The 111,680-nt window shown below is 67.4% G+C and carries 105 protein-coding genes, 2 pseudogenes and 1 riboswitch (2 of these 108 cut by a window edge); of the genes and pseudogenes, 48 read left to right on the plus strand and 59 right to left on the minus strand.

What is annotated here, in order from left to right:
• Positions 1–197: the beginning of a TetR/AcrR family transcriptional regulator gene (locus ACHMXB_RS16465; RefSeq protein ID WP_395400034.1), read on the minus strand. It extends 532 nt beyond the left edge of the window; the window shows 197 of its 729 coding nt (coding positions 1–197); it begins with the start codon at positions 195–197; the stop codon falls past the left edge of the window.
• Between the two features lie 163 nt (positions 198–360).
• Between ACHMXB_RS16465 and ptsP the strand changes: the two genes are divergently transcribed.
• Complete coding sequence (gene ptsP, locus ACHMXB_RS16470; protein ID WP_395400036.1) at positions 361–2,046, plus strand: phosphoenolpyruvate--protein phosphotransferase; 1,686 nt, start codon at positions 361–363, stop codon at positions 2,044–2,046.
• A 108-nt stretch (positions 2,047–2,154) separates the two neighbouring features.
• Here ptsP and ACHMXB_RS16475 read toward each other — a convergent pair whose 3' ends face one another.
• Positions 2,155–2,967, minus strand: coding sequence for an alpha/beta fold hydrolase (locus tag ACHMXB_RS16475; RefSeq protein ID WP_395400038.1), 813 nt, complete (start codon positions 2,965–2,967; stop codon positions 2,155–2,157).
• 72 nt (positions 2,968–3,039) lie between these two features.
• Here ACHMXB_RS16475 and ACHMXB_RS16480 point away from each other — a divergent pair, with 72 nt between their 5' ends.
• Both ACHMXB_RS16480 and ACHMXB_RS16485 read left to right on the plus strand, forming a co-directional pair.
• Positions 3,040–3,474 carry a helix-turn-helix domain-containing protein gene (locus ACHMXB_RS16480; protein ID WP_395400040.1) on the plus strand — a complete coding sequence of 145 codons (435 nt, stop codon included), beginning with the start codon at positions 3,040–3,042 and terminating at the stop codon, positions 3,472–3,474.
• Positions 3,475–3,789: 315 nt separating this feature from the next.
• Positions 3,790–4,077: a hypothetical protein gene (locus tag ACHMXB_RS16485; protein ID WP_395400042.1), complete on the plus strand. Its 288-nt coding sequence runs from the start codon at positions 3,790–3,792 to the stop codon at positions 4,075–4,077.
• Between the two features lie 126 nt (positions 4,078–4,203).
• Here ACHMXB_RS16485 and ACHMXB_RS16490 read toward each other — a convergent pair whose 3' ends face one another.
• A complete protein-coding gene (locus tag ACHMXB_RS16490; protein WP_395400044.1) occupies positions 4,204–5,421 on the minus strand; it encodes a PucR family transcriptional regulator in 1,218 nt (405 codons plus the stop codon).
• Between the two features lie 234 nt (positions 5,422–5,655).
• Here ACHMXB_RS16490 and ald point away from each other — a divergent pair, with 234 nt between their 5' ends.
• Positions 5,656–6,774, plus strand: coding sequence for an alanine dehydrogenase (gene ald / locus ACHMXB_RS16495; RefSeq protein WP_102972464.1), 1,119 nt, complete (start codon positions 5,656–5,658; stop codon positions 6,772–6,774).
• 76 nt (positions 6,775–6,850) lie between these two features.
• Here ald and ACHMXB_RS16500 read toward each other — a convergent pair.
• Both ACHMXB_RS16500 and ACHMXB_RS16505 read right to left on the minus strand, forming a co-directional pair.
• Positions 6,851–7,913 (minus strand): annotated as a pseudogene (locus ACHMXB_RS16500) (Gfo/Idh/MocA family oxidoreductase).
• Positions 7,914–7,945: 32 nt separating this feature from the next.
• Positions 7,946–8,572 carry a TetR/AcrR family transcriptional regulator gene (locus tag ACHMXB_RS16505; RefSeq protein ID WP_395400046.1) on the minus strand — a complete coding sequence of 209 codons (627 nt, stop codon included), beginning with the start codon at positions 8,570–8,572 and terminating at the stop codon, positions 7,946–7,948.
• Between the two features lie 125 nt (positions 8,573–8,697).
• Between ACHMXB_RS16505 and ACHMXB_RS16510 the strand changes: the two genes are divergently transcribed.
• Complete coding sequence (locus tag ACHMXB_RS16510; RefSeq protein WP_395400048.1) at positions 8,698–9,264, plus strand: NAD(P)H-dependent oxidoreductase; 567 nt, start codon at positions 8,698–8,700, stop codon at positions 9,262–9,264.
• A gap of 249 nt (positions 9,265–9,513) precedes the next feature.
• On the plus strand, positions 9,514–10,437 hold the full coding sequence (locus ACHMXB_RS16515) for a GerMN domain-containing protein (protein ID WP_395400050.1): 924 nt from the start codon (positions 9,514–9,516) through the stop codon (positions 10,435–10,437).
• On the opposite strand, the gene ACHMXB_RS16520 is transcribed toward ACHMXB_RS16515, so the two are convergent.
• A complete protein-coding gene (locus ACHMXB_RS16520) occupies positions 10,434–11,306 on the minus strand; it encodes an isocitrate lyase/phosphoenolpyruvate mutase family protein (RefSeq protein ID WP_395400052.1) in 873 nt (290 codons plus the stop codon). The two genes, ACHMXB_RS16515 and ACHMXB_RS16520, sit on opposite strands and share 4 nt — an antisense overlap.
• Positions 11,307–11,429: 123 nt before the next feature.
• Here ACHMXB_RS16520 and ACHMXB_RS16525 point away from each other — a divergent pair, with 123 nt between their 5' ends.
• The 3 genes from ACHMXB_RS16525 to ACHMXB_RS16535 all read left to right on the plus strand — a co-directional run bounded on the left by ACHMXB_RS16525 (position 11,430) and on the right by ACHMXB_RS16535 (position 13,777).
• The gene (locus ACHMXB_RS16525; protein ID WP_395400054.1) at positions 11,430–12,725 is read left to right on the plus strand and encodes a PLP-dependent aminotransferase family protein; all 1,296 of its coding nucleotides are present in this window, start codon (positions 11,430–11,432) and stop codon (positions 12,723–12,725) included.
• A gap of 53 nt (positions 12,726–12,778) precedes the next feature.
• On the plus strand, positions 12,779–13,210 hold the full coding sequence (locus tag ACHMXB_RS16530) for a universal stress protein (protein WP_395400056.1): 432 nt from the start codon (positions 12,779–12,781) through the stop codon (positions 13,208–13,210).
• Positions 13,211–13,435: 225 nt separating this feature from the next.
• Positions 13,436–13,777 (plus strand): hypothetical protein, encoded by a 342-nt coding sequence (locus ACHMXB_RS16535; protein ID WP_395400058.1) that lies wholly within the window; start codon positions 13,436–13,438, stop codon positions 13,775–13,777.
• A gap of 13 nt (positions 13,778–13,790) precedes the next feature.
• Here the strand turns inward: ACHMXB_RS16535 and ACHMXB_RS16540 are convergent, their stop codons facing one another.
• From ACHMXB_RS16540 to ACHMXB_RS16560, 5 genes are all read right to left on the minus strand, one after another.
• The gene (locus ACHMXB_RS16540; protein WP_395400059.1) at positions 13,791–14,420 is read right to left on the minus strand and encodes a phosphatase PAP2 family protein; all 630 of its coding nucleotides are present in this window, start codon (positions 14,418–14,420) and stop codon (positions 13,791–13,793) included.
• Between the two features lie 87 nt (positions 14,421–14,507).
• Positions 14,508–16,043, minus strand: coding sequence for a dihydrolipoamide acetyltransferase family protein (locus tag ACHMXB_RS16545; RefSeq protein WP_395400061.1), 1,536 nt, complete (start codon positions 16,041–16,043; stop codon positions 14,508–14,510).
• A gap of 85 nt (positions 16,044–16,128) precedes the next feature.
• On the minus strand, positions 16,129–17,109 hold the full coding sequence (locus ACHMXB_RS16550; protein WP_395400063.1) for an alpha-ketoacid dehydrogenase subunit beta: 981 nt from the start codon (positions 17,107–17,109) through the stop codon (positions 16,129–16,131).
• A complete protein-coding gene (gene pdhA, locus ACHMXB_RS16555) occupies positions 17,109–18,353 on the minus strand; it encodes a pyruvate dehydrogenase (acetyl-transferring) E1 component subunit alpha (RefSeq protein ID WP_395400065.1) in 1,245 nt (414 codons plus the stop codon). Before pdhA ends, ACHMXB_RS16550 begins: the two co-directional genes overlap by 1 nt.
• Positions 18,354–18,501: 148 nt before the next feature.
• Entirely contained in the window at positions 18,502–19,620 is a 1,119-nt protein-coding gene (locus ACHMXB_RS16560; RefSeq protein ID WP_395400067.1) for a histidinol-phosphate transaminase, read from the minus strand.
• A 59-nt stretch (positions 19,621–19,679) separates the two neighbouring features.
• Here ACHMXB_RS16560 and ACHMXB_RS16565 point away from each other — a divergent pair, with 59 nt between their 5' ends.
• Positions 19,680–20,108 (plus strand): phage holin family protein, encoded by a 429-nt coding sequence (locus tag ACHMXB_RS16565; protein ID WP_395400069.1) that lies wholly within the window; start codon positions 19,680–19,682, stop codon positions 20,106–20,108.
• Here the strand turns inward: ACHMXB_RS16565 and ACHMXB_RS16570 are convergent.
• Positions 20,062–21,672, minus strand: a complete 1,611-nt coding sequence (locus ACHMXB_RS16570) for a hypothetical protein (protein WP_395400071.1) — start codon at positions 21,670–21,672, stop codon at positions 20,062–20,064. The two genes, ACHMXB_RS16565 and ACHMXB_RS16570, sit on opposite strands and share 47 nt — an antisense overlap.
• The gene (locus ACHMXB_RS16575) at positions 21,672–22,130 is read right to left on the minus strand and encodes a hypothetical protein (protein ID WP_395400073.1); all 459 of its coding nucleotides are present in this window, start codon (positions 22,128–22,130) and stop codon (positions 21,672–21,674) included. Before ACHMXB_RS16575 ends, ACHMXB_RS16570 begins: the two co-directional genes overlap by 1 nt.
• Before the next feature lie 92 nt (positions 22,131–22,222).
• Here ACHMXB_RS16575 and purB point away from each other — a divergent pair, with 92 nt between their 5' ends.
• From purB to ACHMXB_RS16595, 4 genes are all read left to right on the plus strand, one after another.
• On the plus strand, positions 22,223–23,665 hold the full coding sequence (purB, locus tag ACHMXB_RS16580) for an adenylosuccinate lyase (RefSeq protein WP_395400075.1): 1,443 nt from the start codon (positions 22,223–22,225) through the stop codon (positions 23,663–23,665).
• Positions 23,666–23,811: 146 nt separating this feature from the next.
• On the plus strand, positions 23,812–24,477 hold the full coding sequence (locus ACHMXB_RS16585) for a histidine phosphatase family protein (RefSeq protein ID WP_395400077.1): 666 nt from the start codon (positions 23,812–23,814) through the stop codon (positions 24,475–24,477).
• Positions 24,478–24,581: 104 nt separating this feature from the next.
• Positions 24,582–25,085, plus strand: a complete 504-nt coding sequence (locus tag ACHMXB_RS16590; protein ID WP_395400079.1) for a GNAT family N-acetyltransferase — start codon at positions 24,582–24,584, stop codon at positions 25,083–25,085.
• A 74-nt stretch (positions 25,086–25,159) separates the two neighbouring features.
• Positions 25,160–25,594, plus strand: coding sequence for an acyl-CoA thioesterase (locus tag ACHMXB_RS16595; RefSeq protein ID WP_111903068.1), 435 nt, complete (start codon positions 25,160–25,162; stop codon positions 25,592–25,594).
• Between the two features lie 61 nt (positions 25,595–25,655).
• Here ACHMXB_RS16595 and ACHMXB_RS16600 read toward each other — a convergent pair whose 3' ends face one another.
• The 3 genes from ACHMXB_RS16600 to ACHMXB_RS16610 all read right to left on the minus strand — a co-directional run bounded on the left by ACHMXB_RS16600 (position 25,656) and on the right by ACHMXB_RS16610 (position 28,886).
• A complete protein-coding gene (locus ACHMXB_RS16600; RefSeq protein ID WP_395400081.1) occupies positions 25,656–26,687 on the minus strand; it encodes an FAD-dependent monooxygenase in 1,032 nt (343 codons plus the stop codon).
• A gap of 127 nt (positions 26,688–26,814) precedes the next feature.
• Positions 26,815–27,999, minus strand: coding sequence for a 4-hydroxybenzoate 3-monooxygenase (locus ACHMXB_RS16605; RefSeq protein WP_395400083.1), 1,185 nt, complete (start codon positions 27,997–27,999; stop codon positions 26,815–26,817).
• Positions 28,000–28,136: 137 nt separating this feature from the next.
• The gene (locus ACHMXB_RS16610) at positions 28,137–28,886 is read right to left on the minus strand and encodes an IclR family transcriptional regulator (RefSeq protein ID WP_395400085.1); all 750 of its coding nucleotides are present in this window, start codon (positions 28,884–28,886) and stop codon (positions 28,137–28,139) included.
• A 247-nt stretch (positions 28,887–29,133) separates the two neighbouring features.
• Between ACHMXB_RS16610 and ACHMXB_RS16615 the strand changes: the two genes are divergently transcribed.
• Positions 29,134–31,590: a molybdopterin oxidoreductase family protein gene (locus ACHMXB_RS16615; protein WP_395400087.1), complete on the plus strand. Its 2,457-nt coding sequence runs from the start codon at positions 29,134–29,136 to the stop codon at positions 31,588–31,590.
• Positions 31,587–32,048 carry a hypothetical protein gene (locus tag ACHMXB_RS16620; protein ID WP_395400089.1) on the plus strand — a complete coding sequence of 154 codons (462 nt, stop codon included), beginning with the start codon at positions 31,587–31,589 and terminating at the stop codon, positions 32,046–32,048. Before ACHMXB_RS16615 ends, ACHMXB_RS16620 begins: the two co-directional genes overlap by 4 nt.
• A 3-nt stretch (positions 32,049–32,051) precedes the next feature.
• On the opposite strand, the gene ACHMXB_RS16625 is transcribed toward ACHMXB_RS16620, so the two are convergent.
• Entirely contained in the window at positions 32,052–33,128 is a 1,077-nt protein-coding gene (locus ACHMXB_RS16625) for an FUSC family protein (RefSeq protein WP_395400091.1), read from the minus strand.
• 182 nt (positions 33,129–33,310) lie between these two features.
• A complete protein-coding gene (locus ACHMXB_RS16630) occupies positions 33,311–34,306 on the minus strand; it encodes a hypothetical protein (protein ID WP_395400093.1) in 996 nt (331 codons plus the stop codon).
• Between the two features lie 266 nt (positions 34,307–34,572).
• Here ACHMXB_RS16630 and ACHMXB_RS16635 point away from each other — a divergent pair, with 266 nt between their 5' ends.
• The gene (locus ACHMXB_RS16635) at positions 34,573–35,478 is read left to right on the plus strand and encodes an amino acid-binding protein (protein WP_395400095.1); all 906 of its coding nucleotides are present in this window, start codon (positions 34,573–34,575) and stop codon (positions 35,476–35,478) included.
• Here the strand turns inward: ACHMXB_RS16635 and ACHMXB_RS16640 are convergent.
• Both ACHMXB_RS16640 and ACHMXB_RS16645 read right to left on the minus strand, forming a co-directional pair.
• Positions 35,448–36,431, minus strand: a complete 984-nt coding sequence (locus ACHMXB_RS16640; RefSeq protein ID WP_395400097.1) for an aldo/keto reductase — start codon at positions 36,429–36,431, stop codon at positions 35,448–35,450. The two genes, ACHMXB_RS16635 and ACHMXB_RS16640, sit on opposite strands and share 31 nt — an antisense overlap.
• Positions 36,432–36,477: 46 nt before the next feature.
• Positions 36,478–37,395 (minus strand): diacylglycerol/lipid kinase family protein, encoded by a 918-nt coding sequence (locus tag ACHMXB_RS16645; protein ID WP_395400099.1) that lies wholly within the window; start codon positions 37,393–37,395, stop codon positions 36,478–36,480.
• Between the two features lie 204 nt (positions 37,396–37,599).
• Here ACHMXB_RS16645 and ACHMXB_RS16650 point away from each other — a divergent pair, with 204 nt between their 5' ends.
• From ACHMXB_RS16650 to ACHMXB_RS16675, 6 genes are read left to right on the plus strand one after another with little or no spacing between them, the layout of a single operon-like run.
• Entirely contained in the window at positions 37,600–38,619 is a 1,020-nt protein-coding gene (locus ACHMXB_RS16650; protein ID WP_395400101.1) for a VOC family protein, read from the plus strand.
• A 1-nt stretch (position 38,620) separates the two neighbouring features.
• Positions 38,621–39,562: a fumarylacetoacetate hydrolase family protein gene (locus ACHMXB_RS16655; protein ID WP_395400103.1), complete on the plus strand. Its 942-nt coding sequence runs from the start codon at positions 38,621–38,623 to the stop codon at positions 39,560–39,562.
• A complete protein-coding gene (locus ACHMXB_RS16660) occupies positions 39,559–40,575 on the plus strand; it encodes a cyclase family protein (RefSeq protein ID WP_395400105.1) in 1,017 nt (338 codons plus the stop codon). Before ACHMXB_RS16655 ends, ACHMXB_RS16660 begins: the two co-directional genes overlap by 4 nt.
• Before the next feature lie 9 nt (positions 40,576–40,584).
• A complete protein-coding gene (locus tag ACHMXB_RS16665) occupies positions 40,585–41,718 on the plus strand; it encodes an FAD-dependent monooxygenase (RefSeq protein WP_395400107.1) in 1,134 nt (377 codons plus the stop codon).
• A complete protein-coding gene (locus ACHMXB_RS16670) occupies positions 41,715–42,818 on the plus strand; it encodes an amidohydrolase family protein (protein ID WP_395400109.1) in 1,104 nt (367 codons plus the stop codon). Before ACHMXB_RS16665 ends, ACHMXB_RS16670 begins: the two co-directional genes overlap by 4 nt.
• 3 nt (positions 42,819–42,821) lie before the next feature.
• Entirely contained in the window at positions 42,822–43,799 is a 978-nt protein-coding gene (locus ACHMXB_RS16675; RefSeq protein WP_395400111.1) for a fumarylacetoacetate hydrolase family protein, read from the plus strand.
• A 59-nt stretch (positions 43,800–43,858) separates the two neighbouring features.
• Here ACHMXB_RS16675 and ACHMXB_RS16680 read toward each other — a convergent pair whose 3' ends face one another.
• From ACHMXB_RS16680 to ACHMXB_RS16695, 4 genes are read right to left on the minus strand one after another with little or no spacing between them, the layout of a single operon-like run.
• A complete protein-coding gene (locus ACHMXB_RS16680; RefSeq protein ID WP_395400113.1) occupies positions 43,859–44,893 on the minus strand; it encodes a hypothetical protein in 1,035 nt (344 codons plus the stop codon).
• Positions 44,890–45,318, minus strand: a complete 429-nt coding sequence (locus ACHMXB_RS16685; protein WP_395400115.1) for a DUF6379 domain-containing protein — start codon at positions 45,316–45,318, stop codon at positions 44,890–44,892. The genes ACHMXB_RS16680 and ACHMXB_RS16685 overlap by 4 nt, the downstream gene beginning before the upstream one ends.
• Positions 45,319–45,325: 7 nt before the next feature.
• On the minus strand, positions 45,326–45,718 hold the full coding sequence (locus ACHMXB_RS16690) for a DUF6379 domain-containing protein (protein WP_395400117.1): 393 nt from the start codon (positions 45,716–45,718) through the stop codon (positions 45,326–45,328).
• Positions 45,711–46,748, minus strand: a complete 1,038-nt coding sequence (locus ACHMXB_RS16695) for a sugar phosphate isomerase/epimerase family protein (RefSeq protein ID WP_395400119.1) — start codon at positions 46,746–46,748, stop codon at positions 45,711–45,713. The genes ACHMXB_RS16690 and ACHMXB_RS16695 overlap by 8 nt, the downstream gene beginning before the upstream one ends.
• 305 nt (positions 46,749–47,053) lie before the next feature.
• On the opposite strand from ACHMXB_RS16695, the gene ACHMXB_RS16700 reads away from it, so the two are divergent.
• Positions 47,054–48,595: a GMC oxidoreductase gene (locus ACHMXB_RS16700; RefSeq protein ID WP_395400121.1), complete on the plus strand. Its 1,542-nt coding sequence runs from the start codon at positions 47,054–47,056 to the stop codon at positions 48,593–48,595.
• A gap of 75 nt (positions 48,596–48,670) precedes the next feature.
• Here ACHMXB_RS16700 and ACHMXB_RS16705 read toward each other — a convergent pair whose 3' ends face one another.
• From ACHMXB_RS16705 to ACHMXB_RS16725, 5 genes are read right to left on the minus strand one after another with little or no spacing between them, the layout of a single operon-like run.
• Positions 48,671–50,875: a glycoside hydrolase family 3 N-terminal domain-containing protein gene (locus ACHMXB_RS16705; RefSeq protein ID WP_395400123.1), complete on the minus strand. Its 2,205-nt coding sequence runs from the start codon at positions 50,873–50,875 to the stop codon at positions 48,671–48,673.
• 23 nt (positions 50,876–50,898) lie between these two features.
• A complete protein-coding gene (locus ACHMXB_RS16710) occupies positions 50,899–52,452 on the minus strand; it encodes a family 43 glycosylhydrolase (protein WP_395400125.1) in 1,554 nt (517 codons plus the stop codon).
• Positions 52,449–53,285 (minus strand): carbohydrate ABC transporter permease, encoded by an 837-nt coding sequence (locus tag ACHMXB_RS16715; protein ID WP_395400127.1) that lies wholly within the window; start codon positions 53,283–53,285, stop codon positions 52,449–52,451. The genes ACHMXB_RS16710 and ACHMXB_RS16715 overlap by 4 nt, the downstream gene beginning before the upstream one ends.
• Before the next feature lie 13 nt (positions 53,286–53,298).
• Entirely contained in the window at positions 53,299–54,246 is a 948-nt protein-coding gene (locus ACHMXB_RS16720; protein WP_395400129.1) for a carbohydrate ABC transporter permease, read from the minus strand.
• Positions 54,247–54,283: 37 nt separating this feature from the next.
• Positions 54,284–55,603, minus strand: a complete 1,320-nt coding sequence (locus ACHMXB_RS16725) for an ABC transporter substrate-binding protein (RefSeq protein WP_395400131.1) — start codon at positions 55,601–55,603, stop codon at positions 54,284–54,286.
• 272 nt (positions 55,604–55,875) lie between these two features.
• On the opposite strand from ACHMXB_RS16725, the gene ACHMXB_RS16730 reads away from it, so the two are divergent.
• From ACHMXB_RS16730 to ACHMXB_RS16740, 3 genes are read left to right on the plus strand one after another with little or no spacing between them, the layout of a single operon-like run.
• The gene (locus ACHMXB_RS16730) at positions 55,876–56,835 is read left to right on the plus strand and encodes a glycosyl hydrolase (protein WP_395400133.1); all 960 of its coding nucleotides are present in this window, start codon (positions 55,876–55,878) and stop codon (positions 56,833–56,835) included.
• Positions 56,780–58,393, plus strand: coding sequence for a glycosyl hydrolase (locus tag ACHMXB_RS16735; RefSeq protein WP_395400135.1), 1,614 nt, complete (start codon positions 56,780–56,782; stop codon positions 58,391–58,393). Before ACHMXB_RS16730 ends, ACHMXB_RS16735 begins: the two co-directional genes overlap by 56 nt.
• Positions 58,394–58,407: 14 nt before the next feature.
• The gene (locus ACHMXB_RS16740) at positions 58,408–59,268 is read left to right on the plus strand and encodes a glycosylhydrolase-like jelly roll fold domain-containing protein (protein WP_395400137.1); all 861 of its coding nucleotides are present in this window, start codon (positions 58,408–58,410) and stop codon (positions 59,266–59,268) included.
• Here the strand turns inward: ACHMXB_RS16740 and ACHMXB_RS16745 are convergent.
• Both ACHMXB_RS16745 and ACHMXB_RS16750 read right to left on the minus strand, forming a co-directional pair.
• A complete protein-coding gene (locus ACHMXB_RS16745) occupies positions 59,265–60,545 on the minus strand; it encodes an MFS transporter (RefSeq protein WP_395400139.1) in 1,281 nt (426 codons plus the stop codon). The genes ACHMXB_RS16740 and ACHMXB_RS16745 overlap by 4 nt on opposite strands.
• Positions 60,546–60,556: 11 nt before the next feature.
• Positions 60,557–61,462 (minus strand): dihydrodipicolinate synthase family protein, encoded by a 906-nt coding sequence (locus tag ACHMXB_RS16750; RefSeq protein ID WP_395400141.1) that lies wholly within the window; start codon positions 61,460–61,462, stop codon positions 60,557–60,559.
• A 124-nt stretch (positions 61,463–61,586) separates the two neighbouring features.
• Here ACHMXB_RS16750 and ACHMXB_RS16755 point away from each other — a divergent pair, with 124 nt between their 5' ends.
• Positions 61,587–62,975, plus strand: coding sequence for a PLP-dependent aminotransferase family protein (locus ACHMXB_RS16755; RefSeq protein WP_395400143.1), 1,389 nt, complete (start codon positions 61,587–61,589; stop codon positions 62,973–62,975).
• Positions 62,976–62,984: 9 nt separating this feature from the next.
• On the opposite strand, the gene ACHMXB_RS16760 is transcribed toward ACHMXB_RS16755, so the two are convergent.
• Complete coding sequence (locus ACHMXB_RS16760) at positions 62,985–63,590, minus strand: LysE/ArgO family amino acid transporter (RefSeq protein WP_395400145.1); 606 nt, start codon at positions 63,588–63,590, stop codon at positions 62,985–62,987.
• A 69-nt stretch (positions 63,591–63,659) separates the two neighbouring features.
• Between ACHMXB_RS16760 and ACHMXB_RS16765 the strand changes: the two genes are divergently transcribed.
• Both ACHMXB_RS16765 and ACHMXB_RS16770 read left to right on the plus strand, forming a co-directional pair.
• Positions 63,660–64,436: a LysR family transcriptional regulator gene (locus ACHMXB_RS16765; protein ID WP_395400147.1), complete on the plus strand. Its 777-nt coding sequence runs from the start codon at positions 63,660–63,662 to the stop codon at positions 64,434–64,436.
• On the plus strand, positions 64,396–64,575 hold the full coding sequence (locus tag ACHMXB_RS16770; protein WP_395400149.1) for a hypothetical protein: 180 nt from the start codon (positions 64,396–64,398) through the stop codon (positions 64,573–64,575). The genes ACHMXB_RS16765 and ACHMXB_RS16770 overlap by 41 nt, the downstream gene beginning before the upstream one ends.
• A gap of 31 nt (positions 64,576–64,606) precedes the next feature.
• Here ACHMXB_RS16770 and ACHMXB_RS16775 read toward each other — a convergent pair whose 3' ends face one another.
• Complete coding sequence (locus ACHMXB_RS16775) at positions 64,607–66,121, minus strand: MDR family MFS transporter (RefSeq protein WP_395400151.1); 1,515 nt, start codon at positions 66,119–66,121, stop codon at positions 64,607–64,609.
• A gap of 324 nt (positions 66,122–66,445) precedes the next feature.
• On the opposite strand from ACHMXB_RS16775, the gene ACHMXB_RS16780 reads away from it, so the two are divergent.
• The 6 genes from ACHMXB_RS16780 (at position 66,446) to ACHMXB_RS16805 (ending at position 73,619) form a co-directional block, all read left to right on the plus strand.
• The gene (locus ACHMXB_RS16780; protein WP_395400153.1) at positions 66,446–67,657 is read left to right on the plus strand and encodes a flavin reductase; all 1,212 of its coding nucleotides are present in this window, start codon (positions 66,446–66,448) and stop codon (positions 67,655–67,657) included.
• Positions 67,658–67,799: 142 nt separating this feature from the next.
• A complete protein-coding gene (locus ACHMXB_RS16785; RefSeq protein ID WP_395400155.1) occupies positions 67,800–68,801 on the plus strand; it encodes a LysR family transcriptional regulator in 1,002 nt (333 codons plus the stop codon).
• 43 nt (positions 68,802–68,844) lie between these two features.
• The gene (locus tag ACHMXB_RS16790) at positions 68,845–70,005 is read left to right on the plus strand and encodes an LLM class flavin-dependent oxidoreductase (RefSeq protein WP_395400157.1); all 1,161 of its coding nucleotides are present in this window, start codon (positions 68,845–68,847) and stop codon (positions 70,003–70,005) included.
• Complete coding sequence (locus ACHMXB_RS16795; RefSeq protein WP_395400159.1) at positions 70,002–72,479, plus strand: glycoside hydrolase family 3 protein; 2,478 nt, start codon at positions 70,002–70,004, stop codon at positions 72,477–72,479. The genes ACHMXB_RS16790 and ACHMXB_RS16795 overlap by 4 nt, the downstream gene beginning before the upstream one ends.
• Positions 72,476–73,147, plus strand: a complete 672-nt coding sequence (locus tag ACHMXB_RS16800; protein WP_395400161.1) for a TetR/AcrR family transcriptional regulator — start codon at positions 72,476–72,478, stop codon at positions 73,145–73,147. Before ACHMXB_RS16795 ends, ACHMXB_RS16800 begins: the two co-directional genes overlap by 4 nt.
• Positions 73,148–73,316: 169 nt before the next feature.
• Entirely contained in the window at positions 73,317–73,619 is a 303-nt protein-coding gene (locus tag ACHMXB_RS16805) for a hypothetical protein (protein ID WP_395400163.1), read from the plus strand.
• Positions 73,620–73,701: 82 nt separating this feature from the next.
• Here ACHMXB_RS16805 and ACHMXB_RS16810 read toward each other — a convergent pair whose 3' ends face one another.
• The 4 genes from ACHMXB_RS16810 to ACHMXB_RS16825 form a co-directional block, all read right to left on the minus strand.
• On the minus strand, positions 73,702–74,685 hold the full coding sequence (locus tag ACHMXB_RS16810) for a LysM peptidoglycan-binding domain-containing protein (RefSeq protein ID WP_395400165.1): 984 nt from the start codon (positions 74,683–74,685) through the stop codon (positions 73,702–73,704).
• Between the two features lie 6 nt (positions 74,686–74,691).
• Positions 74,692–74,860: riboswitch (cyclic di-AMP (ydaO/yuaA leader) on the minus strand.
• Between the two features lie 149 nt (positions 74,861–75,009).
• Positions 75,010–76,383, minus strand: a complete 1,374-nt coding sequence (locus ACHMXB_RS16815; protein WP_377991349.1) for an NAD(P)(+) transhydrogenase (Re/Si-specific) subunit beta — start codon at positions 76,381–76,383, stop codon at positions 75,010–75,012.
• Complete coding sequence (locus ACHMXB_RS16820) at positions 76,380–76,760, minus strand: NAD(P) transhydrogenase subunit alpha (protein WP_395400167.1); 381 nt, start codon at positions 76,758–76,760, stop codon at positions 76,380–76,382. Before ACHMXB_RS16820 ends, ACHMXB_RS16815 begins: the two co-directional genes overlap by 4 nt.
• The gene (locus tag ACHMXB_RS16825) at positions 76,760–77,980 is read right to left on the minus strand and encodes a Re/Si-specific NAD(P)(+) transhydrogenase subunit alpha (protein ID WP_395400169.1); all 1,221 of its coding nucleotides are present in this window, start codon (positions 77,978–77,980) and stop codon (positions 76,760–76,762) included. Before ACHMXB_RS16825 ends, ACHMXB_RS16820 begins: the two co-directional genes overlap by 1 nt.
• Before the next feature lie 449 nt (positions 77,981–78,429).
• Here ACHMXB_RS16825 and ACHMXB_RS16830 point away from each other — a divergent pair, with 449 nt between their 5' ends.
• Complete coding sequence (locus tag ACHMXB_RS16830) at positions 78,430–79,599, plus strand: hypothetical protein (RefSeq protein WP_395400171.1); 1,170 nt, start codon at positions 78,430–78,432, stop codon at positions 79,597–79,599.
• A gap of 19 nt (positions 79,600–79,618) precedes the next feature.
• Here ACHMXB_RS16830 and ACHMXB_RS16835 read toward each other — a convergent pair whose 3' ends face one another.
• The 12 genes from ACHMXB_RS16835 to ACHMXB_RS16890 all read right to left on the minus strand — a co-directional run bounded on the left by ACHMXB_RS16835 (position 79,619) and on the right by ACHMXB_RS16890 (position 91,448).
• On the minus strand, positions 79,619–80,458 hold the full coding sequence (locus ACHMXB_RS16835; RefSeq protein WP_395400173.1) for an IclR family transcriptional regulator C-terminal domain-containing protein: 840 nt from the start codon (positions 80,456–80,458) through the stop codon (positions 79,619–79,621).
• Positions 80,459–80,592: 134 nt separating this feature from the next.
• On the minus strand, positions 80,593–81,276 hold the full coding sequence (locus tag ACHMXB_RS16840) for a 3-oxoacid CoA-transferase subunit B (RefSeq protein ID WP_395400175.1): 684 nt from the start codon (positions 81,274–81,276) through the stop codon (positions 80,593–80,595).
• A 3-nt stretch (positions 81,277–81,279) separates the two neighbouring features.
• Positions 81,280–81,981 (minus strand): 3-oxoacid CoA-transferase subunit A, encoded by a 702-nt coding sequence (locus tag ACHMXB_RS16845; RefSeq protein ID WP_395400177.1) that lies wholly within the window; start codon positions 81,979–81,981, stop codon positions 81,280–81,282.
• Positions 81,982–81,985: 4 nt separating this feature from the next.
• Positions 81,986–83,212 carry a thiolase family protein gene (locus tag ACHMXB_RS16850; protein ID WP_395400179.1) on the minus strand — a complete coding sequence of 409 codons (1,227 nt, stop codon included), beginning with the start codon at positions 83,210–83,212 and terminating at the stop codon, positions 81,986–81,988.
• A gap of 79 nt (positions 83,213–83,291) precedes the next feature.
• Positions 83,292–83,765 (minus strand): 4-carboxymuconolactone decarboxylase, encoded by a 474-nt coding sequence (pcaC, locus tag ACHMXB_RS16855; protein ID WP_395400181.1) that lies wholly within the window; start codon positions 83,763–83,765, stop codon positions 83,292–83,294.
• Positions 83,762–84,580 (minus strand): alpha/beta fold hydrolase, encoded by an 819-nt coding sequence (locus ACHMXB_RS16860; protein ID WP_395400183.1) that lies wholly within the window; start codon positions 84,578–84,580, stop codon positions 83,762–83,764. Before ACHMXB_RS16860 ends, pcaC begins: the two co-directional genes overlap by 4 nt.
• Positions 84,573–86,060 (minus strand): lyase family protein, encoded by a 1,488-nt coding sequence (locus tag ACHMXB_RS16865; RefSeq protein WP_395405314.1) that lies wholly within the window; start codon positions 86,058–86,060, stop codon positions 84,573–84,575. Before ACHMXB_RS16865 ends, ACHMXB_RS16860 begins: the two co-directional genes overlap by 8 nt.
• A gap of 68 nt (positions 86,061–86,128) precedes the next feature.
• Positions 86,129–86,719 carry a protocatechuate 3,4-dioxygenase subunit alpha gene (pcaG, locus tag ACHMXB_RS16870; protein ID WP_395400185.1) on the minus strand — a complete coding sequence of 197 codons (591 nt, stop codon included), beginning with the start codon at positions 86,717–86,719 and terminating at the stop codon, positions 86,129–86,131.
• Positions 86,712–87,605, minus strand: coding sequence for a protocatechuate 3,4-dioxygenase subunit beta (gene pcaH / locus ACHMXB_RS16875; protein WP_395400187.1), 894 nt, complete (start codon positions 87,603–87,605; stop codon positions 86,712–86,714). Before pcaH ends, pcaG begins: the two co-directional genes overlap by 8 nt.
• 52 nt (positions 87,606–87,657) lie before the next feature.
• Positions 87,658–89,559, minus strand: coding sequence for a bifunctional sugar phosphate isomerase/epimerase/4-hydroxyphenylpyruvate dioxygenase family protein (locus tag ACHMXB_RS16880; RefSeq protein WP_395400189.1), 1,902 nt, complete (start codon positions 89,557–89,559; stop codon positions 87,658–87,660).
• The gene (locus ACHMXB_RS16885; RefSeq protein ID WP_395400191.1) at positions 89,559–90,440 is read right to left on the minus strand and encodes a shikimate dehydrogenase; all 882 of its coding nucleotides are present in this window, start codon (positions 90,438–90,440) and stop codon (positions 89,559–89,561) included. The genes ACHMXB_RS16880 and ACHMXB_RS16885 overlap by 1 nt, the downstream gene beginning before the upstream one ends.
• Before the next feature lie 159 nt (positions 90,441–90,599).
• Complete coding sequence (locus tag ACHMXB_RS16890) at positions 90,600–91,448, minus strand: IclR family transcriptional regulator (RefSeq protein WP_395400193.1); 849 nt, start codon at positions 91,446–91,448, stop codon at positions 90,600–90,602.
• A 226-nt stretch (positions 91,449–91,674) separates the two neighbouring features.
• Between ACHMXB_RS16890 and ACHMXB_RS16895 the strand changes: the two genes are divergently transcribed.
• Positions 91,675–92,994, plus strand: a complete 1,320-nt coding sequence (locus ACHMXB_RS16895; RefSeq protein WP_395400195.1) for an MFS transporter — start codon at positions 91,675–91,677, stop codon at positions 92,992–92,994.
• Between the two features lie 106 nt (positions 92,995–93,100).
• On the opposite strand, the gene ACHMXB_RS16900 is transcribed toward ACHMXB_RS16895, so the two are convergent.
• Positions 93,101–94,213, minus strand: a complete 1,113-nt coding sequence (locus ACHMXB_RS16900) for an ATP-dependent DNA ligase (protein WP_395400197.1) — start codon at positions 94,211–94,213, stop codon at positions 93,101–93,103.
• Between the two features lie 118 nt (positions 94,214–94,331).
• Here ACHMXB_RS16900 and ACHMXB_RS16905 point away from each other — a divergent pair, with 118 nt between their 5' ends.
• Positions 94,332–95,303 carry a TIGR03885 family FMN-dependent LLM class oxidoreductase gene (locus ACHMXB_RS16905; protein ID WP_395400200.1) on the plus strand — a complete coding sequence of 324 codons (972 nt, stop codon included), beginning with the start codon at positions 94,332–94,334 and terminating at the stop codon, positions 95,301–95,303.
• Positions 95,300–96,994, plus strand: a complete 1,695-nt coding sequence (locus ACHMXB_RS16910) for an alpha-amylase family protein (protein ID WP_395400202.1) — start codon at positions 95,300–95,302, stop codon at positions 96,992–96,994. The genes ACHMXB_RS16905 and ACHMXB_RS16910 overlap by 4 nt, the downstream gene beginning before the upstream one ends.
• 19 nt (positions 96,995–97,013) lie before the next feature.
• Here ACHMXB_RS16910 and ACHMXB_RS16915 read toward each other — a convergent pair whose 3' ends face one another.
• Positions 97,014–98,798: an alpha-glucosidase gene (locus tag ACHMXB_RS16915; protein WP_395400204.1), complete on the minus strand. Its 1,785-nt coding sequence runs from the start codon at positions 98,796–98,798 to the stop codon at positions 97,014–97,016.
• Positions 98,799–99,093: 295 nt separating this feature from the next.
• On the opposite strand from ACHMXB_RS16915, the gene ACHMXB_RS16920 reads away from it, so the two are divergent.
• Positions 99,094–99,330, plus strand: a complete 237-nt coding sequence (locus ACHMXB_RS16920; protein WP_102972536.1) for a hypothetical protein — start codon at positions 99,094–99,096, stop codon at positions 99,328–99,330.
• A 5-nt stretch (positions 99,331–99,335) separates the two neighbouring features.
• Here ACHMXB_RS16920 and ACHMXB_RS16925 read toward each other — a convergent pair whose 3' ends face one another.
• From ACHMXB_RS16925 to ACHMXB_RS16955, 7 genes are all read right to left on the minus strand, one after another.
• Positions 99,336–99,623 carry a MoaD/ThiS family protein gene (locus ACHMXB_RS16925; RefSeq protein ID WP_395400206.1) on the minus strand — a complete coding sequence of 96 codons (288 nt, stop codon included), beginning with the start codon at positions 99,621–99,623 and terminating at the stop codon, positions 99,336–99,338.
• Between the two features lie 9 nt (positions 99,624–99,632).
• Positions 99,633–100,763, minus strand: coding sequence for a WD40/YVTN/BNR-like repeat-containing protein (locus tag ACHMXB_RS16930; RefSeq protein ID WP_395400208.1), 1,131 nt, complete (start codon positions 100,761–100,763; stop codon positions 99,633–99,635).
• Between the two features lie 75 nt (positions 100,764–100,838).
• On the minus strand, positions 100,839–101,126 hold the full coding sequence (locus ACHMXB_RS16935) for a hypothetical protein (RefSeq protein WP_395400210.1): 288 nt from the start codon (positions 101,124–101,126) through the stop codon (positions 100,839–100,841).
• Positions 101,127–101,350: 224 nt separating this feature from the next.
• Entirely contained in the window at positions 101,351–101,659 is a 309-nt protein-coding gene (locus ACHMXB_RS16940) for a hypothetical protein (protein ID WP_395400212.1), read from the minus strand.
• An 84-nt stretch (positions 101,660–101,743) separates the two neighbouring features.
• The gene (locus tag ACHMXB_RS16945) at positions 101,744–102,385 is read right to left on the minus strand and encodes an RraA family protein (protein ID WP_395400214.1); all 642 of its coding nucleotides are present in this window, start codon (positions 102,383–102,385) and stop codon (positions 101,744–101,746) included.
• 31 nt (positions 102,386–102,416) lie between these two features.
• Entirely contained in the window at positions 102,417–103,406 is a 990-nt protein-coding gene (locus ACHMXB_RS16950) for a hydroxyacid dehydrogenase (protein WP_395400216.1), read from the minus strand.
• 10 nt (positions 103,407–103,416) lie between these two features.
• The gene (locus ACHMXB_RS16955) at positions 103,417–104,730 is read right to left on the minus strand and encodes an MFS transporter (RefSeq protein WP_395400218.1); all 1,314 of its coding nucleotides are present in this window, start codon (positions 104,728–104,730) and stop codon (positions 103,417–103,419) included.
• A gap of 158 nt (positions 104,731–104,888) precedes the next feature.
• On the opposite strand from ACHMXB_RS16955, the gene ACHMXB_RS16960 reads away from it, so the two are divergent.
• The 5 genes and pseudogenes from ACHMXB_RS16960 (at position 104,889) to ACHMXB_RS16980 (ending at position 110,317) form a co-directional block, all read left to right on the plus strand.
• Complete coding sequence (locus tag ACHMXB_RS16960; RefSeq protein ID WP_395400220.1) at positions 104,889–106,481, plus strand: IclR family transcriptional regulator; 1,593 nt, start codon at positions 104,889–104,891, stop codon at positions 106,479–106,481.
• Between the two features lie 391 nt (positions 106,482–106,872).
• Positions 106,873–107,172 (plus strand): annotated as a pseudogene (locus ACHMXB_RS16965) (transposase); the annotation flags it as partial.
• Between the two features lie 211 nt (positions 107,173–107,383).
• Positions 107,384–108,328 carry a helix-turn-helix transcriptional regulator gene (locus ACHMXB_RS16970; RefSeq protein ID WP_395400222.1) on the plus strand — a complete coding sequence of 315 codons (945 nt, stop codon included), beginning with the start codon at positions 107,384–107,386 and terminating at the stop codon, positions 108,326–108,328.
• A 281-nt stretch (positions 108,329–108,609) separates the two neighbouring features.
• A complete protein-coding gene (locus tag ACHMXB_RS16975) occupies positions 108,610–109,041 on the plus strand; it encodes a LexA family transcriptional regulator (RefSeq protein WP_307023976.1) in 432 nt (143 codons plus the stop codon).
• The gene (locus ACHMXB_RS16980; RefSeq protein ID WP_395400225.1) at positions 109,034–110,317 is read left to right on the plus strand and encodes a Y-family DNA polymerase; all 1,284 of its coding nucleotides are present in this window, start codon (positions 109,034–109,036) and stop codon (positions 110,315–110,317) included. Before ACHMXB_RS16975 ends, ACHMXB_RS16980 begins: the two co-directional genes overlap by 8 nt.
• 24 nt (positions 110,318–110,341) lie before the next feature.
• Here ACHMXB_RS16980 and ACHMXB_RS16985 read toward each other — a convergent pair whose 3' ends face one another.
• Complete coding sequence (locus tag ACHMXB_RS16985; protein ID WP_102972543.1) at positions 110,342–110,542, minus strand: hypothetical protein; 201 nt, start codon at positions 110,540–110,542, stop codon at positions 110,342–110,344.
• Between the two features lie 177 nt (positions 110,543–110,719).
• On the opposite strand from ACHMXB_RS16985, the gene ACHMXB_RS16990 reads away from it, so the two are divergent.
• Together ACHMXB_RS16990 and ACHMXB_RS16995 are read left to right on the plus strand one after the other, a co-directional pair.
• A complete protein-coding gene (locus tag ACHMXB_RS16990) occupies positions 110,720–111,226 on the plus strand; it encodes a universal stress protein (protein ID WP_395400227.1) in 507 nt (168 codons plus the stop codon).
• A gap of 283 nt (positions 111,227–111,509) precedes the next feature.
• A protein-coding gene (locus tag ACHMXB_RS16995) for a metal-sensitive transcriptional regulator (RefSeq protein ID WP_307023984.1) crosses the window boundary here: on the plus strand, positions 111,510–111,680 show its start. 186 nt of this gene lie beyond the right edge of the window; 171 of the gene's 357 nt are visible here — the first part of the coding sequence; it begins with the start codon at positions 111,510–111,512; its stop codon lies off the right edge, out of view.

The raw sequence follows: 111,680 nt of genomic DNA on the forward strand, positions 1-111,680 counted from the left end.
TCTTCGAAACCCGCGGCGACAACTGCGTCAAACAGGCCCTCCTTGTCACCGAAGTGGTGATAGAGGGTGGGCGCCGTGACACCCGCCAACTGCGTGATCTGGCGGGTGGAGACGGCGGCCCCAGCGGATTTGGCCAGCAATTCGGCTGCCGCACGCAACAGCCTCATTTTGGGCGGAAGCTGGCCATCGAAACTCATAACCGCTACCCTAGCACCTATAGCAACGCTATATGAACTGAATCACATACAATTTTTTCCAGGCACCGCAACGCAGCATCGGACGTAGCCGTTCCGAGCTTCCGGGCTCCCGCCCGGGCAGATACCGGCGGGCCTGGCTACCGGCAGAGAACGAGGACCTTCAGTGCAGAACTTCCCAGGAGTAGGCGTCAGCCCAGGCCGCATCATCGGCACGATCCGCCAGATGCCCAAGCCCATCAGCGAACCTCCGGCCGGCGAACAGCTGGCTGCCGGGACCACCCCCGAAGAGGCGACGGCAGCACTGAAGGCCGCGGCGGGTGCCGTCCATGATGAGCTGAAGGCCCGCGCGGACCACGCCACCGGTGATGGCAAGGCTGTCCTCGAAGCCACGGCCCTGATGGCCAAGGACACCATGCTGATCAAGGGCGCGGCTAAGCTCATCGCCCGCGGCACCTCGCCGCAGCGGGCCATCTGGGAATCGGGCTCCTCGGTTTCTGAGATGCTGCACAATCTCGGCGGTTACATGGCGGAGCGCGCCACCGACGTCCTGGATGTCCGCGCCCGCATCGTGGCCGAACTCCGCGGCGTGTCCGCGCCTGGCATCCCGACGTCGAACGAACCGTTCATCCTGGTGGCCGAGGACCTGGCCCCCGCCGACACCGCCACCCTCGATCCCAACAAGGTCCTCGCCCTGGTCACCGCCGGCGGGGGTCCGCAGTCCCACACCGCGATCATCGCCCGCTCGCTCGGCCTGCCGGCGGTCGTGGCCGCCGTCGGCGTGGACGAGCTCCCGGACGGCACCGAGGTTTACGTTGACGGCGCCGCCGGTTCCATTACGGCCAACCCGGACGATTCGCTGCGCGCAGCCGCCGAGGCCTGGGCTGCCACGGCCTCCCTCCTCGCGGAGTTCAGCGGTACGGGCTCGACGGCGGACGGCCACCTGGTGCCCCTCCTCGCCAACGTGGGCGGGGCCAAGGACGCCCAGGCCGCCGCCAAGCTCGGCGCCCAGGGCGTGGGCCTGTTCCGCACCGAATTCTGCTTCCTCGAACGTGACACCGAGCCCACCGTCGAGGAACAGGCCGCCGCGTACAAGGGCGTATTCGATGCCTTCCCCGGCAAGAAGGTGGTGCTCCGCACCCTGGACGCCGGCGCGGACAAGCCGCTTCCGTTCCTTACGGACTCCACCGAGCCCAACCCGGCCCTGGGCGTGCGCGGCTACCGCACCGACTTCACCACGCCGGGCGTCCTCGACCGGCAGCTGGAGGCGATCGCGCAGGCCGAAAAGGAGTCGGAAGCTGACGTCTGGGTCATGGCACCAATGATTTCGACGGCGGAGGAAGCAGCCCGCTTCGCCACCATGTGCGCCGAAGCCGGCATCAAAACGCCGGGCGTGATGGTGGAGGTTCCTTCCGCCGCCCTCACCGCCGACACCATCCTGCGTGAAGTGGCCTTCGCCAGCCTGGGAACCAACGACCTCACCCAGTACGCCATGGCCGCTGACCGCCAGCTGGGCCCGCTCGCCGGGCTGAACACGCCGTGGCAGCCTGCCGTGCTGCGCCTCGTGGGCCTGACTGTTGAGGGCTCAAGGGCAGAGGGACACAACAAGCCGGTGGGCGTCTGCGGCGAGGCCGCGGCTGACCCGGCCCTCGCCGTCGTGCTGACCGGCCTGGGCGTCACCACGCTGTCCATGACCGCCCGCTCGCTCGCGGCGGTGGCCGCCGTGCTGAAGACTGTCACGCTGGCGGAGGCCCAGGAGCTGGCCAAACTGGCCCTGTCCGCACCGAGCGCCGTGGAAGCCCGGGCCTGGGTCCGGGAAAAGCTGCCGGTCCTGGAAGAACTCGGACTGTAGCTCGCCCGCGGATCAGACCGGCCATAAAGCAGGCAGGCGCCCGGAATCCGGGCGCCTGCCTTCTTTTCGGGTTCAGGTAGCCTGCAGCTCAGGCTCTCAGATCGGGGTTCAGGCCGTGGATCCGCCGGCTGCAGCTGAGCCCTCGGCCGCGGCGCCGGCCCAGCGCCGGATGGTCCGGGCAACATCTTCGGGAGCTGTGTCCTGAACAACGTGCCCACACCCGGGCACCTCGGCAAACACACCGTCCGGTGCCTGCGCGGCGAGGCGCTGGCACCACGGCCGGCGGGCGATCGGATCCCTTCCGCCGCGGAGCACGAGCACCGGCTGGGCCACGCCCCGGATCCGGGAGTTGAGCGGATACTCCATCATCACGGGCAGTTCGGTCAGGTACCACCGAAACCCCGTCCGGAAATAGTCGGTGAAAACCACGGCATTGGTGGACGGCGGCTCACAGAACAGGGAATCCCGCGTCAGCGCCAGCGCGTGCCAGGCTGCACTCCTGCGTTCGGGATCCACCACCGGACCCATGAGCACTGTGCGGGTCACCAGCCCGGGCGCCTGAAGCGCCAATTCCACAGCGAACTGGACCCCCATGGAATGGCCCACCACGATGCACGACTCCACGCCGCGCTCCGCCAGAACCGCCGCAACGAACGCCGCATATTCGCCCACCGTCACCTGCCGCCCGGGACGCGGCGTGCCGTCGAAACCCGGCAGGTCGAAGGAGTAGACGGCAGCACCCCCTTCGGCCCACTCCGCCTGTTGGTTCTGTTCCTTCGGGCCCCGGGCCAGTTCGATGTGCAGCCGGGCGAGGTAGCGGTGCGAGACGCCGATGCCGTGGAGCAGCACATAGGGCGGCTGACCCGCGGCCGCCACCTCGTTCGACGTGTACAGGCGGCCCGTCAGGCCGTTTGCCGTCACTGCTACTCCACCGCTAAGTCTCATCCGCCGAGCATATCCAACTCACCGTTCCGCAGCGGTTAGGCTTCTGCCATGGCTCTCATTGCTCCCAGGGTGGCGCCCGCCCTTCCTGCCGACGAGGCTCTGGCGCTGCAGCGCGCGCTCGACGGCGGCACTGACATCACCGTGTTCGTGGATGGCACTGTCCACCGCCTCCCGCCCCAGGCGAGGGACGCCGTCGTCGACCTGCTGGCAAGGTTCAGCCGCGGCGAAGCGGTGACCGTAAGCAGCGTGGAAGAAATGCTGACCACCTCAAAGGCGGCCGAACTGGCCGGCATCTCCCACACCTACCTGCGGAACATGACGGACCGCGGCGAGATCCCGGTGGAATACCGCGGCACACACCGTCGAATCCGGCTGGCAGCCGTCATGGCATGGCTGGAGGGGCAGAAAAAGAAGCAGGCGGCAGCGGCAGCGGCCGGAGGAGCCTCCGACGCCAGGACTTCCGACGGCGAGAGCGGGCAGTAGGAAGCTTCCTGCGGGCCCTTCAGCTCCGCGAGCCCGTGGTGTTCCTGCTGGGCCCCAATGGCCGGGTCATCGCGTCCAATAAGCCACGGGAACCCTGTTCCTGGAAGAGGACATGGCGCGGGCCGACATCTCGGTGGACGTTTCGCCCGCCAACCCCGCGCGCCTGCCCTGGAAGCTGATCACCCTCCGGGATTAAGCTCCTTCGTGGGGCAGTAGATGTCCCGGCCTGCCCGCAAAATGACGGGGTGATAAGGATCAAGCAACGATCCCCCGTAACCAGGGTTTCCGGCTGGCGCGCGGGGTTACTCTTTATTCGTGGTGAGATTCAGGGGGTTGCACATCGTGGCGGGCATCGTCGCCATGGGTGTGGCGGCTGCCTTGGGAATCATCATGGGCCTGAACAATACCGCCGTTTTTACCTCCAGCTGCGTGGTCTACGTGGCTGTATCGCTGTTCGTCCAGAGCCGCCTCGCGAAGATCCGCACCCGGCTTCAGGAACTTCCGCAGCATCTCCCCGACGGCGTCACGCTGGAACGGACCGCAGAGCGGACTACAGAACGTCCTGCCGAGCAGCTGCCCAGCGGCGAAGGCAACGCCGCCTAGTCCCCACCGGCTCCCTGCCCTCGCAAGGCCCCACCGGCTCCCTGCCCACGCAAGCTCGGGCCGGGTCCCTCGCCAGCGTGGGCCCACGGGCCGGGTCCCTCGCCGGCGTGGGCCCAAAGCCGGGCGTCAGATCCTTGGCCTTGAAGCCCAGCGCCGCGCTTTCAGGGCGGCGTGCAGCTCCAGCCGCACCATCCCTTTGAGCGGATCGACGCCCAGCAGCTGGCGGATGCGGCCCAGCCGGTTGTAGATGCTGCTGCGGTGCAGATGCAGTTTTTCGGCGACGTCCTGGACCGAACCGTCATTGTCGTAGAGCAGTTCCAGCACGGGCAGCAACTCACCGTTCCGGTCGTGGTCCTCCAGGGCGCGGAAGTTCACCGAACTTGCATCGCTCCAGACGCCGGCCCCGCCGCCAGCCGAGGCCAGGAGCTGGTAGACGCCCGTGGCCCGGCAATCCACCAGCTCGCCGAGCCGGGGATCGACGGCGGCGGCCAGGGCGGCAACCTTCGACTGCCGGTAAGCCTCGGCCAGGTCTTTGACGCGGCCGAATCCCTCGCTGGTTCCCAGAATGATCCGCTCCACGGACCTGCCGGAACGCTTGGCGAGCTCCAGCTGGTAATGCACCAGAACCTGCGCCTGGCTCGCACGCCCTGTGGATTCCCGGAAGAGGACCACTGAATGCGTCTCCGCGCCTGCACTGAACAGGACAGCGTCCACGCCAATGGTGGCCTGCAGTGCCGCGGCGCGGTGGATGAGCGTGGACGCGATGGGATCCGGGCCGGCCATCCAGCCGTCCGCGTCCAGGACGGTTACCAGCTGCCAGGGCCCGCGGTCCTGTACTTCCTTCCAGCCCGCCACTGCAGCTACGGCGTTGGCTTCCCCTGCACAGGCGGCCAGGAACTCGCGTTCACGGCTGCGCCGGAACTCGGATTCCGCGGTGTTGGAGTCCAGCAGCATTCCGGACAACAGGTCCAGCTCGTCCCGGACGCCGGGCAGTTCGGCGAGGATCGCCGTCGCACTTTGATCTTCCACGTCCAGCTGCACCCATAAGTAGCCCACCCGGAACCCGCGGACCAGCAGCGGGACACAGACGCGCCCGAGCATGCCCAGTTCCTCGTTTGCGGGCACCACCACCGGCCGCACCGCGGTGGCGATGCCGTGCGAGAGCTGCCAGTTTTTGACGTCCAGCGGCACGCGTTTGCTGAGCAGGAAGTTAACCCGGACCCGGTCCGCGTGCGACTGGTTGGAGCTGTAGGCGAGCAGCAGACCGTCGAGATCCTCCAGGGAAAGCCCGCGGCCCAGTTTGAGTGCCACACGTTCGACGAGCTGTTCCACATCCTGCTGCATGCTGACAGACTACGTCCCGCGGGGCGCCGTGAGCGAACGGACATCAGGCGACACCTGACGCCTCTGCGGTCGACTTTAGTCGAGTAGAGAACTTTGAAAACCCCGGAATCACGCGGTTTAGCTTCGGGTGAGGCGGCCGATTCGTGTAGTACGCCTCACAGCCGGATCTATTCTGGAATCACAACATTCCCCACACATTCCGGCCTTGCAGCCATCGGATCTGGAGCCCAAAAAATGATCATCGGTGTCCCCAAAGAGATCAAGAACAACGAATTCCGCGTCGCCATCACGGCTGCCGGCGTTCACGAATTCCGTACCCACGGCCACACGGTCCTGGTGGAGCGCGGTGCGGGCCTGGGTTCCGGCATCACCGACGAGGAGTACGCCATTGCTGGCGCAGAAATCGTTGCCGACGCCGACGAGGTCTGGTCCCGCGCGGACATGGTGATGAAGGTCAAGGAGCCCATCAAGGCCGAGTACCACCGCTTCCGCAAGGGCCTGATCCTCTTCACCTACCTGCACCTGGCCGCCGAGCCCGAGCTGACCCAGGAGCTCATCAACGCCGGCGTCACCGCCATCGCGTACGAGACCGTTCAGGAGGGCCGCACGCTGCCCCTGCTCGCGCCCATGTCCGAGGTGGCCGGCCGGCTCTCCGTCCAGGTCGGTGCGACCTCCCTGATGGCGCCCGCCGGCGGCAAGGGCGTGCTGCTTGGCGGCGTCCCGGGCGTCCGCCCGGCCAAGGTCGTGGTCCTAGGCGCAGGCGTCGCGGGCACCAACGCTGCCGCCATGGCTCTGGGCCTCGGCGCCGACGTCACCATCCTGGACATCAACATCAACCGGCTGCGCGAACTCGACGCCCAGTACCAGGGCCGGCTCAAGACGGTCGCCTCCAACAAGTACGAGATCGAGAAGTCCGTGGTGGACGCCGACCTCGTGATCGGCTCCGTGCTCATTCCCGGCGCGAAGGCCCCCAAGCTGGTGACCAACGAACTCGTGGCCCGCATGAAGCCCGGCTCGGTGCTCGTGGACATCGCCGTGGACCAGGGCGGCTGCTTCGAGGACACGCACCCCACCACGCACCAGGAACCCACGTACAAGGTCCACAACACGATCTTCTACTGCGTGGCCAACATGCCCGGCGCCGTCCCGAACACCTCCACCTACGCGCTGACCAATGTCACGCTCCGCTACGGCGTGGCCCTGGCAAACCTCGGCGTCAAGGCAGCTTTTGAGAAGGACCCCGCACTCGCCGCCGGCCTGAACATCGCCGCGGGCCATGTGGCGCACCACTCCGTTTCCGAGGCACACAACCTGCCCCTCGTAGCGGACTGGCACGAGCTGGTCTCCGCATAGGGTTTTCACCGTCGACTGCTCCGCAACCGCCCTTTTGGACCCCCAAAACGGCAGTTACGGAGCAGTCGATTGGTGTTTAAAGCGCCCTCGCCTGTTCGATCAGCTTCAGGACCTCCACCGGGCCGGCAGGGTCTACTGGTACCGGCAATGACGAGGCGGTGCCGCCGTCGCCGATCTTGGCTGCGAGGATCCGGTAGAACTCCGGGGTAGTTCCCGCGTTCGGTCGGCAGCCGGTCCAGGTGCCCGTCGCGGCCCAGCTGCCCGGCCCATTCGGCGGCTTCCACGCCGTACTCCGCATCCAGCGGGCTCCCGCCCGCAACGATATAAGGCTCCTGCGGGTCCACGCCGTGCTTGGTGTAGCCGCCGCCGGTGCCGAGGACCCGGTAGCGCGGGCCCTGCTGGGCGCAGAGCATGTTCATCCAGTGGTGGCTGAGCACGCCGTTCCCGTGCCGCACGATCACGAAGCAGTCATCATCCGTCTTTTCGCCCCGGCGCCGGGCCAGGAGCTCGGCATGGACCACCTCGCCCGGGCCGAAGAGCTGCAGCGCCTGGTCCAGGAGGTGGGTGCCGAGGTCGAACAGGACACCGCCGCCGTCGGCCGCGGTGGCCTCCGCCTTCCAGGCCTTGGCAACCTCGGGCGACCACCGTTCAAACCGCGATTCGAACCGCGTGACCTCCCCCAGCACACCGCGCTCCAGCAGGGCTTTGACCGTGAGGTAATCCCCGTCCCAGCGCCGGTTCTGGAACACCGTCAGCACCCGCCCCAGCCGCTCTGCGAGCGCGATCAGCTCCTGGCCCTGGCCGCTCGTCACGGCGAACGGCTTGTCAACGACGACGTCGAGCCCGGCCTCGAGCGCGGCCTTCGCCAGCGGGTAGTGGGTGGCCGGCGGCGTCCCCAACACCACAAGGTCAAGGTCAGCGGCCAGCGCAAGGACCGCATCGCCGTCGGGCACTGTCTTCACGCCCGGATACTGCTCAACGGCGGCCGCCTGCCGGCCGGGGTCAGAGGTGGCGATGACGTCCAGCGAGTAACCGGGGTCCGCCGCGACCAGCGGGGCGTGGAAGACCCGGCCGGACAGGCCAAAGCCCACCACTGCGGTGCGGATGGGGGCGGAGGGTGTGGAGGAATCGGTGCTCATGGTGCCACGCTACCCCCTCGGCCGGTCCCGCTTTAGCCGTCCGCAGCTCCGGCGACGCGGATGACCAGCTCGCGCCAGGACTCCTCCAGCCGCTCCGGCGAAACGTGCTGCACGCGGACGGCATGCAGCAGCCGTTCGGGTTCGAGGGTTGCGCTGAGGGACATGGCCATGAGCCACGGGTCAGCATCGAATCCCGCCGAACGCAGCAGGTGCTCAATGTGGCGGTGCCACAGCACCGCCGCGGGCGCCTCGAACCTGTTATGCAGGGACGCTTCGGCGGCCCGCGCGAGCTCGCCGTACTCCATGACATAGCGGATGCGTTCGGCACCAAAGGCGATCAGCCGTTCCAGCGGCGGCGCCCCGGGGCCAAGCGGCGGCGGTCCGAACATGAAGCGGCCCTGGAACTCAGCCTCGGCGTCGCTGAGCAGGGTCATCATCAGGCCGGCCCGGCTGCCGAAGCGGCGGAACACGGTTCCCTTGCCCACCCCTGCACGCTCCGCCAGCTTGTCCATGGTCACGCCGTCGGCGCCGCATTCCTCCACGAGCTGCCGGGCAGCACACAGGAGCAGCTCCCGGTTCCGGGCAGCATCGCTGCGTTCCGCTCCGGAACCGGACGCGGAGCCGGCAGTGGATCCAGATCGGATTGGGATGAGGCTCACACCAAGCATTCTAGACCCGGGAATAATATCCGGACCGCAGTCCGTTTAGTCTGGATGAAGGCACCAAACGCCTCCACGAACCACTCGCCACGGAGCGTTCCGTGGCAAGACCTAAAGGAGTTCACATGTCCAAGAGCACCGTACTCGCCCTGGTGGGAAGCCTGCGCGCCGACTCCCACAACCGCAAGCTTGCCGAAGCCATCCAGCTGAACGCCCCGGAAGGCCTCGAGATCGTGATCCACGAGAGCCTGGGCAACATCCCCTTCTACAACGAGGACATCGACGTTGAGGGCCAGGTCCCGGCAGCCGCCGCCGCCCTCCGCGACGCAGCCGGCAAGGCTGATGCCCTGCTGCTGGTCACCCCCGAGCACAACGGCACCATGCCCGCCTCGCTGAAGAACGCCATCGACTGGCTGTCCCGCCCGTACGGTGCCGGCGCCCTCGCCGGAAAGCCCACCGCCGTCGTCGGCACCGCCTTTGGCCAGTTCGGCGGCGTCTGGGCCCAGGACGAGGCCCGCAAGGCCGTGGGCATCGCCGGCGCCCGCGTCCTGGAGGACGCCAAGCTCGCCGTCCCCGGCTCCATGGTCCGCTTCGCGGAAACCCACCCGAAGGACGACGCCGAAGTCGTTGAGCAGATCAAGGAACTCTTCGTGGCCCTTGCCGCGGTCGAGCCCGCCGGCGCAGCCGCCTAAGCAACTCCGCGCCCTCTTATACGCCCCCGGCCCACCAGCGGCCGGGGGCGTGTGCCATTCCCGGCCTCGGCCCGCTGACCGGGCGGCCCCAGGCGGCCGCAACCAATCCGTGACTGAGCTGCCGCCAAACTGACACCCGGACACCGTTCCCCGGCCCGCCGCCCCGCCGTAACGTTGATGTACGGGACGTGCCGGGGCAGGGAGTGCGGTGCAGTCATGAAGTCGAGCTGGGGAGTCAGACCGCTGACGATGGCGGTTGCCGCCTTCTGTCTGACTCTCCCCTTGTGGCTCGGCGCCTGCGCCCCGCTCCAGCAGAACGCTTACGACGCCGGGCCCACCGCCGCCGCGGCACCCGAACCCCGCCCGGCTCCTCCGGTAAGCCCGCCCGAGGAAGCCGGCGCGCCTGCCGCCCCCGAATCCAGCGCGGAGCCCGGGCTTGGAGCCTCCGGCCAGGGTGCCGCTGGCGCCGGCGCTACAGGTCAGGGGACGGCTGCCGGGGTTTCCGAATCCGTTCCTCCGGCCGGCCCAGCTGCTCCGTCCGCCGACCCGAACCCCGGCGGCCAAGCTGTCGGCGGATCAGGGCCGGGCGGGCCCGGGCCGGGCGGGCTTCCGTCCGCCGGCGTCGCCGGTCCGGACACCCAGGCACAGCTGCCGGGCTCCGGACTGCAGCCCGCGCCTGCCTCGGGGGCTGCGGCCGGCCCGGCTGCCGGCGGCCCCACGGCCGGTCCGACGGCGCCCGGTTCCACCTCGCCGGGGACTGGCATTGGCGCGGCCGCCGGCACCGCGGTTTACTACGTCGCACTCGACGACGGCGGAACGTCCGGCGTGCGCTTCGGCTGCAACGACAGCCTGGTGGCCGTGCACCAGGCCGACTCATCCAAAAGCGAGCCACTGCAGGCCGCCATGAGCAGGCTGCTGTCCGGCCCGGGCGCACCGCCCGCGAGCGGACTGTATAACGCCCTGTCAGCTTCCTCGCTCCAGTACGTGTCCGGCTACCTCGACGGCACCACCGTGGTGGTGAACCTGACCGGCGCAGTGCAGCCGGGCGGCGTCTGCGATCTTCCGCGGATCGAAGCACAGCTCACGCATACAGCCGTCACGGCCGTGGGTGCCGTCCGGGCGGAAATCTACGTCAGCGGCGTGCCGCTGGCGGACGTTTTGGGCCTCCGTTAGCCCTCGCCTTCCCGTGAGAACAGGGCATCCATGTCCGCATGGCTCGGCGAACCGGCGAGCTGCGACCAGTTGCCGTCGCCCAGGATTTCGGCAGCCACCCGGGAGACTGTTGCGTAAGCCGCCTTCGCCGCATTGCCGCCGATACTAACGCGCCGCACACCGGCGTCGTGCAGTTCGCCCACTGACGCCGATCCGACGCCGGCAAGGGCGTTCAACGGCGCCGCTATCCGCCGGCTCAGCTCATGCAGGATGTGGAGGTCCGTCACGCCGGGCACGAAAATCCCGTCGGCGCCCGCGGCAAGGTAGCCCTCGGCCCGCGCCAGCGTCTCGTCGAAGGCGGAGTCCCCGAACTGACCGGAAAGGTACGTGTCCGTCCGGGCATTGATGAAGAGGTGCACCCCCGACTCCGCGGCGATGCTGCGGACCAGCCTGATCCTGCGGGCCTGCTCGTCCACGCCCGTGAGGGACGCACCGCCTGAGTCCTCGATATTCACGCCCACGGCGCCGGCCGCCAGCACCGCAGCGACAGTCTGCCGGAGCAGGCCGTCGTCGAAAGTGCCGTCCGCGCCCGCATACCCGGCTTCGATATCCGCCGTGACCGGGACACTTGCGGCCGCGGCAATCCTGCCGAGCGCGTCAAACGCCAAGCCCGGGGGAACGTGGCTGCCGTCCGGAAATCCGAGGCTCCACGAGATGGCCGAACTCGAGGTGGCGATCGCCCGCGCCCCGGCCTTCTCCACGAGCCGGGCCGATGCTGCATCCCACACGTTCACGAGCACCAGCGGAACAGCACCGCCCGCGTGCATCTGACGGAAGGCGTCAGCCCTGGCGGGCTGGGACAGTGCGGGCTGGGGCTCGAGTGACGTCATGGCTCCATTCCATGCCTTGGTCAGCCGAAGGTAAAGGTGCCCGGCGGCCCCAGTTCCCGATGTTCCAAAACTCTAGTAAACAGCTGTTGCCTGATCAGCAACCTATGGCTGTACTCTGGGACTGTGACCCACGAGACACTCGACGCCGCCGCAGCCATCCTCCCCGCCGAAGCCATCGACGCCATCGAGCGGGCCGCGACATCAGCCCACCGCCACGAGGAACTCTTCTCCGAGCGTGCCGCGAACATCAAGCAGTCGGCGGTGCGGGATGTTTTCGACATCTCCATGCGGCCGGGCCTGGTCTCGCTGGCCGGCGGCAGCCCCTACCTGCAGTCATTGCCCCTCGAAAAGCTTGCCCGGACGGCCGCCCGGATCATCGCCGAGGACGGCCTCACTGCGCTGCAATACGGCGGAGGCCAGGGCACCGAGGAACTGCGCACGCAGATCTGCGAGGTCATGGCCGCCGAAGGCATCCTGGACGCCCGGCCGGAGAACGTGGTGATCACCGCGGGCTCGCAGTCCGCACAGGACGTGGCCACCAAGGTGTTCTGCGACCCTGGCGACGTGGCCCTGGTGGAGGAACCCACCTACGTGGGGGCGCTCAACACGTTCGAGGCGTACCAGGTCCAGGTGGAGGCCGTGCCCATGGACGACGACGGCCTGGTGCCTGACCTTCTCGAGGCCAGGATCGCGGCGCTCCAGACGGCCGGGAAAAACATCAAGTTCCTTTACACCATCCCCAACTTCAACAACCCGTCGGGCATTACGCTGGCGCAGGAGCGCCGGCAGCAGATCGTGGACATCTGCCGGCGCGCCAATATTCTGGTGCTGGAGGACAACCCTTACGGCCTGCTGAGGTTCGACGGCGAGCCGCTGGCTCCGCTGCGCGCAGAGAACCCAGACGACGTCATCTACATGGGATCGTTTTCGAAGATCTTTGCCCCGGGATTGCGTATCGGCTGGGCCCTGGTTCCGGCCCACCTGCAGCGCCGCTACTATCTGGCCTCCGAGGCAGTGACGCTCTGCCCGCCCACACTGAACCAGATGCTGGTCTCGGCCTACCTCCGCGACTACGACTGGAAGGGCCAGATCGAGACGTACCGCGGGCTGTATGCCGAGCGGTGCCACGCGATGCTGGCGGCACTGGAGAAGCACATGCCCGAGGGGCTCAGCTGGACCCGGCCGCAGGGCGGATTCTTCGTCTGGGTGACGCTGCCGGAAGGTGTGGACACGTACCCCCTTCTCCACAAGGCAATTGATGCCGGCGTCGTCTTCATTCCCGGCGCAGCCTTCACTCACTCGGACGCCCCGTCGAACAAACTCCGCCTTGCTTTCAGCGCCGTTCCGCCGGAGGCCATCGCCGAGGGCGTGCGGCGCCTGGCCCCGGTGCTGCAGCAAGCCATAGACGCGTTGGCCTGAGCTGCGGCCGGCGGGACATCAGATCATGCTGGATATTCAAAGGAGATAAGGCTATGGCGGAAACCATTGTTGTGGGTGTGGACGGAAGCGGTACCGCGCGCAAGGCAGCGGAGGTGGCACGGGATTTGGCCGGCGCGCTGGGTGCCCGGCTCCATGTCGTGTCCGCGTTCGATACCGACCGGACCGAAGTCTTCGGCAGCGGCAGTGACCGGTGGATCGTGTCGGACGCCGGAGAAGCTGAAAGGGTGGCCCGGGAGGTGGCGGCTGCCCTGGCGGGCGGCGACCTCAAGATCACCTATTCCGCCGCACGGGGCAAGCCGGCCGAGGCCCTGGTCAGGGAGGCGGACCGCCTTGAGGCGAAGATGATCGTGGTGGGAAACCGCCGCATGCAGGGTCTCGGGCGCGTGCTGGGCAGCGTGGCGAACAGCGTGGCGCACAGCGCCTCCTGCGACGTCTACATCGCAAATACCTACGGAGCGGACTAGCCCAGCGCGGGCTAGCCACAGCGCGGGCTAGCCACAGCACTGGCCTGACTCGGGCAGGCCTGCACACCGCAGGCCTGCCCGGCGCAGGCCTGACTTGACGCGGATCACCCCGGCTGGTGGGCAGTCTCACCACGTTTTCCGGCAATCCGGCAAGGCCTGAAAGATAAAATTGGAGGTGCCCCCGATGATGCGGACAAACCCAAATCTACCTCTCAGGGGAGCACTGTGCTTACACTCCAGCGTCGCCACCTCGTCGGCCACGACATACTCCTTGCCCGCCACGGAAACCACATCAGCGCCATGCGCGTGGACCGCTCCGCGGGCCGTGTGATCGCCCTCCTCGACGACGGCTCCGTGGACAGCGCCCCGAACCTCATCTCCCCCGACCTGCAGCTGCCGGACACGCTGAAGAGCGTCCTGCGCGAGGACTGGAAGTTCCTCACGCTCGTGAGCTCCGGCATCGCCGCCGTTTCCGGCGTCATGCTCGCCGCCGCGATGAGTATGGCGAACATGTCCGCCGATCCTGCGATGGCCCAGCTGCTGGCCACCTCCTACGCCGCCTACTAAGCCGGTCCCGGCGTCAACCGATCCGGACCAGCACCTCGCGGAGTAGCCACCACAGCCCGGCGGTGACGCCGCCGCCCACCAGTGCCCCCGCTACCACCTGCGCCACCGTATGGGCGCGCAGCACCACTCGGGACCAGCCCACAGCGGGAATCAGCAGCAGCAGCGGAATCCACGGGACGCCCAGGATCAGCACCGCGATGACCGTTGTCAGTGCGATCGCCCCGGCGTGGCCGCTGATTTTCCAGAACAGGCTGATGACGGCGAGTACCACGACGCCGCCCACTATGGCCAGCACCACCACGATGACGCTATACGGCGCGTTGATGGCCAGAAGCACCGCCAGCCCCGCAAGCAGTGACACCACCGTCATGGCAAGCACCGGTGCCCGTTGCTTGCGGTTACTGACGTGGTGGTCCGTCACCTTGCCCAGCCGGACCAGAAGGACGACGGCGGCCAAGGGCAGCACGCACACAAACAGCACCGCCACGGCGCCGAACCACACGGTGCCCGGAAAGCCGGGTTCCAGGGCCGGGCTGAGGAGCAGCAGCAGAGCCACGGTGATGGGCGGCTGAAGCGCCTCCGTGATCACCCGGGCAACGCGGTTCTTCGCGCGGATGCTCATGATCCCGCGGTCCTCACCCATGGGAAACCCCGTCCCTGACTGTCCGGCCCTCCCCCCTTTCCCCGGAGGGTACCGCTCTGGGGACCGCCAGTCGAGCAGCAGGGCAGGTCAGTCGAGCAGCAGTGCCGGCTCTTCCAGGATGGCGGCGACGTCGGCCATGAAGCGGGCTGAAAGGTCGCCGTCCACCACGCGGTGGTCGAAGGATCCGCCGAGCGTGGTGATCCAGCGCGGAATGACCTCGCCGTCCAGGACCCACGGCTTTTGCTTGATGGTGCCAAACGCCACGATGGCCACTTCACCCGGGTTGATGATGGGGGTTCCGGTGTCGATGCCGAGGGCGCCGATGTTGGTCACCGTCAGCGTGCCGCCCTGCATCTGTGCCGGCTGGGTCTTGCCGGCACGCGCGGTGGTGGCGAGCTCATTGAGGGCCAGCGCGAGTTCCTTGAGCGACAGGTCCTGGGCGTTCTTGATATTCGGTACCATGAGCCCGCGGGGTGTGGCCGCGGCAATGCCAAGGTTCATGAAGTGCTTGATCTGGATCTCCGCGGAGTCGCTGCCGTCCGCGCTGTCCACCCAGGTGGCGTTCACGCTCGGGTTCCGCGCCGCGGCCCAGATGACGGCCTTCGCGAGGATCAGCAGCGGGGAGACCTTGATGCCCTCGAAGTCGCGCGAAGCCTTGAGCCGCTTGACGAATTCCATGGTGCGGCTGGCATCCACATCCACGAAGATGCTCACGTGCGGCGCGGAGAACGCCGACTCCACCATGGCCTTCGCGGTGGCCTTGCGGACGCCCTTGACCGGGACCCGTTCGATCCGCTGTTCCTGGGGACGGCCTGACCTGCCCCAGAACGTGTCAGCCTTGTCCAGTTCCGCATCCCGCTGCGCCTGGTAGCTGACCAGGTCCTCGCGCGTCACCTCGCCTCGTGCGCCCGTGGCCACGACGTCGGCCAGGTCGATGCCCAGGTCGCGGGCAATCTTCCGCACCGGCGGCTTGGCCAGAACCCTGTTCATGAGCCCGGAAATGGCCCCACCCAGCGTTGGCTTGTCAGTCTCGAGAGCGGGGGTCCACTCGGGCCGCCTCGTCACGGCAGGCGCGGCCGCCGGCCCGGCACCGGCCGGACCGTCCAAGAGCGCATCCTTCGCGGACCGCGGCTGGACAGGCTCGACTTCCGGAGCGCCGTGGACTGCATCTGCCGGAATCGCCGGTCTGGTCTTGCGCGGGCGCCGCTTCACGGCGTCAGCCTTGGGGCCTGAACCCACCAGCGGACCGGCGGCCAGGCCGCCGTCGGCAGCTCCATCAGGGGCAGCTTCGCCGTCGGCCGGGAGCTTTCCGTACATCAGCGCCGGCTCAGTCACCTCGACGGCCGGCACCGGCGCGTCGGCCGGTGTGGGGTCGCCGTGCATGGTGTCAGAGACGCTGATGATGGCGGTCCCGACGTCGACCGTCGCGCCTTCCGGGACCAGCAGTTCGGTGACGGTGCCGGCAAACGGCGACGGGAGCTCGACGAGGGACTTGGCCGTCTCGATCTCGCACAGGACGTCGTTGATGGCCACCTCATCGCCCGGCTTAACCTTCCACGAAACGATTTCTGCCTCGGTCAGGCCCTCACCGACGTCGGGGAGGTTGAACTTGTTAAGCGTCATGGGATCCTCGGGTTCGAATGCTCGGGCTTCGGGAGGTGCGGAGCCGGTAGGCGAAAGGGTCAGTAGGTGCCGGTGCGCGGCGGCGTCAGTACGCGAAGGCCCGGTCCAGCGCCTCAAGGATGCGGTCGATGTCCGGAAGGTAGTCCTCTTCGACCTTGGCCACGGGGTACGGCATGTGGAAGCCGCCCACCCGGATGACCGGCGCCTCCAGCGAGTGGAAGGCCCGTTCGCTGATCCGCGCGGCGATTTCACCGCCGATGCCGCCGAAGGTGGGAGCCTCGTGCGCCACGACCAGCCGGCCCGTCTTCTTGACGGAGGCTTCAATGGCGTCAAAGTCGATCGGCGAGATGGAGCGCAGGTCGATCACCTCGATGCTGCGGCCGTCCTCCGCCGCGGCATTGGCGGCAGCCAGGGCCACGGGGACGAGCGGGCCGTAGACCACCACGGTGGCGTCGGTTCCCTCCCGGACCACATGTGCCTTGAACGGATCCTCGGCCGGGCCGGCTGATTCCGTGTCAACCTCGCCCTTGAGCCAGTAGCGGCGCTTCGGTTCGAAGAAGATCACCGGGTCCTGGCAGTTCACGGCCTGCTGGATCATCCAGTAGGCGTCGTGGGGGTTGGACGGCGTGATGATGCGCAGCCCGGGGGTATGCGCGAACAGCGCCTCCGGCGACTCGGAGTGGTGCTCGATGGAGCCGATGCCGCCGCCGTAGGGGATGCGGATGACCACGGGCACAGTGAGGTTGCCGTTGCTGCGCGAGTGCATTTTGGCCAGCTGGGTAGTGATCTGGTTGAAGCCGGGGAAGACGAAGCCGTCGAACTGGATCTCGGCAACGGGCAGGTAGCCCCGCAGCGCAAGGCCGATCGCGGTTCCGATGATGCCGGATTCCGCGAGCGGGGTGTCCACCACCCGGTCCGCTCCGAATTCGCCGATCAGGCCGTCGGTGACGCGGTACACGCCGCCGAGCGGGCCGATGTCCTCGCCCATGAGCAGGGACTTGGGGTTGTTGCTGAGCGTGGCGCGCAGGCCTTCATTAATGGCCTTGGCAATGGTCATGGTGGTCATCAGCGGCCTGCCCCTTCTCCCTCGTCCCCGCCGGCAAAGCCCGCGCTGTACTCTTCAAACCAGGCCAGTTCCTCGGCCACGAGAGGGTGCGCCTCGACGTAGGTGTTGGCAAAGGCAGTCCTGATATCCGGTGCGTCCGACTCATAGGTGGACTTCCGGATGTATGCGGCCAGTTCGTCGCCGTCGGCGGCAACCTGGGCGAAGAAGGCGTCATCGGCCATGCCCTCAGTGCGCAGGTACTTCTCCAGTCGGTCCAGCGGATCCTTTTCGCGCCAGAGGGCCTCTTCCGAGGACTCGCGGTACTTCGTGGGGTCGTCGGCTGTGGTGTGCGCGCCCACGCGGTAGGTGAACGCCTCAATCAGCACCGGCCCGTTGCCCTGGCGTGCGTGCTCGAGCGCCCACTCGGTCACGGCGTGCACTGCAACGACGTCGTTGCCGTCCACGCGGATGCCCGGGAAGCCGTAGCCCTTGGCGCGGTTGGAGAGCGGGATCCGGGTCTGCACAGCGGTGGGCACGGAGATGGCCCAGTGGTTGTTCTGGCAGAAGAAGACCACCGGGGCGTTGTACGAGGACGCGAAGACCATGGACTCGTGGACGTCGCCCTCGGAGCTGGCACCGTCGCCGAAGTAGACCATGACGGCGGCCTTCGGCTCGGCCGGGCCGTCGACGCCATGGGCGCCCTCCACTCCTTGAGCCGCTGCCAGCCGCTGGTCGCGCTGGATGCCCATGGCGTACCCGACGGCGTGCGGCGTCTGCGCAGCCAGCACCAGCGTGTACAGGTGGAAGTTGGTGTCCTTGGGGTTCCAGCCGCCGTTGGAGACGCCGCGGAACTGCTTCAGCAGCTCGGCCAGGTCCACGTTGCGGGTCAGGGCGACGCCGTGCTCGCGGTAGGTGGGGAAGATGTAGTCCTGCGGCTGGCTGGCACGCCCGGATCCGATCTGGGCTGCTTCCTGGCCCGTCAGCGGAACCCACAGGGCCAGCTGGCCCTGCCGCTGCAGGGCCGTGGCTTCCTGATCGAAGCGGCGAATGGCCGCCATGTCCGCGTAGAAACCGCGGAGTTTTTCGGCGTCGAGACGCTCGGCATACTCGGAGAACACAGAGTCGGTGCCTAATGTGCCGTCGGGGCCCAGAAGCTGGACCATTTCAGTCGAAGGCACGCCCAGGGCCGCCTCGGCCTGCGCCTCGAGCTGGTCGTCCAGTTCGGTTCCATCGAACTCGGTGGAGGGCAGATGTGTTGCGCCCATACCGTCTCCTTGCCTGCCGCATCCGGATGCGTTGCAATGTCGCTGGGATATATGCCTGACAAGGAATGCATTCCCGGCGAGGCATATATATTTGGCTTACTGTTCCTTACTTTATCCGGCGTAGGTAGCGCCGGCTGTTTGTTAAGCGCTAGGAACGGCGTGGCGGTTTTGTGTAGACCGCACAGAGTTCCAGGAATCGCGTGTTCGCTTCCACTTCGCCGATGCTGACCCGGACACCTTCATTTCCGAAGGCGCGTACGGACAGCGCGTGTTCCCCGGCAAGCTGGGCGAACTCCGCGCTGTTCTCGCCAAGTTCGAGCCAGACGAAGTTCCCCTGGGCGTCCGGAACGAACCAGCCGAGGTCGCGCAGACCTGCTATTACCCGGTCCCGTTCCTCCACCAGGCTTTGTACCCTTTCTACAACCTGGCCGAAATTCTGCAGGGACACGACGGCGGCCTGTTCGGCGATCTGCGAGACGGCGAACGGGGTGGCGGCGACGCGCAGGTGCTGGGTGAGCTGGGGCTGGGAGACGCTGTAGCCGACCCGGAGGCCGGCGAGGCCGTGGGCCTTGGAGAACGTCCTGAGCACCGCCACATTGGGGTACTTGCGGTACATCCGGATGCCGTCCACCGCGTCTTCCGCGCGGACGAACTCCTGGTAGGCCTCATCGATGACCACTACAACGTCCGACGGCACGGCCTTGATGAAGCGCTCAGTTTCTTCGGCGGTCAGGATGGGGCCCGTGGGGTTGTTGGGGGTGCAGAGCAGGATCACCCTGGTCCGTGCGGTCACGGCCGCGGCCATGGCGTCAAGGTCATGGCGGCCGTCAGCCGTCACGGGGATCCGCACGCTCTCTGCCCCGGCGAGCCCCACGCAGATGGGATAGGCCTCGAAGGACCGCCAGGCGTAGATCACTTCGTCGGGCTTGCCGTCGTCATTCTGGCCGGCGAACGTGGTCAGCAGCTGGGTGAGGGCGCCGAGGCTGCCGGCACCGGTGACAATGTCCTCGGCCGGGACGTCGAGGAATCCGGCGAGCGCGGTGCGCAGCTTGGTGCTGAGCGGGTCCGGGTAGCGGTTGAAGTCCGTCTGGGCGGCTATGGCCTCCACCACGGCCGGGATGGGCGGCAGCGGGTTCTCGTTGGACGACAGTTTGTAGCTTGCCAGGCCGTCAACGGCGACGGGCGGCTTGCCTGCAGCGTAGCGGGGCAGCCGGTCAACCACCGGTCGGGGCCTCAGGCCCCCCGCCATAGTCTCTGGTGAAGTCATGCCATCTAGCCTATGCCCCTGACTGCCTGCCCAACCTTGCGGTGTGACAGCATGGGCGCATGCGGTCTTTCATCATGCGCGTGATCATTAATGGACTGGCGTTGTGGATTGCCAGCTGGATTTTGCCCGGCCTGGATATCTCCACCACAGCCACCACGGAAGCTGTAGCCAAGACAGGGGTGAACCAGGGAACCGACGCCGCCGGTATTGTCCTCGCGTACCTGTTCATCGGACTGATTTTCGGCCTGGTCAACGCCTTCGTGCGGCCGATCGTCAGCTTCCTCTCCCTGCCCATCACCATCCTGACGCTGGGCCTGTTCACCGTTGTGATCAACGCCGCGATGCTCTACCTCACCTCCTGGATCAGCGGGTACACGCCCGTGCACTTCACCATCGATTCGTTCTTCTGGACCGCCCTGCTGGCCGCCATCATCATCACCGTCATTTCGCTGGTGGCAGACCGGGTCCCCGGTGCCCGCCACCGCTGACACCCATGCCCGGCAGCCCGCGGGCCCCGCGGAGTTCCGGGCGGACTGACTGCCCGGGAAGGATTGCCCTGCCCGGACCGAGTTGGGCCGGACCGGGCCGGCTAGGACCGGAGCTGCCCAGCCCGGTCTGGCCCAGCCCGGGCAGTGACGGCTGCGGAATGGGCGCGGGCGGCCTCGGTGCACGAACGAGCTGAAACCGGGTAACCCTGGCCGTTCCGCCCGCACCCACCACCCCGGCAAGCGCGGCAGTGGACGCCGCCAGCGAAGGATCCGGGCTCGCCGAGACTGCCCGGGCCCCCGCCTCATAGTCGCTGAGCCTGTGCCCCGGGCCAAGCCCGCCGTCCTCACCGGCGGGCGTCCTGACCAGACCGTTGAGCGTCACCGTCACCCGGTCCCTCGTGTCCGGGTTGGGAAGGCCCTCGCTTCCGGGAACCCAGTCTTGCCGATGCTCCAGATGCAGGCTGCTGACGCCCGGCTCCGGAGTTATGGCTCCGACCGGTGATCCCGCGGTCAGCACGTACTTGAGGTCATATTCGGCAAGGAACGCCTTGTCCTGGCTCAGGTTCATCGCGTGGATTCCGCCTTGGCTGTAGCCCACGGCCACCATCTGGTCCCCGGCCTGAGCACCGGCCTGGCGCAGGGCCGCCCGGATGGCTGCGGCCGTGTACTCGGACCCGTACCCCAGCGATTCGCCGACACCGGCCTCGTCGAAGGGGTTGGGGCCACCCATGTTGCCGGGCTGGGTTCCGGGGATGACGACGATGAACGCGTCCCTACCCCCGGTGGTTGTCTGGATGATCTCGATTCGGCCGGGGCCGGCGTCTGCCACCTCCCCTGCCCGGGCTAGGAGACCTGCCGGAGAGGCGTCCAAGGCAATCTCGCCGGAGCTTTCCTGCAGCGCCTTCACGGGCCGCGGCTTCAGGTCGGGCCTTACTCGGTCCAGCAGCAGGCGGGCCAGGACGGGCGCACTGGAACCCCCGCCGGAGGCAAGCGCCATTTTCACGGCGGCATCCATCTCACCGGACGGCATTCCCAGAAGCGCGGCCAGGAAGACACCAGCCACCAGCGGATCGCTCGATGCGATCGCCTCGGCGCTTGCCCTGTTCGCGCGCCAGTCCCGCCAGTCCCCGGCCAGGGCAAAGTCAACCGCCTGCCGCCCCCACAACCATGGTGCGTCCCAGTGGAGATGTGTGATGAGCAGGTTGGCCGCCTCGGCGGCCTTGTACTCGAGGTGGCAGGCACGCACACCGCCGGCCAGCCGCTCCAGCTCATTCCGCACCGCGGCCACGGAACGCTGCCCTTCCCAGACGGCAGTGAGGGCCCCGGCACCGCTGGCCGGATCCTCCCGCTGGTAGCTTCCCAGCGATTCCCAGACCCGGTAGATGCCCAGCTCGACAGCCGCCAGGTCACGGGCGAGCACATCCAGCTCGCGCGCCCCCGCATCCAGTTCCTCGAGCTGGAAGGAGATCCCGCCTACTCCGCCGCGCACGGAAAGGACAGCATTGGATGCCGGTTCGACGGGGCGGAGCTGCCCGCCGCCTCCGTCCGGCCTGGCCTCGGCCATTAGTACCCCCCGGCGGCGGGAAGGGCAGACTCGGCGACGTGGACGGAGTGCCGGCGCAGGGCGAGGGCGGCCGCCAGCACCCCTTCCCGGGCCCGGCAGAGGGCAACCGCCTGTACGCGCAGGCTGGACCGGTAGGCGAGCCCGGCAGGCGACTGCCAGTCCATCAGCTGGAGCTGCGAAAGCCTGGCCTGGACGGCATCAACTTGCTCCGCGCATGCTTCAACCCGCCCGGCCAACAGCTGGACTTCGTAACTGCGCGACGAACATGCCGCGGCGTCAGCCGCCATGACGCTGGTGCTGCTCGCCGTGATGCTGTAGCTCATCGCCGTGACGCTGATGCCCACCCGGATACCGTCCATCCAACTGCGGGCCGGCGCTCCGGCGCCAGCCCTTTCCTTGCTTCCTGCCCACGACGCTAAGGCGCCGTCGCCGCCGACGGAACGGCCGGCGTCGTCCATGTGGAGAAGTGCGCGAGGGCGGGGCTGTGGAGGAGAAGTCACAGGAAATCCCGTGCTTCAGCGGGCACAGAACTTCATGAAAGAATCAGGTCATGCCTGAAACTGCCGCCACAGCTGACACCCGTACGCCCTCCGGACGCCTCGCCCTCGCCGCGTCAGGGGAACAAATCGCGCTCGGCCCGCTGGACGGCCGCTACAAGTCCGCCGTCGGCCCCCTCGTTGACTACCTGTCCGAGGCAGCCCTCAACCGCGACCGCGTGGCCGTCGAGGTGGAATGGCTTATCCATCTGACCGGGGACAACGTGCTCCCGGGTGCCGGCCCCCTGACCGAGGACCAGCAGCAGCAGCTGCGCGCGATCGTCACCGAATTCGATGCCGCCTCCGTCACCGAGTTGGCCGAAATCGAAGCCGTCACCGTCCACGACGTGAAGGCCGTGGAGTACTACATCGGCCGCCGCCTGCCCGCCATCGGCATCGAGAACCTGACCGCCATGGTGCACTTCGGCTGCACCTCTGAGGACATCAACAACCTGTCCTATGCCCTGGGCGTGAAGGGTGCTGTGGAGGACGTGTGGCTGCCCGCAGCCCGTGCCCTCGTGGCTCAGATCAGCAAGATGGCCGAAGACAACCGCGCCGTTCCGATGCTGTCCCGCACGCATGGCCAGCCCGCCACACCCACCACCCTGGGCAAGGAGCTCGCCGTCATTGCGCACCGCCTGAACCGGCAGCTGGAGCGCGTCGCCAGGACCGAATACCTCGGCAAGATCAACGGCGCCACCGGCACGTACGCCGCGCACGTGGCCTCTGTTCCCGGCGCGGACTGGCAGCAGGTCGCGAAGTCGTTCGTTGAGAAGCTGGGCCTGACCTGGAACCCGCTGACCACGCAGATCGAAAGCCACGACTGGCAGGCAGAGCTGTACGCGGACGTCGCCCGCTTCAACCGGATCCTGCACAACGTCTGCACGGACATCTGGAGCTACATCTCGATCGGCTACTTCGCGCAGATCCCCGTGGCAGGCGCCACAGGCTCCTCCACAATGCCGCACAAGGTCAACCCGATCCGCTTCGAAAATGCCGAGGCCAACCTGGAGATCTCGTCCGGGCTCCTGGATGTGCTGGGCTCCACCCTGGTCACCTCCCGCTGGCAGCGCGACCTCACGGACTCCTCCAGCCAGCGCAACATCGGCGTGGCCTTTGGCCACTCCCTGCTGGCCATTTCCAATGTGGCCAAGGGCCTGGAGCGGCTCGACGTCGCGGAGAGCGTGCTCGCCGGTGACCTTGACAGCAACTGGGAAGTCCTGGGCGAAGCCATCCAGATGGTGATGCGTGCGGAGGCAATCGCCGGCGTCGAAGGCATGGAGAACCCCTACGAGCGGCTTAAGGACCTTACCCGCGGCCAGCGCGTGGACGCCGCCCGGATGCAGGAGTTCGTCCAGAGCCTGGGCCTCTCCCCAGAGGCAGAGGCGCGGCTGCTCGCCCTGACGCCGGGCAAGTACACCGGCATCGCGGACCAGCTGGTTGACCACCTGAAGTAAGTACGACGACGGTGCCGGGCCTTGGTGCCCGGCACCGCTTCCGTTTCCGGCAGCTTCCGCAAGGCGGCTACTGCACGAACCGGCCGGTCCCGCCTACGGCGGCCCGTACCGCTCCCCTTCCCGACGACGACAAGGAACGCGAAACCATGAGGCTGCTGCTCATCCGCCACGGCGAAACTCCCGGGAACGTGCTGGGGCAGCTGGACACCGCCCACCCCGGCCCCGGCCTGACCGAGCTGGGCGAGCGTCAGGCCGAGGCCCTGCCGCGGGCCCTGGTGAACGAGCCGATCAGCGCGCTGTACGCCTCCACGCTGGTCCGCACGCAGATCACCGCCAAGCCGCTGAGCCGGGAGCTCGGCCTCGATGTGGAGATCCTGGACGGCATCCACGAGATCGAGGCGGGCGCCCTGGAAAAGCTGACGGACCACGAGTCCCACCGGCGGTACATGAGCACCGTGTTCGCCTGGACCGACGGCGACTTCGACCGCCGGATGCCCGCCGGGCCCAACGGGCACGAGTTCTTCGAACGCTATGACGCCGCCATCGCCAAGGTGACCGCGGAAGCCGCCGGCACGGGCGCCGTCGCCGTCGTAAGCCACGGGGCCGCGATCCGCGTCTGGGCGGGCCACCGGGCAGACAACATTGACATGGAATTTGCCGCCCGGCACGTGCTCGCCAACACCGGCATCGTGGCGCTGGAGGGCGGCCCCGAGACCGGCTGGAACCTTATCCACTGGGACGCCAGCCCCGTCGGCGGCCTTGCCCTGGCCGACCCCACCGCCGAGGACCCGATGGGAAAGACTACGGGCTAGGTCCGGCGCCAAGTGTTCCCACGGCGCTTACCGGCAGGAAACACCGCGGTAACGGCGCGCTTCTAGCCTTAATTCGCATAACCCTTCGGCGAATCGAGGCACAGATGCAGACCAATCCCAGGCTCAACATCCGGAAAGTCAGCTGGTCGAACCCTGTGGGAGCTGATCTCCGCGCGGCACAGCAGGCGGAACTGGACGCCCGCTTCGGGTGCCCCGACCATGAGCCTGGGCCCAAGCCCTCCGAAGTGGACACGGCCGTGTTCCTCGTGGCTTACGACAAAGGGTCAGGCCAGCCGGTGGGCTGTGGGGGCCTGCGGCTGCTCGACTCCGAGACGGCGGAAATCAAACGCCTCTATGTTCTCCCCTACACCCGCGGTTCAGGCGTGGCCAGCTCCATCCTGGCCGCCCTCGAGGCCGAGGCCTTCGCCCAGGGCATCACCCGGATCACTGCGGAGGCGGGTTCGGCGCAGACCGACGGACGCAACTTCTACGCGAGCTCCGGCTTCGATCCGGTTCCCAACTTCGGTCCCTACATCGGCGTCGAGCACTCGTACTGCTTCGAAAAGAGGATCAATTCCCATAGCGCGGCGCACACCGCCATGGCCTGAGCGGGCCATCTTTGCAGACCGACGGCGGCCGTCACACTCCGGTGGGGCGGGCCGCCGTCGGCTAATCTCGCGCTATGGAAACCAAAGACATTACGTTCCGCACCCGCAAGTGGGTGCGGCCCGAGGACCTCAACGCCAACGGCACCCTGTTCGGCGGCAGCCTGCTGAAGTGGATTGACGAGGAAGCTGCCATCTATGCCATCCTCCAGCTGGGCAACGGCCGCGCGGTCACCAAGTACATCTCCGAAATCAACTTCGTGAGCTCCGCGGTTCAGGGCGACCTCATTGAGATGGGCCTGACCGCCACGCGCTTCGGCCGCACGTCGATGACCATGCGCGCCGAAGTGCGCAACATGATCACCCGGCAGAGCATCCTCACCATTGAGGAAATTGTTTTCGTGAACCTCAGCTCCACGGGCAAGCCGGAGCCGCACGGCTACACGGAAATCACCTATGACCGCGACCGCATCCCCACGCACCACCTCACCGAAACGCTGCAGCAGGACTGACGCGCCGCCGTCGTCCTGGTTTTAACCGTCGTCCTGGTTTCAGCCGGAAGGGGCCGGGGCGCTAACGGGAAGCCAGCCTCAGCAGCCCGTCGCGCAGCGGCTGTGCACGTTCGGTCAGCGCCACAGCCGCCATGGCGGAGGAGGCCAGCCGCAGCAGCTGGGTCCGTAGGGCGCGCTGCCGGTTGTAGGCCCTGAGCGCGTCGTCCATCGGACGGGCGTTGAGGAGTCCGGCCAGCGTGACGGCGTCCACGAGCGCCTCGCAGGCGCCGCGGCCCAGGTTGGGCGTCATGCCGTGGGCGGCGTCGCCGGCCAGGACGGCGCCCGGCCGCACGAAGCTGCCGAGGCTGGGCGTGGTCCAGATCCGCTGCGCCAGCATGGCGTCCGGCCTGGCCTGCTCCAGCGCTGTCCGGACGGCCGGCGCGCTTCCGGAGAAGCGCCCCCTTGCCTGCTTCAGCGCTTCGGCTGCATCAACGCCCGCCGGCCCGAGGTTTGAGCGGAACGAGGCATACCAGTAGGTCCGGCCGGCGGAGGCCGGCGTGATGCCGAACAGCTGCCCGCGTCCCCAGTATTCCCCGCCGGCGTCGGCCTGGACGGGAACGGACAGAACGCCCCGCAAGGCAAGGTACGGCGTCAGCCTCGCCTGCGACCGGGCGCCCCAGAAGGAGCGGCGGACCACGCTGTGGACGCCGTCGGCCCCCACCAGCAGGCCCGACGACAGCGGTCCGGTGGCGGGGATGTCGTCCACCCTGCCCTCGGCGCGCCGCACGGAAGCCGGCACGGCGGCGTCGAGGATCCGGATGAGGTCCGCCCGTGAGACGCCCAGGACTCCGCGCACCTCGGGTGCCGCCAGGGCTGTGCCGGTGGCGTCGCGCAGGGCCATCCCGCCGAACGCCGTGCCGGCTTTCCTGATCTGTGGCAGCACCCGCAGGACGGCCAGCGCCGCCTGCGCCTCCGGCCACATGGCCAGCGACGTCTCCACCGCCGGAACGCCGGGCCGCTGCTCGTGGATGGCGACGTCGAAGCGCTGCGGGTCAAGGCCGGCCGCGAGCGCGAGGCCGGCGATGCCGCCGCCGATGATCGTTATGGCTTCCATGGACCGATGTTAAGCCCGACGGCGGGACGCCGGGTCGGCGGTCCACTCCCGGCTTGAGCGGCCCTCCCCCGCACGGGCGGCCGGGGCCCGGGCCGGTCAAGAGGGGCACGGCCGGTTGAGCCGAAAACTAGGCGGACGGCCAGCCGGTGTAGGCCTCGGCAAGGTACGCCTGGCCGTGCCGTGAGGACACCACGGAGTGCAGCTCGCCCAGCTGCCGGGCCCGGGCGAAGTCGCCGGCGTCGGCAGGGGTGTGCAGCATGGTGGTCATCCAGTAGGAGAACTGCTGGGCCTTCCAAACGCGGTCCAGGGCGCGGTCGCTGTACGCGTCCAGGAGGGCCGTAGAGCCGCTGTTGTAGTAGCTGTCGAGTCCTTCGAACAGCACCTTCACGTCGTGGATCGCCAGGTTCAGGCCCTTGGCACCGGTCGGCGGCACAGTGTGCGCGGCGTCGCCGGCCAGGAACAGCTTGCCGTGCCGCATCGGCGTGTGCACGAAGCTGCGGAACGGCAGGACCATCTTGTCGATGACCGGGCCTTCCTTCAGCTCGAAGCCGTTGCCGTTCACCCGGCTGCGGAACTCCGACCAGATCCGCTCATCGGTCCAGTCGGCCACGTTTTCCTTGGGGTCGCACTGGAAGTACATGCGCTGCACGGTTTCGGTGCGCTGGCTGATGAGGGCAAAGCCGTTCTCGGAGTTGGCGTAGATCAGCTCGTCGGAACTGCGCGGCGCCTCGGCCAGGATGCCGAACCACGCGAACGGGTACTCGTGGAAATACCACTTGCGGTGCGACTCGGGGATCTGGAAGCGGCAGTGGCTGCGTGAGCCGTCGGCGCCGGTGATGAAGTCGGCCTGGAGCTCATACTCCACGCCGTCGGCATCCGTGAACCAGACTTTGGGCTTGTCCTCGATGCCGTGGATGGTGGTGTCGGTGACGCTGTAGCGCACGTCGCCGCCGTCGGCCTCACGCCGGCCGGCGAGGTCCATGAAGACGTCGGTCTGCGGGTACAGCCAGACAGACTCCCCCACGAGTTCCTTGAAGTCGATCCGGTGGCTCTCGCCGTTGAACCGCAGCTCGATCCCGTCGTGCCGGTCGCCTTCGCGCAGCACACGGTCGGACACACCGCTGTCGACGAGCATGTTCACCGTGCCGTGCTCCAGGATGCCGGCACGGACCGTCTCGGAGATGTCCTGGCGGCTGCGGATTTCGATCACGGTGGATTCGATTCCGGCCTTGGCCAGCAGGTGGGACAGCATGAGCCCCGCGGGTCCCGCGCCCAGGATGGCCACCTGGGTGGTGATGATCTGTCGTGCCATGGTGTTCCTCGCTCCATTGCGTGTGCCCAACGGCCGGAGCCCGGGCGGAAGGTGGTTGCTGGCTAACAGTGTGCAACGAGGAGTGTGGTTGTCGTTACATCAATTCCGCTGAATGGAAGCAGTCTGCAAGGGAAGACTCAGCCGGCAGCCTCAGCCAGCCGCCGCCCGATACCGCGCGCCGCCGTCTGGAGCGCTGGAACCAGCGCCTGCATGCGCATCTCCCGCAGGGGAACCACGACGCCGATCGCCGCCACCGCCCGCTTCTGGCCGTCCAGCACGGGAACGGCAATACCCCATGTGTCGGGATCGATGACGCCCGCCAGTTCAGCGAAGCCCTGGTTCGCTGCCTCGGCCAGCAAGGCGCGCACTTCGTCCCGGCTCACCTTCCCGGCGGGATCCGCGAACTGGTCCAGGTACTCGGCCTGGAGATGCTTGGGCTGGTGCGACATCAGGGCCAGCCCGGCCGACGACACGTGGATGTCCATTCGGCCGGCGATCTGCGCCCGGTTGGCTACGGATCCGCGGCGGGACAGCCGCTCCACGAACAGCGCCTCCCAGCCGTCCAGCACCGCGAGATTCACGTTCTGGTTGAGCACGTGTTGGATGTCCTCCATGAACGGCATGGCTGCCTGGCGCAAGACCAGCGTGGGCGAATTGCGGTTGACCAGCTCCCAGAGCCGCAGGCCCAGCCGCACCGACCCGCCGGGGCTGGTTTCCAGGAGCCCGTGCGCCGCGAGCTGACGCACCAGGCGGTGTGCTGTGGTGAGGGGCAGGCCGGCGCGATCCGCGAGCTCGGACAGCTGCAGGACAGAGACGCCGGACGGGAAGGCCGCGATGACGCGCACCACGCGGTCCACCACCGAATCCCCGGAGACAGAGTTGGCCAAAGTCCTGCTTCCATTGAATGGTTCTTGGTGGTCCAGAGTACTCGCGGACTTGCGTTAGTGGAACCAAGACCGGCCGGTCCCCGCATAACCGGCCGGGAGCGGGGCCGGTTATGCGGGCAAGGGCCGGTCACCCGGCACCCGGCCGGGAGGCCGCCGTCGAACGCTCATGACGCAGCCCTTCCGCTGGCGACGGCGGCGGGTAACCTGAGGGCAGTAAGTTCACTTACCATCCTTGGAGGCTGACCCCATGACGGACCGGATCGCAGACATCTGGGGCGAACGGACACCACACGGAAGCGGGCAGGCCTGGCCCGAGCGCATGGACCAGGTGCTGGCCGAGGGGCTGACAGACGGCGACGTGGACCGCTGGGTGCAGTCGGCCTGCGTCCTGTGCAGCAACGGGTGCGGCTGCGACATTGCCGTCAAGGACGGGAAAATGGTGGGCATCCGCGGCCGCGTGCAGGACAGGGTGAACCGCGGCCGGCTGGGGCCCAAAGGCCTCTACGGCAGCTGGCAGGGCGAGCAGCACCGGGACCGCCTGACTAGGCCGCTGATCAGGGTGGACGGCGAGCTGGTGCAAACCGACTGGGACACCGCGATGGGCCGCATCGTGGAGCGCAGCAAGGAGCTGCTGGCCAGCAAGGGCCCGCTCAGCCACGGCTTCTACACCAGCGGGCAGCTGTTCCTGGAGGAGTACTACGCGCTGGGCATGCTCGGCAAGGCCGGAATCGGCACGCCGCACATGGACGGCAACACGCGGCTGTGCACCGCCACGGCCGCGGCGGCGCTGAAGGAATCATTCGGTGCCGACGGCCAGCCCGGCAGCTACACGGACGTCGATGAATGCAGCGCCGTCTTCCTCTACGGCCACAACATGGCGGAGACGCAAACGGTCCTGTGGGCGCGCGTTCTGGACCGGCTGGACGGGCCCAACCCGCCGAAGCTCGTGTGCGTCGACCCGCGCGACACCGAAGTGGCCCGCCGTGCCGACGTCCATCTGGCGGTTCATCCGGGCACCAACCTGGCCCTGATGAACGGGCTGATCCGCGAAGTCCTCGCCAACAACTGGATCGACGAGGACTACATCAGCCAGCACACCGCAAACCTGGAGCAGCTGCGCAGCGTGGTGGAGCCGTGGACCCCGGAGAAGGTCGCGGAAACCTGCGGCGTGAATGCCGCGGACGTGCGGCGCGCGGCGGAGATCTTCGGCACCGAAGACAGGGTGCTTTCCACGGTCCTGCAGGGCTTCTACCAGTCGGCCCACGCGACGGCATCGTCCTGCCAGGTCAACAACCTGCATCTGCTCCGAGGCATGCTGGGCAAGCCGGGCTGCGGCCTGCTGCAGATGAACGGCCAGCCCACCGCCCAGAACAACCGGGAATGCGGGGCCGACGGCGACCTCCCCGGCTTCCGTAACTGGGAGAACCCGCAGCACGTTGAGGAGCTGGCCCGGCTGTGGAACGTGGATCCGGGCGTCATCCCGCACTGGGCCCCGCCGACGCACGCCCTGCAGATTTTCCGCTACGTTGAACAGGGTTCCATCGGGCTGCTGTGGATCTCCGCCACGAACCCGGCAGTGTCCATGCCGCAGCTGGAACGCATCCGGCACATCCTGGACAAGGACAGCCTGTTCCTGGTGGTGCAGGACATCTACCTCACTGAGACCGCGCAGTATGCCGACGTCGTTCTCCCCTGCGCTGCCTGGGGCGAGAAGACCGGCACCTTCACCAACGTTGACCGGACCGTCCACCTGTCCGAGAAGGCCGTCGATCCGCCGGGGGAGGCGCGGAGCGACCTCGACGTCTTCCTCGACTATGCCCGCCGGATGGGGTTCACGGACAAGGACGGGCAGCCTCTGCTGGACTGGGCCGGCCCCGAGGACGGCTTCGAGGCCTGGAAGGAGTGCTCGCGCGGCCGGCCGTGCGACTACACCGGCCTCAGCTATGACAAGCTCCGCGGCGGCAGTGGCATCCAGTGGCCGTGCACCGATGGCCAGCCGGGCAGCACAGCGCAGCCCGAAGGCACCGAACGGCTATACACCGACGGTGAGTTCCCCACGGCGCCGGAGTACTGCGAGTCCTTCGGCCACGACCTCCTCACCGGCGCCACCACGGGCGAAACCGAGTACAAGGCAACGGTGCAGCCCGGGAAGGCCTGGCTCAAGTCCCTCGACTACGCTCCGCCGCATGAGGAACCCGACGCCGAGTACCCGCTGCGCTACACCACCGGCCGGACGGCGTACCACTTCCACACCCGCACCAAGACCGGCCGCAGCCGCCGGCTCAACGCCGCAGCACCTGAGCCGTGGATCGAGATGTCCGTGGAGGACGCCGCGCGCGCCGGCTGCCAGGAGGGGGACATCGCCCGGGTGACATCGCGCCGCGGCAGCTTGGAGGTTCCGGTGCGGGTCGGCGACATCCGGCCGGGCACCGTCTTCGCACCGTTCCACTACGGCTACTGGGACACGTCCGACGGCGGTGCTGCCGCCGGCAGCGGGACCGGGGATCCCGCCGTCGTTCTTAAGCCCGACGGCGGCCGGCACCGGGCCGCGAACGAACTCACCATCACCGAATGGGACCCGGTGTCCAAGCAGCCGCTGTTCAAGAACGCCGCCGTGCGGGTGGAAAAGCTGCGCAGCGGCGACGGCCCGTCGAAGGCACCGGACACCACCGCATCCCGCCGCGCCACAGGAGCCCGGCGATGAAACTGCCTGTCTACATCGGCCTGCTGGACGAGGCGGAGGCCACGCTCGCGTCGTCGTTCCGGGTGGTGGCGGACGGCCACGGCGACGAACCCGACGTGCATTTCATCCTGCAGACGTTCGCCAAGAAATGCGACGCGCACCGGGAGGCGCTGAAGCCTGTCATCGACCGCTACGGCGAAGACGTCGAGGGCGAGGAGGAGCACCGGCTGACCGCCAACGGCGTGAAGGAGGTGCGCTCCGGTCCGCTGGCGTTGATGCTCGACCTGCAGGACCTGTACGTGCTGGTCAACCACATCGATGTCACGTGGATGATGGTAGGGCAGGCCGCCAAGGGCGACCGGGACAAGGAACTCCAGGGGATCGTGGAGCAGTGCGAAGGCGACTCTGAGCTGGAAATCCGGTGGCTGCAGACCAGGATGAAACAGGCCGCGCCCCAGGCGCTCCTCGTCGCTGAGTAGCGCCTACCGCGCCGCTACCCCCGCCGAAGTCCGCCGCGACAACCGGGACCACACGGCTGGGGCAAGCACCACGGCGATTCCGACGGCGGCGCCGATCACCGTCTCGACTATGCGGTCCCGGAGCAGGATGCCGGGTGCGGCCGGGGATACCAGCAGCGTGGAGGTCAGGGCCAGCGGCGTCACGAAGACCTGGGCCAGCACGTAGTTCCGGGCAATGAAGAGCTCGGCGCCGAACTGGCAGATGGCGATCACCAGGACCGTCTGCCACGGCACCGGTTGCAGCAGCAGGATGCCGGCCAGCAGGATGAGGCCCAGCACGGTGCCGATGATCCTCTGCACGCCGCGGGCGATCCGGTGCCGCGTGGTGCGTCCCACCAGCGGAACCACGGCGGCCACCATGGCCCAGTAGTTGTGTCCGAAGCCGAGCAGCTGGCCCACGAGGGTGGCGAGGGTGCCTGCGAGCCCCGCGGCCACGAGGTAGCCGAGCGCCTCGAGCCCCGCCGCCCGCTTCTCTTCCGCGGTAAGGCGGACGGGCGGGGGCATCTCCCACGGGGTCCGGCGGCTCCGCAGCACCCGGGAGGACAGCCCCACGGCCAGGCAAAAGAGCGTGGTCAGGACGGAGACCAGCAAGCACTGCCACAGCGGCGGCTGGCTGGGGATGGACGCGATCGCGGCGAAGGCGAAGATGTGGAACAGCGAGCCGGCTGGCCGGTGCCGCCACCGGGCGATCACCCATGAGCAGCCGCCGGCCACCAGGGTGGTGGCCAGCACCTGCACCCAGATGCTCGCAGCCTGGGACAGTCCGCCGGCGTGCACCGTGCGGGCGGTCAGCGTGGCCAGGAGGATCACCAGCAGCATGAGCGCACCCGCCCGGACCTGGATGAAGAACCGCTTGCGGTGCAGCTCGCCGCGGCCGTAGATGCCGGTGAACGCGCCGAACGAGGCAAAGATCGCCAGGTCCAGGCGGCCCAGCAGCACCAGGGTGATCAGCGGCACGAAGACACCCACGGCGCACCGCACGGCGACGTGATGATCCTTGTTTGCCGGGGCAAGGGTGAACATCTCGGCCAGCAGCTTCACGGGGGATTCGCGCCTTTCGTTGCAGTTTGGAACTGACGACGGCGGCACTGGCGTCCGCTTACCAGCTTAACGGGGGCGGCCGCCGCCTTTCCCGTGGTGGCCGCCTGCTGTCCTGTTGCGTTCGTCTCCCCCGGCGCGGGCCTCCTCGGCGGGGGTCTATCGGGCGGGCCTACTGGGCGGGTCTACTTGGTGGCGTTGGTACGTGCGTGCACGGTGACCACTTCGAAGGTCTTGGCGTTCGGCACTCCGAACTTGGCATTGACCGCGGCGAGGGTGTCATCGAACAGTGCGGCCGTCGTCGGGATGTTGAAGTGCCGGCTGGTGATGACCTCCCGCACCTTCGCTGTTGATTCGTGGAAGTTCACCCGGAGCCTGCTGATCTGGTTGGACATGTTCTGCACGGCCCAGACGGTATCGCCCTTGACCAGGATGCCGTCGACGTTGGGCACTTTCACGCCCTTGATCGCGGTGCTGGCTCCGGTCCGCGGGCTGACCGTGTACAGCGCCTGGTTACCCGAGTGGGCCACCACCAGGCGGCCGGCGTCGCGTGAGTAGGCGATGCCGTTGAGGTTGAACTGCTTGCTGGTATCCGCAGCGGGGCCCTTCAGCGCCAGCGTGCGGACGCTGCCGAGGTCGCCGTCGTCGTCCACCGGAATGAAGTACAGCTCACCCTGCCGGGAGTTGGTGAACCAGGCGCCGTGGTCCGTGAGCGCCACGTCGTTGATGAAGACGTCCTTCTTCTTGGTCAGCTGGTAGGTCTTGACCGTCTTTCCCGTGTCGGTGTTGTACACGTAGGCCTGGCCGGTGGGGCCGCCGGCCACGAACAGCAGATCGTTGTGCCGGTCTGCCTTCATGCCCACGGCCATCCTGCCCGCAGGCGCATCGATGAACCTGGTGGCCTTGTCCTTGCGGATGTCGCCGCGGTAGATGTCCCCTGTGACGAGGTCGCCGGCGAAGAATCTGGTGCTGCCGGCGGCCGCGATGCCTTCGGCGCCCTTGGCCCCGTCCAGCAGGATGACCGGGGCGACGTCGTCCGATCGCGACTGCACCGACCGGGCCTCTCCGGCCGAGGCGACGGGTGCGGGGACCAGGAGCGCGGCGAGGGCAAGGAACCCTGCGGCTGCAAGGCGGCTGGTACGGCCTGAACTGATGCTGATGGGCATGGCGGTGCTCTCCACGAGTCGACTTTTCCGTGCGAGCAGGCCGTTGTACGGGAGTCCGCACGCTGGTCTTTTCAGTGTAAGGACCGGGCCGGGGGCTGGCCATAGCCGGGATCGCGGAAGCCACGCCCGTCCCAGGCTGCGAGTTTTCGTCCAGATATCGGGCCCAAAAGCCCCGTCAGGGGCCATTATCTGGACACAAACTCCACGGGTCGGGGGATGGTTTCGCGGGATCGGAACGCGGGGGCAATCCCCCTGTAACAGCGGCCGGGCAGGCTGGGAGCATGAAGCCCCACGCGACTGCCCCGTCCCCTGCCGAACTGAGCTGCGAAGTCTGCGGTCAGATGCCCGAGCCCACCAAGACGCGCCTCACGGTGGCCAATGTGGCCGTCATGCTCCCGATCGAACTGCTGGTGCACGCGCTGGTGGTGCAAACGCATCTGCCCTATCTGGCCAAGGTGCTGGTCCTGACGCTGACGGCAACCGTCCTGGTGATCTGGGTGGCCGAGCCGTCCGCCGCGCGGATCCTGCGGCGGTGGCTCCACGCACCCGCGCTCCGGCACCGCCGGCACCTTGGCGCGGCTCCGGCTCTATGGCGTGCCCGGACCGTGCTCCGCGACGAGCCCGGCTCCCTCAAACGGATCACCAGGTCGCTGGCGCTGCTGGACACCAACATCCTGGGCATCCATGTGCACCCCGTCCGGGGCGGGGTGATGGATGAATTCGTGCTGTCCGCCCCGGGAGAGGTCAGCGAGCGCCAACTGCTGGAGGCCCTGGCGGACGGCGGCGGGTGGAACGCCCAGGTCTGGCCCACCACCGCCCTGGCCATGGCCGACGGGCAGACCAAGGCCCTGAGCCTGGCCGCCCGGATCGCTGCCGCACCCGGGGAGCTGCCACTGGCCGTGGCCGAACTGCTGTCGGCCCGGGTCCTCGACCCCGGCAGCGAGTCAGCCCGCCACGGCCTAATGAACGGCGGTGAAACGAACGACGCCGGCACCATCCTGAAGATTCCCACCGCCTGGCACGGACCCATCACCTTCTTCCGGCCCGGCGAGCCGTTCACGCCGGCCGAATCGGCCCGCGCCCACCGGCTCGCGGAGCTCGCCGAAATCCTGGCGCACCGGGAGCCCCTTACGCACCGGGAGCCCCAGCGGCCCGGTCAGAACCCGGAGGGGTTGCGGGGCGTGTAGCTCTCCTCGAGGCGCCGGACCTCCGAGTCGGTCAGGGCAATCCCGACGGCGGCAGCGGCGTCGTCGATATGGCGTTCCTTGGTGGCCCCGATGATGGGGGCGGTGACGGCGGACTTGCCCGCGCTCCAGGCCAAAGCGATCTGCGCCATCGGCACGCCGCGTTCATCCGCCACGGCGGCCACTGCGTCAACGATGGCCCTGTTCGCGTCCTCGTCCTGCCTGTACAGCCCCTTGCCGAACTCGTCGGTGTCCTGCCGGGTCCCGGAGCCGGCAGCACCCCACGGCCGGGTCAGGTTTCCGCGCGCCAGCGGGCTCCAGGGGATGACGCCCACGCCCGTGGCCTGGCAGAACGGGTGCATTTCGCGCTCCTCCTCCCGCTCGAGGAGGTTGTACTGGTCCTGCATGGACACGAACCTGGTCCAGCCATGCAGCTCCGCCACATGCTGCATCCGGGCGAACTGCCAGGCCCACATGCTTGACGCCCCGATGTACCGCGCCTTCCCCGCCTTCACGACGTCGTGCAGGGCCTCCATCGTCTCCTCGACCGGGGTCACCGGGTCATAGCGGTGGATCTGGTACAGGTCGACGTAGTCGGTGCCAAGCCGGGTGAGGGACGCGTCGATCTCATGCATGATCGCTGCCCGGCTGAGGCCACCCCCGTTGCGGGCCGGGCGCATCCTGCCGTGGACCTTGGTGGCGATCTGGACCTCCTCGCGGGGGGCCAGCTCCTTGAGCAGGGTGCCGGTGATCTCCTCGCTCGAGCCGGCCGAGTACACGTTTGCCGTGTCGAAGGTGGTGATCCCCGCCTCGTAGGCGCGCCGCACGAAGGGCCTGGCTTCATCGAGTCCCACGCTCCAGCCGTGCGACCCCTTCTCCGGATCGCCGTAACTCATCATGCCCAGGACAACGGCGCTGATTTCCAGCCCGGAGTTTCCAAGTCGGACCGTCTTCATTCGGTACTTCCCTTCCCCTGCCAATGCCAGTCTGTACGGATCGGGTCTACATCCGGATTTTGAGCGCCCCGGGATCCACCCAGATGGACAGGCTCTTGACGGTGCCCACGTGGTCGCCGTCGAGCTGGAACTCCTCCTCGTGCTCCAGGGTGACCTCCATTTTCTTGCCCTGGAAGTACTCGGCGGATTCCTTCTGGTTCTTCCTGCGGCCGAAGATGCCCGCCGCGACGCCCAGCCAGCCGAAGTGTCCGCGGGGGGCCAGGATCAGCAGGTCCAGGATGCCGTCGTCGACCTTCGCCTCGGGGAAAATCTCGATGCCGCCCATGATCCGGCCGCAGTTGCCGGCCATGACACTGCGGATCCGGCGCTTGACCGGGTGCTTGCCGTCCACCTTGACTGTGGCCCGGACGGGCTTGCCCGGCAGCTTGCGGATGCCGGCTTCAACGTACGCGAGCCAGCCCATGCGGTCCTTCAGCGCGTCCACCGTGTCCGCCATGATCGCTGCGTCGTAGCCCACGCCGGCCATCACCAGGAAGACGTTCTCGTCGTCGGACCCGTCAAAGGTGCTCCTGGCGACGTCAATCGTGCGGACGGTGCCGTTCAGGACGTCGTACGCGGCGGAGACGGGATCGGAGATATCCACGCCCATGTTGCGGGCCAACAGGTTGCCCGTTCCCAGCGGCACCATCCCCATCGGCGTATCGGTGCCGGCCAGCGCCTCGGCCACGCACCGCACGGTACCGTCGCCGCCGGCGGCAATAACGACGTCGACCCCCGCCTCAAGCGCCTCGCGGGCCTGGCCCACGCCCGGGTCCTCAACGGTGGTTTCCAGCCACAGCGGCTCGGCCCAGCCCTGCGTGTCGCACAGCCGGACCAGCGCGGCGCGGAGGTCGGCGCCAACATCCTTGGCGGGATTCACGACCACGGCGGCCCGTGGCGGCGAGGAAGCATTCTGGGCGGTCATGGTGTCCTTCGGCTGCTGCGGGCGGGCCCGAAAGCCCCGGAACTCAAATCGTAGCCGCGTTCCCGGGATATGGGCACGAACCTATCAATCCGGCTGATACTTGCTATCCCAAAGTTCGCCTTCCGGGCGATACCTGGCGTGGGACAAAGTGGTTGTGAGCTTCACAGCAACCCATATCCGCAAGCACATCCGAAGGAATTCAACGTGGAAACTCCCCTCGCCCATCTCGCCCACCTTGAGGTCACCAGCCCCGACGTCGAGGCATCCGCCCGCTTCTACGAAGAGAAGTTCGGCATGCGCATCATCGATCGCGTGGATGGCAACGTCTACCTGCGCTGCTGGGGCGACTACTACCGCTACAGCCTGGTGGTCACGTCGGGCGCTGAGCCCTCCCTGGGCCGCATGGCGTGGCGGACCAACAGCCAGGAGGCTTTGGAGGCCGCCGCCGCCCGGGTCGAGGCCGGCGGCGTCCAGGGGGTCTGGACCGCGGGCGGCCACGGTTTCGGCAAGGCCTACGAATTCACCGGACCGTACGGCCACCACATCCGGCTGTTCTTTGAGGTGGAAAAGTTCGTCGCCGAACCCGAGTTCGCCTCCGTCTACCCGGACCGCCCGGAAAAGCGCAGCAGCCACTCGGCAGCACCCCGCTTCCTGGACCACGTCACGGTGGCCACCTCCGACGTTCGCGGCTTCGCCAAGTGGCACAGCGAGGCGCTTGGCTTCCGGGTCATGGCGTTCGTTGAGCTGGACGAGGCACCCATCACCGTGTTCTCGGTGCTGACCACCAACGAAAAGTCCCACGACCTCGGCGTGGTGCTGGACACCTCCAACCGCCCCGGCCGCGTCAACCACATCGCCTTCTGGGTGGACACCCACGAGGACCTGCTCCGCACCGCGGACGTCCTCATGGAAAACGGCACCCCCATGGAATACGGCCCCTCCATCCACGGCGTGGGCGAGCAGAACTTCCTGTACTTCCGCGAACCGTCCGGGCTCCGCGTGGAGCTGAACTCCGGCGGCTACCGCAACTACGTTCCGGACTGGGAACCCAACAGCTGGAAGCCGTCCGAAGGCTCCAACAACTTCTATCGCAACGGCGCCATGCCGCACTCCATGACCGAATCCTTCCCGCCTGCCGAGGGATTCACGGCCACCGAGGAAGGCGCATCGCCGGAGATGAAGGAAGCCCTGCTGAACCCGTACGCCAAGCAGGGACGCGGCTGAGATGGGGTACTCGCTGGTCCGCTTCCGTGAGCCCGGGCGCCCGCAGGCCCGGGCAGGGCTGCTGGTGGACGGCAGGATCTACTGCTTGAGCCTGGCCATTGCGGACATCATCGGGGACTGGGAGCGCTTCGGGCCGCAGCTGGAGGAGATGGCCGCGCGTGCGGACGGCACCGGCGTCGCCTTCGAGGCAGCCGAGATCCTTGCACCGGTGGAACCCCGTCAGGTCATCCAGGCCGGCGCCAACTACCGCAAGCACGTCATCGACCTGGTGGCCGCCCACCGCAAGCCGGATGACCCCCGCAGCGAGGAACAGGTTCGGCATGACGCGGCCGCCATGATGGACGAGCGCGCCAGCAAGGGAATCCCGTACTTCTTCCTTGGCCTGCCCACGGTGATTTCCGGGCCTCATGACGAGCTGGTCCTCCCTTCGTACAGCAAGGCGCACGACTGGGAACTGGAACTGGCGGCGGTCATCGGCAAGGAAGCATTCCGGGTCACCCCCGAGGAAGCGCTGGAGCATGTCTTCGGCTACACGATGGTCAACGACATCACCACCCGCGACCTGGTGTTCCGCAAGGACATGCCCGAAATCGGCACGGACTGGTTCCGGGCCAAGAACGCCCCGGGCTTCCTGCCCACCGGCCCGATGCTCCTTCCCGCCCGGTTCTTCGGCGACCCGCAGGACGCCGAACTCACCCTGAAGCTCAACGGCCAGGTCATGCAGAAGGAATCCACCGCAGACATGATCTTCAGCGTGGCGCAGCTGGTGTCCCACGCCTCGCAGACCGCGCCGCTGCTCCCGGGCGACCTGGTCCTGACCGGCAGCCCCGCCGGCAACGGTGCCCACTGGGGCCGGCTGCTGCGCGACGGCGACGTCATGGAGGCCACCATAACCGGCCTCGGCACCCAGATCACCCGGTGCCGGGACGAGGTCCGCCCATGACCGCGGACACCGAAAGGGACACGGCGCCGCCCGTCATCCAGCGCGACGACGCCCTGGCCAGCATCAGTGCCATGGCGGAGCGGCACAACAACTGGGGCCGCTGGGGCTCGGATGATGTGCTGGGGACGCTGAACTTCATCGACGCCGCCAAGCGCATCCAGGCAGCCGGGCTCGTAAGAACCGGCGAAGCCTTCTCGCTGTCGCAACCGTTCGATACCAACGGCCCGCAGAAGGGCTGGCGCCGGCGCACCAACCCCGTCCACACCATGACCGACACGGGCGTCGACGCCGAACGCGGAAACCAAGGTTTCCCGCATGGTTTCGGCGGTGCGGACGATGTCATCAGCATGCCGCTGCAGTGCTCAACACAGTGGGACGGGTTGGGCCACATCTTTGACCGCGGCAAAGCCTGGAACGGCAGGGCCGCGGGCGACGTCGTCACCTCCGAAGGCGACCTCGTCACCGGCATCGAGACAGCAGCCGCGCAGATCGTCACGCGCGGCGTGCTGCTCGACGTCGGCCGCGCCCTCGCCGCCGAAACGGGACGGAACGACGGCGAGCTCCCGGACGGCTTCGCGATCACCACCGAACACCTGGAACGGACGATCGAACGTCAGGGGCCCAGCTCCGCGGTCGGCCGCGGCGACATCGTCGTCATCCGGACCGGCCAGTACAGCCGCGCCCGGCGCGAGGGCTGGGGCGATTACGCGGGCGGATCCGCCCCCGGATTGTCCTTCAGCACCGCGCCGTGGCTGCACATCTCGGAGATTGCCGGCATCGCCACGGACACCTGGGGATTCGAGGTCCGGCCCAACGAGTTCGACGCTGCCTTCCAGCCCCTGCACCAGATCGCCATTCCGAACCTTGGGCTGTTTCTGGGCGAGATGTGGGATCCGGATGCGCTGGCGGAACGGTGTGCGGCCGACGGCCGGTATGACTTCCTGCTGTCCGCGCCGCCGCTGCCCATCACCAGCGCAGTCGGATCCCCGGTCAACCCCATCGCCCTCAGGTAGGAGTCCGAGATGGCAGCAGTACAGAAAGTCGGGATCGTCGGCGCAGGAGCGGCGGGGCTCACCGCCGCCATCCTGCTGGCCGACGCCGGGCTTGAAGTCGAGGTCCTGGAACGCGCAGATGAACCTCAGACTCTCGGTTCCGGGATCACCCTGCAAGGCAACGCGCTGCGGGTCTTCCGGCAGCTTGGCATCTGGGACCAGCTTGCCGCCAAGGGTTTCGCGTTCAGCACCCTGGGCCTCCGGGCACCGGATCCCGCCGGCACGGTCCTCGCCGTCCTGGATGACATCCGCACCGGCGGCGACGACCTGCCCGCAACCCTGGGCATGTACCGTCCGGACCTCGTGGCCATCCTGCGGGACCGTGCCGAGCAGGCTGGAGCCGTAATCCGGTACGGCCGGGCCGTCACCGGCGTCACGGACGACGGCGGCCGTGTCACCGTCAGCACCGCCGAAGGCACAAGCGGCACCGGCTCCACCTACGACCTCGTCATCGGCGCCGACGGCCTGCGCTCAACCGTCCGGCAGGCCATCGGCATCGACGTTGAACCCGCCCCCGCCGGCATGGGGATCTGGCGCGCATTCGTGGCCCGGCCCGAGGACGTGGTGCGTACCGACCTCACGTATGGCGGCCCGTGCTTCATCGCCGGCTACTGCCCCACCGGTCCGGACAGTATCTACGCCTACCTCGTGGAGAAGGCCCAGGAGCGCAGCCACGAGGACGGGCCGCGGATCATGGCGGAGCTGGCCGCAGCCTACGGCGGCCCCTGGAATGAGATCCGCGGGAACCTGGACCACAGCGCCCGCATCAACTACACCCAATTCACCAGCCACCTCGTGGACGGACCCTGGAACCGCGGCCGCACGGTGATCATCGGCGACGCAGCCCACAGCTGCCCGCCCACCGTGGCGCAGGGCGCGGCGATGGCAGTGGAGGACGCCGCCGTCCTCGCCGAACTGCTGCTCGGCCACGACGAACTCACCGACACCCTGTGGAAGGAATTCTCCGACCGCCGCCTGGACCGGGCCCGCGCCGTCGTCACCGCCTCAGTGCAGCTGGGTCAGTGGATGCTCGACGGCGTCCGCGACGCCGACGTTCCCGGCCTGCTGAATTCGCTTTCCACCATGCTGAAGGAGCCCGCATGAACACCCCCGTACCCGACACAGACGCAGACACAGACACAGACACACGAAGCGTGGACGTGCACGCGCACGTGCTGCTCCCCGCATTGCAGCAGCTCGTCGCCGACGCCGACCCGGAGGGTTTCGCGGCGCAGCAGGCCCTGGAGGTGCAGCGCAACGGCGGCGAGTCGATGACGGCTTCCGGAAAGATGATCAAGGAGCGCTGGCTCCAGCTCACAGACGTGCGGCGGCGGCTGGCGGACATGGACGCGGCCGGGGTGGGCGTGCAGATCGTGTCGCCGTCGCCGTCGCACTTTTACTACTTTGCCGGCGAGGAGCTGGCCCTGGAGCTGGCCCGCCAGGCCAACCGGGCCGTCCGGGAACTCGTGGACCAGGCGCCGGAGCGCCTGCAGGGGCTGGGCCTGGTGCCCCTGCAGCACCCGGCCCTGATGGTCGAGGCCCTGGAGCACGCGGTGCTGGAGTGCGGCCTCCTCGGTGTGGAGATCGGCTCCTTTGCTGCCACACCGGGCGAAGCGCAGACCACGGTGGAGCTCTCGGACCCGCGGCTGGAGGACTTCTGGGCGCGCGCGGCCGAGCTGGACGCGCTGGTGTTCCTGCACCCGTTCGGCTGCTCGCTGGATGAGCGGCTGGACCGCTTCTACCTCGCCAACACGGTCTCCCAGCCGGCGGAGAACGCCGTTGCACTCTCGCATTTAATCTTCGGCGGGGTGCTGGACCGCCATCCCGGCCTGAGGGTGCTGGCCGCGCACGGTGGCGGCTATCTGCCCACGAGCCTCGGCCGCTCGGACCGCGCCTGGAAGGTGCGGCCGGAGGCCCAACGGTGTGCCGAACCGCCGTCGTCCTACCTCCGGAGGCTGTACTTCGACTCCCTGGTCCACAGCCCGGCCGAGCTGCGGGCCCTGGTGGCAGCAGCCGGCCCCGACCGCGTGCTGCTCGGCTCCGACTACCCGTTCGACATGGGATCGGACGATCCGGTCGCAGACCTGGAGGCCGCCGGACTCCCGGCTGCCGAGGAGGAACTCATCAGCGCCGGGAACGCGGCCGCGCTGGGCCTTCGGCCGGCCGCTGCCCGCCCACTTCACGCACGCGTCGGAGGGAAGTAACCGATGGCCAGGATTGCGCGCTGGAATTACGACGGCGGGACGCACGCCGGGTTCGTCGAAGCGGACCGCTGCTACCCGCTCCCGCCCGAACACACCGTCGGCACACTGCTGGAGGCTGGCCTTGCCGCGACACTGCGCCTGGCGGCCGAAACCCTGGACAGCGCGGCGTCGGTGCCGCTGGCAGACGTCGTGCTGCTGGCCCCGCTGGTCCCCGCCACGATGCGGGACTTCGTGGCATTTGAAGAACACGTCGAGGGGGTCCGGAAGAGCATCGACGGCGTGGCCGGGATGGTGCCCGAGTGGTACGAGGCCCCGACGTTCTACTTCACCAACCCGCACACCGTCCGGGCGACGGGCGACGTCATCGGCATCCCCGCCGGATGCAGCGCCCTGGACTTCGAAACCGAGGTGGCCGCCGTCGTCGGGCGTGTTCCCGGCAGCGACGGGACCAACCTCTCCGCGGCGGATGCCCACCGGCATATCTTCGGCTACACGGTGTTGAACGACTGGTCCGCGAGGGACCTTCAGCGCCGCGAGATGAAGGTGAGCCTGGGCCCGTGCAAGGGCAAGGACTTCGCCAGCACGCTCGGGCCGTGGATCGTCACGGCGGACGAGTTCGAGGACCTGCACGACGACGAGGGCTTCCTGCCGGTCTCCATGGCCGTGGAGGTCAACGGGGAGCTGATCGGGCAGGACCTGCTCTCCAACATGGGCTGGCCCTTCGCCGAGCTCGTGGCCTACGCCTCCCAGGATTCCGTGGTGCGGCCCGGCGATGTGCTCGGATCCGGGACCTCCGGCAGCGGCTGCCTGGCGGAGCTGTGGGGCCGCAACGGCGCCCAGACTCCCCCGCCGCTGAAGACGGGCGACACCGTCCGGATGACGGTCGAAGGGATCGGCAGCATCGAGAACACCGTCGGCGAGCGCCGGGAGGCGGCCACGTTGGTCGCGGCCCGCAGCCGGCCGCGGAACAGGACCCGCTAAAGCCCAACCAGGTAGCAGATGAGGGCGTTCCCAGCACTGGGAACGCCCTCATCTGCTACTTACGTTGGCGATTTGTCGTACAGCCTGCGGTGGCCCCTGGCCATGCCGATGGGATCGATGTCCAGCCACTCGTGGCCGCCCCATTCGCTGGTCACCGCGCCGGCGTAGCCCGCGGCTGCAAGCTCCCGCCGGAGCTCGCCGATGGGTCCGGAAACCCTGCCGTCCCGGTCCTCGAGGTCCCAGTACTTCAGATGCACACCGCGCACCAGCGGCAGGAACTCCCGCCACTCAGCCACGGTGGTGTTTCCGAAGCGGCCGAACACCATGGAGAGCCTTGCCCTTGCAGCACCGGTCAGCTGCGCGTCCCCCAGCGCCGCGTCCAGGCCGGCCTTCAGGGATTGCGGCGTGGAACCGTGCCACTCGGCCTCCAGGTAATCGACTGCGCAGCGCGGAACACCCTCCTGCCGCAAGGCCTCCAGGTAGGACACCGGGAGCGCCGGCATGCACGCGCTCAGGTCGAAGACGAAGCCCAGCTGCCGGCTGCCGATCCGGTCAATGGCGGCAAGCTGCCGCTGGAATGACTCGCCGTCCGGCCGTATCCCGCCCTGGACTTCCTGGAGAAGCAGGACACCGTGATGCTCCGCCCGCTCCGCGAGTGGTGCCAGGATTTCGGGGGCCAGGCCGAAGGCTATGCGCGCGCCCTCAAAGCCCATGGCTGAAGCAGCCGCGAGCTGGCCGTCGATGTAGTCCACCGATTCCTGCGGCGTCATCACCCGGTCCCGCCTGAGCGCCGAGTCGTTGTAGATGCCCAGCAGGGTCAGGCGGATCCCAAGCGCTTCGGCGAGCGCCCTGAATTCGCAGCGCTCCGCAAGTGCCTGCGCGTCGGGCTGCCCGCCGGCCCAGGGGTAGCCGCGGAAGTGCTGCGGGGCATCCGCCTCAATGGCCGTACACAGCCCGGCTTCCACTGCAGACCTCAGCAGCTCGTCCGGGCTTCGTTCAGCCCTGAGCAATTCCGTGGTCAGGGAGAACATGGTGAATGCCCACTCGGGGTCCGTGAACCCGCCAGCCTGTCCGCCACGTGGGCCCGCGGTCATGACGCCACCTGCGCAAGGGGGCGTGCGCCGCCCGCCACCAGCCGCCGGCCCGACGACTGGGTGATGGCCAGCGGCCGGCCGGGGCCGGTCAGGATGTACGGGATGCTCAGGTCAACAGCAACGGCGACGTCGGCATCCTCGCCTTCCATGACGGCAGGCCCCGAGCGGACCACGAGGCTGATCCGCTCCTGGATGAACCAGGAGCGGTCCCACCAGGCATTCAGTTCGTCCAGCTCCGCCTCGTCACCGCGGATCCGCAGCGTCACGGCACCGGGATCAGCCGGAATCCCGTTAACCGTGGGCCGGATGCCTGTCACCGAAGAGAAGGGCAGGCTCCGCATCCACGGCAGCCGAAGGTCCAGTGTGTACCCGCCGGGGGCTGCCCGCAGGCTGTCCTCCGGCACTAATCCGTGCTCGAAGGACATGACGCGCTCAGCCCTGGAGGGCCAGGGTTTTCCGGTCCGCGCCGCCACCCGGGACCGGCATGTAGGAGATCCGCAGCCTTTCCCGGACCGAAATGGCGTGTTCCCCGCGGCCGAGGCCGCCGGCCTTGTCCACCGAGACGGTGGCCACTTCGCCCATCTCCCACCGGTCGTCAAAGATGCCCGGCAACTCGGTGAGCCGGTAGGTGTTGCCGTGGACCGTCAGCGAGACGGCTTCTGCCGGGGCGGTCTCCCCGTCCACCGTGACCTCGACGTCCTCAACCATGGAGAGGCCCAGCCCGCGGTAGTACGGCAGCCGGACGCCCAGTTCGAAGCCGGTGACGCCGTCGCCGTCGTGCACGTTGCGGAGGGTGTCCTCGACGATGATGTACTTATCAAACATTGCTGCCTCCAGCCGCGGCTGCCGCGGCAACGTCGATGGTGCGGTCCTCGCCGAGCAGCCGCTCGAACATCAGGTGCTGGCGGCGGACCTGGTCCACACTGTCCACTTCGTAAATGTCCTGGATGTGCCGGTTGCCCTCGTACTCGCTGGACAGGTAGCCGTCGTAGCCGCCCTCGATCAGCACAGGGATGATCTTCTCGTAAGGGATGCTGTACTCGACGCCCTCGTCGGTCATCTCGTAGAACTTCGCCTGGATGTGGTGGATGTAGGGCATGTGCTCGAGCATGGAGCGCGGGTCCTGCGCCGTCATGAAAGTGGCGATCCGTGCGACGCCCAGCTCGACGGGGTTGGCGCCCATGTAGTTGAACGTGTCCATGAGGCCATGCACGTCGCCGTGGTTGTTATAGGTCTCCACCGCGAGTTCCACCAGGTGGGGACGGGCACCGTCGCGGAGGGCACGCTCCGACATGACGCGCGGGAACCGCTCCACGAACGTGCCCATGTCCGGCATGAAGCCCAGCGCCGGCGACTGCAGGCGGTGCATGACTTCCAGGTGGCGCAGGATCCACGGGTGTTCGTAGTGGAACGGTGCGTGGACCTCCAGCAGGAGCTTCAGGTCCAGTGCTTCCGCGTAGGAAGCGCAGGCCTCCATGACCTCCGGCGGGGTGTTGATGATGGCCCGCACGTGGCGCGCACCGAGCCGCTTGGCGATGTCCAGGTCGCGGCGTACCGACTCTGCCGCTTCTTCCGTGGTCATGGTCCGGCCGGGGTACCGCTTGGTGTCGATGAACAGGTCGGTGGCGACTGTGGTGGTCCCGTACTTCTCCATCCAGCCATTCCACTGGCGGTAGAAGTCCTCGCCCGGGTTCGGATAGCCGGTGATGGACTGCTCGGGGATGATCTCGACGCCAAACGCGCCGATCGCGGCGGCTTCCCGGACACAGTCCTCAAGGGACATTTTTCGCAGGAAGTACTCTTCCTGATAGCTGTAGAAACTGACTCCACGCTTGATCTGATGGGCGGTATTCACACCCAGCTCCTCGTGTTTTTGGCGCGCTTCCGCGCGACACTTCGCACCGACCTACGACGGGCGTAAACCTCAACTTACCGCCAGCCGGAACCGATGTGCAGGGCCGGCGTGATCACTTCCGCCAATGCCCCGCATCACCGGTTTCGATGCTTCCCTTTCTCCCCGGGACTCCCCGCAGGGGCGCTTCGTCGGTTACGGTCTCTGATGGGTGCCTGCATCGTTAAAGGCCACATTGTGCGCTGATGCTCCCGGGCACCGTGCCCCGGACCACAGCCCGGGCACACGAAATCCGCAAAGGATTCCCCTTGAAAACCGAACCAGCCACCCTTTCCCGCGAAGCGGACGTCGTGATCGTCGGCAGCGGCCCGTCCGGTGCGGCCTACGCCCGCACCCTGCACGACGAGGCCCCGCACCTGCGCATCCTCATGGTTGAGGCGGGACCGGCGATCAGCACGCCCCTCGGCGGCCACATCAAGAACATCGCCGACTCCGAGGCCCGGACCGCCGCGCAGCTCGCGTCCCAGGGTCCGGTGACGTCCATAAACCCCGACGCCGGCGTGCCCGGCCCCGGACGGCCGGGCACCTTCCTGCTCCGGCCCGAGTCGACGGCAAGGGCTGGTATGCCCGCTGCCGCCATGTCGAGCAACGTGGGCGGCATGGGCGCCCACTGGACCTGCGCCTGCCCCCGCCCGGGTGGCGCCGAACGGATCCCGTTCCTGGACCCTGACCACCTGAATGCCGCCCTGCAGGACGCCGAACGGCTGCTGTCCGTCACGTCGTCGGCCTTCGACGACGCCCCCTTCTCCGGTGAGGTGCGGCGCCGCCTGTCCGCCGCCTTTAATCGCACCGGCCCTGCCGCCGTGCAGCCCATGCCGCTGGCGGTCCGCAAGCATAACGACGGTTCCGTCACCTGGTCCGGGACCGACGTCGTCCTCGGCCCCCTGGCCGGCGCGGCGCACAAGGGCACGTTTGAACTCAGGGCCGGAACGCTCTGCCGGAAGGTGCTGCTCGACGGCGGCAGGGTGGCAGGGGCGCTGCTGCGGGACGTAGAAACAGGGACGGAATACGAAGTGACCGCCCCGGTGGTTGTCGTCGCCGGCGACGCGCTCCGCACGCCTCAGCTGCTCTTCGCCTCGGGAATCAGGCCCCGGGCCCTCGGCCGGTACCTGAACGACCAGCCGCAGGTGATCAGCGCAGTGCGGCTTCCCGCCGAGGCGGTGGCGGCAGAAACAGCACGGTCCACGGCAGATGGCGGCACGGGATCCGCCGCGTCCCGCCACAGCGGTGTCTCCTGGGTACCGTACACGGACGATGAGCCCTTCCACGGCCAGGTCATGCAGCTGGACGCCTCCCCCATCCCGCTGGCCGAGGACGATCCTGTGGTTCCGGGCTCTGTGATCGGGCTGGGCTGGTTCTGCGCCACGGAGCCCGTGGAGGAGAACCGGGTGGAGTTCGACGACACCGCCTTGGACCACTACGGCATGCCGCGCATGGACATCCACTACAGCCTGACGTGGAAGGACCTGGAGGTGGTCGAGGCAGCCAAGGCTGCCGTGGTCCGCGCGGGCAACGCCCTCGGCACCTTCCTGGATGACCGGCCCCCGTTTCTGCTTCCCGCCGGAACCTCCCTCCACTACCAGGGCACCGTGCGGATGGGCCGGGACGACGACGGCACGTCCGTATGCGGGGCCGACAGCCAGGTCTGGGGCACGGACGGGCTGTATGTCGCCGGCAACGGCGTCATCCCGACGTCGACTGCCTGCAACCCGACCCTGACCTCCGTTGCGCTGGCAGTGATCGGAGCCCGCTCGGTTGCCCGGCGCTTCAGCATGGTCCGGCCCGGCTGAACTGGCTCAGCCGCAGCCGGGCTGCACAAAAAGGAGGAGGTGCCGGCGGCACCTCCTCCTTCTGCTGGCGGAAGCTCAGCCTTCGACCGTGAACACAGCGCCCAGCGGGGAGTCCAACCCGCCGCCGGCGTAGATCTCAAACTCGCCCGGCTCCACGACGTACTCCCCGGCGTTATCCCAGAAACCCAGGTCCTCCCAGCCCAGTTCGAAGTGCAGTTCCCGCGCCTCGCCGCTGCTGAGCAGTGTCCTCGTGAACGCCCGCAACCGCCGGACGGGCTGGGCCAGCGAGGCCACCCGGTCACGGACGAACACAAAGGTTACCTCGTCGCCGTCGCGGTCCCCCACGTTGGCCACGTTGATGGTCAGGCCAAGGGTTGCCACGTCCCGCAGCGCCCCAAGCGGGAGGCGCTCCGTGGACAGCTGCAGCCCGCCGTAGGCAAAGGACGTGTAACTCAGCCCGTGGCCGAACGGGAACTGCGGGCCCAGCTCAAGGTCCAGGTACTTCGATGTGTAGCGGTCGTCGGTGTTGCCGGGCCCGAACAGCCCAATGTCCTGCACGCCCTCACCCAGCCGGGCTGCCCTGCGGGCTGGCCTTCCGGTGTTCTCGTGGTCGTAGTGGACCGGCACCTGGCCGGATGACCGGGGAAAGGACATGGGCAGGCGGCCGCCGGGATTGACGGCCCCCGTCAGCACGCGGGCGACGGCGGCCGGGCCTTCCAGCCCCAGGTGCCAGGCTTCGAGGACGCTGGGCGCCTCGTCGATCCAGCCGGCGGTCACCAGCGGCCGGCCGTTGAACATCACGACGGTGAAAGGGGTGCCGGTACCGGCGACCTCACGGATCAGTGTCTCCTGCCAGCCGGGCAGGCGGAGGTCGCTGCGCGAACTCGCCTCGCCGGTGATGCCGGAGGGCTCCCCGACGGCCACAATCACCACGTCGTGGCTGGCCGCAGCCGCCCGGGCTTCGGCCAGGAGGGCCTCATCCGGCTCGTAGAAGTGGCTTCCCTGCAGGACGGTGAGGTCCCAGTCCGGGCACTCGTGGCGCAGTGCATCCGCGAGCGACCCGGACGGCGCGGCAAACGACTGGACCCAGGTCCCGAGATGGTCGGCGCTCTCGGCGTACGGGCCCACCAGCAGTACCTTCTGACGCTTGCGGCCCAGCGGCAGCGTGCCGTCATTCTTGAGCAGCACCAGGCTCTTCTCGGCGGCTTCCCGGGCGAGGCCCCGGCTCTCGGCCGCCGGCTCGGTGACCTCCCGGGCGGGATCAACGAAGGGTTCATCGAAGAGACCCAGGGCATGCTTGAGCCGGAGCACCCGCCGGACGGCGTCCTCCACGCGGGCTTCGTCGACGTCGTTCGGCGAAAGCCGGGCGGCGCCGCTGCCGTCGAACATGTTGCCGCCCATTTCTACGTCGAGCCCCGCACCGACGGATTGCCGCAGGGCGTCTTCGAGGTCCGTGGCGACGCCGTGGTCGATGAGATTCACCACGCCCTCCGCATCGCCGACAATGGCGCCGGCGAAGCCCCATTCGTCCTTCAGCAGATCCGTCAGGAGCCCGCTGTTGGCGTGGACGGGGCGGCCGGCAACGGTGTTGAACGAGGCCATGACCGTCGCGGCGCCTGCGGCTACCGCGGCCCGGAAGGGTTCCAGGTACACGTTGCGCAACCGCTGGATGGAAAGGTCGACGGTGTTGTAGTCGCGGCCGCCCTCGGGCTGGCTGTAGGCCACGAAGTGCTTGACGCAGGACAGGATCGAGCCGGGGTCGGCGAGCGAGTCGCCCTGGTAGGCGCGCACCTTCGCTGCGCCGAAGACGCTGTTCACGTGGGTGTCCTCGCCGAAGCCCTCGACCACCCGGCCCCAGCGCGGGTCGCGTGACACGTCGACCATCGGGGAGAAGGTCCAGTTCACGCCGCCGGAGCGTGCCTCCTGGGCCGAGACGCGGGCGTCCGTTGCCGCAACTTCCGGGTCGAAGCTGCTGGCCTGGGCCAGCGGGGTGGGAAAGATTGTCCGGTGCCCGTGGACGACGTCGAGCCCCACCAGCAGCGGGATGCCGTGCGGAGTTTCCTCCCGGGCTACGCGCTGCAGCTCGTTGGTGGCCTCGGCGTTCCGGGGCCAGAAGACCGCTCCGATGCCGGCGCGCACCAGGTCCTTGGCATCCTCAAGTTTGGGGCGGAAGGCGATTTGGAGCTGTCCGAGTTTCTGCTCCCACGTCATCCGGGCGATAAGGTCCTCGATGACCACCTCAACCGCGTCCCGTCGTCGTACGTCCTGGTGGATCGTCATGCGCACCTTCCTGTGTAGTGTCGTCAGTCTTCTAGGGCGCGGTACTGAAAGTTCCGGAAGCGCACCCGGCCCGTACCGGTCGCGAACAACGCCGGGCGGAGGCTGAGCAGCTCGTCAGCCGTGTTGGTGTTGTAGCCGGAGACTTCAGACCGCAGCCCGTGCCGTGTCCATGCGATGCCGTCACGGCTGTAGAACAGCGTGAGGATGTTGGCGTTATTGACGATCCGCAGGTGCAGGTTCCGGGTTTCCGGAGCGGGTTCCTTCCGCCAGTAGTGGAGATCCCGGCCCGCCCGGTAGGTGAAGATTCTCTCCTCGTTGAACCCGAGGCCGGCAAAGAGGCGGTTGCTGTAGTACAGAAGAAGACCGCCGACGGCATCTCCCAGGAGTTCGACCTGCACGGTCACCTCGTAGGAGTGGTCACCGACGAGGCAGGTGAGCGGAGAACTGTCGGCCGGGGAACTGCCTCTCCCCTGCAGCAGAAGGCCGTCACCGAAGGACGCTCGGGCGTACTCGTCGGCCGCCGGGGCGTGGAAGGTCCATTGGGTGCCGAAACGCGGTTCCTTGAAGTCGTCGGAAAGGGCGATGCCGTGGATTGCGGGGTCCTGGCCCGGTATCCGGTCAAGCGGTGCCTTCAGGGGTACCGAAAGATCTCCGCCCTGGGCGACCGGCCAGCCGTCCTCCGTCCATTCCACCGGTTCAAGGAGAGTCTGCCGGCCCAGGGTGAGGTAGCCGTTTTCATAGCCGTGATAGATCATCCACCAGCGGCCCCCAGGTCCCTCGAAAAGGGTCGCGTGGCCCCGGCTCCACCACTTTTCCTTGGCGTCCCAGGTGCGGACGATGGGGTTGTCGGGGCAGTCCTCCCAAGGGCCGTGCACCGAATGTGAACGGGCAACCGTGACCATGTGGCCGGTGGGAGGACCCGAGGTTCCTCCCACCGCCGATGTCAGGTAGAACCATTTGCCGCGGCGGACGAGCTTGGGTCCTTCCAGGGCATACGCCTCGGTCACCCAGTCATCGGGGTACTTCCATCCGTCGTAGACGTGTTCCTTCGGACCGTCGACGCTCAGCCCGTCGTCAGTAAGGCGAACCCGGCTCATGCCGTTCGTGAACAGGTATCGCTTACCGTCCTCGCCCACGACATGGCCGGGGTCGATCTGGTCGAAGATTCCGACCGGCGCCGGGTCACTCCATGGGCCCCTCATGTCCGGGGCGTGAATGACGTAGATCTGCTGGCGGGGGTCCGGTGACACCGCGGTTGGTATCACCGGTATGTAGATGTAGTAGCGTCCCTCGTGCTTGCACATGTCCACGGCGAAAACGCTGCCGATGGGTTGCCGGAGGGCCGGCCCTATCGGAGCCCAGTTGAGGAGGTCGCGCGAATGCCAGATCATCAATCCCGGGGCGGCTTCAAACGACGAGAACGTCAGGTAGTAGTCGTCGCCGTCGCGAAGAATCGCGGGGTCAGGCCGGTCCCCGGAGAACACCGGGTTTAGATACGTACCGTCCCCCTGGCCTGCAATCCGCTGTCCTTCCACGCCCTGGGCGGCAGTGGACTGGTCGACACCGGCCGCCGTCACGACTTAACACCCCCGGTGAAGCCCTGGATGAACTGTTTCTGCGCCATGAGGAAGAACGCGAGGATGGGAATCATGGAGATGATGATGGCGGCGAAGATGACGTTCCACTGGGAGACGCTCTCGCCCACGAAGTTGTAGATCACCACGGGCAGGGTCACAGCGTCTGAGCCGTTGAGGAAGATCAGGCCGGTGAAGAAGTCATTCCAGACAATGAGGCCGGTGAAGATGGCGACGGTGCCGGTGGCCGGCGACAGCAGCGGGAAGATGATCTTGCGGAACACCGTGAACCGGGACGCGCCGTCGATCTGGGCTGCCTCCTCGTAGTCCCGCGCTATGCCGTTGGTGAACCCCATGTACAGGAAGATCGAAATGGGCAGCAGGGCTCCGGCGTACATGATGATGGTGCCGATGTGGGTGCCCACCAGCCCTACATTCCGCATTCCCACATAGATGGGGATGATCGCGGCCTGGGCCGGCAGGACCATGGTGACCAGGATCAGGCCCATGGCCACCTTGCTCAGCTTTCCCGTCCGCCGGCTCAGAGTGTAGGCCGAGAGTGATCCGATCAGCACCAGCAGCAGGACGCTTCCGGCGGTGATGATGACGCTGTTGAGCATCCCGTCCATGAGCGTGGCCTGGCGGCCGCCCCGGAGGGCTTGGCCGAAGGCCTCCAGCGTGGGGTTGGTGGCGAGCTCGACGGCGGAGGTGGTCAGCGCGTCGGAGCTGTTTTTGAACGCCATGTTGAGCAGGAAGTAGAAGGGAAGCAGGAACACCAGCGCGACGAGGATGATCCCCACTTCACGGATCAGGGTCTTCTTTGTGTAACGGAACATTCGTCTGGCCTTCTTACTTGCTCGGACGGAGGAGGAGGCGCTGGGCCACGGTCAGGACGATGATGATCAGGGACATGACCAGGGCCAGGGCGGCGCCGAAGCCGAAGCGGCCCATCACGAACGTTTCCTTGTAGATGGTGACGGCGAGCGTTTCGGAGGCACCGTAGGGACCGCCGCCGGTCAACGCCTGGATCTGGTCGAAGACCCGCAGTCCGTTGATCAGCATCAGCGTCATCGCTATGACCACTGAAGGCATGATGGCAGGCAGGACCACGTAGTTGAACCGCTTCCAGAGCCCGGCGCCGTCCAAGGCGGCAGCCTCTTCCAGTTCTGGGGATACGGTGGCCAGCCCGGCCAGGTACATCACCATCACCAGGCCCACGTTCTGCCAGACCATCACCGTGATGATGGCCGGCAGCACGGTGGACGGGTCCCCGAGCCACGTTTTCTGCAGCGAATCGAGGCCGACTGCGCCCAGCAACTCGTTGAGCGGTCCGTCCTGCTCGAAGATGAATTTCCAGATGTAGGAGGTCGCCAGCGAGCTGAGGACCACCGGCGCGAAAATCAGGGTCCGGACGATGTTCCGGGACTTCACGGTCCGATTGAGGCCCAGGGCCAGGAGCAGGCCGATCACGTTGGTCAGCACCACGAACGAAATACCGATGATGAACGTGTTGATGAGCGCGGTGGTGGTGGGGCCGCCCTTGGCTATCGCTGCAAAGTTATCCCAGCCGACAAACTGCCACTTTCCGAGGCCTTTCCAGTTGGTGAAGGCGAAGAAAGCGCCGATCGCGCTGGGTGCATAGTGAATCAGGACCAGCGCGATTAGTGCGGGCGTGAACCACCACCAGCTGGCAAAACGGCGTTCGACACTCCGAGCGGCCTTTTTCGGATCGGCGGAGGGGACGGGGCGCCCGGTTGCCCGGGCGCCTTGCCTCTTCTCCTCAAGTTGTGCGGTCATGGGAATCAGTTCCAATCAGTTGCGGTGTCGGGTCCGCTTAGGCGCCGCGGTCGTATTCCGCGTCCATGGTCTTCAGGACCTGGTCCGGCGTTGCCTGCCCGGTCAGGAGGCCCTGGATACCGGTGCCGAGGGAGTCGTAGACGCCGCTGTTGGGCCACAGGTAGTTCGGCTGGGTGACGATTTTCTTGTCCGCCTCAGCAAAGTACGGCTCGAGGCTCGGGAACTGGGATGGCACCTTGCCCGAGATGGCGGCCGTGACAGAAACATTGCCGTTGCCCTTGGCAAGGGCGTCCTGGTTCGCCGGCTGGGCCAGGTATTCGAGGAACTTCAGGGTGGACCCGACGTGCTTGCCCGCGGCGTTCACTGCCAGTGCGTTCCCCGGGCTGGCGATCAGCCGGGTGTCCTCGGCAGTGTCGCCGGGGATGACGCCGACGTCGAAGGATCCGTCCTTGACCTGCGCGCGCAGTGCAGCGACAGCACCGGCCGGGGCGAAGACGGCCGTCACCTTGCCCTGTGCCACCGCCGGGAAGAGCTGGTCGAAGCCGGCGCCTGCGGCACCGTCCTGGTAGCAGCCTGCGTCCTTGAACTCGACGATGCGCTCAAGGACCTTCTTCCAGTCCGAGTCGGCGAAGGTGGTTTCCTTCTTGGCGCGCTTCTCGTCCCACTGCGGGTCCTTGGCGTAGACGAGCGATGCGGCGATCTGCATGGCGTGCAGTCCGGTGTTGGCGCCGGACGTGCCGGCGACGGCAAACAGGGACTTGCCGGCGGCCCGCACCTTCTTGCACTGGTCGAGCACTTCGGCCGTCGTTGTCGCGGGCTTGAGCCCCAGCGCCTTCAGGGCACCGACGTTCTGGAGCTCGGTGATCGGCGCCAGGTCAGCAGGAACCGCGTAGAGCTTGTCGGCGTCGTAATAGAGGTTCTTGGCCGACGCGGGAATGGCGTCTGCGGCCCACTTCTCACTGGTGAGGTCCTGCAGGTAGCCCGCCTCGGCCAGCGCGGCGAACGACTGGTTGTTGCCGTGACCCGCCGCAACATAGAAGATGTCCGGCGCGTTGCCCGCCTGCAGCTGCGTGCGCATGGTCTGGCCATGCTGGTCATTGGGGGATTCCACCAGCTTGATGGTGATGTTCGGGTTCTTCTGGTGGAAGGAATCGATCAGTGCCTGGTAGGGGTTGGCCGTGCCGCCGCCGGTGAAGGCGGGGGTAGCCAGCGTGATTTCCACGGGGCCGGTTTCCTCGGCGACGGGCTCGCTGCCCGCCCCGCTCCCGCCGCAGGCACTGAGTGCCAGCGCGGCAACCGACGTAAGCGCGGCGGCACTGAGGAACCTCCGGATGCCTGTACGTGAAGTGTGCTTCATGGTGTGGCCTTTCATGACGTCTTTGTCCTGTCGCTCGGGGCGATCAGCGGATTTGAGCCTGACCCAAGGGCAAATCCCCTGGGTTTGTTGGGCTGGCTCCTGTCAATCAAGGTAGGCCAGGTCACATGGGGCATGGAAATAGTTATCGTCTATGCTCACCATCTTCTTCCCGCATAGCCGTTTTCCCCTATGCGCGGATGCCAGGTCCTAAGGTGATTTCAGGTCCCGCGGCAGCCGCCGCCATATCCCGACGCTTGAAGGATAACCCCGCCATGCCCGCAGACGTGCCCTCCCGTGACGACGCCGCAGCCGCCCTGTTCAGTGAATTCGTGACCCCGCCCGCCCCCGCCAGGCCCCGCGTGTGGTGGCACTGGATGGACGGCAACGTCAACGAGGCCGGCATCGTCAAGGACCTGGAATGGCTGAAGTCCGTCGGCGTCGGCGGAGTGCAGGCATTCAACGGCGCGATGGGCACACCCGCCTACACGCCCGAGCCTGTGGCCTTCCGCTCCCCCGCCTGGCGGTCCGCCATGTCCTGCGCCGCGGCAACCGCGGACCGGCTGGGGCTGGAGCTGTCCATCGCCACGTCCGCCGGCTGGAGCGCCACCGGAGGCCCGTGGGTAAGGCCGGCGGCGGGTATGAAGAAGCTGGTGTGGACCACTACGCGGGTTTCCGCCGCGAGGGTCCCGGCCCGGGCCGCCCGACTGGCCGTCCCGCCGTCGAACTCGGGGCCGTACCAGGACGTCCCGTTCGCGGCTGTGCGCCAAGCCAACATCCAGGTGCCGGACCACTTTGAGGATGTGGCCGTACTGGCGTTCCCCGCCCGGCCGGGCCACCTCCCGCTCGAGCCATCGGCCGTAAGCAGCGGCACGACGGCGGCCGGTGCCGCTGCGGGGGACGGGCAGAGGCCCCTGGCATCACTGAGCGACGGTTCCTTCTGGCCGGCAATGGAGCTGCCAATGGAGCCGGGTTCGGCGGGAGCGGGCGGCGCGGTCAATCCACAAGCCTGGATCCTTGCCGAGTTCCCGGAGCCGACGGCGGTGGGGTCCGTCCGCGTGGGGCTTCCGTCCCGCCGTGGTTTTCGGAACGGCCCCCGCTCCCCTGGCCCGTCTCGAGTCAAGTACCGACGGCGGGAGCTACACTCCCGTCGCCGACCTCCCGGTGTCCGGATCCCCGGTGCGCTCTGCAACCTTCCCGCCGGTGACTGCCCGGTACTTCCGTCTGGTTCTTGAGCAGCCCGCAGCCGGCGGCGTCCCGGTGGCAGCCGGTATCAAACCGCTCGTCCTCACCAGTCCGGTTGACGGCAACCCGACGGTTGCCGTCTCCGCCCTCCAGCTTTTCGCCGGACCGCGGGTCAACCGGGCCGAGGAGAAGGCTGGATACGCTCCGGTCCCCGATTTCTACGCCTTGGAGACCCAGACACCGGACACCCCAGCTCAGGAAACCGACGCCGGCAAGCCGGGTGCCGCCGTCGGACTCCAGGACGTACTGGACCTGACAGGCCGCATGGGCCCGGACGGCTCGCTCGACTGGGCGCCGAAAGCGGGCGAATGGACCGTTCTGCGCCTGGGCTACTCCCTCACCGGCCACGTCAACGCTCCTGCACCCGCCGACGCCACCGGGCTGGAAGTGGACAAACTGGATGCCAGCCTGGTGCAGGAGTACCTGGAAACCTATCTGGGGTTCTTCGAGGATGCGGTGGGAAGCGGACTGCCGGGCATCACATCGCTGCTCAGCGACAGCATCGAGTCCGGGCCGCAGAACTGGACACCCCGTATGCGCGAGGAGTTCCAGCACCGTCGGGGTTATGACCTGATTCCATGGTTGCCTGCGCTGACCGGGATCATCGTGGAATCCGCGGAACGCAGCGACGCCTTCCTCTGGGACTACCGGCGGACCATAGCCGAGCTCCTCGCTGACAACCACTACGGCACGCTGGCCCGGCTGGCCCGCGAGCGCGGGCTGGGCTACTACGCCGAGGCGCTGGAGGATCACCGGCCGCAGCTGGGGGATGACCTCGAGATGCGTTCACACGCGGACGTGCCGATGGGAGCCATGTGGTGCTACACACCGGAGGAAGGCCCGCGGCAGACCTACGTCGCCGACGTACAGGGTGCCGCGTCCGTGTCGCATGTGTATGGAAAAGCCGCCACCGGCGCCGAGTCAATGAGCGCGTTCGGCCGGCCCTTCCAGTTCACGCCGCAGGTTCTGAAGCCGATCGTGGACATGGAGTTCGCGCTCGGGGTGAATCTGCTGAACATCCACACCTCGCCGCACCAGCCCGACGGTGTGCCGAAGCCGGGCATCACCCTGTCGCCGTACCTTGGCCAGTCCTTCACTCGGAATGACACCTGGGCGCACGCCGCCGGTCCCTGGATCAGTTACCTGGCCCGGTGCAGCCACCTGCTCCAGCAGGGGACTTACGCTGCCGACGTCGCCTACTTCTACGGCGAGGAGGCACCAGTAACCGGAGTTTTCGGGGATGCCTCGCCGGAGGTTCCCGCCGGCTACGGCTTTGACTTCATCAACCTGGACGGCCTGCTCAACCATGTCACCGTGACGGACGACGGCGGTCTGCTCACCACCGGTGGTGTGCGCTACCGGCTGCTGTACCTGGGCGGGACCAGCCACCGGATGACCCTCGCTGCCGTCCGGCGGGTCACTGAACTGCTCGACGCCGGTGCCACCGTGGCGGGCTGGCGTCCGGAGGGCTCGCCCAGTGCCGGGGACGAGGCCCGTCTCTGGGCGGAATCTGTCGACGCGCTGTGGAAGCCAGGCCGGCCGGGCTAATTGATTTGGCCGGGGTGCCGGTTCCCGAAGGTCTCGCCACCGCCTTGGAGCGGGCTGGAGTGGGGCCGGACTGGATGCTTGAAGTTGCGGAGCAGGCTGTGCTGCCGGTGATTCACCGCCGGCTGGACGCCGGGGAGCTGTACTTCATCAGCAACCAGCGGGACCGCACCGAGTCCGTGACTGCCACGTTCCGGGCAGGCTGCGCTTCGGCAGAACTGTGGGACGCCGTCCGGGGTACACGGAGCGCGCTGTATTCACGGCTTGTGCCGAGCGGAACTGTTGTCGAGCTTGAGTTGCCGCCCTTTGCCTCGGCATTTGTGCTGCTGAGGCGCGACGCCGCCGAAGGTGCCGCTTCCGCCACAGCCCCTCCTCTTACTACGGCAGCCCGGGAGCTGGGCGGCCCTTGGACCGTCACCTTCGCAGGCGACGGACAGTCCCCGGCACCGCTCACCATGGACCGGCCCACGCACTGGAGTGGCCCAGACGCACATGATGCTCCCACAGACGTGAAGTACTTCTCCGGCACTGGCACTTACAGCACCGAGTTCGACGTCGACGGGTCCGTGCTCGCCCCTGGTGAACGGCTGTTCCTTGACCTCGGCGACGTCCGGGACCTCGCCGAGGTCACCCTCAATGGGCAGCAGATGGGCGTCGTGTGGACCGCCCCGTTCCGTGTGGAGGTAACCGGAGCTGTCCGTGCCGGCGTCAACAGGCTTGAGATTGCCGTGACCAACGCCTGGGCCAACCGCCTCGCCGGGGACGCCGCGGAGGACCGGACCGGGAGGCCCGGCGCCCAGATCTTCGAACCCGGTGGCCCGCTCCTGCCGGCCGGGCTGGCAGGGCCGGTCAGACTCACGGGGCCCCTGCGGCTCTAGTCCGCCCAGCGGCCGGAGCTGTGGCGGTCCAGGGCTGATGCCCCGGCAGCGGCCAGGATGAGTGCGGCGGCAAGGAATAAGGGAAACCGCGGCTCCCCGGTGATGACGACGCCGGCCGCGGCTGTTCCGGCGGACCCGGCAGCGATCTTGAGGGCACCGACCCAAACAAATACCTGCCCCCGGACCTGCGGCGGAGCAAACTCGCTGCGGGCGGCAAGCGTTGCGGCGAAAAAGTACGAGTTCATGACCCCCGCAACGGCGTATGCGGCGACGGCAGGCGCAAAGGACACCGACACCGCGGCTACGGCGAGCGCCGCGGCCACCAAGCCGGCCAGCCGCGTCACCAGTCGGTCCGCGTCGCCCCGCAGCGGGCGGCACAAGACTCCCGCAGAACCGGCCAGGCCGCCCAACCCGTAGGCGGCCGTCAGGATGCCGGCGGCCGCCGGTTGGACCTGGAATGTGGCGGTGGAGGCGACGGCGGCGATGGGAAGCGCGGCAACTGAGAACGCCACGGTGATGGTCAGGTAGAGCATCCTCCTAAGGCGGCCGGTAACAGCCATTAGCCGAAGGGTCTGAACCGGCTTCGGAACGTCGGTTGCCGGCGCTGCGGGAGGCGCGTGAGGCAGCAACCGCACGAGGGCGGCGGCAACGAATGTGGCCCCCGCCAGGATGAGCGCGGCTGCTGTGGGTCCGGCCCAGGCTGAGATGGCGGCCACGACGCTCGGGCCGATGGTCCCGCCGATTCCATAGGTGGCAACATCCCAGCCCTGGGCCCGGCGCTGGCTGACACGGTCCGGGCCGGCGATCGCCGGAAGGCGGCTGCTGATGCCGCCGGTCAGCAACGGACCAACCAGCCCCGAAGCCACGAGCAGAAGGCCCGTCACCGCCGGCCACATCACCGGGTATAGCAGCACGGCAGCCGCCAGGGTGGCGCCGTGGAGGACGCACGCCCACGCAATCAGGACGCGTCCGTCGCGGCAGGAGTCCAGGCTCCGCGCCACCATGGGCCCCAGCAGGTGCGGGGCGGTGATGCAGGCGGCGAGCAGGCCGGCAAGCCAGCCCGGCGCCCCGCTGGTGGTGACCATGAGCACGATCGCGACTACGGCTCCGCCGTCCGCGGTGCGCGCCAGTGTCGCGGCCGCCACGTAGCGCGCCAATCCGCTGCTTTTCCGGGCCAGGTCCGGTGCCGGCTGACCGCGCTGGACTGTCCTCCACCGCGGCGCTTCTTGCTCCGCCGGTGCTTTTTGCTCCGCCGTACCGCGGTTCAGGCTACGCATGCCGCACCTGCTCAGGCACCCAGTCCGCTGAGGCGCAGGGCTTCCACGACCTTGGTGCGGCCCTCGGCGGCCAGGCTTTGCAAGGGGCGTGGCAGGCACGGCGCCTCCACGAAGCCAAGCACTTCGGCCATGGTGGCAGCAACCCGCAGGCTCCCGTACGTGCGGAAGAGCGCCCACACGGGCTCCAGCGCGGCAGATGCCTCCCGCGCCAGGTCGCCCTCGCCCGACTCGCCAGTCTCGCGGGCGCGGGAAAGGTCAACCATCACCTTCGCGGCTTTGGGAAACAGACCCGCGATGACTGAATACCACGCGTCGCACCCGGCGCCCAAGGCTTCTGCCGCGGCCCAGTCGCCGCTGATGCCCAGGGAAACACCCCCGGGAACGGCTGCCCGGAGCCGGGCGATACGGTCGGCGGCCTGGCCCGGCGCCGGGGGCGGGAACTTGATCGATGCGATGCCCGGAAGTTCGGCGATGCGGCCGTGAAGTTCATCGGAGAAGGTGAAGCCTGTGGTGGCCGGGTTGTCGTAGACAGCGATCGGCAGATTAGAGGCGGCCGAGGCCTCTTGGTAGAGGCCGTAGACCTCTTCGTCGGTCAGCCGCTGATACGACACCGGCGCCAGCAGCAGACCCGAGGCGCCCGCACTCTGGGCATCTTCGACGCAGTGCAGAACGTCACGGGTGCGCATGGCACCGACACCTGCTACCACGGGTGTCCCCTCGGCAGCTTCGACGGCCGCTCTCACCACCCTGCGGCGTTCCTCGCGCAGCAGGTAGGTGTAAATACCCGTCGAGCCAAGCACACCGATGGAGTCGACTCCGGCGTCGACGCACCGCGTGACCAGCCGCGCCAGTGCGGCTTCGTCGACGTTGTCCCCGGCGAGCGGCGTCAGGGGAAATGCACACAGGCCGTAAAACATCGGGGCGTGTCCTCTCTTCAGTTCAGTTTGATTGTTCCCTTCATGCTCGCAGCCGGATTGGTCCTAGCATAGATCCAAGAATCTGCGATTCAGGAGGACCAAAATCGAAGCCGAACTGCCGCTGGTGCTGGACCACCAGAGCCGAGTTCCGCTCTCCACCCAGCTGGTCAGCCGGCTGCGGGAAGCAATCCTGGACGGAACCCTCAGGCCTGAACACAGCCTGCCCGCATCGCGACGTCTTGCCGCCGGACTGTGCGTCTCCCGCGGTGTTGTGGTCCGCGCCTACGAACAGCTTGCCGGCGAGGGCTACCTGGAAAGCCGGGGCTCGGGCGGTACCCGGGTGGCAGTACGCGCCGACGGCCGGGGCATGGCATCGAAAAGCACCCAGGGCGCATCCGCCGCCGAGCAAACCGTAACGATCGACCTCACGCCCGGACGGCCCTCCGGCGCCCCGTTCCGAGACCGGGACTGGCGGTCCGCGTGGCGGAGGGCTGTTGCCGAGCCCGTGGAGGTTGAGCTTCCGGACGCCTTGGGCACTCCGGCCCTTCGCGCCGCCGTGGCCGATCACCTCGCCGCGTCCCGCGGACTTACGGTGAGTGCTGAGGACGTCATCATCACAGCGGGCACCAGTGACGCCCTGCAGCTGATCGTCGCAGCGCTCCGCGGCCAGGCGGGTGCGCCCCGCGTGCTGATGGAGGACCCCGGCTATCCCACGGCCAGGCGGGTGCTTTCCGCGGCCGGAGCTGCGGTGGAAACCCTGCCGGTTGCCGACGACGGGCTGGAGGCGGCACAGCTTGCGGCCCTTGGTCCCCGTCCGGACGCCGTCCTGGTGACGCCCAGCCACCAGTACCCCCTGGGCGGCCGGATGCCGGTCAAGGAACGGCTTGCCCTGCTGGCCTGGGCTGAGGCCAACCGCGTGATCATCCTGGAAGACGACTATGACAGCGAGTTCCGGCACCGCAGGATGCCCCTGCCCGCCCTTGCCTCACTGCCCTCCGCGGCCGAAGTCGTTTTGGTGGGCACCTTCTCAAAGTCCCTGAGCCCGTGGCTTCGGTGCGGCTATCTCGTGGTTCGTGGCGCCTCCGGGCAGGGCCTCAAGGACGCGCGGCTTGACCTGGGCACACCCGTCCCTGGAGTGATGCAGTCCGCCTTGGCCAACTACATCGCCGGCGGCGGCCTTGCACGGCACATCGCCCGGGCCCGGCGGCAGTACGCCCACCGCCGCGAACTGCTTCTCGACCGCCTTGGAGGACGGAGGGATCTCCAGTTGGCAGGCCTCGATGGCGGCCTGCACGCCGTCATCCGGCTTGAGCCGAGCGTTCCTGCCCAGCGCCTGGCCGAGGAAGCACTGGCACTGGGGGTTCGGGTCGTGACGCTGGCAAGCTACTTTGCGGAGCGGACGCCGGACAACGGCCTGGTCATTGGGTATGGCGCCCAGACCGATCTTCAGCTGGCCCGTGCGCTGGACATCATCGCGGGGATACTCGACCGCCTGTCCGGCGGCCCCGCGTAACGGGGCTGTTCACTGGCCGGACGCGAGGACGATGGCCAGGGTGAGCATGAGCACGGCGACGCCGCCGTCGAGGAAGCGCCACGACGCCGGCCGCGCGAAGAAGCCGCTGAGGCCGCGAGCGCCATAGCCGATCAGGGGAAACCAGAGTGCACTGCCGGCGGCAGCGCCTGCCCCGAAGAACCACTTGCCGGAATCGCCGTGGGTGTTGGCCAGCGAGCCCAGCAGCACCAGCGTGTCGAGGTACACGTGCGGGTTGAGCCAGGTGAGGGCGGCGGCGGTGAGCACTGCCGACCAGGCCGTCCCCCTGCCCGGGGAATCCGCGGCCTTGAGGATCCCGGGCCGCAGGGCGCGCCGGGCGGCGAAAACCGCATAGGCGAGAAGGAACGCGGCCCCGACCCACCGCACCGCGGCGAGCAGGGCGGGAGCGTTCTGGATGAGCGCCCCGATTCCGGCGACTCCGGCCAGGATCAGTACCGCGTCGCTGGCGAGGCACACCAGGACAACCGGCAGGACGGCCTCCCGCTTGAGGCCCTGCCGCAGGACGAACGCGTTCTGGGCGCCGATGGCGACGATGAGGCCGAGCCCGGCGCCGAGCCCTGTCAGGAAGGAAAGCATTCTCCGAAGGTACGATCGGAAAATCTGAAAAGCAATTCACTTTTTCTGTAGATTCATTAGAATATCTTCATGGAACTAGACCAGCTCCGCGCGCTTGCCGCCGTCGTCGACCACGAGACCTTCGACGCCGCAGCGAGCGAACTGCGGCTCACGCCCTCAGCCGTGAGCCAGCGCATCAAAGCGCTGGAACGCTCCGTGGGCAGCGTGCTGGTGCGTCGGCTCAAGCCGGTTCGGCCAACGCCGGCGGGCGAACAGCTCCTCCGTTCCGCGCGCCAGCTGCTGCTCCTCGCAGACGAGGCGGTCCTTGCGCTGCGCGGGCGCGAACCTACGGAAAGTGCCGACGGCGGGCGGCCGAGTGCCGAGCGGCTGCGGGTACCCATCGTGGCCAACGCGGACTCGATCGCAACGTGGCTCCCCGCGGCTTACCGGGCAATCGCGCTTGGCGGCCGGGTGGCCCTCGAGTTGCTGCGCGACGACGAGCACGCCACCGCCGACCTCCTGCGGTCCGGCGACGCCGTAGGTGCGATCACCGCGGATCCCCGGCCGGTGCAGGGATGCACGATCCGCCCGCTCGGCACCATGGTCTACCCGGGCCAAGGCGTCGCGCGAGTTCGCGGCCCGCTGGTTCCCCGGCGGCCCCACCCCGGAAGCCCTCGCCGCGGCCCCCGTCATGCAGTACGACCGGAAGGACACGCACCAGCTGGAGGTCCTAGCGCGCGTGGCCCCGGAAGCCACTCCCCCACAGCACTTCATTCCCGATTCAGTCCAGTTCGTCGAATCGATTCACGCCGGCCTCGGCTGGGGCATGGTGCCGGACCAGCAGGATCGCGAGCACTCGCTCGTTGAGCTTGACCCCGCCTGGAGCGAGGACCTGCGGCTCTACTGGCAGGTGTGGACGCTGGAATCACCGGGCCTCACGGAGGTGACAGACGCCGTCGTCCGCGCCGCCCAAACCCTGCCGCCGCACCGCGGCTCGGCGGTATAAGGCTCCGCGGCCAGGCGGCCGCACACCGGTGTTACCCGTCCCGCGTCTCCCCCTCCGCCAGCCGCTGTTCCGGCATGAAGACTGACAGGAGCACCCCGACGCCGAAGATGCAGGCCAGGACTGCGAAAATGGGCAGGAACGCGCCGGAGTAGATCTCCGCAACGCCGGCCTGCACCGCCGCGGGAAGCTGCCGGACAGCCTGGGGGTCCGTAATAGTCGATGCCGGAAGGCCCAGCCGGTTGCCCGCCGACGCCTGGGCGAGCATAGCCGCAAAGAGGCCGCCAAACACCGCGGTTCCCACCGTGACGCCCAGTTCGCGCAGGTATCCGAGCGATGCAGTCACACCGCCGACCACCGAGTGCGGCATGGCATTTTGGGCTGCGACGATAGTGATCTGCATAAAGCTGCCGACCGCCAGCCCCAGCAGGGCCAACAGAATGCCGACGACGGGCAATGGCGTCCCGGGCTGCAGCATCCGCAGGGCGATCGCCGCTGCGGCGGCGACAGCCGAACCTGCGAGTGGAAAGATCTTGTAGCGGCCCGTGCGGCTGACCAGCCAGCCGCTGAGATTGCTCGAAGCCATCATTCCGAGGACCAGGGGAAGCAGGATCATGCCGGCAACGGAGGCCGACGTCGAGTAGACCATTTGGACATAGCTCGGCAGGAAGGCCACCACGCTGAACAGGCCGGCGCCGATGACAACGCCCAGCCCCGCGGCATTGACCACCGGCCAGCTCCTGAACATTGCCATCGGGATCAGGGCATGGGCGGACCGTATCTCCACCACCACGAAGAGGACGCCAAACACGAGCGCAGCACCACAGAGCCCCAGCAGCAGGCCAGCGGGAATGCCGGGCTCCGTCGACAGGGATACCGCGCCCACCAATGCACACGTGAAAATGGACATCAGCAGAATGCCGGGCCAGTCCACACCGCCCGAGCCGCGGACTGCTCGGACACGATACAGCGAGAATGCCATGCCCAGCGCCACGAGGCCCACCGGGAGATTGATCCAGAAGACCCAGCGCCAGCCCACCGTATCTGTGATCGCACCGCCCACCAAGGGGCTGATGATCGTGGCGATTCCGAATACGGAGCCGAGCGGCCCAAGGTATTTCGCGCGCTGCCGCGGCGGAACAAGATCAGCAATGATTGCACCGGGCAGCACCGAGAGGCCGGCTCCGCCCAGCCCCTGGATTGCGCGGAAGAGCGAGAGTTGGAGCATGTCCTGCGCGAAGCCACAGAGCACTGATGCGCCAAGGAAGATCCCCAAGGCCGTTGTCAGCATTGCAGGCCGCCCGAACCTGTCACCGAGCCGGCCGTATACAGGCATGCCTATGGTCATCGCCAGGGTGTAGGCGGTGATCACCCACGCCATGTGGCGCGCGCCGTCGAGCTCTCCCACCACCGTGGGCAAGGCCGTGGCGACAATCGTGTGGTCCAGGGCGGCCAGCAGCACGATCATCAGCAGGGCCGCGTATACCCGCCCGATCCGGACTCCCGGCGCGGGCTTTTCGTCAGCGTCCGGGGACGGTTCAAGGCTCATTAGGGCAGCCCTCGGATCAACACCGTCTGAAACTTCGGGATCCGTGGTTTGGGGCAGATTTGAACGGCGCACCGCAACCTCGCTTTGGGCAGAGCCAGACCATTGGCTCGACACCGGCCAGGTGCGCGTCCGGGGGAACGTCCAGCCCGTCCGACGGGCCCTTCGGGACCCCAGCGTCCCCTCGAACGTACCACCGGCGGACACCCCGGGAGCAAGGCAGCGGGCATCAGGATTTTCGATAGACCGCATACCCCGGAACTATTTCCGCGAAAGCATCTCCCCCGCTTTTACTGGATGGAAACTCAACGAAGAGGAGAGCCCACGATGACCCAGAGCATCCGCGCTTCCGCAACAGATACCCAGGAAACCAGCCCCGAGGACGCCGCCTGGTTCCGCTACGTGCTCGGCCAATACCCCACCGGGGTCACCCTGATCACCGCCGCCTCGCCGGACCCGGCGGCCGACCCCGCAGGGATGGTGGTGGGCACCTTCAGCTCGGTGTCCCTCGACCCGCCCCTGGTGGCCTTTATGCCAGACCGCCGCTCCACCAGCTGGCCCAAGATCCGCGAGGCCGGCTCTTTCTGCGCGAACGTCCTCACCGCTGCCCAGCAGGACGTCTGCCGCTCCTTCTCCCGCAAGTCCGAGGACAAGTTCAGCGCCTACGAGTGGGCCGAAAGCCCGTCCGGCAGTCCGCGACTGGAGGGCACCGCAGCCTGGATCGACTGCGACATCGAGGACGTCATCCGCGCCGGTGACCACGACATCGTAATCGGCCGCGTCAAGGCCCTCGGCGTCGGCTCCTCCAAGGACCTTCCGCTGCTGTTCCTGCGGGGCGGCTACGGATCCTTCAGCATCCCGTCGATCATCTCGCCCGCCACCGCCCTGACCAGGCACGTCAAAGCGGCCGATGCCGCGCGGCCGGAGATCGAAGCCCTCGCGGATGAGCTCCAGCTCGAGGTCCTGGTCAGCGGCGTGGTGGACGACTCAGTGGTGGTCCTTACCGCCGCCGGCATGGGCCGCTCACCTGCCGGCTCCCCGTCCCGGGTGGGCGTCTCCTTCGGTCTCGCAGCCCCGCTGGCGCCCCTGCACGTGGCGTGGGCCGGGAAACCTGCCGAAGCGCGCTGGATCGCGAACGCCCGGGAGGTGCTGGGCGAAGTCGACGATCAGCTTGCCCACGCCGAACTGCAGCACGTCCGCAACGCCGGTTACGCCGTCTCTGTCGACGTCGGTGCTGCCGCCGAATTTGAGCGGATAGTCCACGTGCCGAGCGACACCGCGGCTCCGGACCTGAGCGGGGTGCTGCCCCGGCTGATCGAGCGGGCGGCGGCGACGGGCCCGGTGTCGATCGATGATCCGGCCGGCGTCACCTCCCTGCACGCCCCGGTTTTCGACGGTGCAGGGCAGGTTGCAGTGACACTGACCCTCAACGGTTTCACCGGCAACGAGCCCGGGGAGCGCCTGCGGGCATGTTTGGACCGCCTCATGGCCGCAGCCGCGAGCATCACCGAAGCGATAGGGGGTACCCGCCCCGAATAGCGGCGGCCGGAGTGACCACACCTTCGTGCAGTTGACTGTGACCTCCACCACGTCGAATAATTAGTATCAGTATTCTAATTCGTGTTTTCGGGTCAGTGCCGTCCCCTCGGTGAAGCCCGCTGTCCCTGACTGGAGATTTCCCATGGTCAACCTGCTCACCGCCGACCTCAACCTGCTGGTGGCCCTGGACGCCCTGCTCATCGAGCGGAACGTCACGCGCGCCGGCGCCAGAATCGGCATCAGCCAGCCGGCCATGAGTTCGTCCCTGCAGAGACTGCGGCGGCAGTTCGAGGACCAGCTCCTGACGCGGGTGGGATCGGCGTACGAGCTGACCCCGCTGGCGCAGGTCCTCAAGGACGACGTCGCGGAGATTCTGCGGATGGTGGAACGGACGTTCGACGCCCAGGCCGTCTTCGATGCGTCGACGTCAACCAGAAGCTTCCGGATCGTCACCTCGGATTACTGCATGACTGCGCTCTCCGGCACCCTGATGGCAATGCTGCAGGCGGAAGCCCCGGGGGTACAGGTCCATTTCGACGTCGTCACGCCGCAGGCGGTTGAACGCATCAAGGAGACACTCCAGAACGCCGACTTGATGCTCATTCCCAAGGGCCACTTTTCCGGTTTCCCGCACAACGAGCTGTTCACGGACAACTGGGTGTGCGTCACCGGGGCAAGCTCGCCGGAACGGACCTTGACCGTCGAGGAAATGCGGGACGCACGCTGGGCACGTCTCTTCGGAACCGAAGTGGACTCCACGCTGGCTGACCGCAGAGTCTACGACCTCCAGCTGGGCGAACGTACCGACGTCATAGTGGACAGCTTCCTGATGCTGCCCTTCGCCGTTGCCGGAACTGACCGGCTGGCGTTGGTGCAGGAGCGCCTGGCCCGCATGCTCGCCTCCGTGGCGGGCGTGCGGATCATGCAGCTGCCCATCAGCCTTCCCACCCTGGTGGAATGCGCCTGGTGGCATCCGTCCAAGTCCGCAGATCCGGGACACCAGTGGTTCCGCCGCCTGGTGTCCAAGGCCGCGGCCAGTCTCGAGCCCGTCACCCACGGCCCCGTCACAGAAGAGGCCATCACCCAAGACATTTCCCCTATCGAACCAAGCGAAGGCGCACTGCCCGAGGCCAAGATCGCCTAGGCAGTCCGCTCCGCAATCCCATCCAGACTTCCAGGAGTAAACCATGCACTTTTCCCTGTTCCTCACCTCCCGTTCCCGCGGCCCCGAAGAGGACCGCCCGGTCATGCAGGCCATGGTGGAGCACGCCGCCGACGCCGAGCAGAAGGGCTTTGACGCCGTCTTCCTGCCGGACCACCACTTCACCGGCTACGCCCCGCCCGCAAGCGATCCCTTCGTGTTCGCCGCCTACCTCGCCGGCAAGCTGGACCGGATGCACTTCGGCTTCTCGGTGCAAACCCTCGCGCTGCACCACCCGGTCCGCTTCGCCGAGCGCCTGGCCCTGCTTGACCAGCTGACCGACGGCAAACTCCTCGTCGGCGTGGGCAGCGGCACCACCCCGGAAGAGATGATCGGGTTCGGCGTCAACTACCAGGACAGCTCCCGCCTCGCCAACGAAAACCTGGAGATCGCCCAGAAGCTGTGGGCCAAGAAGCCCGGCGACGAACCCGTCGTCTTCGACAACGGGCACTACCGCGGCGCCGTCGTCTCCCGGATTGTTCCGGCCCCCTACTCCAAGCCTGAACCGCGCGTCATGTCCGTCGCCGCGCGCCCCTCGAGCGTGGAGCGGGCCGCAAAGAACGCGCAGCCGGCGTTCATTCTCGCGTTCACCCCGCCGGTGATCGACAGCGGAAACGCGTTTGAGGAAGTGAAGAAGAACTTCACCACCTACCGCACCGCCCTCGAGGCGGCCGGCCATTCCGAGGATGTCGTCAAGGCCGCCCTGGAGTGGACCACTCACTCCTACCAGCACGTGCACATCGCTGAGACGGACGAGCAGGCCGCAGCCGAGATGGAGATCATCCTCGAGCAGTACCAGGAAACCGTGGAACGCGAGCATGCGGCGAACAAGGCCGCCGAGGCCATCAGCGGCGTTGACCTGCGACCCACCCCCGACGCCCGGACCGAGGGGTACAAGGGAACCTGGTGCCTGTACGGCAGCCCGGAAACCGTGGCTGCCGAACTGAAGAAATACCAGGAACTCGGCATCGGAAACGTCCTCCTTGCCCTCATGGGCGGCCCGCTCACCGAGGAACGCCGCCGCTTCACAGAGCAGTCCATGCGCCTCTTCTCCGAGCGGGTCCTGCCGCTGCTGCGCGAAGCCGGGGACACCGCAGTCGACCTCGAAGGCCTTGAAACCGCAGGCGAAAAGGTCGCTGCGCTGTGACTGCAAACGCTGTGACCGCAAACGCTGTTGCCACGCTCGCTGGCGCCGAACTGACCGGCGGCCTCAACGGCTGGAGCACCGCTGCCAGCCCCGAGCTCGGCGTCGGCGAGATGGTCCTGCTCGACGGACCGCTGGGGATTGTCAGCCCGGCGATGGACGAGCGCGACAAGTCCCTGGTGATGCCCTCGGGCACGGCCCTCGGCGCCACCTGGGACCCAGAACTGGTAGGGCAGGTGGGCGAGCTCATCGGCCAGCAGGCCAGCGAGCGCGGAGTCTCCGCCATCCTCGGCCCGAACCTCAACCTCCCACGCTCACCGCTGACCGGCCGGGGCTTCGAAATGTTCTCCGAGGACCCCTTCCTCACGGGCGTCCTCGGCGCGGCCTGGATCGACGGCGTGCAGTCCCAGGGCGTTGGGTCCTGCACCAAGCACGTAGTGGCCAACGACACCGAGACCGAACGGCGCCGGATGAACTCCCGCGTGGACCAGGCCACGCTGCGCGAGACGTACCTGCGGCCCTTCGAGGACGCGGTCCGCTCGGCCAACCCCTGGATGCTGATGATGGCCTACAACCGGGTCAACGGCACGCACTGCTCCCAGCACAGCGAACTCATCGGCGTCCTGAAGGACGAATGGCAGTACGACGGCGTGGTGGTGTCCGACTGGTACGGCGTGGACAGCACCCTCGACGCAGCCAACGCCGGGCTCGACCTCGAAATGCCGGGTCCCGCCAGGTTCCTCGGGCAACAATTTGCCGAGGCCGTGCAGGACGGCAAGGTCCCCGCGGAGCGCCTCGGTGACGCGGTGGAGCGGATCACCCGGCTGGCGGACCGGACCGGACGCCGGACTGCCGCCGGCATTGATGTGGCTGGTTCCGGAGCAGCCAGGCTCCGTACCCCGCAGCAGCAGCGTGAACTGCTGCGCCAGGCCGCGGCAGCCTCCTTCGTCCTCCTTGAGAACCGGAACTCGCTGCTGCCTCTGGACCCGGCGGGCATCAAGACGCTCGCCGTCGTCGGACCGAACGCTTCGAAGCCCTGCTTCCAGGGCGGCACCTTTGCCACGGTCCGGCCGGAGGGCGAGGTGACCACACCGCTGGAGGCGATCCGGGCGGCCTTCGGCGCCGGGGTGGAGGTGCTGTACGAACCGGGAGCGGCGCCGTCGTCGGCCCTTCCGTTGACCGACCTGGGCAGCACCGCCCCGGACGGCACCCCCGGCGTCCTCCTGGAAATCCTTCCGCCAGCCGGCGCCGGCGACGAGATTCTTTACAGCGAGGTCCGCGAGGCTTCCTCGTTTGTGTGGTTCGGCCCTGTGCCCGGGCTCGGCGCCGGGGTGCCGGGGCGTGCGCGCATCACCGCCCGCCTCAGCCCGCAGGCCCCGGGCCGCTGGACGCTGGGTGCCGGCGGGACCGGAACCACCTCACTGACCGTCGACGGCGTGCGGCTGCTGGAGGTTTCGCCTCCGGCGCCGGACGACGTTATGGGCGTGGTGGCGCGGGCGGACACCCAACAGATTGCGGCCGACCTGGCGGCAGGCGACGTTGATCTGGTGATCGAGATGGCGTTCGAGCCGGGCCGGGTGCAGGCCATCACGGCTGTGGCCGCACCGGAGCAGGCCGCCGACCCCCTGGCCGACGCCGTTGCTGCCGCCGCCCGCGCGGACGCCGTCGTCGTGGTGGTCGGTGACGAGCAGGGTTCGTCCCGTGAGAGCGCGGACCGGACGACGGCCGCACTGGATCCGGCCGTCGATCGGCTTGTCAGCGCCGTGGCAGCCGTGAACCCGCGGACCGCCGTCGTGGTGAACGCCTCGCGGGCTGTGCTGTTGCCGTGGGCCGAGGACGTCCAGGCGGTGCTCATGGCCTGGTTCCCGGGGCAGGAATTCGGCACCGCCCTCGCGGCCGTGCTGACCGGGCAGAGCGCGCCCTCCGGACGCCTTCCGGTGTCCTTCCCCGCACGCGACGAGGACATCCCCGGCTACGGCCAGGGCCTGGACGCGGACCTGACCCTGGACTATGCGGCCAGCGAACCCATGGGCTACCGCCACTTCCAGGCGGCCGGGCGGGAGCCCCGCTACGCGTTCGGCTACGGCCTCGGCTACACGGGGTTCGCGCTTGACGGCCCTGCTGTGCCCGAAGTCCCTGCCCTCGACGTCCCTGGCCGTCCGGCGTGCTCCGCGGAGGACGGCGTCGGCGGCGTGTCCGTGAAGGTGACGGTCCGCAACACCGGCAGCTCCGATGGACGGGACGTCGTGCAGCTGTACGGCCGGGCGGCGGGGGAAGCGGACTTCCGGCTGCTCGGCTTCACGCAGGTCCGGCTGGCCGCGGGAGCCGTGGCGGCGGCCAGTTTGTCAGCGGACCCGCTCGGATTCCGGCGCTGGGATGCCGCAGCCTCTGCTTGGACTGTGCCATCCGGCGACTGGGAACTGCGCGCCGCACGGAACGCCGCGGATCCCGGCATCCTCTGTAGGATCACTTTGTGACGCCTCCGGAGACCAAGTCCCGCGAACCGAAGCAGGCCAGGAGCCGCCAATCGTTCGAGAACACGATCGAGGCGGCCCTGGCCCTGCTCCGGGAACGCGGCAGCGACGAATTCACCCTGGCGGACGTCAGCACACGCTCCGGGGTGTCGATTGGCTCGATTTATGCCCGGTTTGAGGGTAAGGACGAGCTGCTCCGGGTGGCGCATGCCCGCAAAATGGACGACATCGACGCCGTGTCGGCGCACCTCTTCCAGCCGGCTGAAGCACCCGCGGAGCCGGCGTCGTCGGCACGTGAACCGGGTCTTGAGCTCCACGTGCGGCAAGCCGTCGACCGGACCATAGACGTGCTGCGCCGGTACGCCGACATTCTGCGGCCCTTCATGTTGCGGGCCACCCATGACCCGGCCATTTCCACGCGCGGGGCCGCGTCCCACGCCGCCCTGGCGGGCCACTTCGCCGAGCATCTTTCCCGGTGGCCGGACAACGACGTCGACGCCTCCGACGTCGACTGGTGCTTCAACGTCGTCTACAGCGTGGTGGCAAGGCGACTCGGCCTCGGCAGCACCATGGAGGGCAGCGGCAGCCTGGAGTGGTCGGAGATCGCGGACAAGCTCACGGACATGGTGGCGTCCTACCTGCGGGCTGGCGCGCACAAGAACCCAGGCTAGGAATGTAGGGGCTTGGGCGGCTGGCGGGGCGGGACGTAACGCTCTGGGGCCAGCGGCGCGGGCATTCATTTTGCCAATACCGGCTATCAAAAAGCTCGTCTTCCGGGACCCTGCCGGCTCTGGACATAGTGGACCCAGGAACGGTTCCACAAATCCGGAAGGAGACGCAGTGCACGTACGAGTCAGCCCGGGGTCGGTTGCCCTTGACGAACCTGATGATTGCACCAGTTTCAAGGTCCTGCTCTCCGAAGAGGCGAAGCACAGCCTTCCCGCTCTCCTGGAGTCTGCCTCTGCGGGCAGGATGGACGAGGGGGACGTCCTGGTTTCCGTGGACTGGATACGGGGCGAATGCGCCGGACGGATCGGCATGGGCTGGAACTATCGTTTCGCCAACATGCTGGTCTATGCGGCGGGCAAAGGGTGGCTGAGCACGGACGGCTCCCACGTGCGGTCCCACATCGAGACCTTCTGAGGCCACCAAACACCGCAGCGGCGGGTGCTGATGCACCCGCCGCTGCTGTGTGTTCCGTATCGCCCGTGTGGCGGTCCCGCTGTTAGACATTCACCCGCACGTAGGTGGAGCCGGTGAGCCAGGAGGCCGGGTGCACGATGGTTTCGTTGACGCCATTCATGCCGCTGCTGATGGCCTGGCCGCCGCCGATGTAGACGCCGACGTGTCCGGCGCTGATCATCAGGTCGCCGGGCTGCGGGGCGGAAACCGGAGTGCCGTACTGGTAGAACTGCGTGGGCGCGAGGTCTCCGACGGACTTGCCGACGGAGCGCAGTGCCTGTTCCACCAGGATGGTGCAGTCCTGGGTGGCGCCGAGCTGTGCCCGGGCAGAGGCCACAATGGCTCCACCCACCCCACTGGCTGACGGGGTTGCGGCCGCCGGTGTAATCGAGGCGGAGGCGTTGTAGATTCCCATGCCGGAGGACGCCGGGGCTGCCGGGGCCGGAGCCGCGGGAACTGCCGGAGCGGCAGGAACCGCAGGCACGGCAGGAACCGCAGGCACGGCAGGAACCGCAGGCACGGCCGGAGCCGCAGGCACTGCGGGAGCTGCAACTGCACCAGGTCCCGGGATGAGGATCTGGTCGCCGGGGTAAATGACAGACGCCAGGGACAGGCCGTTCTCTGCGAGGAGTGCATCGAGGCCGACACCATGGCGTGCTGCAATGGCACCAAGGGTGTCGCCGGACACAACAGTGTGCGACGCGCCGGCAACAGCAGATCCACCGCTTGCCGGCGCGGGAACTGCCGGGGCGGCCTGCACCGGAGCGGGGACTGCCTGGGCGGGTGCTGCCAGCGCCTGGCCAGCGGCGGACTGGACTGCAGCAGCAGCGTCAGGCGTCTCCGGCGCGTAGGCACCTGCGTGTGCGGGTGCTCCGGCGCCGAAGAGGAGTCCGGAAGCGACGGCGGCGGCAGCCGCCGGCTTGGCAACCGAGGCGGCGTTGGACTTGAGGGAATACTGCAGGCCCTGCAAAGCGATGGACGTGGTCGGGGTGGCGCGGTGGCGCGCGGGTGTGAACTTACGTGACATGGTTGATGTGCCTCTCCCATGCCTGCGGGGTGAGCTGTCGGGTTCGGATGGGAGTCACCCGGTCCTGCCCGCCGCTAGGCGGAGCGTCTGGACTTAACCCCTAGGCCTTGGCGCGCAAGGCCGGTACAAAGGTGGTTCCCCCGTCCCTGCCTGTTGGTCATAGCGAACGGATCCCGGTCAGCGGCAGGGCTCGGCATTCTGCCCGGGAATGCCCCGAGCGGAACCAGGGCACCGGCCGAGGCTATCGCACTTGGGCACCCAAAGTCACATTTCAGTAACGAGGGCGTGTCGGAGAGGGTGCGGACGGGCCCCGGATGCTGCAGCCTACAGGGCCTTCACAGCGCCCAGCACCTTCGTCAGGGACTCCTTGGCGTCGCCGAACAGCAGCGTGGTCTGCGGCTCGAACATGAGGTCGTTCTCGATCCCCGCGAACCCGGGGCGCATGGAGCGCTTGAGGAACACCACCTGCCGTGCGTCCGCCACCTCTAGGATCGGCATCCCATAGATCGGCGAGCCGGCGGTGGTCTTGGCGGCGGGGTTCACGACGTCGTTCGCGCCCACCACCAGCGCGACGTCGGCGGTGCGGAACTCGGAGTTGATCTCGCCCATTTCCTTGAGCGATTCGTAGGGCACATTTGCCTCGGCGAGGAGCACGTTCATGTGCCCGGGCATGCGTCCCGCCACCGGGTGGATGGCGAAGTCCACGCGGGTACCCCGGGATTCCAGGGCCTGCGCCAGCTCCGCGGCGGTGTGCTGTCCCTGCGCCACGGCCAGCCCGTAGCCGGGGACGATGATCACGCGCTGCGCGTAGCCCAGCAGCACGGCCACGTCCTCCGGGCTCGACGAGCGGACCGGACGGTCGCTCACGGCGGTGGATCCCGCCGTCGAACCTCCCCGGAACGCGCCGAACAGAATGCCGGCCACGCTGCGGCCCATGGCCGCGGCCATCGCCCGGGTCAGGATGGTGCCGGACGCCCCCACCAGCGTGCCGGCCACCACCAGGAGCACGTTGCCCAGCACCAGGCCGGACGCCGCAACCGCCAGGCCGGTGAAGGCGTTGAGCAGCGAGATGACGATCGGCACGTCGGCGCCGCCCACCGGCAGCACCAGCAGCACGCCTGCCACCAGGCCCAGCAGCAAGAGCAGGAGGGCCAGGACCAACGAACCGCCGAGCACGACGGCGGCAGCCGCGCCTACCGCTGCGAGCAGCACCGCGCCCATGAGCACCGGCAGGCCGGGGAACACCACGGGGCGAGTGGTCATGAGCTCCTGCAGCTTCGCGAACGTCACGGCGGAACCGGCGAAGGAGACCGCCCCCACCAGCAGGGTGAAGACGACGGCGACACGCACCCAGGCGTCCTCCGCATGCGGCAGTTCCAGCAGCGCCACGAGGGCGGCGGCGCCGCCGCCCACCCCGTTGAAGAGGGCGACGAGCTGCGGCATCTGGGTCATCTTGACGCGCCTGGCCACGGGGGCGGCCACACCGGAACCGACCACAATGGCGCCGAGGATCAGGGGGACGTTGTCCAGCCGGGTCGAGAAAAAGACAGTGACGACGGCGACGAGCGCACCGAAGGCGCCGATGAGGTTCCCGCGGCGGGCGGTGCGCGGGGAGTTAAGGCCCTTCAGCGCCAGGATGAAGAAGACGGCGGCCGCGAGGTAGAGCAGGGCGGTGACATTGGGGTCGAGGAGGGTCACCGCGTGGCCTCCGTGTTCTCCTTGGTTTCACCCAGGGTGGTCCCCGCGCCTGGCGTGGCACCGGCACCTGCCGCGGCACCTGGCTTCGCCGGTTTATCCGGCTTGCGGCCCCGGAACATCTCCAGCATGCGGTCCGTCACCACAAAGCCGCCCACCAGGTTGGCCGTGGCAAGCACAACCGCCAGCAGCGCCACCGCGAGAACCCAGGGGTGCGTGGCCTGGCCGGCGACGATGATGGCACCCACCAGGATGATCCCGTGGATCGCGTTCGCTCCGGACATCAGGGGCGTATGCAGCGTGCTGGAAACCTTCGACACCACTTCGAAGCCGACAAACACCGCAAGCACGGTGATGGTCAGCAGGCTGATGCCGTCCATCAGACCACCCCCTCGTTTTCGGACGCCTTCACTGGGTCATTCGCCAACTCGTCGGCCAGTTCGTTGTCCGACTCGTCGCTGAGCACCGCGAGAGCCTCCGCGGTCGGCGGATGCCGCACCACGCCGTCGTGCGTCAGGCACGCACCTGCGATCACGTCGTCGTCGAAATCCGGGGCCACCGCCCCGTCCCTCGTCATCAGTGCCAGCAGGTTGGCCACGTTCTTCGCGTAGAGCCGGGAGGCGTCCGTGGGCATGGCCGACGGCGCGTCCTTGAGGCCGACGACGGCGACGGTCCCCTTTCCGTCGGCTGTGGGGACGTGGATGTCCCGGCCGGCGACGGACCCCTCGACGTTGCCGCCGGACTCCGCGGCAAGGTCGACGACAACCGATCCGGGGCGCATGCCCTGCACCATTTCACGGGTCACCAGGAGCGGTGCGTGCCGGCCGGGAACAGCAGCCGTGGTGATCAGCACGTCGGCGTCGGCAACGTGCGGTGCCAGCAGCTGCCGCTGCAGGGCGCCGCGGTCGGCGGTGAGCTCGCGGGCGTACCCGCCGGCCGCCTCCGCTGTCTCCAAATCCAGCTTGATGAAGGTGCCGCCCATGGACGTGACCTCTTCCGCGGAGGAGGGGCGGATGTCGTTGGCGGAGACTCGGGCGCCGAGCCGCTTCGCCGTTCCGATCGCCTGCAGCCCGGCCACGCCGACGCCGAGTACCAGCACCCGCGCGGGCGGGACGGTTCCGGCGGCGGTCATGTAGAGCGGGAAGAAGCGGGGCAGGCGGATGGCGGCTTCGAGGACGCAGCGGTAGCCGGCCACAAGGGCCTGCGACGACAGGGCGTCCATGGACTGGGCCCGGGAGATGCGCGGCACGAGTTCCAGTGCGAAGGACGTGACTCCGCCTTCGGCCAGCGCCCTGACGGTGGCGAGTTCGGACGACGGCGAGGCCAGGCCCACGGTGACGGCGCCGCGCTTCAGGGCTGTCGCCGTCGGAAGTTCCAGCGGGCGGACGTGGGCGAGGATGTCCAGCCCGGCGGGATCGAGGTCGTCAACGATCTGGGCGCCTGCCTGGCGGTATTCGTCGTCGGCATGCCCGGCGGAAACACCCGCCCGGGATTCGACCAGCACCTCAAGGCCCAGTCCCGCCAGCTGCTTTACGGTTTCCGGCGTCGCAGCGACCCGCCGCTCGCCTTCGCGGCGCTCCCGCGCTATCCCCAGCTTCACCCGCCACTTCCCTTCCAACGGGTACAGCGGCTTCTGCTCTTTTGGGTTCCCGCCGGGGCGGGATTGACGGAGCGGCGCTGCTGCACGTAGTTGGCTAGAGTCTATGGCCCAAGGGCGCGCGGCGGGAGGGTGGCGGGCCGCTTAGGGCTATCCGCGGAACCACCAGCACCGGCACGGCGTCCTGCTCGGCGCCACCATCACCCCATCCACAGAGAACACTGATCATCGAAGTCACCGACGTTGCCCCTAGTTGAAAACCCCACCGGAACTCGGCCCGAAGGGAAAACCCGCCGCAACGACTACTTCCACTGACGACCCCAAGGAGAATGAACGCTGCTGACTTGAATGGGCCTGTTCAGTAAGCTGCATTACAACTATCGCCCGCCGGGGAAACCCCGGAAAGCCGCTCAACCGCGAGTTTGATGCGGCAGGTCACATATGCTGATGGAATGTCTGACTGGGTCTCGGAAGTTTGGTCGTTCACGGTTACTACGGTGGTGGGCGCTGCCGCAGGGATCGGTGCTGAGAAATTCCTCAACGTCACGGGACGCGTCATTCAGCCCCTTTGGTACGCGTCGTTTGGAAGAATGCACCGGCGCCGCCGGCGCCTGCGGGACGAAAAGCTCATTGGTGGCGCCGAAACGTTCGCCGTCGGTGCTGCCAAGCACCAAATTTACGTTCTGCAATTCGCACCGAGCGGATTCGCACCCGGCCACCTAACAGCGAGCAGAGTACCGAATCAACCCGCTCCGAGCCTCATCAGCAAGCTGAGATTGCCGCTCCAGCCTGCTGCGCCCGCTCGCCTCCAAGAGGCGATCGAAGCAAAACGGCTGGAACTGGACGCTGCCCCAGAGGCCTGGAATGCCGAAAAACTGGCCCTTCGACGGTTAAGAGTCTCCCGGGTGGGCAATCACGAAGAGCCCACGGTTGACCTCGGCTACGGAATCACGGACTACGCGACGTTTCAGGTGATCGCTTCCGCATGGGAAACGAAATACAAGGACCTCGACGCGGGCCAGGAGCTTACGGCAGAAGACCTGAGGGACGTACTCCCCGGGCTTTCCAACTCGTTCGGTATCAATCTCACCATCGAGACTGCGGATGATCACCTGTTGTTGACGCAACGAAGCGCCAAAGCCAGCAGCGCGAAGAACCTCCGGCACATATCCGTAAACGAGGGCATGGCCTTGGCCGATGTCGATCCAAAGACGAACTTGCCGGACCCTTACCTGACGGCATTAAGGGGCATGGAGGAGGAACTCGGCCTTGACTTGAGCGACGATCCCGACGTTCGAAGCAGAATCACATTCCACAGCCTCATATGTGATGTGACGCGTTACGAGTGGGCCTTGCTGGGCCATGTGGATCTCACTCAGACCAAATGGACAAACGCGGTAATTCAAGGCGCAAGAAAACTTGGGGGAGCGCCGGATGATTGGGAGACGAACAAGTTGACGTTCGTCCCCTTGGACCGAAAATCGATCGAGAAAGAACTCGAGGACGATTCAAACTGGGTTGGCCATGGTTATATGAATCTCCTCCTCTCGGCAGTGTTTCGATTTAGAGGAGACAGAAGCGCATTTCTGAACAAGGCGCGAGCAACGCTAATGAAGGGCTGACGGCATTCGAATAATCCGCTTACCGACCGCTGGAGAAGTCGGTGGAGATTCGCTCAGCCGTGGCCACGATTTCCTTCCGCACGGATTCGAGGTAGGCCTCGCGGTCCGGTTTGGCGGCCACTGACTGCGCCTGCAGCGAGACGTTGACGGCGGCCACCACCTTCGGGCCGTGATAAACAGGCGCGGCCACGGACATCAGCCCCAATTCGAGCTCCTGGTCCAAGAGGCACCAGCCCTGAGCCCGGACTTTATCCAGGACGGCAAGCAGGTCCTTCACCGTGCCGATAGCGCGTGGAGTGAGTGGCTTGATCTCCGCCGCCGCCAGGTATTCCTTCAGCTGGTCCGGCGGGAGCCCGGCGAGCAGCACCCTGCCCATCGACGTCGCATAAGCGGGGAACCTGGTGCCAACGGTGATGCCGATGGTCATGATCCGGCGGGTTGTCACCCTGGCGATGTAGGCGATGTCCGTCCCGTCCAGCACCGCTGCCGACGTCGACTCCCCGAGCTTCAGGGACAGCTCTTCAAGGTGCGGCTGGGCCAGCTGCGGCAGGGAGAGACCTGAAAGGTAGGCGTAGCCGAGCTGCAGCACCTGGGCCGTAAGCGCAAAAGTCTTGCCGTCGGTCCGGACGTAGCCGAGCTCCACCAGCGTGTGCAGGAAACGCCGGGCCGTGGCGCGCGTGAGATCCGTGCGGGCAGCCACCTCGGTGAGCGTCATGTCGGCATGCTCGGTGTCGAACGCGCGGATCACGGCCAGCCCGCGCGCGAGCGACTGCACATACTGGTCGCTCGCCGTCGGCGTCACGCGGTCTTTCGGCGGGCGGCCGGCCCGAGGCGTGGTCGCTGCTGCTGCGTCGGTCATGGTTACCAATCCTAATCGGCGCGAACGGGCACTTCCGGCCCCGCCACCACTCGCGCGAACTGGCAGCTAATGCCCTCAAAACCCGGATTTGCGGTCATTTGCTGCCAGTTCGCGCTGGGACGTGGGGGAAAGCCTCAGTGCTCGACGGCGGGGGCTGCTGAGAGGGGGACGGGCACCAGAGCCTGGAGTTCCTCGAGGGTGCAGCCGAAGGTTTCGCGGACGCGGACGCCGTCGGGTCCGGTGAGGAAGACGGCCTTGTCGGTGTAGACGCGGGTCACGCAGCCCACGCCGGTGAGCGGGTAAGTGCAGGCTTCCACGATTTTGGAGGCGCCTTCGCGGGTCAGGAGGGTCATCATCACGAACACGTCTTTGGCGCCGGTGGCCAGGTCCATCGCGCCGCCCACGGCCGGGATCGCGTCCGGCGCCCCGGTGTGCCAGTTGGCGAGGTCACCGGTCGCGGAGACCTGGAACGCGCCGAGGACGCAGATGTCCAGGTGGCCGCCGCGCATGATCGCGAACGAGTCGGCGTGGTGGAAGTAGGACGCGCCCGGCAGTTCGGTGACGGGGATCTTGCCGGCGTTGATGAGGTCCCCGTCGATCTGGTCCCCGGTGGCCACCGGCCCCATGCCCAGCATGCCGTTCTCGGTGTGCAGGGTAATGTTCTGCTCCGGTTTGAGGTAGTTTGACACCAGAGTGGGCTGGCCGATGCCCAGGTTCACGAACGATCCCGGCTTGATGTCGCGGGCGACGAGGCGGGCGAGGTCGTCGCGGCCGAGCGGGGTTTCGGACGTCTGGATGGACGTTTCTACGAGGCTCATCTCTCAGGCCACCTGTTCTGCGCTGCCGGCGGCGGACGCACCGCTGGAATCGATACGGACGATGCTGTTGACGTAAATGCCGGGGGTCACGATGTTCTCCGGGTCCAGCGCGCCGGTGGGCACAATCTCGGACACCTGCACGATCGTGTGCTTGGCCGCGGCGGCCATGATCGGGCCGAAGTTCCGGGCCGTCTTGCGGTAGATCAGGTTCCCGACGCCGTCGGCCTTCAGCGCCTTGATCAGGGCGACGTCCGCGTGGATGGGCGTCTCGAACACTTGGCCGCGGCCGTCGATGACGCGGGTTTCCTTGCCCTCGGCCAGCATGGTCCCGTACCCGGTGGGCGTGAAGAACCCGCCGATCCCGGCACCGGCGGCGCGGATGCGTTCGGCGAGGTTGCCCTGCGGCACCAGTTCGAGTTCGATCTGCCCGGCCTTGTACTTGGCGTCGAAGTGCCAGGAGTCGGACTGCCGCGGGAAGGAGCAGATCATCTTGCGGACCCGGCCTTCCTTGATCAGCAGCGCGAGGCCCTGGTCGCCCTGGCCGGCGTTGTTGTTCACCACGGTCAGGTCCGTCGCACCGGACTCCAGCAGCGCATCGATCAGTTCGAACGGCTGGCCGGCGTTGCCGAACCCGCCGATCATCACGGTGGAGCCGTCCTTGACGGCCGCGACCGCCTCCTGGACAGAATCTACAAAGTTCAGCATTTCCCTACGCCTTTCCAGCGGTGACGTTTTCGAGTACAACGGCGAGGCCCTGGCCGACGCCGATGCAGATCGCCGCCACACCCCACCGCTGCCCGGAGGCCTGCAGGGACCGGGCGAGGGTGCCCAGGATGCGGGTGCCGGACGCGCCGAGCGGGTGGCCCATCGCGATCGCGCCGCCGTGGCGGTTCACGATTGCGGGGTCGATGCCCCAGGCGTTGATACACGCCAGGGACTGCGCGGCGAACGCCTCGTTGAGTTCGACGGCGCCCACCTGGTCCCAGCCGATTCCCGCTTTCGCGAGGGCCTTGTTCGCCGCCTCCACCGGGGCGAACCCGAAGAACTGGGGGTCGTTGCCGTGCGCACCGCGGCCCGCGACCCGGGCCAGCGGCTCCAGGCCCAGGATCGAGGACGCGTTCTCGGACCCTATCCACGCCGCGGAGGCGCCGTCGGACAGCGGCGACGCATTCCCGGCGGTGACCGTGCCGCCGCCGGTGGTTCCCGATGCAGCGTCGGCAGCTTCTGCGCGGAACACCGTCTTCAGCCCGGCCAGCTTCTCGGCCGAGGAACCCGGGCGGATGCTCTCATCGCGGACCAGGTCCGTGCCGGGCACCGGGGCCACCAGGTTGTCGTAGAACCCCTCGTCCCAGGCCGCGGCTGACAGGTTGTGCGAGGCAGCGGCGAACTCGTCCTGCTGGGCCCGGGTCACGCCGTACTTCTCACGCAAACGCTCGGTCGCCTCGCCCAGGGAAATGGTCCACTCCTTGGGCATGGCCTTGTTCACCAGGCGCCAGCCCAGCGTGGTGGACGCCAGCGTCATGTCCCCGGCCGGGTAGGGCTTCTCCGTCTTGGGCAGCACCCACGGCGCCCGGCTCATCGACTCGGCCCCGCCCACCAGGACCAGGTCCGCGTCACCGGCGTTGATCTGCCGGGACGCGATGATCGCCGCATCCAGCGACGAACCACACAAACGGTTCACCGTGGTGCCCGGGATCGAGACCGGAAGCCCGGCCAGCAGCGTCCCCATCCGGGCGATGTTGCGGTTCTCCTCGCCGGCGCCGTTGGCGTTGCCGAACACCACCTCGTCGATCCGCTCCACGTCCATTCCGGGAGCCCGGCGAACGGACTCGCCGATCACATGCGCGGCAAGATCATCGGGACGGACCCCGGCAAGGCCGGAGCCGAACTTCCCGAACGGCGTGCGTACGGCGTCGTAAACAAAAGCCTGATTCATGGGGTTCCTCGAATTCTCTGGGCCCAACTGGGTAGCACTTCAGGGCGTTCTGAGGGCTCAGAACGCCATCTGCTGCTACCTAGTTGGGTGTGGTGTCAGTTGCAGGGCTGTCCATTGCGGCGCTGTCCATTGCGGTGTTGTCCATTTCATGGAAGACCTGCTGGGCTGTTTTGAAGGCGGTGTTGGCGGAGGGAACTCCGCAATAAATGGCGGTCTGCAGCAGGATTTCCTTGATCTCGTCCCTGCTCAGTCCGTTGGTGATGGCCGCGCGGATGTGCATGGCCAGTTCTTCCCAGTGCCCGTGCGCCACCATTGCGGTGATGGTGACGGCGGAGCGCATCTGGCGCGGCAGGCCCGGACGGGTCCAGATGCCGCCCCACGCGATGCGGGTGATCATGTCCTGGAAGTCCTCGGTGAAGGCATCCTTCTTGGCGTTTGCCCGGTCCACGTGCGCGTCGCCGAGCACTTCGCGCCGGACCACCATGCCGCCGTCGTAAATCTCCTGGCTGGTGGCGTCCGGCTGGACCACCCCGTGGCGCTCGGCGCCGCTCACTTGGCAGCTCCGCGCGTTTCGGTCCAGGAGATGAGGCTCCGCATCAGCTCGGCCACATGGGCGGGCGCCTCGGCGGGCGCCAGGTGCGCCACACCTTCCACCGTGGCTGCGGAAGCCGTGCCTCCACCGGAGGTGATTCCGGCGGCCACCTCTTCGGCGAACGACGGCGGGGCCACGCCGTCCAGCGCACCCGCCACCACCTGCGTCGGGACGGTGATGCTGCCGAGCTGGTCGCGGACATCGAAGCCGGCCAGGGCCTCGCAGCAGAAGGCGTAGCTGAGGCGGTCGGCGTCGCGCAGGGAGTGCAGGAGCCGGCTGCTGAGTTCGGGTTCGCGGTCCATGAATCCGGGCGCGAACCAGCGTTCGGCGGAGCCCTGGATCATCACGGGAGTGCCTTGGCTGCGGACGGTTTCGGCGCGTTCCAGCCAGCCCTCGGGGGTGCCGAGCTTGGCGCCGGAACACTGCACGGAAAGGCTCTTCAGCCGGTCGCCGTGCTTGATGCCCAGCTGCAGGCCGGTGGCCCCGCCCAGGGACACGCCGGCGTAGTGGAACTTCTCGCCGGGCGCGATCGAGTCGACGAGTTCGACGACGGTGTCCGCCAGGTCCGCGACGCTGAACGTTTCGGCGGCGGCGGGAGAGACGCCGTGGCCGGGCAGGTCCCAGGCGACGACGTCGTAATCATTGCCCAGGAGCGAGCCGACCTGGGCCCACAGCACCGAGGAGGTGCCGAGCGACGGCCCGACGATGAGGAGCGGTTTGTCCCCCAGCGTGCGCTGGGGGGAAAGCAGCACTGCCTTGACTGCTGGTTTAGCCACGGGAATCTCCGTTTCCGTCTGGTTCGGTTGAAGTAAGCGCAAAGTCCGGGAAAGCCGCCAGGATCCGCCGCGAGATCCCGGCTGCCTGTCCGAGGTAGCTGGCGGGATTGAGCAGCTCCTCCAGCTGGGCGTCAGAAAGCGCATCCGCGGGGACGGCCTCGCGCAGCAGCCGGCGGTAGGTGGCGGCCTGTTCGGGCACCGGTGCCTGCAGCGTCTTGTCGACGACGGCCTGCAGCTGCTGCTTCCCGTCACCGGTTCCACTGGTTCCGTCACCAGCCAGGAGCGGTGCCACCGCGGCGGACACGCCCTCGCTGAGCAGCAGCGGGCCGGACATGTCCAGGTTCCGCCGCATGCCGTCGGGGAAGACCTGAAGCCCTTCGGCGAGTTCCCGGATGTGGCCGGCGGAGCCGAGGCCCAGCGCGAGCAGCTGGCGCAGGGCCGGCCATTCGGTGTGCCATGCTCCGTCGGGGCGTTCGTCGTTGAAGGTTGCCGCGGCAAGGTGCAGCTGCGCAGCCAGGCCGGGGGCCTGGAGGGCTGCGCTGCGGACCAGCACGGACAGCACGGGATTCTGCTTCTGCGGCATCGCCGAGGAAACTCCACGGCCGGGGGCGCGCGGTTCGGCCACTTCGGCAACCTCGGGACGGCTCAGGAACAGGACATCCGCGGCGATCTTGCCGAGCGCGTCCACCACGGAAGCCACGGCGTCGCCGAGCGACGTCACGGCCAGCCGGTTGGTGTGCCAAGGTGCCGGCGCTGCGGCCAGGCCCAGCTGGGCGGCCAGCGCGTCAGACAGTGCAAAGGGATCCGTGGCGGCGGAACCGGACGTGACCCCTGCATTGGCAGTCAACACGGTCCCCGCGGCCAGCGTGCCCGCCGCGCCGCCGAACTGCATCGGCAGCTCCAGTGCCTCGAGCCGGCGTGCCGCGGCCGCCAGCCCATGGAACCACTGCGCAGCCCGAAGCCCGAAGGTGAACGGCAGCGAGTGCTGGGTCAGGCTCCTGCCGACGCACAGCGTGTCCGCATGCTTCTCCGCCAGCCGGGCGAGGGCCGCCGTCGTGCCTTTCACGTCGGCGAGCAGCGCTTCGACGGTGTTGCGGGCCACCAGCATCAGGGCCGTGTCCAGCACGTCCTGGCTGGTCAGCGAGGTGTGCACTGCCTTCGCAGCACCAACACCGTTTGCGCCCGACCCTCCAGTGTCCAGGGCCTTGACCTGGGCCCGGAGGTCGGCCAGCAGAGGGATGACCGGGTTCCCACCGCCCTGCGCCCGGCGGGAAATATCGGCAAGATCGTACCGGGAGGCGTCGGCGGCGTGGGCCACCACGGCAGCGGTGCCGGCGGGAGCGAGGTCATGCTGCTCCAGCACCGCGGCCCATCCGGCTTCGACGGCGAGAATCGCCGCGAGGACGGCCCGGTCACCGGTCAGCGCCGCAACCAGGGGCGACGCCGAGACAGGACTGAGCAGGCCGAAGTCACCGTTCAGTCCCGCATCGCCGTGGAGCCCGGCATTGCCGGAAAGGCCACCGCCGGCGCCCGCTGCCTGGAAGCCGGTCACTTTGCGGCGCCCCCGGTTCCGGTTCCCTCGAAGTCGAGGAAGACGGTTTCGCCCTCACCCTGCAGCCGGATGTCCCAGGTGAGCCCGCCGTCGGCGTCGCGGCGCGCGATCAGCGTCTTGCGGCGCTCGGGGTCCAGCGAGGACAGCAGCGGGTCCTTCGCCAGTGCTTCCTCGTTCTCCGGCAGGTAGACGCGGGTGAAGAGGCGGTTCATCAGGCCGCGGGCAAAGACCGCGACGGAGATGAACGCTGCTGCGCCGGGTTCGGTGGGGCCCGGGTTCACCGTGGTGAACGTGTAGATGCCGGTGTTGCCGACGGCGCTGCGGCCGAAGCCGGTGAAGGTGTAGCCGTCACGGACCAGCGAGCCGGTTTTGTGCACGATGTTGCCCTCGGAGTCCGGCTGCCAGATTTCGAGGATGGCGTCCGGAATCGTGTGCCCGGCGCCGTCGTAGACGGTGCCCTGCAGGCGGATGGAGCCCGGGGATCCGGGCGCCAGCAGTTCGCGGTCCTTGTCGTAGGGCAGGGCGTAGCCGTAGAACGGGCCGACGGTCTGGCCCGGGGTGGGAACCAGCTTGGTGGAGTTACTCATGGTCGTCGCCCTCCGCGCCCAGCGCCTCGTTCTCGGTCCAGGTCCGCTTGGAGCCCGTCAGGACGATGTCCCAGTTGTAGCCCAGGGCCCATTCGGGCTGGGTCAGGTCGTGGTCGTAGGTGGCCACGAGGCGGTCGCGGGCATCCTGGTCCACGATCGACTGGTAGATCGGGTCCAGCGGGAAGAGCTGGTCGCCCGGGAAGTACATCTGGGTGACGATCCGCTGCGTGAACTCCTGGCCGAACAGCGAGAAGTGGATGTGCGCGGGACGCCAGGCGTTGAGGTGGTTCTTCCAGGGGTAGGCGCCGGGCTTGATGGTGGTGAAGCGGTAGGAGCCGTCCGGGCCGGTGATGCAGCGGCCCACACCGGTGAAGTTGGGGTCCAGCGGTGCGGGGTGCTGGTCGCGCTTGTGGATGTAGCGGCCGGAGGAGTTGGCCTGCCAGATCTCCACCAGCTGGCCGGCTACCGGGCGGCCGTCGCCGTCCAGCACGCGGCCGGCGACGATGATGCGTTCGCCCTGCGGTTCCCCGTTGTGCTGGATGGTCAGGTCCGATTCCAGGGCATGGACGTCCTGGTGGCCAAAAGCCGGGGAGTACAGCTCGATGGTTTCCGGGTCCGCGTGGTGCAGGCTCTTGGTGGGGTGGCGCAGGAGGCTGCTGCGGTACGGCGCGAAGTCCAGGCGCGGCTGGGTTTCCGGCGCCGCACCGTCCTTCAGCGCCCGGGCGTAGGCATCTCCGATGGCCTTGATCTCGGCGGTGAGATCCTGCTGGGTTTCCACGCGCGGCTTCTCTGCCGGTGCGGCGGCCGGGGTGGCGGGTACTGCGTCCGACAGGTCCTCGGTCAGCGCGTCGGCGTTGTACGTTGCGAGATTCACGTCTTCAGGCACAGCAGCCTCCTTTCCATCTGTGGTTGGGCAATCTTTTTTGATTGGGCTGTGGTTACTTGGTCAGTTGGTGCAGGTGGTCGTACTGGACGGCGTGGCGCACCGGCGCGTTGGGTGCCCCGTAGCCGTCATAGTTGCCGCGGCGTTCCACCATTTCGAAGAACACGCTGCCCACCGTGGCGGTGTAGAAGTGCAGGAACTCGCCGTCGGCGTCGCGGTCGTACAGCAGGTTGAGGTCCCGGAGGGTGTCGAGGAAACCGGGCTCGAGGTCGAAGCGCGCGTCCAGGTCTTCGTAGTAGTTCTCCGGGATCTGCAGGAAGGCCAGTCCCCGGGCGCTGGCGGCGCGGGCTGTTGCCACCAGGTCATCCACCGCGAAGGCGATGTGCTCCTGGTAGGTCTTCCGCGGGGCCGTTCCCGAATCCGCGCCGTCCTGCTGGATGACCGGCGCCAGGTTCAGGACGAGGCGCACGTCCCGGTCCGTCGTCTGCATGACCTGCGACCGGACCAGCCCGCTGGGGCTGGCCACCTCGGCGTATGGCTGCGGCTCCAGCGCCAGGGCGCTCGTGTAGAAGAGGACAGCCTCGTCGAAGTGCTGCCACGGCTGGGCCAGGTTCACGTGGTCGATCACCGCGGTCCGGGCGCCGGATGGAACCTCCAACCCCTGCCCGAATTCAGCAGTCCAGGCCGCCGTCCCGTCCGGGTTGCCCTGGCACAGGAAGATCTCGGTGGAGTCCGGGGCGGCGAAGCCCTGGAACACTTCCTCGTTGGCCTGGCTCTTCCGGGGAACCACGGGGGCCTTGAGCTGCTGGGCTCGGGCCGAGGCAATCACCGGGGAGTCGACGTCAAAGCCGAGGGCGGCAATGGCGGGTTCAGCCGCGGCGGGCGCCTGTTCGTTGATGATCACCCGAGCGTGCCCCAACGTCCAGAGCTGGACGTCCTTGGTGCGGTGGCGTCCGTTGAACTCGAAGCCGAGCTGGCCGAGCACCTTTTCCAGCACTCCGGTGTCCGCGGCCTTGACCTCGGCGAAGTTGAAGCCGGCAGGCTCTGCCACCTGCGGGAGGGTGGCCAGTTCCATGGGATAACGACGGCGGGATGCCGCCTGCCTGCCGGCGGCACCGGTGGCGCCGAAGGAGGCACTGTCCAGCCACTTGGCGCTCTGCTCCTCCAGCCAGATCAGCGAACGCATGGCGTCGACGGCGGTGCGTTCGACGTCGGACTGGCGGAAGACGTCGTTGAAGACCTCCAGCGACACCGGCCCGGTGTAGCCGGCGCGGACCACGTGGCCCATGAACTTGGCGAGCTCGAACTGGCCCTCGCCCGGGAAGACGCGGTAGTGCCGGCTCCACGAGAGCACGTCCATGGAGAGCTCGGGGGCGTCGGCAACCTGCACGAAGAAGATCTTCTCGGCGCTGATGTCCTCGATCGGCGCGGTGTCCCAGTCGCGGGACAGGATGTGGAAAGAGTCCAGGCAGGTGCCGAGGTTGGGGTGGTCCACCGTCTTCACGAGGCGGTGGGCGTGCTCGTAGTCGTTGACGTACCTGCCCCACGCGAGCGCCTCGTAGGCGACCTTGACGCCGTGCTCACCGGCGAGGTCTGCCAGGGCGGCGAGCTGCTCGGCGCGGAGTCCGTCGTCGTCGATCGTGGCGGTGGCCACGTTGGTGCAGACCAGGATGGTGTCCATGCCCAGCCGGGACATGAGCCGGAACTTGGCCTCGGCCCGGCGGAGGTTGGCGGCGAGCAGGTCCTCGGTCACGCTGTCGAAGTCACGGAACGGCTGGTAGAGGTCCAGCGTGAGGCCCAGGTCGGCGGCCATCTTGCGGACGTCCTCGGGGCTGAGCGATGAGGTGACCAGGTCCTGCTCGAAGATTTCGATGCCGTCGAAGCCCGCGACGGCGCAGGCCTGCATCTTTTCCTTCAGCGTGCCGGAGAGGCAGACGGTGGCGATTCCGGTGCGCATCAGACGGCCACCTCTTCCGCCGCAATGAGCTCCAGGAAGTGTGCGCGCATGCGTTCGGCGTCGGGCTCGAGTCCGGTGAAGATGCGGAAGGCGTCGGCGGCCTGGCCCACGGCCATGCGTCCGCCGTCGAGCACCTGGCAACCTTTGGCCCGCGACTCGCGGACCAGCTCGGTTTCGATCGGGCGGTAGACGATGTCCGCCACCCAGTGCCGGGGCTCCACGAGCGCCATGTCCAGCGGGGTGCCGGGGTGGGCGGCCATGCCCACGGGGGTGCAGTGCACCAGACCGTCAGCGGCAGGCATCAGCTGCGGCAGCTCCGCCGTCGTGCGCGCGGTGACGGTGCGGTCCGGGAAGAAGCCGGCCAGCTCGGCGGCGCGTTCGGCGCAGCGCGCCGGATCCATGTCCACGAGCTCCAGCGTCTGCACGCCGGCGGTGAGCAGGGCGTAGGCGACGGCGGATCCGGCGCCGCCCGCTCCCAGCTGCACCACGCGGTCCAGCTTGGCGTCGGGGAGACCGGAGGCGAGGGCGGCTGCAAAGCCGGAGAAGTCTGTGTTGTGGCCGATGAACCGGCCGTCCTGGATCACGACGGTGTTGACGGCGCCGAGGCGCTCGGCGTCGGGGGCGATCTCGTCGAGGTGCCCGAGGACCAGCTGCTTGCACGGGTGCGTGATGTTCAGCCCGTTGAAGCCCATCCGGTAGGCGCTCTGCAGCAGGTCGCCGACGGCGGTGGCCGGCAGGTCGAGCTCGTGCAGGTCGATGGGCCGGTACAGGTAGCGGACGCCCTGGACGTCGCCTTCGCGCTCGTGCATCGACGGCGTGAGCGACGGCATCACGCCGTCCCCGACAAGTCCTATGAGGTAAGACTCGGTTCGATTGCTCATGCGTGCGGCTCCTTTGACAACGGCACTCGGCCGGCTTGGGCGCCTGCTGCGCCCCCTGCTGGCCGGGTGATATGGATAACGGTACAGGAAAAGTTCATATGATGCACTCTTGTTCTAGATACGAACAAAATAGTTTTGGCTGGCCCTTTTCGCAGCGGCCTAGCGCTGCGGAAGCCGGGCGGAAAGCTCGACGGCGGCCGCCTGCAGCAGGGGAACCAGGGCCACCAGCGCCTCCATGCTGAGCCGGAACACCGGAACAGCGGTGGCCAGGGACGCGAAGGCGACGCCCTGGGAGTTGAAGACCGGCACGGCGATGGCCCGCATGCCCAGTTCATTTTCCTCGTCCATGACCGCGTAGCCCTGCCGCCGGACCTTCTCGATCTCGGCGCGGAAGGCGTCGCGGTCGGTGATGGACAGGGCGGTCAGCGGCTCCAGCGGAAGCTCCTCGAGCAGCTTCTCCCGGTCCTCGTCCTCGGCGAAGGCGACGAGTGCCTTGCCGACGGAGGTAGTGTGGAGCGCGCCGAGAAAGCCGGGGTCGCTGGTCACACGGAAGGTCTGCGGGCCGTCCACCTTGTTCACGGTGAGGTGGTGGATGCCGTCGCGGACGGACAGGATGGTGGCCTCACCCGTCTGCTCGGTGACCCGGCGCAGGATGGGCAGCGCCGTGCCGGCAAAGCCGTGGTGGTTGGAGACCCGCTGGCCGAGCTGGAATATGCGCAGGCCGAGGTGGTAGCGGCGCCCGTCCGGCTCGTAGTCGACGAAGCCCTCGCGCGTGAGCGAGCCGAGGAGCCGGTAGGTGGTGCTGAAGGGAAGGTCCGCCCGGCGCGAGATCTCCGCCGCGCTGGCTCCGCGGGGCTCATCCCCCAGCAGGACCAGCAAACCCAGCGCCTTGCCCACCATGTCGGTGCGGGATTCGCCCTTGGCAGGTTTTGTTTCTTCGGCGGGGGTTTCGGCTTCAGCGGGGACATTTGAAGAGGCGTCTTCGCCTGTGGCTTCCTTCACACTCATGAGTCGATGTTGCCACAATGTGAGAGCTATTTCTAGATCGTGATCAAGTTTCTTGACAGGTGACTGCCCTCACAGCCATCATTGCTGTATCGCACAAGTAGCTCTCACCATGTGGCTACTGAGTCCGGGTCTTTCCAAGGACCTCCAGCTGCCCCTCCCCCAACAAGGACTGCGGCCGCGACCCCTGATCTGTCCCGCGACAACGTCGTCCCCCTGAAGGAACACCATGAGCCAGACCACCCAGTCCACAACGGCGGGCACTGCTGCCCCGGCCGGGACACCGAAGAAGGCAGCCCTTGCCAGTTTCCTCGGCAGCGCCGTCGAGTACTACGACTTCTTTATCTTCGGCTCCGCAGCCGCACTGATCTTCCCGCACGTGTTCTTCCCGAACGCAGACGCCAATGCCGCCATCATGTCCTTTGCGACGTTCGGCTTTGCCTACATCGCGCGGCCCGTCGGCGCCGTCATCCTGGGCCACTTCGGCGACCGTGTGGGCCGGCGCAAGGTCCTCATGTTCACCCTGGTCCTCATGGGTGCCTCCACCTTCCTGATCGGCTGCCTGCCGGACTTCAACACCGTGGGCTGGTGGGCGCCGGCGCTGCTGGTGCTGGCCCGCCTGTGCCAGGGCCTCTCGGCTGCCGGTGAACAGGCCGGCGCATCCTCCATGACCCTGGAGCACGCTCCGGACAACCAGCGCTCCTTCTTCACCTCGTGGACCCTCACCGGCACCCAGGGCGGCCAGATCCTGGCGGCGCTCGTCTTCATTCCGGTCCTCGCCCTCCCGGACGAGATCAAGTACGGCATCGGCTGGCGGATCCCCTTCTGGCTCAGCGCCGTGGTGGTGATGGTCGCGTTCTTCATCCGCCGCACCCTGCACGAGCCGCCGGCCTTCGAAGCCGCCCAGAAGTCGGCCCAGATTGCCAAGCTGCCCGTGGCAGACCTGCTCAAGGCCCACTGGCGCGACGTCCTCCGCGTCATCTGCTGCGCCTTCATCTCCGCCGTCTCCACCGTGTTCGGCACCCTCGCCATCAGCTACGCCAAGACCGTCGCCGGCGTGGACGGCACCATCACCCTCTGGCTCGTGGTGGGCGCCAACCTCGTGGCCCTCGGCACCCAGCCGCTCTTCGGCAAGCTGGCCGACCGGATCGGCCGGAAGCCGGTCTACATCTACGGCGCCCTGTCCAGCGCGGCCCTGGCCCCGCTGTTCCTGCTCAGCCTCGAGTCCGGCAACGTGCCCCTGATGTTTCTGGCCGCCATCGCCTTCTTCTCCTGCGGCTATGCCGCCGCGAACGCCGTCTGGCCGTCCTTCTACGCCGAGATGTTCAGCACCAAGGTCCGCTTTTCCGGCCTGGCCATCGGCACGCAGCTCGGCTTCCTGATGGCCGGTTTCGCCCCTGCCATCGTCGCGGCCATGGGCGGCATCAAGCCCGGCGGCTGGGTGCAGATCAGCATCTTCACCGCCGTCATCTGCGGCGTCGCCGCCATCTCGGCCCTGACGGCCAGGGAAACCTTCAACGTTCCCACCAAGGAGCTGGGGCTCAAGTAGCCCAACTCAGCCCGCCTACCTAGCGTGCGTCCCGCCGTCGTGACCCTGTTTGCTCCAGAAACCGGGTCACGACCGGCGGGTCGCGGCGTTTTGGGCCGATTTGGTTTCAAAGAAGGTCACGACGGCGGGCCGCCAGGGTTCTTACTGGCGCTCGGGTGGCGAGCACCTCGGCGAGGTCGAACTTCACCGGTTCCTCGAGCTGTTCATACGTGCAGGACTCCGGGTCCCGGTCCGGCCGCCAGCGGACGAACTGCGCCGTGTGGCGGAACCGCTCGCCTTCCATGTGGTCGTATTTCACTTCCAGCACCCGTTCCGGCCGCAGCGGCGTGAAGGACAGGTCTTTGCCCGCGCTCCAGCGGCTGCCCTCCGCGTTGCGGGGTGTCCTGGTGCCGTCCTCCTGCTTGGCCCAGGCCCACGGGTGCTCGTCGAAGCTGGTGACCAGGGGCTGGAGTTCCTCGAAGAGCTCCTTGCGCCGCTTCATCGGAAAGGCCCCCACCACGCCCACGCTGGCGAGTTCGCCGTCGGGTTTGTACAGGCCCAGCAGCAGCGAGCCGATCGCGTCCGGGCCGCTCTTGTGCACGCGGTAGCCGGCCAGGACACAGTCGGCGGTCCGTTCGTGCTTGATCTTGAACATCACACGCTTGTCCGGCTGGTAGGGCCCGTCCAGCGGCTTGGCAATGATCCCGTCGAGTCCCGCGCCCTCGAACTGGTGGAACCACTTCACCGCCAGCTCCGGATCCTGGGTGGCAGCGGTCAGGTGGACCGGGGCGCTGGCGGCGGCGAAGGCCTGTTCCAGGGCGGCGCGCCGCTCGGCGAAGGGCCGGCCGCTGAAGTCCTCGTCGCCGAGGGCCAGCAAATCGAAGGCCACGAAGCTTGCCGGCGTCTGCTCGGAGAGCATCTTGACCCTGCTGGCGGCGGGGTGGATCCGCTGCTGCAGGGCGTCGAAGTCCAGCCGGTCCCCGGAGGAGCCCACCAGGACGATCTCGCCGTCGAGCACGCATTTGGGCGGCAGGTTGGCCTTCAGCGCCTCCACGATTTCGGGGAAGTAGCGCGTCATCGGCTTCTCGTTGCGGCTGCCGATCTCCACGTCGTCGCCGTCGCGGAAGATGATGGAGCGGAATCCATCCCACTTCGGCTCGTAGCTCAGGCGGCCTTCGGGGATGGCGCCGACCGATTTGGCCAGCATGGGGGCGACGGGGGGCATAACCGGCAGCTGCATAGGCCCCATTCTTGCCCGGCACCCGTCCGGGCGCCACCCCCTCGGCCGCCCTCGTCGCACACACCGCGACTCGCCACCGCCCTCGACACGGCCCCCACCTCGCCGGTAGACATTAACGATGGCAGCTATCGGTTTCCACGCATCGCACGAACAGATCAGCCCCGGCCAGCTCCTGAAGGACGTGCAACGTGCCGAGGAGGCCGGCTTCGACGCCGCCATGTGCTCGGACCACATCGAACCGTGGTCTGCGCGGCAGGGGCACTCGGGCTTCGCGTGGTCCTGGCTCGGGGCTGCCCTGGCCAGCACCAACCTGCGCTTCGGCGTGGTCACCGCACCAGGACAGCGGTACCACCCGGCCATCATCGCGCACGCCTCGGCCACGCTGGCGTCCATGTTTCCGGGCAGGTTCTGGATGGCTCCGGGCAGCGGCGAGAACATGAACGAGCACGTCACCGGCGACCCCTGGCCGCTGAAGGAGACCCGCCAGCAACGGCTGGAGGAGTGCGTGGACGTCATCCGCCGGCTGCACGCCGGCGAGGAAGTCACCCACCACGGCCTCGTCACCGTGGAGCAGGCGCGGATCTGGGATGTGCCATCGCCCCCGCCGCCCCTGATCGCACCCGCCATCAGCGTGGAAACGGCCCGCAGGGCAGCGGGCTGGGCTGACGGCCTAGTGACGGTGAACCAGCCGGCCGAAAAGCTCACCGAAATACTGGCGGCGTACCGGTCCGAGGGCGGCCAGGGGAAGGCCGTGCTGCAGATCCACCTGTCCTGGGCTCCCCGGGAGGAGGACGCCGTCGCCATTGCCCTGGACCAGTGGCGTTCGAACGTCTTCGCCCCGCCCGTCCCCTGGGATCTGCCGACGGCGGCGCACTTCGACGGCGTCAGCACCGACGTCGGGGAGGCCCAGGTCCGGAAATCGGTGAACGTCTCCGCCAGCCTGGACCGCCACGTGGAGTGGCTGGGCGAGTACCTGGAACTCGGCTTCGACGAGCTGTACCTCCACTTCGTGGGGCAGGACCAGGCGCCGTTCATCGACGCCTTCGCGGACAGCGTCCTGCCGCAGCTGCGGAAGGTGCCGGTGGCATGAACATCGCGGAGACATCGGACCTGTGGTGGAAGACCGCCGTCGTCTACTGCCTGGACGTGGAAACCTTCTTTGACCACGACGGCGACGGCACCGGTGATTTCAGCGGCCTGACCCAGCGCGTGGACTATCTGGCGGCGCTGGGCGTGAACTGCATCTGGCTGATGCCCTTCTATCCGTCACCGGACCGGGACGACGGCTACGACGTGACGGACTTCTTCGACGTCGACCGGCGGCTGGGCACGCTGGGCGACTTTGTGGAGTTCATCCGTACCGCGAAGGACCGTGGCATCCGGGTGATCGCGGACTTCGTGGTCAACCACACCTCCAACCAGCACCCCTGGTTCGTCGAGGCCCGCAAATCGGTGGACAACCCGTACCGGGACTACTACGTCTGGCGGAGCGATCCGCCGCCGGACACGTCCTCCGAGGTGGTGTTCCCTGGCGAGCAGACCTCCATCTGGACGCAGGACGACGCCACCGGCGAGTGGTACCTGCACATGTTCATGGAGCACCAGCCGGACCTCAATGTGACCAACCCCAAGGTCCGCAACGAGATCGCCAAGGCCATGGGCCTCTGGCTGGAGCTCGGGCTCGACGGTTTCCGGCTGGATGCGGTGCCGTTTTTCCTGGAGACCCGCGGCGCGCCCAAGGACGAGGCGGCCACCATCGACCCGCACCACTACCTCAGCGCTCTGCGCAGCTTCGTCAACCGGCGCAACGGCGGGGCGGTCCTGCTGGGCGAGGTGAACCTGCCGTACAAGGACCAGCTGGAGTATTTCGGCGGGGCGGAAGGCAACGAGCTGAACATGCAGTTCGACTTCATGGCCATGCAGCACATCTACCTGTCGCTCGCCAGGCAGGACGCCCGCCCGCTGGCCGAGACGCTGAAGACGCGCCCGCAGCTGCATCCGGACAACCACTGGGCGATGTTCGTCCGCAACCATGACGAGCTCACCCTGGACAAGCTCAGCGACGGCGAGCGGGAGGAGGTCTTCGCCGCCTTCGGACCGGACAAGAACATGCAGCTCTACGGCCGAGGGCTGCGGCGCAGGCTGCCGCCGATGCTGGACGGCGACGCCGACCGGATCCGGATGGTCTACTCCCTGATGTTCTCCCTGCCGGGCACGCCGGTGCTCTTCTACGGCGAGGAGATCGGCATGGGCGAGGACCTGCGGCAGAAGGGCCGCGCGGCCGTCCGCACGCCCATGCAGTGGAACGGCGAAAAGAACGGCGGCTTCTCCAGCGCGAAGGTGTCCGAGCTGGTGGTCCCGCTGGCCCGTGGGGAGTACGGCCCCGAAAAGGTCAACGCGGCCAGCGCCAAACGGGACCCGGAGTCGCTGTGGAACTTCATGGTCACGCTGATCCAGCGGTACCGCGAATCACCGGAGCTGGGCTGGGGCGAGTTCGCCGTGCTCGAACAGCCGGAACCGGCCGTGTTTGCGCATCGCTGCAGCTCGGCGGAGACCACGGTGGTGCTGCTGCACAACTTCGGCGAGGAGCCGGTCAAGGTCGCCGCGAACGTCGCATCCGGGGACAGTCCGCCGCGGGCCTTCCGGGACGCCATCCTGCTGGACCTGTTCGACGGCGGGAACGTACCGTTGGAGGCCGACGGCGGGTTCACCGTTGAGCTGGGACGGTACGGCTACCGCTGGTTCCGGGTCCACCGGCCCGGCGACCGCCTGGCGCCCTAGAGGCGCCAGGCCTTCGGACCTAAAGGTCCCGGCGGAACACCTTCACCTCCCACGGGCGCAGGTCCAATGGCTGCAGTTCACTGGCGTGCGGCGGGTAGTTGCCCAGCACCAGCTCCGCCGCTCCCCGGCCGTCCAAGCCGCCGCCGCTAAGCCAGCCGTCGTCGAGTTCGGCCGTCCGGGCGGTCCCCGAAAAGTTGCCCAGCACCAGCAGTTCCGCCTCCGGAAGCGAGCGCGTGAACGCGTAGACGTGTTCGTCGTCGGGCAGCAGCATCGTGAAATCCCCGTAGGCCACGACGGGGTCTGCATGCCGGAAGGCGATCACCCTGCGGTAGAAGCTGAAGACGGAGTCGGGGTCGTCCACCTGGGCGGCGGCGTTGATGGTGTTCGCGTTGGGGTTCACAGCTATCCAGGGCGCCCCGGTGGTGAAGCCGCCGTGCCTGCTGGCGTCCCACTGCACGGGTGTCCGGGCGTTGTCCCGGTTCAGCGGCGCGAGGGCGGCGAGGACCTCGGCGTCGGTGTGGCCCAGGTGCGTGGTGGCCTCGCGGTGGTGGTTGAGGACTTCGATGTCGCGGTAGTCGCTGATGGCGCCGAACGCCATGTTGGTCATGCCCAGCTCTTCGCCTTGGTAAACGTACGGCGTGCCGCGGTGCAGGTGCAGGACGGCGGCCAGCATCTTGGCAGACAGCTCGCGGTACTGCCCGTCGTCGCCGAACCGGGAGACGGCGCGGGCCTGGTCGTGGTTGCCCCAGTAGAGGCTGTTCCAGCCGCGCTCCGCGAGCCCTTCCTGCCAGCGGCCCAGAGACTTTTTCAGGTCGGTGAGCAGCAGCTTCTTGGGCCGCCACTTGTTGCCGCCCTCCTGGTCCAGTGCCACGTGTTCGAACTGGAACACCATGTCCACCTCCCGGCGCCCGGGATCCGTGAACAGTGCGGCGTCCCCAACGGTGACGCCCGGCATTTCTCCCACGGTCAGCAGGTCCTTGTCCCGGCCTGCGAAGACCTCCTGGTGCATCTCCTGCAGGAACTCGTGGATGCGCGGGCCGCAGATGAAGTGCGGGCCGCCGTCGCCGTAGAGCATGCCTTCGGCCTGCGGGCCGTCCGGCAGCGACTGCTCCTTGGAGATGAAGTTGATGACATCCATCCGGAAGCCGTCCACGCCGCGGTCCAGCCACCAGTTCATCATGTCGTACACGGCGGCCCGCACCTCCGGGTTTTCCCAGTTGAGGTCCGGCTGCTTCCTGGAGAACAGGTGCAGGTAGTACTCCCCCGTCCCCGCGTCGTACTCCCAGGCGGGCCCGGAGAACGCCGAGCCCCAGTTGTTGGGTTCCGCACCCGGCATCCCAGGAGTAGGTGCACCCGGCCCGGCACCCTCGCGGGGCGGCCGCCACCAGTACCAGTCCCGCTTGGGGTTGTCCTTGCTGGAGCGGGACTCCGCGAACCACGGGTGCTCGTCCGAGGTGTGGTTCACCACCAGGTCCATCACCAGCTTCATGTCCCGCGAGTGCAGGCCGTCCAGCAGTTCATCGAGGGTCTCCAGGCTCCCGAACACGGGATCGATATCGCGGTAGTCGCTGATGTCGTAGCCGTTGTCATCCTGCGGCGAGCGGTACACCGGCGAAAGCCAGACGACGTCGACCCCCAGCTTTTGCAGGTAGTCCAGCTTGCCGATGATCCCGCGGAGGTCGCCAACGCCGTCGCCATCCGAGTCAGCGAAGCTGCGCGGATAAATCTGGTAGACCACGGCACTCTTGAACCACTCCCTACCGGCGCGGTAGGCCGCTTCTGCCTCGGTTTCCTGCGTGGTCATCGCTGGCTCCTCCTGGTCGACGGTGGCGGGCTGCTGGCCCACTGAAAGTCTTGTTCCAGAAGAATCGGCGGTCAATGGTTGACACTCGAGGGCTTAGCCGGGTGTTGTGCGTGCTGCTTACTCGCCGTACCTCAGACTGCCGAGGAACGAGTCCAGCTGCTGACCTGCGGAAACCGCTTCGGCGCCGGAAACTAACCGGGCGCTAACGGGCAGGAAACGCGTGCGCAACAATGCCAGGCCACACTTGGTTGTGCCGGCAATTGCAGGCACCAGCTCCAGCTCAGGAGGCCACGCCATGTTGAAGGAAGCCAAACCCCACATCACCCGGGTCCGTGCCCTGGACCAGCTGCATCGCGGCGACGAGATCGAGGCCCGCCTGTCGGTAGGCCCCAGCTATGACGACGTCATCGTCCGCCGCGGCAGCGTTCAGGAGACAGCCCCGGGCATCGGCGTCGTGTGGATCATGGATCATCACTCGGGCATGCGCAAGGCCATCAATACGGACGAATGCAGCGTCTGGCGGGTCGCCTGAGCCAGCTAGCCGCCAGCCACCGACTGAATAATCAGCACTTCCTGGCCGGCAGAAACTTCCGTTTCCAGGCCGCGGAGACGCCGGACCTCCTCACCGTTCACGTAAATATTCACGTAGCGGCGGAGCGCACCCGTCTCGTCCCGCAACCGCCTGGCCAGAACCGGATAGGTCCCGGTCACGGAATCCAGCACGGAACCCACAGTCACCGCCCCGTCGGCGGGTGTAGTCAGTATGGACTGCCCGCCGGCGAGCGGCTGGAGGACGCCGGGAAGGACCACGCTGATCTCAGCCACTGCACTTCCTCATGCGGGAGTCCCCGCTGTAACCGAGGCTCCGGCCACAACGGCAGCGCGGACGCACAGCACATCGGGCAGGTGGGACGCCACTTCCGCAAAGGTTTCTCCTTCGTCGGCGCTGGCGTACACCGCGCCGCCGCGCGTTCCGAAGTAGACCCCGGCGGGTTCCGCGGAATCCACGCCGGCCGCATCACGGAGGACGGCATTGAATTCTGACTGCGGCAGCCCTGAATCCAGGCGCTTCCACGTCGAACCGGCGTCGTCGGTACGGTGCACGGCGAGCTTTCCGTCCGGCGGGATGCGTTCGCCGTCGGCTTTCAGGGGAACAACCCAGGCCGTGCCTGCCCGCCTGGGGTGCGTCAGCATGACGAACCCGAAATCGGCGGGCAGGCCTTCCGCTATCGATTCCCAGTTCTCGGCATTGTCGTCGGTGCGGTACACGCCGTGGTGGTTCTGCGCGTAAAGGCGGCCGTCGACGGCGGCATCCGCCGCAATCTTGTGCACGCACTGGCCGAATTCCGGGTTGGGATCGGGCATGAAGTAGGCGGAGATGCCTTTGTTCCGCGGCTCCCAGGACGTCCCGCCGTCGAGCGAGCGGTAGACGCCTCCCGTGCTCATGGCGACGTGCACGTTCTCCCCGGAGGGGTTGACCACGATCGAATGGGCGGCGGCGCCGCCGTAGCCCGCACCCCATTCGCTGCGGTGCGGGTGATCCCACAGTCCGCGGTTCAACTCGAAGTGCTCGCCGCCGTCGGTCGATTTCCACACCGAAATCGGCTCCGCACCGGCCCAGACCACCCCCGGGCGGGATTCGGCGTCGGGGTATATCTGCCAGATGCGTTCCACGGCGGCGTCGGTGCCTTCGGGGAACTTAATGGCACCCTGCTCGGGCTCAGTCCAGCTGGCGCCGAGGTCATCCGAGTGGGCAACGTAGGGGCCCCAGTGCTCGGACCGCACCCCCACCATGATGCGTGTGCGGCCGTCCCGCGTGTCGATTCCGATGCTCGGTATCTCGCTCATCAGGAAGTGCGGGCCGGAAAAGGACCATTGCTTCCGGTCCTGGCTGGTGGCCAGCCAGAGGCCCTTTTTGGTCCCGATCGCTAAGACGAAACTCTCTGAGGCATTCATGCACCCCATGCAACCACTCCGGCGGAGGGGCTGCAATGGTTTCAGCCCCCACGGGTTTGTCTGGGTTCGTTGCCGGGGCGGTACCTAGGACCCGGTCCTCGCCCCGGCTTTGGCGGTGCCGGCTTTGGCGGCACGGCGGTTCCGCCACCACCGGCGGAGCAGGTCGGCGGCGGCCAGGATTCCGGCCAGGGGCGTCAGGACGGCGGCGGCGTAGACAAAGAGCAGCCAGGTCAAGGTGGCGATCGGGGGCTGGCTCCGGCTCAGCAGCGACAGGCCACCGAACAGGCCCGCCACCCAGAAGAGCACCACCAGCGCCAGCACGGCTGCCGCCGGAAAGTACTCGTTCCGCACCACCCTCTTCAAGGTTTCCACCACTGATCCTCCTGCGCCTTGCATCCCCATGAGACCAGTATGCGACGCAGACCCGCTGTCACGCAGACGGCACGGCGAACGTGTGATGAATACAACCGCTGCTTGGCCTGGCTACTGGTGGACCTCCAAGTAGGACTCCACGATGTTCGTGTCAGTTTCCGGAGTTTTCCGCACTGAATGTTCAGAGTCGTCTGCACGAGGGCGCTGGGCCCGGTGGGATTGCCTTATCGTGTGGCTCCGCTTTGGGTACTCCTGGTTGTCTTCGTGCCGAAGATCTGTTTTGTGGTCATCCGGTAGGAGAGCTCGCCGGAGAGTTCTTGTGGTGTTACCCAGACTTGGTGGCCTTGGCAGGCTTCGAACATTTGGCGTGGGTTGCTGCTGTCGGCTGTGATCCATAGTGCCGAGGAGTCTGGCATGGTGTCTTCTACGATGCCGGTTCTGATGACGTGTCCGTTGTGGCGGATTTCCACCAGGGCGTTGGTCAACAGGCTCCATTCAACGTGCTTGCGCGGGGCGGCTTCGTCTAGTGTCATGGGCTTTCCGTGTATAGGCCAAGAGTGGTGGCAGCCGGCTGTTGGATGCCACCACTCTTGTGGTGTTGAAAGGGCTGGGCGGTTTTAGGTTGTGGCAGTTTCTCGGATGCGGGACCGGATCTGGCGTTCGAGGTCTTCCTGTGCCGGGAGGGCCCGCAGGGTTTTGTTCAGTTCCGATTGGGGGATGACTACGATGCCGTCCTGATCGCCGATAACTACATCACCGGGGTTGCAGACGACGTTGCCGCAGGCGACGGGTTTGCCGACGTTGCCGGGCCCGTTTTTGGAGGGGCCGGCGGGGACGACGCCGCGGGCGAAGACGGGCAGGCCCATCTGGGTCATTTCCTCGATATCGCGGACGGCGCCGTCGATGATGACGCCGGTGACGCCTTTGTGGAGGCAGATGTCGGCGAGGATGCCGCCGAAGACTGACCGGTTGGTGATGCCGTTGCCGGAGATGACGAGCACGTCGCCGGGCTTGGCCTCGTCCAGGCCGCGGTGGATGGCGAGGTTGTCGCCTTCCCAGACCTGGATGGGCAGGACGGAGCCTGCGAGGCGTGCGCCGGGGGTGAGGCACCGGATGTCGACGGACATCATGTCCAGGCGTTTGCGCACATCGCCGATAAGCGCCGGTGGGTAGGCCGCGAGGGACTGGACGAGGTCCTGCGCGGGGCGGGGCCACTCGGGGTAGACGGTGATGTTCTCGGCGGAGGCTTTGATATACACGGTGTTTATTCCTTGCCTGGGGTTTAGGCCGTTATGCGACGAGCTTGCGGAGGTCTTTGGCGTTGACAGGGAAAGCGGGCGTGTCACCGGCGAGGACTGCCTGCACCTCAGCCCAGGATTTGGTCCCCGCTTCGAGGAACGCTTCCTGTGTCTGGCCCGCGATGTGCGGGGTGACGAGCAGATTCGGCACCTCACTGAGCTGAATGCGGTTCTGGGCGAGCGGGTTCTTCATGTCGATGCTTTCGGCTTCGAGCACGTCCATGGCTGCGCCGGCAATGTCTCCATCCAGCAGGGCCTGGACGAGGGCGTCTTCATCGATGAGCCCGCCGCGGGAGGTATTGATGACAACCGCGGTCTCCTTCATTCGGCCCAGTTCGCGGGCACTAATCATGTGCCTGGTGCTCGGAAGCAGCGGGGCGTGCAAAGTGATGATGTCCGCCCCGTCATAAAGGGTGTCCAGTTCCACCAGGTCTGCTCCGGCTGCGGCTGCGTCTTCAGCCGTGGCGATCGGGTCTGAGGCCAGGACGCGCATTCCAAAGGCTTTGGCGATGGCCGCAACGCGCTTGCCGATCGCGCCGAAACCGACGATGCCCAGCGTGCGGCCGGACAGTTCGAAGCCGACCAGGTCGCCGCGGCCTTTTGCCCAGTTTCCGGCCAGGACGCGGTTTGCTGCTGGCACGATCTGGCGTGTGAGGGAGAGCAGGAGGGCGAAGACGTGTTCGGCGACTGCGTTGCTGTTCGAGCCAGGGGTGCTGGTGACCCAGACGCCTTTCTCGGATGCTGCCGCCAGGTCCACGTTGTCGGTGCCGACTCCGTGCCGGGCGATGATCTTCAGGCGGGGGGAGGCTTCGATCATGTCGCGGGTGAAGATTTCGGCCCGCAGGATGACGGCGTCGATGGTGTCGCAGACGTCAGGGTAGTTCACTTTGCTGGGCCCGTAGCCGACGTGAACGAGGGCGTTTTTGCGGATCTCCCGCATGACGTTTTCGTGGATGACGTCGGAGATGTAAATCACGGTCACGGTGTGGTGCCTAACGGTAGAGGTGTGAGGACGGGTCGGTGTTGGCCTTGACCGTGAGTCCTACGACGAGGAGCCCGACGAGTCCGGCGGCCACCAGCACGAAGGCGGGGACGAAGGTGTTGCCGCTGAGGTCGATAAGCCAGGTGGCGAAGTAGGGGCCGGCTCCGCCACCGATGACCGCGCCAACGCTGTGACCGAAGGCAACACCGGTGTGCCGGATGCGCGTGGGGTAGAACTCGAGCATGGAACCGTAGGTTCCGGCCTGGCAGAGGGCGTAGGGGATGATGCCCAGGCCCAGCCCGAGCAGCGCCAGTCCGAAGGAGTGCTGGTTCATCAGCGCGAAAGAGGGAATGGAAATCACGGCGTAGGCGATGTAGGACCAGATGAGGACCTTACGGCCACCAATGCGGTCACCGAGCTGTCCGGCGAAGGGGATGAGGAACGCGGCAAACAATACGGCGATGAGGACGATGGTCGCTGCTTCGCTCTTTTTGAAGCCGAGGACTTCGCTGAAGTAGACGGCGACGAACACGGTCCCGATGTAGGTGCCGAGGTTCTGGACCAGGGAGATGGTGGTGACCTTTGCCAGGGCCTTCGGGTACTTGCTCAGGACTTCCCGGAAGGGCTTCTCAGACGTGCTGTCCTTGGTCTTGATAGCGGTGAACTCGGGGCTGTCTTCGATCTTGAGGCGCAGGATGAGGCAGAGAATGCCCAGCGGGAGAGCGAGCAGGAACGGGATCCGCCAGCCCCAGTCGGCCATTGCTGCCGCGGGCATGGCTGCAGCGGCGAGAGCCGCCAGGCCGGCGGCGAGGCCCTTACCCAGTTGGGCGATAGAGGGGATCATCGAAACGTACAGCGAACGGCGCTTCGGCTCGGCCCACTCGCGGATGTACGCCGCGGCGCCGCCGATCTCGCCACCGGTGGAGAATCCCTGGAGCATGCGCAGCAGCACGAGCAGGATCGGCGCCAGAATGCCGATCTGCGCGTAGCCCGGCAGCAGGCCGGTCAGCGTGGCCGCGACACCCATGCAGGTGATGCTCGCGATCAGGCTCAGGCGGCGTCCGCGGCGGTCGCCCAGGCGGCCAAAGAAAACCGCGCCCAGGGGCCGGACCACGAAGGCCGAGCCGAACACCAGCAAGGTGTTTAGCAGCGACATCAAGGGGTCATCACCCGGGAAGAACACCGTGGCCAACGTCGCGGCCACATAGCCGTACACGCTGAAGTCGTAGTACTCGATGAACGTTCCGAAGGCGGCAACGCCGGTGGCCTTCTTCGCTTTGGCGCGCCGCTCCAGGTCCGGAGTGACGATGGTGGGTGTGGACATTCGAAGACCTCTCTGTCTAAGATTAGAAAAATGGGACGGTGTCTCATTTGGGGGATTGATTAATAGAATGCCTGTGTTCCAGACCACTGTCAAGCGGCAGGCGTTAGTGAGTGCGGGCGGCCCGGAAAGCAGGAGACCGATCATGAAATACTGCGGGTATGGACCAGGGTGACCAGGCAGCGCAGCGGGACGGCTCGAAAGAAGTCGTGGCCATCATCGAGGCCGTCATCGGACGTGCCGGCTTTGGCTGGGGCGTCCGGGAACTCGCCGAAGAGCTGGGGGCGAGCCGGAGCACAGTGAACCGCATCCTTGCCCGTCTGGTTGAAGAACGCCTGGTCTCCCGCGACCCAAGCGGCGCGTACATCCTCGGGCCCCGGTTGAAAGTTCTCTCCGCTGAACTCCAAAAGCGGCACCCCCTCTTCACCGAAGGGACCGGCATCCTTGCAGGCCTCTCCCGGGCCTCCGGTGCAACAGCACTGATGGCCATCGAAACGGGAAACCCGGAAGAGTGCTTCGTCCTGGCCTCCCTGGAACCTGACGCCCCTGTGAGGTATACCCTCTCGCCAGGAACCAGCGTGCCCACCCACGCGGGCGCCTTGGGAACGGCAATTCTGGTCCGGCGCGGGACAGCAGGACTGCCCAAGGAACTAAAGAAGTACACCGAAGAATCACTCGATAGCCGCACCCGCATCGAAAACGCCCTGCAGAGCTATGCATCCATCGGTGCAGTCGTCAGCATCGGGCAACACATACCCGACGCCGCTGGCATCGCCGTCCCCTTCACCGTCAATGAACGCCTCCTAGGATCACTTTCCCTGTCCAGGCCCCGCAATGAGTTCAAAGAGGAAGACATCGGACCCGGTGCGGAGATGCTCCGAGAAGCTGCAAACAAGGTGGAAGCACTCCTCAAAAGCCGACGACCCAGTTCAGCTGCCGGGACCGCCGTTCCCGCAGCCGAATCCAACACCCTCATTCAGCGGATTGCCGCGGCCCTCACGTTCTTCTGCGCCGAACCCCTGGCCGAACTGACCGTCACCGACCTGGCTTCGCTCTGGGGAACACGATCTGTAGCCACACGGAGGCTCGCAGAATCGGCCTGCGACGTGGGCGTGATGATCAGGCTGGACGACGGAGCCTGGGCAATAGGACCCACCCTGCTGCGGTGGTCCGCCTCCATCAGCAAAAACCACGACCTCTCGGAAATTGTCGACGAAGACCTTCAGGCCCTCAGCGAAATTACAGGCGAAACCACAACCCTCGCCCTCTACGACGCCGGCAACGGACGCGCACACATTGCCAGGACCCGGGCCGGTGCCAGGAACGTTCGATACGTACTGGAAGAAGGATCCGAAATTCCCTTAACAGCCGGAGCGGCCGGCAAGGTAATCTTCGCCCACTTGCCGGAGAACGCCGGCGCGGGCCTCAATGTCGAGCCGGCCGTCGGGCTAGAGGAACTCAAGACGATCCGCTCCCAGGGATGGGCGGTCACCGACAGCGAAAGGGTCCCGGACGCCCGTGGCATCGCGGCCCCGTTTTTTATTGACGATGACATCGCAGGTTCTGTTGCCGTGACCGTCCCCAACCACCGCGTCGCCGGTACTCCCGATGCCGAACTAACCCAGGCCGTCGTCGCAACCGCCAGCAATCTCTCACGTCTCCTATCGGTGAAAAGTCCGAAGGCAGTCCGTTCAAACGACGACCACGCAACAGTCACCCCAAGCACAACGAAGATACTCGCCCCTACTACCTAGCAGTCGAACAGTCCGTGGGCAGGGGCCGCAAGGCCGTCCGGTGAAAGTGCCCGCATCGGAGCCCGGCGCTGGCCACGAGACGTCGCCTTCCTCGGCGACAATGACAACACGCTCCTGGGCTACCCGCTCCCCCCTCCGCTCCACTGGCAGCGTCGACGGCTCCGTCGTGCGTCACTCCTTATGCCCGCCGGGATCCCCAACGCGACCTACCGGGAACTCGCCGCACAGGCCCGCGAACTGTTTCCCTCACCCTGGAACGATGCGATCCTCGACAGCATCGGACGGCGGGCGGTCATCGGAACACCCGGGACTGTCGGAATAACGGTGGATCCATGGTTGGCCTGACACGCCGGGCGGCGCCTGGCGGGGAGGACTCATCATGAGCGACACCATGGATCCCATGGCGACTGATGTGGATCAGCAAGAGTTAGCGCAGCAGCTCCTGGCCCAGGCCAGGGAACAGGGCATCGACCTCGTCGGCCCTGACGGGCTGTTGAACCGGCTCACGAAAAACGTTCTGGAGACCGCGTTGGAAGCGGAAATGGACGAACACCTCGGATACGAAAAACACGACGTGTCCGGGCGCGGGAGCGGGAACTCCCGGAACGGCACCCGGACGAAGACCGTGCTGACCGAGATCGGGCCCGTGGAGATCGACGTGCCCAGGGACACCGGCTCGACTTTCGATCCGTCTTGGCCAGGTCGACGCCCATGCCGCGGGCGGCTCCGGTGATGAACCAAACGTCGGTCATAGGATGATGCCTTTCTAGGATTGCAACCCGGCGCTCCCGGGCTGGCTGGTGTTTCAAGTCAACCGGCCAGCGCGTGGGCTAACGAGACCCTACCTAGAGGTTCCCTGGCAGGGACCCGCTAGCGGGCGCGAGGTGGAGTACCTTCGAGCCATGGACAACCAGGACGACCTCAGCCAGTTCCTCATCTCGAGGCGGGCCAAGCTGACCCTGCAGCAAGCCGGTCTGCCTGACTTCGGCGGGCGGCGCCGCGTCCCTGGCCTGCGGCGAGAAGAAGTAGCACTGCTGGCCGGTATGAGCTCCGAGTACTACAAACGCCTAGAACGGGGCAATGCCAAGGGAGCGTTGGAAGCCGTTATCGATGGCGTCAGCCGTGCCCTCCAATTGGATGAGGCCGAGCACAGGCATCTCTACGAACTCATCCGTGCAGCCAACGCAGGGGCGCACCCGCACAGCAGACGCCCGGCACGCAAAACGCAGGTCAACCCGACCCTGCAACAGACCATCGACGCGATGTCCACCGTCCCGGTGTTCGTGCAGAACGGCCGGCTGGACGCAATAGCCACCAACCGCCTCGGCCGGGCCCTCTTCTCAGAGATGTTCGAGGACTCCCGACAGCCCGTGAACGCAGCACGTTTCGTGTTCCTCGACGCCAGGGCACAGACCTTCTACCGGGACTGGGAATCCAACACCCGCCAGATCGTCGCTCTCCTCCGCGTCGAAGCGGGCCGTTCCCCCCATGACCGTCAGCTCAGCGACCTCGTTGGCGAACTCTCAACCCGCAGCGACCTCTTCCGGAAACTTTGGGGAGCCCATGATGTCCGTGAACACCGCGCCGGCATCAAAAGTGTCCGCCACCCCGTCGTTGGCAACCTCGACCTGAACTACCTCGGGCTGGACCTAGCCGCCGACCACGGCCTCCAGATGCTGGTGTTCTCCGCGCAACCAGGCTCCGCTTCCCAGGACGGACTGCAGCTGCTGGCCAACTGGGCCGCTACAGATAGCGTCGAGCTTAAAGCCAAGGACGAGCAGCCACTAACCGCCTCTCTGGGAATTGATGCTGGAATCCTAAAATCTAAAGGGCCTACCGTCTCATAACCCTAGGGTTATGAGACGCCGCACCCGGTCCTAGTGGCCCGCTTAGGGGCAGTGCTTGAATTCTCGCGCCATGCTGCACATCTGGCGGCAGCCGATGATTCTCGTAACTATGTCTCTAAACCTTCTTGATAAATCGCTGAATCCACCGTTGGTTACGAGGCACCCGTTCAGGTGAACTTTCGGTACCCCTGACATGGGCGAGGTCACGGTGGGGAATGCATTCTGTCAGCCCCGGGGACTACACTGAACTATCGAACATATATTCGAAAAAAAGGTGTGTTGTGGGTGTGATCATTGGACCCCGCGTGATAGAGGCGGGACTTTCGCTGCGGCTGGTGCTGATCTCGCCTGTAGCGGTGGCGGCGGGCTTCCCGTCCCCCGCCCAAGACTACTTTGACGGGCGGATCGACCTCAACGAGCACCTGATTAAGGACATCACCAGCACCTACATCGTGCGGGTGTCCGGCGACTCGATGGAACAGGCCGGCATCAGCGACGGTGACGAACTGATCGTCAACCGCGCGCTGGAACCGCGTGACGGGTCCGTGGTGGTCGCGGTGCTGGACGGCGAGCTCACCATCAAGCGCCTGAAGATCACTGCGGCAGGCGTGGTGCTCCAGGCCGCCAACCCTCTGTATCCGGACATCAACGTCCCCGCCCTGGCCGACCTCACCATCTGGGGCGTGGCCACGAGGTGCCTGCACCATGTCTGACGCCCGGCAGCAGATAGCGCTGGTGGACGTGAACTGCTTCTACGCCAGCGCGGAGCGGGCCTTCGACCCCTCTCTGGAAGGCAAGCCGCTCGTGGTGCTCTCCAACAACGACGGCTGCGCCGTGACCCGCAGCCCGGAAGCCAAGGCCCTGGGGATCAGCACGGGCGATCCGTGGTTCCAGCTCGCCCCTCGGGCCAAGGAGTGGGGCCTCGTTGCCCGGTCCAGCAACTATGAACTGTACGGCGACATCAGCGCACGCGTCATGGAACTACTGGGGCGCTACTCGGCCTGGCTTGAGGTGTACAGCATCGACGAGTCCTTCCTGGGCATCAAGGGCAGCCCCGAACAGGTGGTGGGTCTCGGCCGGACCATCAAGGCCGCAGTACAGCGCAACGTCGGGGTGCCCGTGTGCGTCGGCATCGCCGCCACCAAGACGCTCGCCAAACTGGCCAACCGGTGGGCAAAGAACAACCCCGCGCTCGGCGGGGTATGCCGCTGGGAGTCGATGGAGCCGGAGGTACGTGAACTGCTCATGGCCCGGCTCCCGGTCTCGGAGGTGTGGGGTGTGGCGGGCCGGCTCGAAAAGCGGCTGAACGCCCTGGGAATCTGCACCATCCTGGAGCTCAGCCGTGCCGATCCGGTGATGGTGCGCGACCGCTTTTCGGTGGTGCTGATGCGCACCGTGCTCGAACTGCGCGGAACGCCCTGCATACCGCTGGAGGAGGAGCGCATGGGGCGGGACCAACTGATCTTCTCCCGCTCGTTTTCCACTCCCCTGACGTCAGCTCCCGAATTTCGCCAGGTTTTGAGCGTCTACGCGCAACAGGCGAGTGCCCGGCTGGCCCGGCACCACCTTCAGGCCAAGGTCCTCACCGCCTTCGCCGGCACGTCCCATTACAACCCGAAGGACAAGTCGTTCCCCTCGGTCTGCGTTCCGCTGCCCATGCCCACCTCGGACCCGGTACTGCTCACCAAGGCTGCCCACGCCCTGCTTCCCGCGATCCAGGACGGCGTCAAATACGCCCGCGCCGGGATCATGGTTACCGACCTGCGGCCGTCCGGCAACCAGCAGCCCCTTGAGCCCTTCGCCAACCGGCACGAGGAACGCGGGATCGGCCCGCTGGTTGAACAGATCAGCCGGAAGTACGGCAGGGGCACCATCGGCCTCGGGTTTGCAGGCCTGAGGACCGGCCTGGATTGGAGCATGAAGCGTGGAATGCGTTCGCCACGCTACACGACGCACTGGGACGAGTTGCCGGTGGTGCGCGCGGCCTGACCGGCCCACGCGTTCGCGGACCAGTCAGTCCACAAATTCAGACTGCGTCTCGATGAAATCCCACTCGGCTTCGGTCAGGACCGCCTGCGGCGTATCCGGGTGCGGACCTCCCGCCTCGGCAATCCCCTGCATCACGAACAGCGGAACGTCGCCGGCCCGCAGGTTCTCGCGAAGCCATTCCTTGCTTTTCAGGTCCAGATCCAGCCACCACATGTAAATCTGCATGGGACGCCGCCTTTCTACGTCTCCACGCTAGGCTCGCCGCGGCCGGGATTCAAGGGAAAATCAGCACTCTTCTCCGCCGGCCAGCAGCCGAACCGCAGTGCTGAAAACCGCCGCTGAGCTGGGGCGAAGGCGGCCGTGGCTATGGTCTTTCCTGATGCCGCAGGCACACAATTGATTATGGATGCAGAGCATTTCAGCGGCCCGCCTCCCCTCCTAGTGGGCATGGTTCCGGGCCAGCATCCGGAGGTCCTCAAGACCGCGGTCACCCTGGCCCAAAAGCTGTCCTCCCCGCTGCTGTGCGCCTACGTGGACGAGGCAAGCTACCTGGTGGAGTGGGATCCCGCGCGCTCTGCGCACCGGCTTTCGCTGCATCCCGACAGGGACGACGACGACATCCGTTCCGTGACGACGGAACTGAAGGCGGCCATCGGCTCGGCTCTGCAGGACGGAGGGCCGGCGTGGACCTTGCGCACGCTTGCCGGGGATCCCGCACGGGCCCTCGGCAGGCTGGCCTCGGAAGTCAACGCCCCCATGATCATTGTGGGCACGCCGGAGCGCGGCTTCGGGCACCGGATCACGGAACTCCTGAATGGATCCGTGGCTGCCTGGCTCACCCACCATCAAAGCCGCCCCGTACTGGTGGTCCCGTTCCGGATGGCCGCACACCAGGACCGGCCCGAATAGCCAGCAGTGGCCCCAGGCAGCCGCGGAAAAGTAAAGCGAAAGTAGTTATTCGAGGTGGTGGCCAACATGGCTACCGGCAAGTAAGCTGATCAGGCAGGCCGACGAAGGCCCGCCCAAAGACTGCTCCGGAGTGCGTATCCCCCAATAACGCGCTCCGGAGCTTTTTTGTTGCCCGAAAACTTCCCGGCGCCGGATTATCCCTGTCACACCGTCACTTTCCGCATCACCGGCGACTGACCGCACCACCCTTGACTGATACCCCCTAGGGGTATATCTTGAGGACATGGAAACTTCCGAAGGACGGACGCCCACGGCGCCTAACGAAGAAGCGATCGCTGAGGCCCCGCAGCACGGCTACACGGCCGACAAGGATGCTTACCTGCGCCGGCTCCGGCGGATCGAGGGACAGGTCCGTGGCATCGCCCGGATGGTTGAAGAAGACAAGTACTGCATC

The sequence above is a fragment of the Arthrobacter sp. UC242_113 genome (assembly GCF_044054585.1).
GTDB lineage: Bacteria > Actinomycetota > Actinomycetes > Actinomycetales > Micrococcaceae > Arthrobacter.

Coding starts and splice junctions, on each gene's coding strand:
- ACHMXB_RS16480 (WP_395400040.1), top strand. CDS start 3,040: ATGGCTCTCATTGCTCCCAGGGTGGCGCCCGCCCTTCCTGCCGACGAG.
- ACHMXB_RS16490 (WP_395400044.1), bottom strand. CDS start 5,421: ATGCAGCAGGATGTGGAACAGCTCGTCGAACGTGTGGCACTCAAACTG.
- ald (WP_102972464.1), top strand. CDS start 5,656: ATGATCATCGGTGTCCCCAAAGAGATCAAGAACAACGAATTCCGCGTC.
- ACHMXB_RS16510 (WP_395400048.1), top strand. CDS start 8,698: ATGTCCAAGAGCACCGTACTCGCCCTGGTGGGAAGCCTGCGCGCCGAC.
- ACHMXB_RS16515 (WP_395400050.1), top strand. CDS start 9,514: ATGGCGGTTGCCGCCTTCTGTCTGACTCTCCCCTTGTGGCTCGGCGCC.
- ACHMXB_RS16520 (WP_395400052.1), bottom strand. CDS start 11,306: ATGACGTCACTCGAGCCCCAGCCCGCACTGTCCCAGCCCGCCAGGGCT.
- ACHMXB_RS16530 (WP_395400056.1), top strand. CDS start 12,779: ATGGCGGAAACCATTGTTGTGGGTGTGGACGGAAGCGGTACCGCGCGC.
- ACHMXB_RS16540 (WP_395400059.1), bottom strand. CDS start 14,420: ATGGGTGAGGACCGCGGGATCATGAGCATCCGCGCGAAGAACCGCGTT.
- ACHMXB_RS16545 (WP_395400061.1), bottom strand. CDS start 16,043: ATGACGCTTAACAAGTTCAACCTCCCCGACGTCGGTGAGGGCCTGACC.
- ACHMXB_RS16550 (WP_395400063.1), bottom strand. CDS start 17,109: ATGACCACCATGACCATTGCCAAGGCCATTAATGAAGGCCTGCGCGCC.
- pdhA (WP_395400065.1), bottom strand. CDS start 18,353: ATGGGCGCAACACATCTGCCCTCCACCGAGTTCGATGGAACCGAACTG.
- ACHMXB_RS16560 (WP_395400067.1), bottom strand. CDS start 19,620: ATGACTTCACCAGAGACTATGGCGGGGGGCCTGAGGCCCCGACCGGTG.
- ACHMXB_RS16565 (WP_395400069.1), top strand. CDS start 19,680: ATGCGGTCTTTCATCATGCGCGTGATCATTAATGGACTGGCGTTGTGG.
- ACHMXB_RS16570 (WP_395400071.1), bottom strand. CDS start 21,672: ATGGCCGAGGCCAGGCCGGACGGAGGCGGCGGGCAGCTCCGCCCCGTC.
- ACHMXB_RS16575 (WP_395400073.1), bottom strand. CDS start 22,130: ATGGACGACGCCGGCCGTTCCGTCGGCGGCGACGGCGCCTTAGCGTCG.
- purB (WP_395400075.1), top strand. CDS start 22,223: ATGCCTGAAACTGCCGCCACAGCTGACACCCGTACGCCCTCCGGACGC.
- ACHMXB_RS16585 (WP_395400077.1), top strand. CDS start 23,812: ATGAGGCTGCTGCTCATCCGCCACGGCGAAACTCCCGGGAACGTGCTG.
- ACHMXB_RS16590 (WP_395400079.1), top strand. CDS start 24,582: ATGCAGACCAATCCCAGGCTCAACATCCGGAAAGTCAGCTGGTCGAAC.
- ACHMXB_RS16595 (WP_111903068.1), top strand. CDS start 25,160: ATGGAAACCAAAGACATTACGTTCCGCACCCGCAAGTGGGTGCGGCCC.
- ACHMXB_RS16600 (WP_395400081.1), bottom strand. CDS start 26,687: ATGGAAGCCATAACGATCATCGGCGGCGGCATCGCCGGCCTCGCGCTC.
- ACHMXB_RS16605 (WP_395400083.1), bottom strand. CDS start 27,999: ATGGCACGACAGATCATCACCACCCAGGTGGCCATCCTGGGCGCGGGA.
- ACHMXB_RS16615 (WP_395400087.1), top strand. CDS start 29,134: ATGACGGACCGGATCGCAGACATCTGGGGCGAACGGACACCACACGGA.
- ACHMXB_RS16620 (WP_395400089.1), top strand. CDS start 31,587: ATGAAACTGCCTGTCTACATCGGCCTGCTGGACGAGGCGGAGGCCACG.
- ACHMXB_RS16635 (WP_395400095.1), top strand. CDS start 34,573: ATGAAGCCCCACGCGACTGCCCCGTCCCCTGCCGAACTGAGCTGCGAA.
- ACHMXB_RS16640 (WP_395400097.1), bottom strand. CDS start 36,431: ATGAAGACGGTCCGACTTGGAAACTCCGGGCTGGAAATCAGCGCCGTT.
- ACHMXB_RS16645 (WP_395400099.1), bottom strand. CDS start 37,395: ATGACCGCCCAGAATGCTTCCTCGCCGCCACGGGCCGCCGTGGTCGTG.
- ACHMXB_RS16655 (WP_395400103.1), top strand. CDS start 38,621: ATGGGGTACTCGCTGGTCCGCTTCCGTGAGCCCGGGCGCCCGCAGGCC.
- ACHMXB_RS16660 (WP_395400105.1), top strand. CDS start 39,559: ATGACCGCGGACACCGAAAGGGACACGGCGCCGCCCGTCATCCAGCGC.
- ACHMXB_RS16665 (WP_395400107.1), top strand. CDS start 40,585: ATGGCAGCAGTACAGAAAGTCGGGATCGTCGGCGCAGGAGCGGCGGGG.
- ACHMXB_RS16670 (WP_395400109.1), top strand. CDS start 41,715: ATGAACACCCCCGTACCCGACACAGACGCAGACACAGACACAGACACA.
- ACHMXB_RS16675 (WP_395400111.1), top strand. CDS start 42,822: ATGGCCAGGATTGCGCGCTGGAATTACGACGGCGGGACGCACGCCGGG.
- ACHMXB_RS16680 (WP_395400113.1), bottom strand. CDS start 44,893: ATGACCGCGGGCCCACGTGGCGGACAGGCTGGCGGGTTCACGGACCCC.
- ACHMXB_RS16685 (WP_395400115.1), bottom strand. CDS start 45,318: ATGTCCTTCGAGCACGGATTAGTGCCGGAGGACAGCCTGCGGGCAGCC.
- ACHMXB_RS16690 (WP_395400117.1), bottom strand. CDS start 45,718: ATGTTTGATAAGTACATCATCGTCGAGGACACCCTCCGCAACGTGCAC.
- ACHMXB_RS16705 (WP_395400123.1), bottom strand. CDS start 50,875: ATGACGATCCACCAGGACGTACGACGACGGGACGCGGTTGAGGTGGTC.
- ACHMXB_RS16715 (WP_395400127.1), bottom strand. CDS start 53,285: ATGTTCCGTTACACAAAGAAGACCCTGATCCGTGAAGTGGGGATCATC.
- ACHMXB_RS16720 (WP_395400129.1), bottom strand. CDS start 54,246: ATGACCGCACAACTTGAGGAGAAGAGGCAAGGCGCCCGGGCAACCGGG.
- ACHMXB_RS16725 (WP_395400131.1), bottom strand. CDS start 55,603: ATGAAGCACACTTCACGTACAGGCATCCGGAGGTTCCTCAGTGCCGCC.
- ACHMXB_RS16730 (WP_395400133.1), top strand. CDS start 55,876: ATGCCCGCAGACGTGCCCTCCCGTGACGACGCCGCAGCCGCCCTGTTC.
- ACHMXB_RS16745 (WP_395400139.1), bottom strand. CDS start 60,545: ATGCGTAGCCTGAACCGCGGTACGGCGGAGCAAAAAGCACCGGCGGAG.
- ACHMXB_RS16750 (WP_395400141.1), bottom strand. CDS start 61,462: ATGTTTTACGGCCTGTGTGCATTTCCCCTGACGCCGCTCGCCGGGGAC.
- ACHMXB_RS16760 (WP_395400145.1), bottom strand. CDS start 63,590: ATGCTTTCCTTCCTGACAGGGCTCGGCGCCGGGCTCGGCCTCATCGTC.
- ACHMXB_RS16765 (WP_395400147.1), top strand. CDS start 63,660: ATGGAACTAGACCAGCTCCGCGCGCTTGCCGCCGTCGTCGACCACGAG.
- ACHMXB_RS16770 (WP_395400149.1), top strand. CDS start 64,396: ATGGTGCCGGACCAGCAGGATCGCGAGCACTCGCTCGTTGAGCTTGAC.
- ACHMXB_RS16775 (WP_395400151.1), bottom strand. CDS start 66,121: ATGAGCCTTGAACCGTCCCCGGACGCTGACGAAAAGCCCGCGCCGGGA.
- ACHMXB_RS16780 (WP_395400153.1), top strand. CDS start 66,446: ATGACCCAGAGCATCCGCGCTTCCGCAACAGATACCCAGGAAACCAGC.
- ACHMXB_RS16785 (WP_395400155.1), top strand. CDS start 67,800: ATGGTCAACCTGCTCACCGCCGACCTCAACCTGCTGGTGGCCCTGGAC.
- ACHMXB_RS16790 (WP_395400157.1), top strand. CDS start 68,845: ATGCACTTTTCCCTGTTCCTCACCTCCCGTTCCCGCGGCCCCGAAGAG.
- ACHMXB_RS16810 (WP_395400165.1), bottom strand. CDS start 74,685: ATGTCACGTAAGTTCACACCCGCGCGCCACCGCGCCACCCCGACCACG.
- ACHMXB_RS16820 (WP_395400167.1), bottom strand. CDS start 76,760: ATGGACGGCATCAGCCTGCTGACCATCACCGTGCTTGCGGTGTTTGTC.
- ACHMXB_RS16830 (WP_395400171.1), top strand. CDS start 78,430: ATGTCTGACTGGGTCTCGGAAGTTTGGTCGTTCACGGTTACTACGGTG.
- ACHMXB_RS16835 (WP_395400173.1), bottom strand. CDS start 80,458: ATGACCGACGCAGCAGCAGCGACCACGCCTCGGGCCGGCCGCCCGCCG.
- ACHMXB_RS16840 (WP_395400175.1), bottom strand. CDS start 81,276: ATGAGCCTCGTAGAAACGTCCATCCAGACGTCCGAAACCCCGCTCGGC.
- ACHMXB_RS16845 (WP_395400177.1), bottom strand. CDS start 81,981: ATGCTGAACTTTGTAGATTCTGTCCAGGAGGCGGTCGCGGCCGTCAAG.
- ACHMXB_RS16850 (WP_395400179.1), bottom strand. CDS start 83,212: ATGAATCAGGCTTTTGTTTACGACGCCGTACGCACGCCGTTCGGGAAG.
- pcaG (WP_395400185.1), bottom strand. CDS start 86,719: ATGAGTAACTCCACCAAGCTGGTTCCCACCCCGGGCCAGACCGTCGGC.
- ACHMXB_RS16880 (WP_395400189.1), bottom strand. CDS start 89,559: ATGCGCACCGGAATCGCCACCGTCTGCCTCTCCGGCACGCTGAAGGAA.
- ACHMXB_RS16885 (WP_395400191.1), bottom strand. CDS start 90,440: ATGAGCAATCGAACCGAGTCTTACCTCATAGGACTTGTCGGGGACGGC.
- ACHMXB_RS16890 (WP_395400193.1), bottom strand. CDS start 91,448: ATGAGTGTGAAGGAAGCCACAGGCGAAGACGCCTCTTCAAATGTCCCC.
- ACHMXB_RS16895 (WP_395400195.1), top strand. CDS start 91,675: ATGAGCCAGACCACCCAGTCCACAACGGCGGGCACTGCTGCCCCGGCC.
- ACHMXB_RS16900 (WP_395400197.1), bottom strand. CDS start 94,213: ATGCAGCTGCCGGTTATGCCCCCCGTCGCCCCCATGCTGGCCAAATCG.
- ACHMXB_RS16905 (WP_395400200.1), top strand. CDS start 94,332: ATGGCAGCTATCGGTTTCCACGCATCGCACGAACAGATCAGCCCCGGC.
- ACHMXB_RS16910 (WP_395400202.1), top strand. CDS start 95,300: ATGAACATCGCGGAGACATCGGACCTGTGGTGGAAGACCGCCGTCGTC.
- ACHMXB_RS16915 (WP_395400204.1), bottom strand. CDS start 98,798: ATGACCACGCAGGAAACCGAGGCAGAAGCGGCCTACCGCGCCGGTAGG.
- ACHMXB_RS16920 (WP_102972536.1), top strand. CDS start 99,094: ATGTTGAAGGAAGCCAAACCCCACATCACCCGGGTCCGTGCCCTGGAC.
- ACHMXB_RS16930 (WP_395400208.1), bottom strand. CDS start 100,763: ATGGGGTGCATGAATGCCTCAGAGAGTTTCGTCTTAGCGATCGGGACC.
- ACHMXB_RS16940 (WP_395400212.1), bottom strand. CDS start 101,659: ATGACACTAGACGAAGCCGCCCCGCGCAAGCACGTTGAATGGAGCCTG.
- ACHMXB_RS16955 (WP_395400218.1), bottom strand. CDS start 104,730: ATGTCCACACCCACCATCGTCACTCCGGACCTGGAGCGGCGCGCCAAA.
- ACHMXB_RS16960 (WP_395400220.1), top strand. CDS start 104,889: ATGGACCAGGGTGACCAGGCAGCGCAGCGGGACGGCTCGAAAGAAGTC.
- ACHMXB_RS16970 (WP_395400222.1), top strand. CDS start 107,384: ATGGACAACCAGGACGACCTCAGCCAGTTCCTCATCTCGAGGCGGGCC.
- ACHMXB_RS16980 (WP_395400225.1), top strand. CDS start 109,034: ATGTCTGACGCCCGGCAGCAGATAGCGCTGGTGGACGTGAACTGCTTC.
- ACHMXB_RS16985 (WP_102972543.1), bottom strand. CDS start 110,542: ATGCAGATTTACATGTGGTGGCTGGATCTGGACCTGAAAAGCAAGGAA.
- ACHMXB_RS16990 (WP_395400227.1), top strand. CDS start 110,720: ATGGATGCAGAGCATTTCAGCGGCCCGCCTCCCCTCCTAGTGGGCATG.